Consider the following 115,343-nt stretch of genomic DNA (forward strand, 5'->3'; position numbering starts at 1 on the left):
GGAAGAATATTCGCAGTTTCCGTCATACGGAATTGCTTAAACTGACGTTGAAGAACTTCTGTCGTTCCTATAATTTTTCTCCTCCTAGTACTTGTAGATACGAATCAAATGGTCGTTCTACAGCGGTTATTTTTTTGTACTTATCTGGTAAGGAAGACCGCTCTGAAGAAGTCATTTCTGTCTCTGAATGACGTCGCTTAATTTCATTTGTCACGTCCCGAAACTCAACAGCACTAACCAATTTCAGTAGGAGACACTCATTTAAAGCTTCTTCGGCAAACTCACCATGTAATGTGGTAACTTCTTCTATAACACGCAATTGGTCACGAATGTGCCGCGGATAACGTTCTTTTAATTGGTTAATGAAGTGAGCTGTCTTTTCTTTATCTTCAAACAATTGAAGAACTTCATGAATATGCTGCTCTATTTTTCGGATTTTCTCTTGCGCACGACCATGAAGGGGATCTTTTACCAGGTTACCTTTTCCTTTGATAAGCGAATGAGAACCCAATTTTTTATCTTTTTTCATTTCATAGATTACCAGCTGACTGTCTTGTATAATCAATCGGGCTTTAATAGCTTTTCCTGATTGATACGTTCCTAATGGAACGGAATAGTAATTAGACTTGTATTGAATCGTGTTGTCTTTCAAAACTGTCTTTGTTATACTTTCATTATTCGAAGGAATTTTATAATTTGAGATCGAGATGAGGTGTGACTTTTCCAGGGTAAACACGTCTTTCGGTCTCTTTTTTGTTTTTTCATGAATCTTATGATTTCCGGTTCTGTTCAACCAGGATTCACATTGCTCTTGCCAAGTGTCTATCGAATGGAATCGTCTTCCACGAGCAAAGTTGTATTTAACAAATTTGATAACTGCTTCAATTTTTCCTTTAGATTCCGGATCAGCTGCTCGACAGACATAAGCAATGAATTTTCTTTCTTGTCTGTATGCTTGGAATTTCTTGGTGAAAAGGATATCTCCATGATTTTCACTTACAATCATCAACTTATCCTGATCATAGACTATTTCTTCTGTTCGCCCACCAAAATAGTCAAATGCATTCTCATGTGTTCGAATCACATCATGGGTTGTGAACGGTCTATCCTGCCATTCAATATATTTATATCGAGAATGCGATAACACAAAACCAACGCAATAAAGTTTAATAGGTTTTTCCGATAACGCACGCTTTACTATTATTTCTCCAAAGTCGACCTGCATTTGTTTTCCCTTAGGTAATTCAGGCACAGCTTCGTAATTCCGGTAAATAAGCACCTTGGGGATACCGTAGGTTTCGCGTACTTCTTTAACATATGATCGAATCGTACTCGATGCGGCCTCATGAAAATTAAACTGTTCTTTTAACCAATCCTCTACTTGTGCAGCGGATAAGTCAGGTTCATCACTCAGCCAGCCTACAATCGTTTCTTTATAGGGATCAAGCTTTTTAGAACGAGTTTCTTGAGCTTCAAGCCAAGAGATGCTGTCTTCTGGTTCTTTCTTTAAATATGCCGATACTGTGTTTCTATGAAGACCCAACAACCGACTAATTTTTGTGTTTGGATAGCCTTTCTTTTTGTAATGATGTACTTTCGCTATAGTATTCAATTTTTCAAAATTCACCTTTTCCTGCTCCTTCAATTCAATAGATTAACTTTTCTAGTTTATCAAATCGAAGGAAGTAATTGGGGAAAAGTGCACATTCTTATTTAGCAATATCTGCACTATTTAGTTTAGCAGTCACAAATCGCGATATGACGGAAATGCTTTAACTTATTAAAGAAACACTCCACCAAATGACGTTCTTTATATAGCCACCAATCAACAGTCCAAGGTTCTTTTGTATTTTTCTTTGGTGGAATGGTATAAGTCGCATCGTGATTCGTCACATAAGTCCGAATGTCTAAAGAACCGTATGCACGATCGCCAATAACATTACTGCCTTGTATTTCAACGTGTTGAAGAACTTCAATAGCGAGAACACTATCATGGAGATTTCCACCTGATAGCTGAAAATATAATGGATTTCCTAATCCGTCTACGATGACATGTATTTTTGTTGTGTGCCCACCACTGCTTTTACCGATATGTTGCGAGATGACAGAATTTAGCCCCCTTTTTTTGCACCGGCACTCTGCTGATGCGCCGTTACAACGGTTGAATCGATACTCAATTTTTCGTAATCTGCTTCATAATTCAACGTAATAAAAAGGGATTCAAGTAAACCAGTATCACGCCATAAACAAAAGCGGCTATAGACCGTTTTCCATGATCCGTAACGTTCTTTTGGCAGATCTCGCCAAGCAGCACCGCTTCTAGCAATCCATAAAACAGCATTGAACATTATACGATTGCTTTTAGGTGGTCTACCTGTGTGATATTTGGGAAACAGATTTTTGATTTGATTCCACTGCACATCAGTCAGCTCATAACGTTCAATACTCATCATGATCACTCCTGTTTTCTTTTATTATACCGAAAATCAGGATGGCAGTCAGTTTTCAGACACGCCCTAATAAAATAAGTCAAAAAATAGAGTACAATAAAAAGGAGTGAAACGAATGAAAAGAATCGTAAAATACGCCAATGCTCTGACTCACTTATACGGTATCGTGCAGTTGGAAAAAATTGTTGAAATCTATAATAGTCAAAATAAAACACAGTGGAGTCTTCAAAAGGCAGTAACGACTATCCATGAAAATGAAGACTTATTGGAAACTAACTTTGTTTATCTGCATAAAGGATATGTTATTCATGATGTGGTTGTTGAAGAAGGTAATTTCGAAGAATTAGTCTTAAATCAACAGTCGAAGCCATTTTATATTCCTGAACAAGAAGAATTGATGAACTATACTGATGAGTACTATGTAGAAGAAACGAAAGAATACGATGAATTAAAGCAATACTTGTTGACTGCTATTTTTAAGGGAGACGTTTATAAAGCTGAGATGTTCAGTGAAGATATTCAAGGGTATTGCCAGTTCGATTATTCTTTAAAAAATGCTTTAAGATTATTTGAAATGAGAGAAGTAATATTTAAAAATCAGAAACAAGAAGACAACATAATGCAATTGATAGTAGACTTAGCTAACAATACGAGATTGCGAGAAAACAATGGGTTTACTCCAACTGAATTATACGAACATTTTTCAAAGACAAAATTTCCAACAATTGGACAACCCAAAATCAAAAAAGTAGGGCGCAATGATCCTTGTCCATGTGGCAGTGGGAAAAAGTATAAGAAATGCTGTCTTAACAAAGGATAAAATAACGAGTGAAGGAAAGGTTTAACACATGGATGACAAAGAGTTTATAATCAATTATTAGATATGACAGATCAAGAAAAGTCTACTTGGATTTATAACAAAACATTAACGCAAAAAGACAATCAACACGGAGACTTTTTAGATTCATTAAAAACTCAACTCTCACTCGATCAAAAGATTTCAGAAGTTAGTTTCTCAACGAGTGAATTAAAAAGTTGGCAATCAAAGATAGAGAAAAGAGAAATCTATTATGAATGTGTTTACTATGAACTATATGATGAAGACTACTGGGATAGAGAAGAAGGTTATGAATACAACGATCCTTTTGGTATCAATCTAAGCATTCTTAAAGCCCTACAGACGGCTAAAGAATGGGCAGCAGCTAAACAATACCAGAAAGCGGCAGATTTGTATGATTGGCTTTGTACCATTCCTTTCGGCGGCTTTGATAGCGAAAGAAAAGAATGGCTAGATGAAGAATTGGATCTGGAACGACTGGTAGAAGAACAAGTCGTTCAAGTAGAGTTAAAACAAATCGGCGTTCAACTGCTGTACGCTCACTACCAGGCACTGCCTATGGAAAAAAGGCCAGCATGTTTTTTTCGCTACTTATCGTGGGAGATGTTTGGAGAGATCAAAATAGAGAATGTTTTTTCTTTGGAATTAAAAGATGTACCCTTGTTTATTGAAAAATGGATTGTTTTCTTAAGAAAAACATCAGGCGATAGAGCAGGAGAGTTACTGACGGAGGCTTGTCTATTTTCTGGCGGAATTAACCGCCTGTGTGAAGAAGCTGAAAAGAATGCGGCTATGCACCCAATTTTGTTTGAAAATGCTAGTAAGTTTTATTATGACAATGATCTTTTTCTCGAATGTGAACGAATTGGGTTGAAAGCTATCGATAAGTTGGCTGAAAATTTAGTGGTGCGCAATAGAATAGCAGAGTTAACCATAAAAGTAGCCCTGCAACTCGACCACAAGGATCAGATAGCGAAGTTATACGAAGCGGCTTTTCATTCTCATTCTACTGTGCCAACTTACTTACGCTTATTTAGACTGCCTGACTACGAAGTAGTAACTAAAAGAGCAGCAAACTATGCAAAAAGTGTTCCAAATCTAGTTGCCATAAAAGTTTCCAACGCCGCTAGTCAATTAAATGAGAACGGACTGAGTGCTGAAAACAAACAACTGATTCGTTTTTTAATCATGAATTTGTATTTGTTCAAAGCGTGTGTAAAAGAGACGATAATGACCTAGATTGGGAAAAGAGTATCAAAGGTAGAATGGTTCCATTATTTCTTTTGATACTGAATAAAAGTGAAGAAGCGAGTAAGGCGAAAGAATTAGCCAGTAAAAAATTATAGAGAGACTTAAGAATTCAGGAGTCTGAAAAAATGAGTGTAACGGATGATATGAAACGATGGGAAAACACGATTGAGTTAACACCTGAACAAATAGACGCTTATCTTGGATGGTTAGAGCAAGAAATAGAGAAACGCGCCGATGCCATAGTAGGTGGCGGTTACCGCAAAGTGTATTATAAAGTAGCTGATTTAATTGTATTGTTAGGTGAAGTTCTGGAGTCAAATGGGAAGAGTCATAAAAAAGTGGCAATGATGGAGTACTATAAAAAGACCTATGCTAGAAAAAGCGCCTTTATCAAAGAATTGACTCAATTGACTTAAATGTGCTGTCGACTGATAGATAGAGGTTCGTTTTTTTTGGTGGAGACTTCCTAACAAGCTAGCGTTAGCTACTAGGAGATTGTTAAGAGATTTTTATCCAGTTTGATAGGCCTTTATAGATTCGAACCTATTCTTTTCTTGAAAGGCCTAGATAGGTGTTTGAAAAAATTCAAATAATTAATTATCCAAGTCAAGTGATAAGTTGAGCATATAAAACTAGTTGCAGTGAGTGGCGATTAAAATATAAGAGTTGAATTAGAAATGACGATTTCTGTTTTTTTGCTTTACTATAAAGGCCTACAAGCAGGACAAAAAGCAAAGAGTTGAATAGGGTGGATAGGTTAAAATTAGGTTTGACATCAACTATCGTGCTAAGTTGTGGAGTCAGAAAGAGGCGGGAGAAGCTATCAAAATGATTTTACCGTATGTAGTTTATTGTTCGTCAGGAGACATGGATGCTCAGTATCTTCTTACTATTTCTAAATACAATGGGGAAAATAATGGCAAAGCTGAAATGACGTACTACTATCAAGAGATGCAAAAACTATTTCCCAACAGCACCGTTTTTTATTCAACCAAAAGGGACAGACATTCAGTAACTGTAAATGATTTAACTGGAAATTTATGGCTGGACAAAAAGTATTATGCGTCTGATTGCCATAAAATAGATCCGATTGTAGATCGTATTGGAAGAGGAGATGCTTTTTCTGGTGGAATTTCACATGGACTGCTATGCCAAGATGACTTTCAAACAATCACAAACTTTGCAACAGCTGCAGCTGTCTTGAAACACACCATTTACGAAGACTGTAACCAATTGAGTATTTCCGAAGTGAAAAGTTTTTTGAAGTCAGGGACTGGAAAACAAACCGATAAAAAAGTAAAAGACCTCTTTTGACTTTTAGAAACCTAGCAAGACAAGAGAAAATTCACTTTATCTTCATTCATGAACTGACTACAAAATGAATGAATGGTCGACAGATGGTGTAATAAAGAGATGAAATGCTGAATCATTCCTAGTTTTTCTCGAAAGTTACTAATTAAAAAGGGTACCTTACAAGCCGTTCTCACTATGAGAAACGGTTTTTTGTTGTCCAAAAATTTACAAATCTAATCTGTCATTTACAAAGACTTAACAAGAAGTTGGCTTAAAAACCATATCTGCTTGGTAAGATTTGGTTGTTGAAAGAAAACAACCTTTATGAAAAAAAGGATGCTTTTTTTACAACTATCTACATATAACTGAGGAGGAATAAAACATGAATCATTTAAAAAAAGGATTAGTATCAACTTTATTAGCTGGAGTCTTGCTAGCCGGTTGTGGCGCAAAAGGCGAAGCAGTCCAACCAACACAGGTTGACTTAAATGCGTTGACGACTGAAGAAATTGAAACGAAAGCCAAAGAAGAAGGCAAAATCCAATCGGTCGGCATGCCAGATACCTGGGCGAACTGGGGTGAAACATGGGCTGAAATTGAAAAGAAGCATGGACTTACTCAAGCCGATACGGATATGAGTTCGGCCGAAGAAATTGCGTTATTCGAAGCTGAAAAAGAAAATGCCACAAAAGATATTGGGGATGTTGGTCAGTCATTTGGTCCAATTGCAGAAGATAAAGGCGTAACCCTTCCTTACAAGACGTCTTATTGGGAAGAAATTCCAGAATGGGCAAAAGACGATGATGGGGATTGGATTGTGGGGTATACAGGGACAATTTCTTTTATCACCAATACGAATGCGGTAAAAGAAGCACCAACGTCCTTTGCTGATATTCTAAAAGGTGATTACAAAGTGAGCATAGGAGATGTCAACGCTGCGACTCAAGCACAAAATGGGGTATTGGCAGCAGCAATTGCGAATGGTGGCGATGAAACCAATCTTGAACCAGGAATGGCCTTTTTCGCAGAATTAGCTAGTCAAGGCAGATTGGATATGGGCGATACGGATTTAGCTCGATTAGAAGCAGGTGAAATTGAAGTAGGGATTTTCTGGGATTTTAATGCCTTAAACTATGCAGATTCAATTGAAGCAAACAATCCAGATGCGGCTTTTTCCGTCACCATTCCACAAGATGGCACCGTTCAAAGTGGTTATGCGACCATTATCAATGCGTATGCGCCAAATCCTCATGCTGCAGCATTAGCAAGAGAATACATTTTATCGGATGAAGGCCAAATTAATTTAGCAAAAGGCTATGCGCGTCCAATTCGCGAATCCGTAAAACTACCAGCAGATGTGCAAGAAAAGTTGATTGCTACTGATCAATACGAAGCAGCTCAACCAATCAAAGACACAGCCGCCTGGGACAAAGCTGCAGCTGGATTAGGTCAAATATGGCAAGAAGAAGTCTTAACACAAGTAAAATAATCGAACAAGATGGGGGTGTCGAGACATGAATAAAGTCATTTTAGTCGTACTAGATGGCTTGAACGCTAAAACCGCTCATACGTATATGGGATTTCTAGAACATTTAATCGAAAACAACCAATGTGCATCATATACCGTAAAATCAGAATTACCAGCACAATCTAGACCGCTTTACGAGGTCATCCAAACAGGGGTACCCAGTTATTTGAATGGCATTGTTTCTAATGCCACGGTCAAACGCTCGAAAGAAACCAGTGTGTTTCAACTAGCTAAGTCTGCCGGTTTAAAAACCGGGGCGGCTAGTTACCATTGGGTGAGCGAGTTGTACAATAAAGCCCCCTTCGATTTCATGACCGACCGCATTCAATTGGATACAGCGCATACGATTCAAAATGGGTTGTTTTATTTTGAAGATCATTACCCGGACAATCATTTGATAGCGGATGGGGCCTATTTAATTAACGAAAAGCAAACCGATTATACCTTAATCCACTCGATGAATATTGATGATAGTGGCCATAAGTTTGGTTCACAAAGTAAAGAGTACGTTCAAGCAACGGTCAAAATAGATGCTATCTTAGCCAATTATCTGATGGATTGGCTAGTGAAAGGCTATCAAGTTGTCGTGACTGCCGATCATGGCATGAATGACTACTGCACACATAATGGCGTAACAGATGATGAACGACAGGTTCCTTTGTACATCTTTTCAGATAAAGTCACTACTGGCGATTACCGAGAAACGCTTGTGCCGCAATTGCAACTGGCTCCTTTAATGTGTCACTTGTTGGAAATTGAAAAAAGTGCCGCCATGCAGGAATTGACGTTTATCTAAGGGGGAACAAAGTTATGACCATCAAAAAAAAGAATGGCATTTATTTATTATTTTTACTACCGTTTATGGTATTAATTATCTTATTCGAAATTTTCCCCTTGCTGAGCATTTTGATCAATAGCGTTTCGCCAATTGGAACAAGCGGCTTTACACTCACTCATTTTACAAGTATTTTTGCCAGCGACTATTATCGGATGTCCATTTTCAATAGTCTGATGATTGCTGTCTGGTCTTCTGTGATTGGCTTATCGGTTGCTGTTTTGGGGGCATACGCTATCCATCACGCGACACCTAAAGTGAAACGATTTTTTATCAATTTGATCAATATGGCTTCAAATTTCCAAGGCATCCAGTTGGCTTTTGCCTTTATTATTTTGTTGGGAAATGCAGGGGTGTTGGTACTAATTGGTCAACAAATGAACATTAATTTTCTGGCAAACTTTGATGTCTATTCCAGTACAGGCATACTGATGACGTTCATTTATTTCCAGATACCGTTAGCAACATTATTGCTGTATCCGTCATTTGATGCGATTCACCAAGAATACAAAGAAGCGGCGATGCTATTAAATGCTTCTAAGTTTAGTTTTTGGATGCGTGTCGGTATTCCCATTGTTTTGCCAAGTCTATTTGGTACTTTTTCAGTGCTCTTTTCCAATGCATTAGCGGCTTACGCGACACCGTACGCTTTAATGGGCAACAATTATGCACTCTTACCGATTCGGATTTCAGCTATGTTTACGGGAGATGTTGTGCAGCAAGTTGAATTAGGGAGTGCTTTATCCGTCATCTTGTTGTTGTTAATGAGCGTGATGACGGTCATCAGTACGAATGTATTAAAAAAAATGAAGAAGGAAGGGTAATATGCAGAAAAATCATCCATGGTTCAGCAATGCCATTCTTTTTATTCTCTCATTTATTTTACTGTTGCCACTGATTGGAACACTAGTAAATTCGATTTTCAGAGACTTTACGAGCATCGTACCAAAAGGCTTTACGTTATCCTTTTATACGCAATTGTTTACAGGCGACAATCAACTGTTACCCGTGTTGTTGCGGACGTTAGTGATTGCAATAGTGCCAACGGTTATCTTACTTGTTCTCTTGCTTTTAGCGATGTACGCCGTGCAAGTTTATTTTCCGAAATTAGACAAATACTTAGATATTTTATCCAAAATTCCTTATGGGATCCAGGGTGTCATTTTAGCGGTTAGTATTCTTTCGTTGTATACAAGTGGTGGAGGCATCTTATCTAACCGGATTCTGCTGTTGATTTGTGCCTACAGCATCATCATTTTGCCTTATATGTATCAAGGAATTAAGAATGCCTTGTTAACCATTGAGGTCATTCCTATTTTGGAAGCTGCTGAAATTCTAGGGGCTAACAAAGTGTATGCTTATTTTAGAATTGTGGTGCCGAGTATGATGAAGGGATTGTTTGCAACGATGTTGTTGTCAACGGGGATTCTATTTGGCGATTTTGTCTTGGTCAATATTTTAGCCGGTAGCTATTACAAAACAATGGGCATTTATTTGAATGAAATAAGAGGCTCGTCTGGACATGCAGCTAGTGCCGTTTCAGTGGTAATGTTCCTTGTAATGCTGGTGTTGTCTTTTGGCGTCAATCACTTAAACAAAGAACCTAAACCCAAACGAAAAAAACAAGTGAAAGTCTCTAAAACGAAACAGCTAGTGGAAAAGGAGCGAGTTGGAAATGAGTTATATCGAGTTTAAGAACATTCAAAAATCATATGATGGAGAAAATATGATTTTAAAAGACTTATCTTTGTCTGTTGAAGAAGGACACCTCGTTACGTTGTTGGGTCCTTCTGGCTGTGGAAAGTCAACGCTGCTTCGTTCATTAGCTGGCTTTGAACGATTAGACGGGGGTACGATAAGCATCAATGGCAAAGACATCACCAATTTGCCACCGGGTAAGCGTGAGATTGGCATGGTTTTTCAACAATACTCCCTATTTCCTAATATGACAGTTGAAGAAAATATTGCGTTTGGCTTAAAAATGCAAAAACAAAATAAAGCGATCATTAAAGAAAAAGTCGCTCAGATGATTGAGATTGTCAATTTAAGCGGCAAAGAAAAAAAGTACCCTAAAGAATTATCGGGTGGGCAAAAACAACGAGTGGCGCTAGCACGAGCCATTGTTAATGAACCAAAAGTATTGTTGCTGGATGAACCTTTATCGGCTATCGATGCCCAATTGCGTAAAAGTTTGCAAAAGCAAATTCAGCGGATTCAAAAAGAACTGAATATTACCACGATTTTTGTGACGCATGATCAGGATGAAGCCATGATCCTATCCGATGTGGTCCATGTGATGAATGATGGCAAAGTGGAACAGTCTGGCAAACCTACTGAGGTTTACACGCACCCTAAAACTCATTTCGTCGCTTCTTTTATGGGCAACTACAATATCTTATCGCCTGAACAATTTCACCAATTTTCAAGTCAACGCATCGGCGCTAGCATAGCTATCCGGCCAGAAGTGATTGATTCATCTCGTATGCCATTTGAATTCGATGAAGAACGCTACAGTCTTCAAGGAAAGATAGTTGATCAATCAACTAGTGGCAATATTTTAAGTTATTATGTCGATTGTGCAGGCATAAAACTGCGAGTAGATGAACTGTATCGTTCGTTTAACTTATTTAAAATTGGCGAGGACGTTCATCTGAGTTTTGAAAAACGCAATTGTCTTGAAGTTTAATAAGATTGCAGGTAAAGTAGAGTTTAAAGAGCGCTATGAATGAAAAAGTGGAGGTGAGGGTTTTATGATTAGGTACGATCAACATATGCACACGTATTTTTCACCCGATTCATCTGAAACCTTGGAAGCGTATCTAGATCAAACAACGGGTCCAATCGTGACGACTGAACACTTGGATTTTAACGACCTTTTTATGGGCGGGGAAGATACTATTTTGGATTATGAAAAGTATCGTAAAACAATTGACCAGCTGAATACAAACTACAATCACCGCATTCGTAAAGGCATTGAAATTGGCTACACCAAAGATTCTCATGCTCAAATTCTAGACTACCTAAAAGATAAAGAGTTTGATGTGCAACTATTGAGTGTGCATCAAAATGGCGAATACGACTTTTTACAACCGATTGTCAAAGAAAAGAATGTTCAAGACGTGATGAACGAGTATTTTCCTTTGTTATTGGAAGCATTGGAACAATTCCAAACGGCGAATGTCTTAACACACTTTGATTATGGCATTCGGTTGTCTGACGTTTCTGTAGATGAATTACAAGAACACCAAGCGATCTTGAAAAATGTTTTGCGAAAAGTTATCGATAAAGAGATGGCCTTCGAATTAAATACGCGCAGCATGTATCAATACGGCAATGTAGCGTTGTATGAACAAATGATCAAATGGTATCTGGAATTAGGCGGGAAATCTTTCTCACTAGGCTCAGATGCCCATTCTACTGATTATTATGGTTATCATTTTGAAGACGCGATTACGTTATTAGAAGAGCAAGGTGTTTCATCGGTTACGATTTTTGAAAAGCAACAACCAACCCAACTGCCTTTGAATACATTTAAGCAATAAAACTTTGTTTATGTGGCTTATGCTAACTAATTTTAAGGTACGATAAGGAAGAACTGCTAGGTCTAGCAGTTCTTTTTATTGGAATAAGGCATAATTAGCTGAGTTAGTATGGATTGTTCACCTGTTTTAAACGTTTAATCAGGTTCTACCTATGACTTACCTGCTAAATCGATGAGTAGAGACAGTTTTTACTGCAACTCATTCAAAATCAAATCAAAATGAATGAGTTGAGGGCTTCACTCCGCTAACTGCTCGCTTTCTGTTGGGGAATCGATGAGTTGCTAAGGTTTTACTGCCCACTCGTCGATTTCAAATTTTTTTGTTAACGATTCATTGTTTTTGAGTGCAATAAGGAAGAACTGCTAGGTCTAGCAGTTCAAACATATTGGAATAAGGCATAATTAGCTACTATAGTATGGATTGTTCACCTGTTTTGAACGTTTAATCAGGTTCTACCTATGGCTTACCTGCTAAATCGATGAGTAGAGACAGATTTTACTGCAACTCATTCAAAATCAAATCAAAATGAATGAGTTGAGGGCTTCACTCCGCTAACTGCTCGCTTTCTGTTGGGAAATCGATGAGTTGCTAAGGTTTTACTGCCCACTCGTCGATTTTAAGCTTTTTTGTTAATGATTCATTGTTTTTGAAGTACGATAAGGAAGAACTGCTAGGTCTAGCAGTTCTTTTTATTGGAATAAGGCATAATTAGCTGAGTTAGTATGGATTGTTCACCTGTTTTAAATGTTTAATCAGGTTCTACCTATGGCTTGCCTGCTAAATCGATGAGTAGAGACAGTTTTTACTGCAACTCATTCAAAATCAAATCAAAATGAATGAGTTGAGGGCTTCACTCCGCTAACTGCTCGCTTTCTGTTGGGGAATCGATGAGTTGCTAAGTTTTTACTGCCCACTCGTCGATTTCAAGCTTTTTTGTTAACGATTCATTGTTTTTGAAGTGCAATAAGGAAGAACTGCTAGGTCTAGCAGTTCTTTTTATTAGAATAAGGCATAATTAGCTACTATAGTATGGATTGTTCACCTGTTTTAAACGTTTAATCAGGTTCTACCTATGGCTTACCTGCTAAATCGATGAGTAGAGACAGATTTTACTGCAACTCATTCAAAATCAAATCAAAATGAATGAGTTGAGGGCTTCACTCCGCTAACTGCTCGCTTTCTGTTGGGGAATCGATGAGTTGCTAAGGTTTTACTGCCCACTCGTCGATTTCAAATTTTTTTGTTAACGATTCATTGTTTTTGAAGTGCAATAAGGAAGAACTGCTAGGTCTAGCAGTTCTTTTTATTAGAATAAGGCATAATTAGCTACTATAGTATGGATTGTTCACCTGTTTTAAACGTTTAATCAGGTTCTACCTATGGCTTACCTGCTAAATCGATGAGTAGAGACAGATTTTACTGCAACTCATTCAAAATCAAATCAAAATGAATGAGTTGAGGGCTTCACTCCGCTAACTGCTCGCTTTCTGTTGGGGAATCGATGAGTTGCTAAGTTTTTACTGCCCACTCGTCGATTTCAAGCTTTTTTGTTAATGATTCATTGTTTTTGGAGTGCAATAAGGAAGAACTGCTAGATCTAGCAGTTCAAACATATTGGAATAAGGCATAATTAGCTACTATAGTATGGATTGTTCACCTGTTTTAAATGTTTAATCAGGTTCTACCTATGGCTTACCTGCTAAATCGATGAGTAGAGACAGTTTTTACTGCAACTCATTCAAAATCAAATCAAAATGAATGAGTTGGAGATTTCACTCCGCTAACTGCTCGCTTTCTGTTGGGGAATCGATGAGTTGCTAAGTTTTTACTGCCCACTCGTCGATTTTAAGCTTTTTTGTTAACGATTCATTGTTTTTGAGTGCAATAAGGAAGAACTGCTAGGTCTAGCAGTTCAAACATATTGGAATAAGTCATAATTAGCTACTATAGTATGGATTGTTCACCTGTTTTAAATGTTTAATCAGGTTCTACCTATGGCTTACCTGCTAAATCGATGAGTAGAGACAGTTTTTACTGCAACTCATTCAAAATCAAATCAAAATGAATGAGTTGGAGATTTCACTCCGCTAACTGCTCGCTTTCTGTTGGGGAATCGATGAGTTGCTAAGTTTTTACTGCCCACTCGTCGATTTTAAGCTTTTTTGTTAATCGTTTTTTTGGCTAATAAAATAACTAGTTTTTATTTAAATGCGTATTTATCTTATAACGGTATGTTAGTTTATAGGAGGTATGTCATGATATATAATAAACGATCTAAACCTATTTCGTTGGTGATTATGGAGTCTTTAGCGCGAAGAACAACATTATCCAAAAAAGATACGCATTACCTGAATAGTTTGCAAAAGGGGTTTGAAGGTGAATTGGCATTCGACCGTATGGCAGCGAAGTTGGGGGCAGGCTGTACGGTCATAAATGATTTGTTGCTGCAACCAAAAATGTCAAATGCTTTCCAAATTGATTCACTGGTATTAATAGGACAGACTGTTTATTTGTATGAAATAAAAAATTATAGCGGCGAGTATTGTTATGGTCCAGAAATGCTTTTGAAAAAACCTGATTTTGAGGTAAGTAACCCATTGATTCAAATGCAAAGCTCTAAAAATAAGCTCAAAATATTCTTGAGAGAGCTGGGCTATACTTTAAAAGTTAAGGCATACGTAGTATACGTTCATCCAGAATTCACTTTATTTCATGCGCCAGAAAATGAGGCTATCTTGCTGCCGACACAGTTAAAAAGTCACTTTGCCAAATTAAATAAAGAGACTGAATTGCTAGCAGAATCAGCTCATCGCTTTGTCGAAACCCTCATGTTGTATAAAATAGAATCAACACCCTTTGTCGAGGATATCCCAAAATATGATTTTAATACCCTTAAAAAAGGCGTTCGCTGTGAGTCTTGTGGTTCATTTGATTTAGTCAATTATCGCCAAAATTACCAATGCTACGACTGTAGTTACAAAAATACATTTCATTCTGCAATTTTAAATACGATCAAAGAGTATCAACAACTTTTTCCGGATAGCAAGCTTTCAACACGAATAATCTATCGTTGGTGCAACGAAACAGCTTCGAAAAATCGTATTAAGACAGCACTTAATTCACTTTGTAGACAATAAAAACGGGAATAATCGTAAGATTTCAAGCAAATTTGGATGAGTAGTAAGCTATTTTAGTGGTACTCATCCAAAATTGCACAGAAGTCGATGAGTACAGACTTATAGCTTAGCAACTCATTGATTTCTAAGTTAAAATCAATGAGTGAACTAGTTTTTGCCGTATACTCATCGATTAAGGCCTTTTTATAATATTAAAAACCACTTTGATTCTCTAATGGTTTAAAAATACTAAAAGGTAGAAGAGCCTTGAGCCGCCCCCCGAAAGTTAGACCTAAAAAATCTAAACTTAGGGGGTCGGCTCAAGATAAGGTATATTAAATGGACGGTAGGATGTTTTTGTTCATTTTGTCCCAAAATGGATGAGTAGCTAGTTTTTTTAGGTTCACTCATTCAAAATAGTAAAAAACCCAATGAGTTGCCGATGAACTTCCAGCAACTCATTGGGTTTTAAGTTAAAATGGATGAGTAGAGTAGTTTTCGCCGTCAACTCGTCCATTACACGCTATTTCTAGCAATAATCGTGACCCATAGCAGGATAAAAAAGACTTAAACGCTAATAACAGAAATAAAAAAAGAAATAAGGTAAAGACAATCGTGGTTAGAGCAGCAAGTGCATGTTTTAAGGGATTGCTTAGCACTTAAGTTGTTTAAAACACATAGATTAACCTGTTTTTGACCATTTTGTCCCAAAATGAGTTTCTGATATTCTTTGATTTTAAGCGTGCATATCGACCAGTTGAGCCTGTTTTTTTTTTAACTTATCTATAAAAATACTGAAACCTCCCAGTCGATGATTTTATTTCATCGACTGGGAGGTTTTTAGTTTGAAACAGACCAGTTGTATGTTGTTTATCAATGACTCGGACGTAATCAGCTTTTTAGGCAATCGATTTACGCAAAAAATAGGTGTCAGTGAATTTTCTATCACTGACACCGTCATTAATCCTGTTCTATTGTAATTAGTCTGATGATCATTACGCATTCAAGAAGTAGAGCTAGATCCGATTGACTCCAGTCTTAATAGCAGCTTCTTTTACGGCTTCAGCAACAGCTGGGCAGACTCGTGGGTCTAAGGCGTCAGGAATCACATAGTCGGCCTTCAATTCCTCCGTAGAGACAAGAGCAGCAATCGCATTAGAGGCAGCGACTTTCATGTCTTCATTGATATCAGAAGCTCTGACACTTAATGCTCCTTTGAAAACGCCAGGAAACGCAAGGACGTTATTAACTTGATTAGGGAAATCACTGCGCCCAGTTCCAATGACAGCCACTCCAGCTTTAATAGCTAAGTCTGGCATAATCTCAGGGACGGGATTAGCCATCGCAAAGACAACCGGATCTGGATTCATCATCTGAATCATTTCACTAGTTAGAATATTGGCTGCAGAGACACCAACAAAAATATCAGCATCTTTTAAAGCCGCGGTTAAGTCACCCTGTTGATTGGTTAAATTAGTGACCGTTGTCATGTGTTGTTGTTCAGCGCTCAAATTAGGCGTGTCACTGGTTAAAATCCCACTTTTATCGGTTAAGATCAGATCCTGCACTCCGAAGTTTAAAAGATGCTTTGCGACAGCAATCCCCGCAGAACCGGCTCCATTGACGACTACTTTACTCGTTTCAAAGGTTTTATTCACCAATTTTAGTGCGTTGATTAAACCAGCTACAACAACTATGGCCGTTCCGTGTTGATCATCGTGGAAAACCGGAATATCTAGCGAAGCTTTTAAACGGCGTTCAATCTCAAAACATTCAGGAGCGGCAATGTCTTCTAGATTGATGCCACCAAAACTGCCGCTGATCTGTTCGATGGTCTGAACAATGACATTGCTATCTTTTGATTGAATCGAAATTGGGAAAGCATCTATACCGGCGAATTCTTTAAATAAAATACACTTGCCTTCCATCACCGGCATCGCAGCTGCTGGCCCAATAGCTCCCAAACCAAGTACGGCGGTTCCATTGGTAATGACCGCCACTAAATTGTTTTTGCGGGTCAATTCATAAGCTTTATCCGGTTCTTGTTCAATCACCAAGCAAGCCTCAGCTACCCCGGGAGTATAAGCCAAGGCCAAATCTTCACGAGTGTTGATTGAGACTCGACTGATGACTTCGATTTTACCGTTCCACTCATAGTGCTTTCTTAGAGCTTCTTTTTTATTATCCATGATAAATCCCCTTTACTCTTCAAATGAGAAGCGATAATCCGTTAATCCAGCATCATCACGAATCGCAATCAGTTCCTTTTGAACAGGTTCATTGACTGGCAGACCCGTTTTTTTGCGTTTTTGCCAAATTAAATATTCTTTTTCACCGGCTGTATAGATGCGTTCAGCACCAGGAGCTTTTTCAGCTGCTCTTAGTTCACGCATGATGTCACCAGTCGTTTTCTTAAAGCTTTCTAATCCCATAAAGGCTTCCGTATCAATTGCAATGAAGAAATGACCTAAATGAAATTTTATTTTTTCACCTTGTTCTCCAATACCGGATAATAAACTTAAAAAATTGCCTTGCTGTAAAGCAGAAGAAAGAACTTCGACGATTGTGGCGTAGCCGTAACCTTTATACCCAGAAAGCTCTTCTCCAATGCCACCCAGTGGAGCTAAAGCGGCTTGGCCAGATTGGAGCGCTTTTAAAATTTCTGAAGAATCAGTCATTGCAGAGCCGTCATGGCTGATGACTGTGCCAGCAGGGGTATCTTTTCCTTCGCGTTCATATAGTTCGATACGTCCTCGTTGAATAATGGAAGTAGCACAGTCTAGTGAGAATGGGAATTCTTCATCTGTTGGGAAACTAACGGTTAAGGGATTCGTGCCTAGTTTATTTTGTACGCTAAATGTCGGAGCGATAGAGGGGCGAGCATTCGTGCCACTCATGCCGATGCATCCGGCGGCAGCAGCCATATCGGTATAGTAACCAGCAATGCCATAATGGCTGGAATTTCGTACAGCAACCATGCCCATGCCGTATTGCTTGGCTTTATCAATCGCCATTTGCATGGAACGGTGTGCAATGACTTGTCCCATCCCATCGTGTCCATCAACAACAGCAGTCGTAGCTGTTTCCCGTACGATTTCAAATTCCGTTACTGGGCTTTGGATACCCGCTTTAATCCGATCAACATAAATTGGTTTAAAGCGATTGACCCCGTGACTCTCGATCCCTTTTTTATCAGATTGCAATAAAACATCTGTACAAATTTTAGCATCTGCTTCAGGTACCCCATAAGCCATAAAAGCTTTTTCTACAAATTCGGTCAAAAATTCCCATTCTACAAAACTAGTCATCCTAACTTCCTCCTCAAAATAATTTTGTTGACAAAATAAACCGCTCAAAGTAAGCGCTTACTCCGTTGCTTGAAGTTTATCATATAACAGTCGTAAACTCAATTATAGTAACGTCTAATGGTAAGAGGAAAATTGAATTAGACTTTCTTTTAATGTAGCAGAATTGTTTTATTGATTGAGAAAAAACTTTTTTTGCTAAACTAAATTTATAAGCATAAGTAGTAAAGGACGACTAAATGGATGTCAAAATAAGGTGTCTTAAAAAGGCGTATTAGAATGAACAGAATCATTGCTTATACTAGTGCATCAAACCAATTATATGATGTAGTCCATTTGGATCAAGTTGGTGAAATTTACAAGCAGCAAGATAAAAAAAGTTGATATCTGAACAAGCTAAAATGACTATCTAGGAAAATGAAGAAGGAACACCTAATGAACGATTGCGTAACCAACTAAAACCAATTATTATTCTAGTAAAATACCACAAGATGGCTGTAATTCTAGTAAAGGGTTAGGTTTTTTCTTTTATTAAATCAGATTCTACCAATTATTATTTTGGAATTGTATATGAGTAAGGAGAATAGTTTGAATTCTTGAGTAGCGGTGCTCTACTTAACCATTCGACAAAGAAACCGGGGCAAACTAAGAGCTAGCAGCGCTCTAGTTCACATTTTCATAGGAATATGAAATAGAATCGTTAGCTAGAACGGCACTAGCTAACGAATACTGAAAGAATCCTCAATCAATTAGTCGCTAGCAGCGCTCTACCTCATAAAAGCCTGAAAAAGCGCGTTTGAATTCTTGAGTAGCGGTGCTCTACTTAACCATACGACAAAGAAACCGGAGCGGGATAGGAGCTAGCAGCGCTCTAGTTCACACTTCCATAGGAATACAAAAAAGAATCGTTAGCCAGAGCGGCACTAGCTAACGAATACTGAAAGAATCCTCAATCAACTAGTCGCTAGCAGCGCTCTAGTTCACACTACCATAAGAATACAAAAAAGAATCGTTAGCTAGAACGGCACTAGCTAACGAATACTGAAAGAATCCTCAATCAACTAGTCGCTAGCAGCGCTCTACCTCACATTTCCATAAGAATACAAAAAAGAATCGTTAGCCAGAGCGGCACTAGCTAACGAATACTGAAAGAATCCTCAATCAACTAGTCGCTAGCAGCGCTCTAGTTCACACTACCATAAGAATACAAAAAAGAATCGTTAGCTAGAACGGCACTAGCTAACGAATACTGAAAGAATCCTCAATCAACTAGTCGCTAGCAGCGCTCTACCTCACACTTCCATAAGAATACAAAAAAGAATCGTTAGCTAGAACGGCACTAGCTAACGAATACTGAAAGAGTCCTCAATCAATTAGTCGCTAGCAGCGCTGTACCTCATAAAAGGCTGGAAAAACGCGTTTGAATTCTTGAGTAGCGGTGCTCTACTTAACCATTCGACAAAGAAACCGGGGCAAACTAAGAGCTAGCAGCGTCATAGTTCACACTTCCATAAGAATACAAAAAAGAATCGTTAGCTAGAACGGCACTAGCTAACGAATACTGAACGAGTCCTCAATCAATTAGTCGCTAGCAGCGTTCTACCTCATAAAAGGCTGGAAAAACGCATTTGAATGGTGAACTAGCGGCGCTCTACTTAACCATTCGACAAAGAAACCGGGGTGAACTAAGAGCTAGCAGTGCTCTAGTTCACACTTCCATAAGAATACAAAATAGAATCGTTAGCTAGAGCGGCACTAGCTAACGAATACTGAAAGAATCCTCAATCAATTAGTCGCTAGCAGCGTTCTAGTTCACACTTCCATAAGAATACAAAATAGAATCGTTAGCCAGAACGGCACTAGCTAATGATTATTGAAAGAGTCCTCAACCAATTAGTCGCTAGCAGCGCTCTAACTAGTATTGATACCTAGGAATGGGTTTGCATTATGAAGTAGTTTGTTAGTTTATTGGATATTTTTCGAATTCGAAAAATTCACTGCTTTTATTTGAATAGAAAAACAATAAGGATTGCGTATATTACTGAATAAGAAAGAAAATAAAAAGGGAGTGAGAGAATGGCTTTTAAAGAGAGGGATAAACCTTTTAGGCTGCTGATGATGGAGTCTTTAGCACATAGAATGGACTTATCGAGAGAAGATCGTAGTAAGTATGCGAGCTGGGTCAAAGGGTATAATGGAGAAGTTGAGTTTGATTCTATAATGGAACAATTGAAATGCGAGAATTTAGTTTTAAATGATTTGTATTTGAATGTGAGAGGGAAAAGGTTTCAAATTGACACATTGTTAATTACTGCAAAGAATCTTTATATCTATGAAGTGAAAAATTTTGCAGGTGAATATTATTACGAAAATGAAAAAATGTATTTTGGAAGAACTAAAAAAGAGGTGTTCGATCCACTCTATCAAATCAATCATGCGGAGTCGGCATTGCGACAACTATTAGACCAAATGGGATACAATTTGGGCATCAAAAAGTTTATTGTTTTTGTGAACCGCAACTTTACTTTATTTCAAGCACCACTAAATAGCGGGATGGTGTTACCAGGAATGTTAACCTCACACTTTTCAATGATTAATGACATCTCTGATAGGCTAAATCAGACCCATTTCCGTTTTGCAAAAGAAATTAAACCAATGCATATGGAAGATTTTACTCTGCATAATGTGCCTTTTTATGAAGATAAATTGTTAAAGAAAGGCATCATTTGTTTTTATTGTGGTTCCTTCATAGACTGTTTTATCAACAATAGAACGTGTTTTTGTAAGTCCTGCAATAAAAAAGAATTGATTTCAAAAACCGTTATCCGTCATGCGCAAGAATACAAGCGATTATTTCCAGAGCAAAGAATTACGACCTCAGCTATTGCTAAATGGTGTGATCATCAGGTAGCGCCTAGTCGAATTAGGTATATTTTTAATCAGCAGCTAATAGCTAAAGGGACAGGTAGATGGAGGTATTACGAATTCAGCAGCTAGTTGTTTTGAACAGTAATCGTAATCTGGGCTATCAAAAATTAAAAGCATGAAAATAGAACAGAATAATCTCGTCTTGTCTAAGCTATTTTGTTGAATAGAAAAACAACATTTGGTATAGTGAATTTAACAGAAAACAACCCTCAAAGTATATTAGAATGCCATTCTTTTTCAACGATAAGAAGGTCCTTTATGAAAATTCCCTATCCTATTTCCTTAAAAAAGAAAGGAGTGCATAGAGTTAGTTTGATGAATAGCTCTATGAAAAAAGATGAAGAAATGGTTACTGATTTTTCCATTATTTTTAATGGCTTGTTCTCAGATGGATGAAACACAAGACGTTCCTCAAAATGAGTCAATGACATCTCAATCAGAAGCAACCAGTTCAGAAAGCACCTCCTCTCAAAAAGCAATAGAGACAATGAAACTAGCAGTAGTAGAGGCTTATCCAAATTTAGTATTTGAGAAACCATTAGATTATACGACCTTGAATAGTCAAGGCAACATTGCGTTTGTAGTGGAACAAACTGGGTTCATTTACTATTTTGAAGATCAAGCAGAGGTGAAAGAAAAGACTCTTTTTATTGATTTAAGTAGTAAAATCAGTGCAGAAGGAAATGAGATGGGACTCTTAGGATTGGCATTTCATCCCGAATTTGAACAAAATGGTTATTTTTTTGTGAATTACACTTCAGAGGACGGAACCGTCATTGCAAGATTTGAGGCTGATCCAGAAACGCTTGAAGTAAAAATGGAAACAGAATCGATTGTGCTAACTTTTCCTCAACCGTATGCTAATCATAATGGCGGACAGCTAGTCTTTGGTCCAGATGGTTATTTGTATATTGGTGTTGGCGATGGTGGAGGAAGCGGAGATCCAGACTTTAATGCACAAGACTTAACCGAACTTTATGGCAAATTGTTGCGCATCGATGTTGATCAAGCGAGCAATGGAAAGGCCTATGGAATACCAGCAGATAATCCGTTTGCGGACAATAAAGAAGGCAATCGAGAAGAAATTTATGCCTACGGTTTGCGTAATCCTTGGCGCTTTAGCTTTGATCCAAAAAATGAGCGACTTTGGTTAGCTGATGTTGGTCAAAATAAAATAGAAGAAATCAATTGGATTGAGAGCGGTCAGAACTACGGCTGGAACATAAAAGAAGGCACAAGTGAGTTTAATTCAGATAGTTCAGTAGATTCCACTGAACTCATCAATCCCATTTTTGAGTATCTGCATTCAGAAGGAGAGTCTATCACCGGTGGGTTTGTCTATTACGGAAATGAAAACCCAGACCTAACAGGCAGCTATATTTATGGTGATTTTATTTCTGGCAAGATTTGGGCATTAACAAAACCTGATGCAACAACAGCGGCTGAAAATGTTGAACTAGTGGATACTGACTTAATGATTTCATCATTTGGTGTAACTCAAGATGGAGAATTAGTAATAATTGATTACAGTGGAAAGTTGTACAGATTAGAAGAAAAATAAAATGAAACAAGGTAGGAAAGCCTCTTATTTTATAAAAAGGGGCTTTTTTTGATTTATCAAAAATCAGCTTCATAGTTTATTCGGTGTAATTTGGATAAATTTGGATTTTTTTCGTCCAGAGAAAGGCAAACCAGAATATCGAGCATATCTAAATAGTAATTATCTAAATAGTAATAACGAATAGGAACGAAAATTAGATTAGAAACTATGAGCGCCTATCACGTGGTGTGGGCAATGAGATTAACTATTTTTCCCAAGAAAAAGCTTTGAAATAGATAGTATTAGAGAGAACAAACAAAGGGAAAGAAATATAAAAAGCGAGTTAAAATCACCTTAGAGATTACCAACAAATGAAATAAATCACTAGTATATTCAGAAAATAAAAGGTATGATAAAATCGATGAAGGTCTGAATTTTTATATAATGTAACCGCTTAAAAATGCGTTGGACCTTTATTGCTAACTGAAGGAATAAAAAAGTATCAGGAGGGAAATGGATGAAAGCTTTAGAACAATTTTCAGAGTATTTCAGTGGATATATAGAAGATCAAGAAGTCGTATTGTATTATGCAGATACTAGAGAATTAGCTCATACTTATGAATTTGAAATGGAAGAAGAAGCAAACACGTTTTACCAACTTTGTTTAAGAGTTGGCGAAATGGTAGAGGAAGTACCTGAAAACAAACGCGCATCAGCACACCAAGTTTTCATTAATGAAAGCTTAAAGAATGTAAACTATAAAGCCACTACTTATTAACATTATTTAACGTATTCAGACTGAAAAAATCCGAACGACACTTCTTATGAGTGCTGTATTCGGATTTTTTTTGTTGTCTAGAGGATGAGCAATTTCATTTTTGAAATCGGAAGCGAAACGGCGGCTTTTTAAAAGTAGACATAATCTCTTCGATGAAAGGATTTTCTTCACCCAGAACTTTTGTCAGCAACTCTTGCACTTTAAAATAAAGCAAATAATTTAGAAACCGTTGCAGGGAGTGGGGTTCTAAATAAACAGGTGTAGCAGTCTGCAATCTTTTTTGGATCACATTTAATTCTTTATCCAGCGGAGCTACTTCTATTAAATTAAAATCAGACATCACTCTTTTTTTGAACAATTGCTGAAGAGAATAAAGATTGATCACGCGTTCTAACTGATTCTCATAGCCTTTTTTGCCTAGATCGAAAGATAATTCATCCTGATTGCGAAAATGTAAAAATGTGAGCTTGGATTGGTTGCTTTTTATCGCAAAGAGAACATGGTGCATCGCGTACCAGCTGACTGCCGCATTAGTCGGTCCTTTTTCAGGGACGTAGACGATATCATTGTAGACATAAGGACAACATTTCTTGATACCAATGCTGCGTCCGATTAACTTGATGTATTGGTACGACACGAGATTGGATTCAAAATAACGGTTCATGATCTCAGTTGTCGTTTCCATTGATTTGATAGGATGTTGGTTCAAATAAAAGATAAGCGTATTAAATGGTGTTGATTTTACCTTACTAATGTCTTTGACATAGATGACTTTATTGGTTAGGACGATATGGTTGAATTCAAGACAGTTATCAGCGATGTCTTGCAGAGCTGTTTGGGTAAAATGAAGCGATTTTTGCTGACCTTTCTGAGAGTATTCAGTTGTTGATAGGAGTTCTTCACGCAATAGTGTGGCATCTTGAGTCAATCGTTGATTAACTTGATGATACGATGAGTGATTAAATTCCTTTTCCCACGTCTTATAAGTAGTCATCGCTTGAAACTGATCGAAATCCTTTACCATATAGCATTCCCCATTCCTAATTAGTGTCAAAAAAATATAATTACAGATGCATTGTAACCGATTTCACGAGAGAAATCTCGCTTTTTTACATTATGATAAAATTTTTATTGTTTTTTAATCAAATTTTAGTAATGTATCCTCGTAAATATGGCCATAGAGCTACAATTAGTGGATAAGAAGAACTTTTTCATGAAATAAAGTGCTGAACTTTTCAAACTATTTACCAAGAAATAATCGCATTTTTAGATTATTTGACACATTTAAAGCCATTATTTTTAGTGTGCTTGTGAAAAAATAAATTAAACAGACTCATTTTGCGTATGAACTCTGCATTTTTTCTTTTATTCAGCTGGTTTTGATCATTTTAAGACGTTGTCACAATAGAGTGTAAGAGATTATGCTATCAGTGTACAAGGCCTTGTAACACTCTATGAAGGAATGATCGAGATGATAAGAAAATTGTCTATTGAAAAGGAAACGGCTTTTTTTGAACGTCATAGCCGGATTGTATTTGGTGTGTTAAAAAGAGAGGGAATTCAGCGGACGCATCCAGATTACGATGATTTTGTGCAACAAGGTTTATTAAAGCTAGTAGAAGCGTATGAAACTTTCCCAGAAGATCCAGAAGAAGAGGCGTTTATCTATCCTTTTGGTGGCTTTGCATTCAAAAAAATTCAATGGCACGTAAGGGATTTACGCAGGAAAGAACAGCGCATGTCGTTAAACGAATCCGCTTGGCCAGCGTTAATGGAGGAAAACTACCCAGATAGACAATCCCACTTTGAAAATGAGTGCTTAGCAATGGACTTGTTCCAAAAGATGTTGGTGGTTTTGACGAAGAAAGAACAACTTTATTTAATAGATGCCGTCATTTACCGGCTTACTGTTACAGAGATTGCACAAAATAATCAAGTCAGTCGCAAGACGATTTACCAATGGCGGAAAAGCGTCATCACGAAATTGCAGCCTTTTCTTGTCCATTTAAAAGCAGTAGGGTAACACATAAAAGATTCAAAACGTTATTAGGGGTGTAAGCAGTCATGACAAACCTTACAAAAATAAAACACAGGAGGCTACACATTATGGCAAAAGAATGGAATAAAGGGTCAATCGCAGTTCACTTCGAAGATGCAGTGAACGAAAAAATTATCAAACGCAACTACGCAGATACGATTCAAGGCGTGACACCAGAACAAGTTGAAGGTTTTACCGCAGCGCTAGAAGCAGTCAGCACATTGCCAGCTTCATACACAGTGGTTGCTGAAGAATACCGCTACACCCGCTAATCTTAAAAGCAAGACGGTTAATCTAATAACCTAAAAATCAAAGGAGGAAAAAATAATGGCAAAATCACTAGAATTAAGATTCAATACAAGTTTAGGGAAAGCAAAAACAATGAGTGTGAAAGACCCAATTCTTAACCTAACACCCGAAAATGCTAAGTTGGCTATGGAAGACATCAGCGCTTTGAAACTGTTCCAAAGTGAAGGAGTCGACTCGTTTGCAACAGTCGTCGGCGCCCGCTACACTGAGCGAGTAGTAGAAGACATCTTTGAAGTAGAATAATCAAACAGATAAAAAAATAAACTTTTCCTTCGACAGGACTCTGGTCCGTGTCGAAGGATTTTTTTGTGTTTGTTAGTTGAAATAGGTGTTTTTATAGAACAAATCCTGTAGAATAGGAAGAATATAAAAAAAAGGGTGTGAAACAATGCCGAATAAACCAATCAAACAACTAATTTCGTGGTCAGCCGTTATAGTGATGATGGCAACCATCTTTTACCTGTCTTCACAACCAGCTAGCCAGTCTTTTAACTTGAGCCAGGATATGATTTATGTGACCATCCAAGTCGTTAAAGTTTCTCAACTACTGATGGTTGTCGTATTAGCCTATGCAGCGATAAAACTACTGAAGCACAAACAGATAAAAATTGGTTTAAAAGAGTTGATTCTCCTTATAGTGGTCCTCATCTTACTCTACAGTGTATCAGGCATCTTGCTTCGTTATTTCGCTCCGGTTGATTTGCATCATTTTGTTCGAAAAAATGCTCATTTCTTTATTTACTTGGTTTTAGGATTTTTGAGTAAAACGGCCTTAAAAAGCAACGGATACACGGGTTGGAAATCTTCTATTATGGCTGTTACCGGGTGTGTTTTATATGCTCTTTCCGATGAATTGCACCAGACAATTGTTCCTGGTAGAGGTGGGATGTTAAGTGACGTTGTTATTGATAGTGCTGGAGCGAGCATCGGAATTGTTGCCCAGAGTCTTTGGAACAAAATAAAAAAAGTTGTAGACCATAAAAAACTAGTCCAGACTTAAAAAAATACTCTTACTTGCCAAAACGAATTGTAAATCAGATTAAAGAAGAGTAACATAGGGATTAGTAAAAGATGAGGAGGAGATTTTTTGACAATCAATACAGACCTATTAACGCAATTTAAAACTCGATTTGAAGGAAATCGTGAAAACCAAGTAATTAAAGGAGCGATTGCTAAAGTTGGAATCAACATAGCTTCTTTAGACAATGACTTGCTTAGACGCCATCCTTTTTCTTTTTCACAAGAAACAAAACGTGGTGAGATGACCAACCAACAATCAAGTGGTCGCTGCTGGATGTTTGCAGCCTTAAATACCGCGCGTGTTGGAACAATGGAACGCTTAAATATGGAAACCTTTGAGTTTTCGCAAAACTATACCTTATTTTGGGATAAGTTAGAAAAAGCCAATTATTTCTTAGATAGTATTTTAGATACAGTAGAGGAAGCTCAAAATTCAAGGATTATTGCTCATTTATTGATGGATCCAGTTCAAGATGGCGGACAATGGGATATGTTCTCAGGTATTTTAGAAAAATACGGTGCAGTACCTAAATCAGTGATGCCAGAAACGTTCCATTCTTCTCATACAGCTATTTTAAATAAAATCTTAACCGCAAAATTACGTGAATTTGCGAGTGTCTTACGTGAAGGCCATAGAAATGGTGAAACAACAGAAGAACTGACAGCTAAAAAAGATGATATGCTGTACTTTATTTACAATGTATTGGTAAAAGCGCTCGGAGAAGTTCCTGAAAAATTTACTTATGATTACCGCGATAAAGACAATGAATTTCATCGTATCGCGAATAGCACACCACAAGAATTCTTTAAAACATACGTTGGTTGGGACTTAACGAGTTTAGTTAGCCTATTGAATGCTCCAACTGAAGATAAACCTTATGGCAAAGCGTATACGGTTAAATACTTGGGAACCGTTAAAGAAGGCCAACCGATTCGCTACATCAATACACCGATTGACGTCTTAAAAGATGCAGCAATCGCTTCTATCAAAGCCGGTGAACCCGTCTGGTTTGGTTGTGATGTTGGACAGATGTCTGAACGCGAAGCAGGCATTATGGACGAAAATACCTACCAGTACGACTTAACTCTTGGCGAAGGCTTGAAGATGACCAAAGCTCAGCGCTTGGATTATGGTGAAAGCTTATTAACGCATGCGATGGTTCTAGTTGGGGTCAACTTAGACAACGATGGAAAACCATTAACTTGGAAAGTCGAAAACAGCTGGGGCGATAAGCCTGGTAGAAAAGGCGTTTTCTCTATGAGTGACAAGTGGTTTGATGAGTTTACTTATCAAGTAGCGGTAGACAAGAAATACGTTGCAGAAAAATGGTTGAAAGCTTTAGATGAGCCAGTAATTGAATTGGAGCCTTGGGATCCAATGGGCTCATTGGCCATGGTTAAATAAACGAAAAAAGATTTAGAGAGCTAGTGAAAACTAACTCTCTTTTTTGTATGAATTTTTTAGGATCCCTCTTTGTTTGTTTCAAGGATCCCTTAGTTAGTATTAACAATCTACCAATTCCAGGTAAAATTTTTAGTGTTAGGAACAACATTAATCAAGGCCTTTTTTTGTTTTTTCGTAAGAGTTATTTTTTTTATTATTTAACTGTTTTTTTTGGCTGAGTACTGTATAGTAGCTATTAAGGGATAACGCCTGTTTTAGGCTATTAATTGTTATAAATAATTGGGAAAAATAGTTGACTCTTTTTTTTATTTTCCAACAGTTGGTCTATGTATTAAGTGTTGGTGAAAGATAACTAGTGTCATTCTGATTTTAAAACAATGGATAGTCACTCGTTAGCAAACTATCTTTTAATGAGAAGATTATCGGAAAACAAAAAATAAATGATACTCATAACTACATTTTAAAAAAAGGAAGAAGACTATGAAAAGTTGGTATAAAAAACATGTGAAAGATCTATTATCAGAAGAAAAAGGAATGACTCTCGTGGAGATATTGGCTTCTATTCTAATCCTATCCCTTGTTGTCACAACTTTTTTGTCTTTTTTTATCCAAGCTGCTAAAACAAATAATCAGACTGATACTGTAAATGAAGCAACGTTTATCGCACAAGAATCTATCGAGTTACTTACCTACTACTCGAAGACAAAGAGTGTGGAAGAAGCGCTGAAAATGATTGAGACTGAAAACGCTAAAGAGAAATCTGGATTTAAGGTTGAATCAAACATTTTCAAAAAGTCTGATGAAACACTCTATACGGGAACGGTGAATGTGTCTAAGGAAGGGAAAGCTTATGCTCAAATGGAAACGCGGCTGTCATTTGAAACAGCAAAAGAGATCAAATATTAATTTAAAAAGCGAATCAGGGATGACACTCATAGAACTATTGGCTAGTATTGCTTTACTTTCAGTGGTACTTGCATTAGCGGGAGCAGTACATATGTTTGGCCAAAAACAGTATATGACTCAATCTTATTCTGCTAACCAGTCAAATGATTATGCTTATACACTTTCTGTCATCTCCAGAGAAATTCGCAAAAATTCCTATGATTCCATAACCGTGTCAGAAAATGATGACGCGCTTTTTATTGACAAGGTGGAAACTTTTAGTAAAAAAGGATCAAAACTTTTAAAAAATAATACGCAGATTCTAGCAGAAGATGTGGAGAGTTTTATGGTTTCTTCAGATCCTGAAACGGAAAGCATAGAGATAGTATTAAAAAGTATGTCAGAAAAAAATAATCAATCTAAAGAATACCAAACGACGATTTATTTAAGAGAGTGAGTGGATAGGATGGGAATCAAGCAACTCCGAGAGGAAGAAAAAGGCAGTGGTTTAGTTTTAACATTAATGGTGCTTTTGGTGTTGTCTGTCTTAGGTATTGCCATTGGAACTCTTACGATCGGTAGTTATCGATTGAGTGATGCTACTCGTGATGATACATCCGCTTATTATGTGGCAGAAGCTGGAGCCGTTGCCGCTTATGAACAGATTCAGAGAGAAGTATTAAGTGCTTATAAAAACAATGAAACAGAAGGTGCTTTTTATAATCAGGTATCAACTATCCTTAGCTCAAAAAATGGTCAGTCGAGTATAAAATTTGATCAGCAATTAGGCAGCGAACCTACTGCAACAATCCGGACTGAAAAGGAAGACTCACAAAACTATAACATTCAGTCTACCGGAGAAATAGACGGAAAAGAGCGGACCGTTATGAAAAAAGTCACGGTGAATTGGGTTAATAAAAGTACTGGTGGGGGAGGAATGCCAAAACTTCCTGAAAATGCAGCTTTGTTAACGCAAGGTGGCATGGAATTGAGAAACGGTACTTTGGTAGGGGATTTACATACCAATTCAGTATTAAAGGATTCCGTCAAAATTTCAGGAGGTAAGAATTCTAAAGGGGATACTTTGTATTATCCTAGTAGTACGACTGCTGAAAACTTAATCAATAGAGAATACGATTGGAAGTGGATTAAAAATTATGTAGCTAGAGAAAAAAATATTGATTTTAAAGTTTATGAAAACTTGTTGAAACAAGTTAAAGTACCCACTGATAATACGATAGACTTTAAAAAATTACCGGATAAAATAATTAAAAAAAATGAGAATGAACAGTATAAGGTTCAAGATAATGGGAATTTGTTTCTAAACAATTATTTACTTAATACCTATAAGCTTGAGGTTTATGACAATATTTCTTTTAATAAGATAATAGTTGAGTCTGGAAAAAAGTTAACTATTGACCCTATGGGAGGAAACCACACGATTTTAGTGAACGATTTATCAATTAGTTCAGGTGATATTGATATTGTTGGAAAAGGGACAATCACATTTTTAGTGAACAATTTATCAATTAGTTCAGGGAGTCTTAATGTTGTAGAAGAAGGCAAAATTACATTTTTAGTGAATAATTTAATATTTACTTCAAGTAATCTCGATATTATTGGTGAAGGAATAATTAGATTGGTTGTAGCAAATACAATCAATTTTAATCAGAATTCATACATCAATGCCTCTGGAATAAGCAAACAATTCTTATTGATATTTACAGGTCCTAATCCAAATTTTACGAATATTAACAAGATGAACGCTAATGTGATATCCATCGGAAATGAGAAACCAGTAGATCTCAATAATACCACTATAAATGGCGTATTTCTGACGGATAACAAAGAAATTATTTTGTCAGGTGGCAACTGGAATAGACCTTCCAACGTAATACTTATTGCACCAAAATCAGCTGTCACTTTAACTGGAAGTTATCTTATGAACGGTACGGTTATTGCAGAAAAATTCAAAATGCTTGGTGATGCAAAACTAACTTATACAAAAATTGTCACGACCGGTTTCCCATTCGGCTCATCAGTTACTGTTACTGCTCCATCATCGGAAGACATTATAACCTCAGGAACAATCATTGAAGATTAGCAGAAAGGTGAGAGAATATGGCAGATTTCGAGAAGAAAAAATTAGGAGATTTATTAAAAGAAGCGGGACTTGTAACGGAACTGCAGATTGTAGAAGCACTCAGCTTGAAAAAGCAGGATCAAAAATTAGGAGATTTATTAGTTGATCAAGGATACATTACCGAGAAGCAATTATTGGATGCGTTAGAGATTAAGTTGAAACTAGAAAGTGTCTCTTTATATCAATATCCGATTGATCTTTCTGTATTGGAATTGGTAACAAAAGATTTTGCGCGTTCTAAATTATTGCTTCCAATTAAAAAAGAGAATACGCGTTTAATTGTAGCGATGAATGACCCATTAGACTTTTATGCGATAGAAGAGATAGAATTTTCTACCGGGTATGTGGTCCAGCCAGTAATAGCAACACAAGATGACTTATTGCAGACAATCAATCGCTTGTACGACTCAAAAGAAGTGAATATTGACTACATTGAAGGGGAAGATGCTCCTGCAGTAAGAATTTTCAACCAATTATTAGAAACGGGTGTATCGTTACGTGCATCAGATATTCATTTGGATCAAACGGAACGTCACGTTTCGGTTCGGTACCGGGTAGATGGTTTACTTCGTAATGAACGTCCTTTACCGAAAACGCTAATGAACTCTTTAGTTGCTCGGATTAAAATTATAGCCGGACTGGATGTAACAGAGACCCGTCTCCCACAAGATGGCCGAATTAGCACAAATGTTTTGGGGAAACGAGTGAATTTACGGGTATCAACCTTACCAACTATTTTTGGTGAAAAAATTGTCTTGCGGATTTTAGATATCTCCAATATGTTCAGAAAAGTAGAAGACATTGGCTTAGAAAAAGATATATTAGCAGCTTATCAGGAACTGATTGCCCAGCCGTCGGGACTGATTTTATTGACCGGTCCGACAGGTTCGGGGAAAACGTCGACTCTCTATGGCTCTATCAATGAACTGAACCATCCAGAAAGCAATATCATCACAATTGAAGACCCGGTTGAATACCAAATTGAAGGGATTAACCAAGTTCAAGTCAATACACAAATTGGGCTGACCTTTGCAGCAGGCTTGCGTTCCGTCTTGCGTCAAGACCCGAATATTATTATGGTGGGAGAAATAAGAGATAGAGAAACGGCTGAAAACAGTGTGCGTGCGGCGCTGACCGGTCACTTGGTATTCAGTACGTTGCATACCAACAGTGCCATTGAAACTATTCCTCGCTTACTGGATATGGGAATCGAGTCCTATTTAATTGTCTCGGCTATAAGTGGTGTCGTAGCGCAACGTCTCGTTAAAACCATTTGCAAAGATTGTGCTGAAACACGAAAGGCAACACCGATTGAGAAAGAAATCTTTGCAAGACGCGATCAAACAATCGACACAATTACGTTCGCCAAGGGCTGTGACGCTTGCCGTCATACCGGATATCGTGGACGAATGGCTATTCATGAATTGATTGTGATTACAGAAGAAATAAAGCAACTGATGATGAATCAAACGTCCATTCAAGAAATCAAACAGCACATCAAAGAACAAGGTGTTCGCTTTTTGATTGACGATGGCTTGCTGAAAGTGAAAGCAGGAAAGACAACACTAGAAGAAATTTTACGAGTTGCTTCTATTAATGAATAAGGAGGCAAAATAATGGAACCATTGGATACGATCTTAACAGCTGCTTATGAAAAAAAAGCTTCCGATGTACACCTTGTGGTAGGCTCAGCACCAGTCTTTCGGATTGATGGAAAGTTGATCCCGCAAACACAAACTTCTCTTATGCCACAAGATACAAAACAGTTTGTAAAAACAATTATTAACCAAGAGATGTGGGAGACACTAGAACAAAAACGAGACATTGATTTTTCTTATAGCATCGCTGAGATTGTTCGTTTTCGTGTGAATGTGTTCTACCAACGTGGCGCACTCTCACTTGCTTTTAGAATCATTTCAAAGGAAATTCCCAGTGTAGCAAGTTTAGGTCTACCGGATATCGCTAAAAAATTAGTGCAACAACCGTATGGCTTATTTTTGGTAACGGGTCCTACCGGAAGCGGGAAAACCACCTCGCTAGCGGCGCTAATCGATTATGTAAACCAAACGCTGAATCGACACATTATTACCTTAGAAGATCCTATCGAGTACTTGCATGAACATAAACAATCTATCATTGAACAAAGAGAAGTCGGATCCGATACCGTATCCTTCAAGAATGGTCTCCGTGCAAGTTTGCGCCAAGATCCCGATATCATTTTCGTGGGAGAGTTGCGCGATATGGACACTATCTCTACCGCTATCACAGCATCGGAAACCGGACATTTGGTTTTAGGAACGTTGCATACCTCAGATGCGGCAGGTAGTATTGAGCGAATGATTGATGTTTTTCCAGGTGGGCAACGCGATCAGATCCGCTTGATGCTAGCGAATGTTCTCTTAGGTATTCTATCGCAACGACTCGTGCCGACTAAGAAAGGCGATGGTCGCGTGGCAGCAACCGAAATGTTGGTCAATAACACCGCCATCAAAAATTTAATCCGAGCCGAAAAAATGCATCAAATCTCCAATGTACTACAGACATCCGCTGATCAAGGCATGCATACGATGGAGATGAGCATGAAGAAACTCGTCGAAGATAAAAAAATTGGAAGGTCTCATTTAGTGTCATAGACACCAAATCAAACAATAAGAAAGGGGGGATAATAATGGCCGTTTTTGCTTATAAAGCCAAAACAAAAGATGGAAAACTCATGAAAGGGAAAATAGAAAGTATCAGTAAAAAAGAAGCACTCAGTAAACTGGGACACATGGATCTGGTTGTTTTTGAAGTAGATAAGTTGAATGCCGTATTAAATAAGGATATCACCTTGCGCACTTCTTTAAAATCAAAGGATTTCATTATCTTTTTGAGACAGTTTTCTTCTCTGATGAGTGCAGGAATTTTGTTGGTGGATGCGTTAGACCTTCTCGCTGCTCAATCGACGAGTTTGTCGCTAAAAGAGGCACTGGACGAGTTAGCGGAAGAAATAAGGGAAGGGGTTGCTTTGTCGGAAGCAATGGCAAAAAAGCCGAGAATGTTTCCTGATTTATTGGTACATATGATTCATTCAGCTGAAGTTAGCGGACGCTTAGAAGAAGTTCTGCAAGAAATGGCTGACTATTATGAAAAACAGTACCGAATCAAGCAAAAACTCTCAACTGCGATGACTTATCCGCTAGTTGTAGGAGTGTTAGCATTCTTTATCACCGTTTTCTTGTTGGTATTTATCGTGCCGATATTTGCCGACATGTTTGCTTCTATGGGAAGTGAGTTGCCTATGATTACGCAAGTTGTTTTAAAGTTAAGTGGTTTTTTCCAACATTACTGGTGGCTGATCATCTTACTAGTCGGTCTCTTAGCTGGCGTTGTTCTTCAGCTTTTGAAAAAAGACCAAGTCGCTTACCTATTTGATGTGGTGCAATTAAAGATTCCTATTCTAGGAACCTTTGTACAAAAAACCTTGCTAGCGCGAATGACACAAACGCTGAGTTCTTTAATTAGTAGTTCGGTCCCCATTCTCCAAGCCATTGAAATCACGAGCCAAGTTGTGGGCAATCGAGTCGTCGAGAATGTCCTATTGCAAGCACAAAAAGATGTTGAACAAGGCGAATCATTAGCGAAGCCGATGGTGGGTCATTGGTTTTTTCCACCACTCATTATTCAAATGATTCAAGTTGGAGAATCAAGTGGTGAGTTGGATGAGATGCTAAAGAAAGTTTCAGAAATCTACGATCAAGAAGTACAAGAATCATCCGATAAACTACAAGTATTGATTGAACCGATTATGATCATCTTCCTTTCGGTTATTGTGGGTGTAATCGTTCTCTCGATTGTTGTACCCATGTTTAGTATGTTTGAAACTTTTGGCTAATTTCTGAGAAAACTTATTGCAAAAGTAAAACTATTGTTATATAATAAATTTGGGCATAAACTTCTGTTAGAAAGTGAAGTGAGTCTTTAGTAAGCAACCATTCAGAAACAAAACAAAGAAACTGGAGGGAAAGAAAATGAGAAATAAAATCAAACAAGTGTTGAAAAAAGAAGGCGGCTTTACATTAGTGGAGTTACTAGCAGTTATTGCCATTTTAGCTTTAATCGTTGCTATCTCGGTTCCTTTGGTTGGGAATGTGGTTGCTGATTCTAAAACTAAAACAGCAAAGGCTCAAGAAGAATTGGTTATTGATGCAGCGAAAATGTATGAATTACAAAATACAATAACAGGTACAACAATTACTACAGATCAATTAAAAACAGCAGGCTATCTTGAGTCTGATTTTGAAGGTAGTTATACTGTAACAAAAACAAAGACTGGTAATAAAGTTGACTATACAGTATCAGTTGGAGCAACTACAGAAGATATACCGGGCTAATAGCAAAATATCATATCTACTAAAACACATAGAAAGACTCCTTCAGGGAGTCTTTCTTGTTTACTAGGAGTTTTTTTATGAACACAATCGTAACGGTTATCTTTTTCATTTATGGTTTAGTATTTGGTTCATTTTTTAATGTAGTAGGGTTACGAGTGCCAAATGGGACGTTGTTTGCTCAAACGCGATCTTATTGTGACACATGCCAGCGGACTTTGACTTGGAAAGAATTGATTCCAGTCTGGTCTTTTTTGCGCCAAAGAGGTCGATGCCGGCAATGCAAAGAAAAAATTTCTTTGTTGTACCCGATTATGGAGCTAACGACGGGACTATTAGCAGCGTTTACTTATTATCGTTATGGTTTTAGTGAACAAACGCTGCTAGGTATCTTATTAATTGCACTCATCATTCCACTTACGGTATCCGATATCGCTTATCGAAAAATACCAAATAAGATGCTGTTATTTTTCACTCCTTTGTTTGTAGTGCTACGCTTGTTTAATCCACAGCCTTCTTTTTGGGCATCTTTATTAGGAACAGTGCTGGCATTTAGTTTGGTATTCGTGATTATTCTCTTATCTAATGGCGGGATGGGCGCTGGGGATTTGAAATACTTTACTTTATTGGGCTTTATTTTCGGACCCGCTCTTTTTTTGTTGCTCTTTTTTTTAGCGACGCTTTACGGAGCCATTATGGGTATGATTTTAATGAGGTTAAAAAAGGGTAATCGAAAAATGACCATTCCATTTGGACCGTACATCGGTCTAGCTGCACTAACTGTTTTTTATTTCGGAGAAACGATCCTACAGTGGTATTTATCCTTTCTTAGTTAAGGAAGAGCATTGTTTGTGTTTCTGATACATAAGGAGGTATATGATGTTATTTAATAAAAAGCCCTTACTTTACTTTGAGTTTACGGAAAGAAGAATCCGTTATTTGGTCATGGATGGGCATTCCGGTGCGGTACTGGAAAAAAGCGAAATCCTGTTTGATATGGAAATTCTTCATGAAGAGAAAATTATTGATACTTCTTTGCTTGAAAATCGCTTAAGCGCTCTAGTTACTGAAAAAAAATGGAAAAATGTGCAAGCATCCATTCTGTTGCCAGATAATTTTGTCATTGTGCGTGAAGAAAAAATACCCGCACAGTTAGCCGCTTCAGAAATAAAAGCCTATCTTGCCTTACATATCGGACAAAAGATTCGTTCTCCTTTCAAAGAAACGCGTTTTCATTTCGAAATGCTTGAAGAAGGTGATACGGAGCAGACCATCCTTTTAATGCTTTATCCCCAAGATGTTATCTTGCAATATGAATCAATCTTACAAAATGTTTCCTTAAATCCGGTTGTAGCGGATATTTCTTCGCTCTGTCTCTACCGGATTATCCGACAGCAAAAGGCATTTCAACTAGATCCTGATAAACATGTGATGGTGTTGCAATGGAGTACGGTCAATAATGCCATTATGGTTTTCAACCAGAATCTGCCTAAATTTTCCCGCCAGTCGCGCTTAGTGCGTTTGGTTGATTTGTGGGATGTTACTCCGGATGGTGAGTGGATCTGGAAAGACGATACCGAATCTTATGAAGAGGCCATTGTAGAAACCTTGAATGTTTTGGAAAGGTTATTAGAGTTTTACCGCTATTCTGTGGTAAACGGAGAAGCTGGTGTGACAGATATATTTTTAACAGGTGACTTTCCTGATTTGGAAACAGTAAGAGAACAGTTGTCCAAACGTTTTCCTCAATCGATTCACATGCTAGCGGTCCCTGAAGAGATTAACACTAAGTTTCTGCCATTATATGGGCTTGCGTTAAAAGAAAAGCAGACAGCTATTCCGAATAAAATCGCTAAGAAAAAAGTGAAGCACACCAGGGAAAAAGTACAGGAGGAAACTGAACATGTTTGAAGTTAATTTTTTTGAAAAAAAGCAGAAAAACCTTCTTCCTTATTTGCTTAGTGGTGTCTTCCTTTTCTTGCTTATTTTGGTAGGTATCTATCTTTTCTCCATGCAAGCATATTACTCAAACACAGAAACAAACAATCAAGATTGGCTTCAAGAAGAACAAGAGCAGCTAATTGTTTCACAGCAAATGCAAGAATATGCTCAATTGACAAAACAAGTGGCAGCGGATAAAGCTACTTTTGAAGCAATGCAATATCCAATGGCCTATGTAACAAAAGAAATCCTTGAAAAAGTTCCAAACGGGGAACAGCAAGTAACCATTTTCAATAAAAATGAGACGAATCAAATCACATTAGTCTTGGAAGGTTTGACAGCTACAGAGGTCTCCGATACGGTCGAAAAATTTAAAACGTTAACCTATGTTTCTGATGTTCAGTTTATCCGTATGGAGAATCAACCAGATGGAGTGGACTCGACGGTTGAACTGTGGCTAGATATTGATGAAGCAGCTTTGAGAGGGGAGATTCCGTTATGAAGTTAAAATGGAATCGTTTGTCAATCATACTAGTATTGATAATCGTACTGGTCATTCTAGGGGTGCTTATTTTTGGACAGGTCTATTATCTCAATCCCATTAAAGAGCGAGCTAATCTTGTAGCTCAACAAGTGGAGGAAGAAATGAACTTGAAGACCGAGTACCCGCCAGAAGCAACCTTACTGAAAGAGTATAGACAAGGATATGAAGAAACTTGGGGATTTTTACCTGAAGGCGAAAAGGTCAATCAAGAGCTGATTGTGCTGGAAAGGCTCGCTGCCCAAGAGAAGGTTACTGTGCAGCAAATAGTACGTGTAGAAGAACCTCAGTCGCTTGAAGGACTTGATGAAAGTTACAGAAAAAGCAGCTACGAAGTGGAATTGACAAGTGCGACTGCGGGAAGTATGCAGACCCTGGTCAAAAAACTAGAAGCAACGGAGCGCATCTGGAACATCTATTCTTTTGGGTTTGAAAAGCTTGATGAAGCTTCTTACAGTGGGACATTCACAGTTGAGTTGTTTTATCATGTCGCATCCTCTGAATAATCTTAGTAAAGGATAATTATTCTCCTGAGTGTCAATGAATCAAATATATATTGCAACACGAATACCCCTGTTACAATATGGAAATCATATTGTAACAGGGGTATTTATAGTTGCTAGACAGGAGGAGCTGATGACTGTTGATCCGGTACTCTTTCACTTTTCACAATTCCCATGCCTGAAGTTGAGACAGTAAGGATATCGTGGTAGATGCCTGTTCGATTAGGTGTCTCCCCACAGTCAATTATAGTCCTAGAATAAAGTAAGGTCGCTTCCTCTTTATTTATCTCTTTGCTACTACTAACTGCTTGCGAACTTTACTGCGCCGTATTCAAACAGAAATGCTGCAGCAATAAAAACTGCAATCAATTTTTTCTCCCAGCTGTTCTTTTCTACGCAAGCTGTTAATACTTACCCGAACTCTTTTGGTGCTTGCTGGTTAAGTAATTTTTATTGTGAATCAGAGTAGATAGCTTTAATACCGGCTTCCTTTATTAATGACTGGACTTCTTTTAGCTGTTTTTTTGTATACATAAAGCCATTTTTAGTGATAATGGCGTTTGGTGTGTCTTTGCCATCTGTACTAAAGTAAACCGTGCCGTTTCTACTCAAAGAGGGCGTTACGATATAAGCTACGTGGATGTTTTTTATATTTAAGTCAATTTTATTGGTTATGACCCCTTTGATGGAAAGAATATTTCCATCTAGTGTGACTGTTTTTTTACTAAGCATTCCAAATTGATAAATGGTCAATGCAATCGTCTCCTTTTGTAAAATATTTTACCTTAATTATAGCCCACAAGATGAATGAATAACACTTTATAGTCTATCTAATGAATCGAATAAGACCAAGAAAGAGTTGCTTTTTTGAGTAATTGACATCCTTTAGAAGCAAAGAAGGATTCTGCAGGCTCAACTATAGTCTTAACAGTCAAAAAAACCAGTCACTATAGAATAGTTGAATGAAAAATTTTTGGGATTGATAAATTTGAAACAATTTTTTTTAGGATGATGGTTATTCTTTTAAATCTACGCCAGTTCCGATACAATCAATAAAAGACGTTTAATCTTTTTGAAAGAGTAGTGACACAATCTTTTTAGGAATCAATAAACGGCCTTTTTTAGTAAACGAGTTAACTAGTCTACATAAAATCGATTGATTGAAAGGATTTGGTAGAATGAAATTGACCATCTTAGCAACAAGCGATATACATGGCTACATCGGACCAACCAACTTCAGTTCAAAAAGGCAAGATATGCCTTACGGTGCAGTAAAAGCAGCAACCGTTTTAAAAAAAGAAAAAGAGCAAGCAACAGGACCAGTAGTGACAATTGAAAATGGTGATTTTATCCAAGGATCCCCGTTGAGTTATTACATTGCCAGACGACGAAAAAGTACGAATCCAGAAGATTTAGTAACGGTTTTAAATATGATGGAGTACGATGTAGGGGTAATTGGCAACCATGAGTTTAACTATGGTGAAGACTATTTGAAACAAGCTATTTCGGCGATGAATTACCCTGTTCTTGTGGCTAATATACTCAATGAAGCTGGCGAACCAGCATTTGGGCAAGCTTATGAAATAGTTGAAAAAGAAGGCCTTAAAATAGCTGTTTTGGGATTAACAACAACGTACATTCCAAATTGGGAACACCCTGACCATATTAAAGGAATGACCTTTAAAGATGGTGTCGAAACAGCAAAAGAGCTCGTTCCTCAACTAAGAGAATTAGCTGATGTAGTAGTGGTTAGTTACCATGGTGGATTTGAAAGAGACTTAAAGACTGGTGAAATAACAGAACCGTTAACCGGCGAAAATGAAGCCTATCAGTTAATGACAGAAGTGCCTGGCATTGACGCACTTATCACGGGACACCAACACCGCTTAATTGCAACAAAAATAAATAATATCCCGGTCATTCAACCAGGGTATCGCGGCGAAGCGGTTGGAAAAATAACCTTAACCATTGAAAAAAATGACAATGGAGCTTATGTGGTCACACAAAGTGAAGCTAGTTTGATAGAAACGGCTACAGCTATCCCTGATGCGGCGATTGCAACAAAACTCGCTGATCTATTTAAAGAAGTTGACGAGTGGCTGGACCAACCGCTTGGAAGAGTAGAGGGAGATATGCGCATTCAAGATGCGCATCGCGTTCGTGCAGTAGAGCACCCCTATGTGGAACTTATTCATAAAGTTCAAATGGAGGCTACCGGTACAGATATTTCGGGTACAGCATTATTTGTAAACGAAGGCAAAGGATTTGGCGAGATAATTACGATGCGAGATGTCGTAACGAATTATGTTTACCCTAATACGTTGGCGGTATTGCGTGTTTCAGGTGCCGATTTGAAAGCAGCCTTAGAACATTCGGCTACTTATTTCAAAGCTGAAAAAGATGGTTCAGTGGGCATCAATCCAGATTTCATTCATCCCAAACCACAGTATTATAATTACGATATGTACGAAGGCATTGACTACACCATTAATGCCAAAAAACCTTTCGGTGAACGCATCGTCCAATTAGAGTACCACGGAAAAACTATTCAACCAGAAGATCAATTGGACATCACGTTAAATCAATACCGTGCAGTAGGTGGAGGGAATTATCCCATGTATTCAGCTGATAAGATTATTCGTGAAAATCAAAAAGACATGAGCGAGTTGATTGCGGATTATTTAGTTGAACACCCCGTCATCAAAGCTGAAACAAACAACAACTTTAAAGTGGTAGCTGAATAAAGAAAGACTAGTTCGATAAATGGGTCTTGAAAATAAATGACTAAATAAACGAGCAATACAACGTTAGTAGAAGTAACCAATCACTCAATTAGCAGTTATCCAATTCCAATCAAAAAAACGATAAGGAACTAAGCATTAGTCTTAGATGTCCTTATCGTTTTTTTCATTAGAGTATTCGTCAAAGAAAAGAGATTGCTACGAGTTAGGTTTGGTTGAATCGGATGTTTTTATAAGGGACAAACAAATAATATAAGGTGCTGATGGCTAAGATAAGTGTCAGCAACCAGCTGCCTAAAGGAATAAAAGAATTGATCCAGAAGTTCAGTAAACCCAATAAGCCAATAACAATAAAGACGAGGATAATTGGAATGAATTCTTTGGCACTATCAGCTGCTGTAAATTTTTTTGAAAAAGGATAGGTTTTTATCGTTGCTTTTAAATAACCGAAGAAAACAACTGTCGTAGCTAGGAAACCGTTGACAATAATCGACAGATCATCCCAACCAAATAAAAATACTAACAGCATGCCCAATACCGCATAAAAAGGTACGACTAGCCTCATCCAAATCGATTTCCCAGCACCTCTCACAAATAAGCCATCATTAGTGATTGGACTCATCTGGAAAATCCAAGCACCTTTATAAGAAGAAGAGTAATTTAGAGAAGTAACCAGTTGTGGGACCATGAACAATGTAATGTAAACGGAGTAAGGAAAACTATTATTTCGAATATCGTTAAGCGTCATGCCGCTACTGAAGCTGTTAAAGATAAAAAACAATGGAAGGATAAAAGAAACGGCTAATGACGGGTAGATTCTGGTTTTAAATTCGCGTTCATTCTTAATAATTTTCCAGGTAAATTGATAATATGCCCGTTCAACGTTATTGAAACATAAAATTCTTTTAGTTTGGTTCATCCAATAGTTGTGCTCTTTAACTGGGTTATTTTGATCAGACAACTTTTGAATGTTTTGTTCTAACTGAGCGCTGTTCTTTTTATAGTAGAAAAAGAATAGTATTGTGGCACTTATCAGTAACAGCGTGTACAAAATATAATAGCGATTTAAGCCTTCTTGCAGCAGACCTAATGGAGCAGCGAACCACAATGGAAACAATGGCAAGTGCCAGATTTTTGGCCGATACGATATAGAAACATCTACCAAATCAAATATCCGACCAACCATTTGGTAACCTAGAATGGTAAAGATAGATAAACCAATTTGACTGTAAGCTATGATATTCTTTAACTTCTCACCATTGAAGCGTTTAAGAATAGTGGCATAGACAACTAATGTAAACAGCAGTGTCCAGAAACTAAAAATAAAGGTTAGTGTAGTAACCATCAATCCTGTGAGGAGTCCGTGAACAAAATACGTTGCGATGGTTACTGGACCTCCTAAGGCTAAAGTTAAAGAAAATAAGTAGATAAAAACATGGGTTGCTTTAGCTGCGCTAAGTGTTTGACTAGTTAAAGGCTTTGTACCGATTAAAATGTGATCTTTTGTATCGAGTAAAATAGAAGAAAAACTGGTAATTGTAGTGGATAGCAACATAACAAATAAATAACTAAAATAGATGGTGTACTGCAAAATTAAGCTTTCACCGATAAATAATGTCCCGACTATAAAAATACTAATAATAAAATACCAAATCAGAGAAGCAAAAAACGAATTTTTTTCCTTTTTGTTTGTACCATTTCGCATCATAGGATTGGGCTCACGACCATCCATTAAGATTTTTGTCTGGACGATTAATCGTAGTTGTCGGTAATCCACTCCATTTTTTTCATAAAGGGAAGAAAAGAGATCTAGTATTCTTAAATAAATCGGCTCTTTTGAATCAAGCGGAAGTGGTTTAAGCATCGCTATCTGCTCCCTTCATAGCCTGTAAAAAATCTTGAGCTAGTTGTTGTTGTTCATCAAAGCCAGTTAACTCGTTAAATAAATCTTCTAAAGTTCCTTCCGCTTCATGTCGAATCTCATTAAAAGGACCATCCGCAACGATTTGCCCATGATTGAGAATTAAAATACGATCGCTAATTTTTTCAACCGTATCCATAATATGCGAAGAGTAAAAAATGGTTTTTCCTTCGGCCTTTAATTGAGCTAAAATTTCTTTGATGATAAGAACACTATTAGCATCTAAACCGTTCAATGGCTCATCCCAAAAAAGAATCGTTGGATTATGTAACAAACTAGAGATAATCAGTACTTTTTGACGCATTCCCTTGGAAAATGCTGAGAGTCTAGTCCGAAAAGCGGATTCAATTTTCATAGCCGTCATCATAGCAAAGCTTTTTTGACGGATAGTCTTTTCATTCAACCCATATAATTGTCCAACGAATAAGAAATATTCTTCAGCGGTTAAGGTTTCGTATAAATCTGCATTTTCCGGTACATAGCCAATACGCGTTTTATAAGTTGTTTCATTTTCATTTAGGGCATTTCCAAAAATAGTGATTTCGCCAGCATCAGGTTTCAGTAACCCCAATATCATTTTGACAGTTGTACTTTTACCAGCACCGTTAGTCCCGATATAGCCTATAATTTCACCAGGATAAACGGCAAAATCTACCCCTTTTAAGACTTCGTTTGAACCAAATGATTTCCTAAGGTTTTTAATTTCTAAAATAGGTACCATCGTTAGCCTCCTTTATTTTAACTTTATTTTAACATAGACAGAAAGAAAAAAACGACTCTTATTAAAGAAATGAGGTGTTTGTTAACCTCAAATGAGCTAGACTTCTTAAGCTCATTTGAAGGGTAGCGACTAGCTTATTCACTAAAAGTGGACAAGCTTTTAAAAATCCCTCTCTAACTTGTCTATCGTAGTGAAAAATAGACGAGTCAAGGATATAGCTCACCCAACTCGTCCGAAAAATCCTATGAGTGGACGTGTTAGGGTTTATTAATAGTCAACTGGTCGTATCTGACTTAATAATGGACAAGAGGACTAGCGTTTTGCTATAAGTTGTCTATTTGAAAGTGAGGAGGACTAAGATAGGCAACTTTTCCTATCAAGGATTAACGAATGAAGGTGGGAAAGATGGACTGCTGCTGGCATCAAGCTGATCATTAGAATGACTAGAGAATGTTGTTGAAAAAACGCTAACTTAATCTTATCTGTGGTAAAATTAGTGTATTGAAAAAAATGTAAAGGAATGAGAACTAACTATGGCAACGATTATCTTTGATATAGACGATACACTGTACGATCAATTGATTCCATTTAAACAGGCATTTTACCAAACTATTCGTGAAGTTTCACTCGCTGAGATTAACAGTCTTTATCGTTTTAACCGTGAAAAAAGTGATGCCTTATTTGAACAAAGTGAATCCGGATTGCTACCTAAGATAGAGATGCAAGTGATGCGTATCCAACATGCATGCCAACAAGCTAATATCCCCATTAGTCGCGAAAAAGCGCTAGCCTTTCAAAAAGCCTATGAAGAAGAACAGAAAAAAATAGAGTTGTACCCAGAAATGAGAGAATTATTGACTAAATTAACGCAAAACGATCATACACTAGGAGTAATGACAAACGGGGCAGCTGCACACCAACAAAAGAAAATAGACCAACTTGGTTTAGCAAAATGGATTGACCAAGATCATGTATTTATTTCTGGTCAAATGGGTAGGATGAAACCCGATATAGCAGCGTTTAAATTTGTAGAGTCGTCTTTAACGATTAAAAATAAGAAACCTATTTTTATTGGAGATTCCTTTCAAAATGACATAGTTGGTGGAAAAAGAGCTGGCTGGACTGTTATTTGGTTGAATACCAGAAAAAACAACATGAAAAAAGGAAGCATCGAACCAGACGAGACCATTCAGCATCCTGTTGAGTTAATCTCACTATTTGAAGAACAAGGTTATTTTTAAACTAAGTTTATAACCTAGTGGTGTCGGAATAACTATTCTAGCACTGCTTTTTTTTTCTGCTTTTTTTTCGATAATGGGCATAGCATTCATGTTAAACTATTCTTAATAGAAAATAGGAGATGCGCATATGTTGAATTTAGTTATCTTAATGATTGAACGTGTCGGGCTAATTATTATTGTGGCCTATATGTTAATGAATATTCGCTATTTTAAAGCGATGTTAACCAAACGAGATCAATTATCCACCAAACTACAGTTAATCGTTGTTTTTGGTATTTTTGCTATCATCTCTAATTTTACAGGTGTAGAAATTGGCGAAAATCAAGTGATTTCCGATCAGTTGTTTACGACATTAGCTGATAATGCTTCTCTAGCAAATACACGTGTGTTAACAATTGGTGTTTCGGGTTTAATAGGAGGACCTTTTGTCGGGGTTAGTGTCGGGATTATTTCTGGAATTAACCGCTATACTCAAGGAGGAGAGGCAGCTTTTATTTATGTTGTGTCTTCTATTTTAATCGGGGTGTTCTCTGGGTTATACGGGATGAAAACAATGAAAAAAATCAGTACCCAACTGTTATAGAAGGCATCATCATTGGTGCGTTAGCAGAAGGGATTCAGATGGTGTGTATCCTCATTTTGAGCAGCAATTTTCAAGATTCAATTGAACTTGTTCGTTTTATCTCGCTGCCAATGGTTTTAATCAATAGTTTAGGGACGGCCATTTTCTTGTCTATTATCAGAACGACACTCTACCAAGAAGAACAAACAAAAGCCGTTCAAACGCATGATGTTTTGCAGTTGGCTAATGAAACGCTGCCTTTCTTTCGGTCAGGGATGCATGAAGAATCATGTACGGCCGCAGCTGAAAGTATCAAACGTTTTATTAAGGTATCGGCCGTTAGTATCACGAATCAAGAAAGAATCTTGGCGCATGTTGGTGCTGGAAGTGACCATCATGTTCCAGCCAATGCCATTTTGACCGACTTATCAAAAGAAGTATTGCGAGAAGGCAAGATAAAAGAAGCATTCACCCATGAAGAAATCGGCTGTCACCACAGTGGTTGTCCATTGGAAGCGGCGATTGTTATCCCTTTAACGTCTAAAGGCAAAACAGTGGGCGTACTGAAAATGTATTTTACAGATAAAAATCAACTAACCTATGTAGTGAGGCAACTAGCAGAAGGGTTGGGAAATATTATCTCGAGTCAAATTGAACTAGGGGAAGCCGAATTGCAAGGTAAGTTGTTAAAAGATGCTGAAATCAAGTCACTGCAAGCACAAGTAAATCCGCATTTCTTTTTTAATGCCATCAATACAATCTCAGCACTGATTCGCGTAGATAGTGAGAAAGCTCGTACCTTATTGATTCAATTAAGTCATTATTTCCGAGCCAATCTCCAAGGAGCTAGAACCAATCTCATTCCGTTAGCAAAGGAATTGGAACACGTTGAAGCCTACTTATCGATTGAACAAGCTCGTTTCCCTGAACGCTACCAAGTTGAAATTACGATTGAACCGGGACTAAGTAATGTTTTGCTGCCGCCTTTTATCATTCAATTGTTAGTCGAGAATGCGATTCGGCATGCTTTTGAAGGTCGCAAAATGGACAATCACGTTTTTGTTTCTGTTCGTACAGTCAAAGAGAGTCTCGTGTTAGAGGTTAGCGACAATGGGGTTGGTATAAAAGCAGATCGCCTAGAAAAATTAGGCAGAGAAATTGTTCAATCTGAAAAAGGAACAGGTTCTGCTTTAGAAAACTTGAATAAACGCTTATTAAGTTTATTTGGAGAATCGGCTGCCTTACAAATGGCTACCTCTGATAAAGGCACCGTTGTTTCTTGTACGGTTCCCTTCAAAGAAAGGAAAGAAGAGCATGCACACACTAATTGTTGACGATGAACCTTTATCTAGAAACGAATTGATTTACTTATTAGAACAATGCAATGAAATAACGTCAATCGCTGAAGCTGAATCAATCGAAGAAGCGTTAGAAAATATGCTGCAACAATCAGTAGATTTAATTTTTTTAGACATTCATCTAACGAATGAAAGTGGGCTAACGTTAGCCAATAAAGTCAATCAATTGAAAAATCCACCACTCATTATTTTTGCAACGGCTTATGATGAATATGCAGTGAAAGCATTTGAATTAAATGCGCAGGATTATGTCTTAAAGCCGTTTGAATTAGCACGTATCCAACAAGCTGTAAGCAAAGCCTCTCAATCGTTTGCTGCTGATAAAGAAAAGCCAAAAGAAATGAGTCTGCCGGTTTCAATGACATTGCCTATTCAAGTAGAAGAATATATCTACATCTTGAAACAACAAGATATTATAGCCGTAGAAGTTGAAAATGGCATAACCACAATTTATACAGCTCAAAAGAAATACCAGACACGTGAACCGCTAAGTGCATTGGAGAAAAAGTTGAGTAGTCCAAATTTTATGCGCGTTCATCGTTCTTATATTGTGCAATTGAGCTATATAAAAGAAATTCAACCCTGGTTTAACCACACCTTTCAAGTGACAATGGAGAACCAATTGAAAATTCCTGTTAGCCGTTTTTATATGAAAGAATTTAAAGAACAAATAGGACTATAAAAAGAGAAAAGCTTCATTAAGAGGAGATCGCGTGTTTAACATTATAAGTGTATAGGACTTGAATTGCTAAGAGCGATAGGTCGTTAAATTCTAAACACGACCTGACGAATAAGTTATCAAAGAGGGAGCAATCAAAGTATCTAACGAATGAACTAGAGGATCATTTAACAGCTTAGATTAACAATAAGCGGCCTTACAAAACTGTAGGATTGTGTTTCTAGCAAACAAACAGGAACACGAATAAACATAAAATTTTACAGTTGAAAAGAGTGCATTCGTTTCAATCACTGGGAAATCAAGTTCAGGTATAGCCACATAGAATGAAGAAGACAAGGGAATCCATTTAGTCACTTTTAAAATTATCTTTTTACCTAAAAATTCAGTTGAAGTTTCCGTCTTTCTACTGTAAAGTGGCCCATGAGAGCAATTCTCAGTTTATTATTTTTATAATGAATTTATTTTTAAATGAGATAAAAATAAACGAACGATAAAACAATAAGACAAATAAAAAATAGAAGAATAGAGAGTTTTTTTAAAAGGTAGAAACTCGTTTCAAAAAGGAGAAGACAAATGAATTTATTTAAAAGTTCAAAATTATTGTTTTGGACATTATGGTCATTAGCGGCAGTGCTAACGATTTACATTTCAACCAAAATTAGTTTCGTTTTCCAGCCGCTATATGCATTGTTTTCTACATTATTTGTTCCTGTGTTGATAGCAGGTTTTTTATATTACTTAATGAATCCTTTTATCAAACTGATTGAAAAGGTAAAAGTGAAAAGAAGTTATGGCATTATTATTGTTATGATTTTAGCGATTAGTGGAACCATTTCTTTTGGAATAAAAATTGTCCCTATTCTATTAGAGCAATTGAGTGAATTAATTATAAATATTCCAAACATTATTGCTAATATTGAAATCCAAGCAGATGATATCAAGAGAATTCCTGGCCTTGAACAAGTAGACTTTGAAGAAGTGTTGACGCGTCTGAATCTATCGCTAGACACGATTTCAAATACTGTTTTGTCGTCTATTACGACTAGCATCAGTTCAATTATTTCAACAATTACTGGATTAGCGGTCGTTTTAATCACGGTCCCAATCATCTTGTTCTACCTATTTCATGATGGGCAAAAATTTACGCCAGCCGTTGCTGGTTTATTCCCAACTAAATACAAAAAACACGTTATCGAGCTGTTAAGCCAAATGAATGTTGTGGTTTCTGGCTATGTAAGTGGGAAAGGTCTAGCCAGTATAATTGTGGGGATATTGGTTTATATTGGAATGCTCTTCATCGGGTTGCCCTATAGTTTATTGTTAGCGATTATCTGTGGAGCGACGAATATGATTCCTTATATTGGTCCTTTTATTGGTGCGGCTCCGGCTTTCATTATCGGGCTAACCATTTCTCCAGGCAAAGCAATTTTAGTGGTTTTATTGATTGTGATTATTCAACAAGTAGATATAAATTTCTTGACGCCAAAATTTGTTGGTAAGAACTTAGATATTCATCCATTAACAATTATTGTTGTTCTATTGGTTGCTGGTAAAATGGCAGGAATCGTAGGAATTATTTTTGGCGTACCTGGATTTGCAGTGATAAAAACAATCGTTGTTTATATAAAAAATTTAGTTGTTGAAGAAAATAAAAAGGTGAAATTACTCTAACGATTTAATGAATAAACAGTAGTTCTTTTATATAGTCATCTTTATAAGAAAAATGTCTGCTGACTTATTAAGTTGGGAGCCATTTTTTTGTTCTTTTTATCATATAAAATAGCACGGAAAATCGTTCTTCATTTTAGTTGATCAGACATTTTTTTATTGATAAGAGTGAATGTGGAAAACTATTAAGTGTTTTCTTATTTTTTGTGAAAAAAAAGACAAAAACGTCTTGACATAAATTTGCTTTTATTAGATACTATGTAAGCGTTAGTGAATAGTTACACAATGCGTTGCACTTATATCTGATCCTAAAAGAAATAACCAACTTTAAAAGAGCTGAAAAGGGGAATAGGAATAGAATAGATAAAAAGTTGATTGTTATTTATTTGAGGAAATGTACACAAATAGCCATACTTATGATTAAATGATTTAATTTCTTATTCCAATATGAATAAGAGAACCTAGGAGGAATTAATATGTCAGCGAATGAAACGAAATTATCAGGAAAAGATTTTTTAAACCGTGTTTTAGCCGGTACAGCAGTAGGAATTGTAGTTGGTCTGATTCCAAATGCTATTTTAGGTGAACTATTTAAGTTTTTAGGAACAAAAATGGATATCTTTATTTCACTATTACAAGTTGTCCAAGGATTCCAATATTCAGTTCCTATTATTGTTGGTGTTTTAATTGCGATGCAATTTAAATTAAACCCAATGCAAACTGTTATCGTTGGTGCTGCAGCCTTAGTTGGTTCAGGTGCATATGCAGTTAATGATGGGGCTTTTATGCTCGTTGGGATTGGCGATTTAATTAACACGATGTTAACTGCAGCGTTAGCTGTTATTATTGTCAGAGCTATTGGAGAAAAACTAGGCTCAATGACGATTCTGTTGTTGCCTATTATTGCTGGAGCCGGAGCCGGTGCAGTTGGTTCATTTACACTTCCATATGTAAAAATGATTACCTCAACTATCGGAGCTTTAATCAACAGCTTTACTGAGTTACAACCCATCTTAATGAGTATTTTAATTGCTGTTTCGTTCTCAATCATTATTATTTCTCCTGTCTCAACAGTTGCGATTGCTACGGCTATTGGTCTTTCAGGCCTTGCATCAGGAGCAGCAAATATTGGAGTTAGTGCAGCGGCAGCTACCTTAGTTGTTGGATCTTTAAAAGTAAACAGTATTGGCGTAACTTCTTCAGTTGGTTTAGGCGCAATGAAAATGATGATGCCAAACTTATTCAAACACCCAATTATTATTTTACCACTTGCATTTAGTGCAACAATCAGTGCTATATTTGCCGCTCTATTCAATATTCAAGGTACACCATTTTCAGCTGGTTTTGGTTTCTCAGGTTTGGTTGGACCGATTAACGCGATTAAATTTATGGAAGGCAGTGCCGTTTCAAACCTAGGAGTAGCTGTGTTAGTATTCTTTGTAGTTCCGTTTGCTAGTGCATACCTTGCAGATTTTGTTTTATGTAAAGTATTGAAAGTATACGATAAAGATATCTTTAAGTTTTTCACTGCATAATAAGCAACGACTTTTATAAGTAGCACTATTTTTAAAAAAATATGTAAACCATGATGGAGGAATTTTAAATGAACTTAATTATGTTTGGAACACGTGAAGATGAAAGAGATGCAGCAATAGTATGGAGCGAAAAAACAGGTGTGAACGTTGAGACAGTAACTGAAATCTTAACAATGGAGACTCTTGATAAAGTAAAAGGTAAAGATGGCGTATTAATCCAACAAACAGGTAAATTAGACGAAAAAATCTATCCAGCATTAGCTGAAATGGGTATCAAGCAATTAGCTACACGTTCAGCTGGCTATGATATGTTTGATTTGAATTTGGCTAAAGAAAATGGATTAGCTATTACAAATGTGCCTGCTTATTCTCCCAATGCTATTGCTGAATTCGCTGTAACAGCATCATTGAGCATGATCCGCCACATGGATTTAATTAGAAGAAATGTTGAAAAACATGATTTCAGTTGGAACAAATCTATTCTTAGCAAAGAAGTTCGTTCAATGAAAATTGGAATTGTTGGAACTGGCCGTATTGGTCGCATTACTGGTGAATTATTTGCTGGTTTCGGTGCTGAGATTCTTGGTTTTGATTTATATCCAAATGATGAAGCGCGCAAATTCATGAGATACACAGATACTCTTGAAGAATTAGTGAAAGAAGTAGACTTGATTTCTATTCACATGCCTGCAACAGATGACAATTTCCACTTGTTCAACAAAGAATTATTTGCTCAAATGAAAGATGGCGCATTCTTAGTAAACACTGCTAGAGGAACAATTGTTAAAACAGATGATCTACTTGAAGCTTTAGAAAGCAACAAATTAGCTGGAGCAGTCTTAGATACGTATGAGAATGAACACACACTGGTTAACAAAAATTTAACAGGTGCAACAATTGAGGATGATATATTTAATGCTTTAATGGCAAGAGATGATGTATTTTACACACCTCACATTGCATTCTACACAGAGACTGCTGTTGAGAACTTAGTGGAAGGATCATTAGGTGCAACTCAAGACATCTTAACAGATGGCAAGAGTGCATTCGAAGTAAAATAATCATTCGTCTAGGTTACAAAGAAGAAGTGAGATAGCCCGATTTTGTAGTGGGCTGATTGCTTCTTTTTTTGTTTTGAATTCTAAAAAACAGTAGTTCAACTAACAATAGAAATAGGGTAGAAAATAAGGTGTCATGCTAGCATAACTATTAGAGGTAGTATAACGGTTTTACCTAAAGTACATTACTTAGCCGTGTTAAGGATGGAATGAGTAATTTAAAAAAAGGAAAAAAGAAGAGTGTTACATTAGTTGCTTTTAGGATACAGGATTATCTCGCTATTAATGGCTTGGAATGTTGTTTCTGAAACGAAAAAAGAAACGAAAAAGTTGAATGGAAGAAAAGGGTGATTGGATAAGTTTGGCTATCAACTTTATCAACTCGTCCACATGCAAGTTAATTTACGTGGAAAAGTATTCCTAAACAAACGAGTATTCAAATTAGTAACGTGAAAGATTGAAGCGGTCACAAAAAAAAGATTTCATGGAGTGTCATAATAATAAACCGTTCAGCTTCTTCTCCAAAAAAGAAGCTGAACGGTTTGACTGAAATGCCTTATAGAACAGAGTAAATCTCATCATTTTTTAATTTTATACCAGAAAAACGATTTTTTTAAAAAGTTTTTTTGGTTATAAAAACTGTATAAAAAAAATAATTATACAGCATAAACACTCAATATCGATTGTATATACTGTATAAAGAATATATATGGAATAGGAGTGAAGAAATGTGACGAAACCGACATTATGTATGAGACATAATAGTTTTCTTTTCTGATTGTCAGCGTTATCATAAGAATGTAAATAAGAAATAAGAGGAGGAAATGAAATTGAAAAATCCGATTCATGTTAATTCAGAAATTGGTAAACTAGAAAAAGTTATGGTGCACCGTCCAGGCAAAGAGTTAGAAAATTTAATACCTGACTATCTAGACAGATTACTATTTGATGATATCCCTTATCTTAAAGGAGCACAAGCAGAACACGATAATTTTGTTAAAGTACTAGAAAACGAAGGAGTCGAAGTTGTTTATTTAGAAAAGTTAGCTGCAGATGCAATTGATGCAGGAGACGTAAAAGAAGAGTTTATTAATCAGTGGATGTTAGAAACAGGTATGGTTTCAGAAAATGTTAAAAACATTGTAAAAGAACAGTTGTTGAAATTAGATACTTTCGACATGGTTCTTAAAACAATGGAAGGTTTTAGAAAAACTGAAGTTAAAGCAACAAACTTTGACAGTTCTTTAGCTGACCTATTAGAAAGTGACTACCCATTTTTGGTTGACCCAATGCCAAACCTATACTTTACACGTGATCCATTTGCAACAATGGCTAATGGCGTAACGATTAATAAAATGTTTTCAGAAACACGTAATCGCGAAACGATTTACGGAGACTTTATTTTCAGGTATCACCCAGCATATAAAGAAAACGTAGATAAATTCTACTCACGTGATGAAGAAGACCGTATTGAAGGTGGAGATGAGTTAGTCCTTTCTAAAGATATTCTTGCTATCGGTATTTCACAACGGACAGACTCTCGTGCGATTGAAAAATTAGCAAAACGCATATTCGAAGCTGGTGCTTTTAAAGAAATAGTAGGATTTGATATCGGTCAGCATCGTAAATTCATGCACTTAGATACGGTATTTACTATGGTTGATTACGATAAATTTACCATTCATCCAGAAATTCAAGCAGGATTACGTGTCATATCAATCAAACCAGGTAATGATGGAGAAGTTATCCTTGAAGAAAAAGAAAGCCATAACTTAGCTGAAGTATTAGCAGAAGCTTTAGGTTTAGAAAAAGTGACATTGCTTCCATGCGGAGGTGGAAATCTTGTAGACGCAGCGCGTGAACAATGGAATGATGGATCAAACACCTTAGCAATTGCACCAGGTGTCGTTGTCGTGTATGACCGTAACCCAATTACTAATAATTTATTAGAAAAAGCAGGGTTACGATTAATTAAAATTCCAGGAAGTGAATTAGTCCGTGGTCGTGGGGGCCCAAGATGTATGACCATGCCTTTTGTTCGTGAAGATTTGAAGAAATAGAGGTCACTTTTAATCAAACAAAATAAAACAAAAAAATTGGAGGAACACAATATGAATAACATTTTTCAAGGTCGTAGCTTACTAGCTGAAAAGGATTTTACAAAAGAAGAATTAATGTATCTAATTGATTTTTCACTACATTTAAAAGAAATGAAGAAAAAAGGTATTCCACATCATTATCTAGAAGGTAAAAATATCGCTTTGTTATTTGAAAAATCTTCTACACGTACACGCTCAGCGTTTACAACAGCTTCCATTGATTTAGGTGCTCATCCTGAATTCCTTGGTAAAGATGACATTCAACTGGGTAAAAAAGAATCAGTTGAAGATACTGCTAAAGTATTGGGCGGCATGTTTGATGGAATCGAGTTTCGTGGATTCAAACAATCAAATGTGGAGAAATTAGCTGAGTTTGCAGGCGTTCCAGTTTGGAATGGCTTAACAGACGAATGGCATCCAACACAAATGATAGCTGACTTCTTAACAATCAAAGAAAACTTTGGAAAAGTAGAAGGCATTACTCTTGCATATGCTGGAGATGGCCGTAATAATATGGCAAACAGCTTATTGGTTACTGGTGCTATCTTAGGTGCAAATATTCATATTGTAACACCTAAAGAATTATTCCCAGAACAAGAAATTGTTGACATGGCTGAAAAATTTGCTAAGAAATCCGGCGGCAAGATAATGATTACAGATGATGTTAAAAAAGGCGTTAAAGACGCTGATGCTCTTTATACTGACGTTTGGGTATCAATGGGTGAAGAAGACAAGTTCGAAGAACGTGTCAACTTATTGAAACCTTACCAAATTAATATGGATATGATTAAAGCAACTGGAAATGATGATGTTATCTTACTACACTGCTTACCAGCTTTCCATGATGCTGAAACAGAGTATGGCCAAATGGTTAAAGAAAGATTTGGTATCACTGAAATGGAAGTAACAGATGAGGCTTTCCGTAGTAAACATGCTCGTCAATTTGATCAAGCTGAAAATAGAATGCATTCAATCAAGGCTATCATGGCAGCAACACTAGGAAACTTGTTTATTCCAAAAGCTTAAAGTTAAAAATGTAAAGTGAAGACTTCAGAGCATAAGGAAGGATATTGTCCTTATGCTCTATCTTTATCTTAAAAGATAAAAACTAGTAAATAAGAAAATTTCTCATATAATGAATGAGAGAAAAAACAATGTGAAAATAATATCAAAGATAGGATGAATAAATATGACAAAAAGAAAAATTGTAATCGCATTAGGTGGCAATGCAATTTTATCAGACAAAGCAAGTGCAGCTGCACAACAAGAAGCACTCGCTCATACAGCAGAATATTTGGTTAAATTTATTGAAAACGGTGATGACTTAATTATTTCACACGGAAATGGCCCTCAAGTAGGGAACTTATTATTGCAACAAGCTGCGGCAGATAGCGAAAAAAATCCAGCAATGCCTTTAGACACTTGTGTTGCTATGACGCAAGGCAGTATCGGCTATTGGATGCAAAATGCATTAGGCAATGAGTTAGCAAAAAGAAAGATAGATAAACAAATTGTGTCTATTGTTACCCAAGTAGTTGTAGATGAAAACGATCAAGCTTTTAAAAATCCAACCAAACCAATTGGTCCTTTCCTAACAAAAGAAGAGGCACAAAAAGAAATGGATAGAACCGGTTCAATATTTAAAGAAGATGCTGGCAGAGGTTGGCGCAAAGTAGTACCTTCACCAAAACCAGTTAGTATTCAAGAATACCATGTAGTCAATCAACTTGTTGAAAGTGGTGTAGTAACCATTTCAGTTGGAGGCGGCGGTATTCCAGTAGTTGCTAAAGATGGCCAATTAACGGGTGTTGAAGCCGTTATCGATAAAGATTTTGCTTCTCAAAAATTGGCAGAACTAGTAAAAGCTGACTTATTAGTTGTTTTGACAGGTGTAGATAATGTTTTTGTAAACTTCAATAAACCCGACCAAAAGAAATTAGAACATGTAACGGTTTCTGAGATGAAGCAATATATCAAAGAAGACCAGTTCGCACCGGGCAGTATGTTGCCAAAAGTAGAAGCAGCTATTGCATTTGTTGAAAACCATCCAGAAGGCAAAGCAATGATCACATCATTAGAAAATGTAGCAAAGGTTTTAGAAGGAACCGGAGGAACAATCATAACAAAATAATGAATTAAAAAAGCACTTTGAAATGAGCCAGATTGTAAAAAAATGGACCATTTTAAGGTGCGTTTTTAATTAAAAAAGCGCTTCTAAAAAAGAGTCGTATGCATACCACTCTGCTACAAAAGATAAGAAAGATAACGACTTTTGTGTTATAATACACTTATACGTGTTTAACCAAGTTCAACGGTACACTCATAGCTTAGCTGTTATTATTTATTCGTTTATTTCAATCCACACGATAGGAGCGAATCAAATGCCAACCCAACAGATGAAACCCAACCAGATGTATGAATTGCGCTATAAACCGGTATTTGCAAACTTTACTGAATCAGAATTCAATTGTCTTAAAAAACAGTTGTATCTTAGAAATTATAAAAAAGGACAAGTTTTATTTGATGAAGGCGATAAACGCGAAAAGTTATTTTATTTAAAAAAAGGCCTTGTTAGGATTGAACGGTATGATAAGAGTGCTTCATTTTTATACATCGATTACAATAACCCCGATACATTGTTCCCATATGGAGGTATGTTCTCCGATGATACTTATCATTATTCTGCTTATGCAGCAACAGATGTAGAATTGTATTATTTGCCAGCGGATGTTTTTGAGCAACAAGCTATTTATAATTCTGAACAGCTATTATATCTTTATAAAAAGGTATCCGTCATTTTGCAACAACAAGAAAAAAGAATTCAATATTTGGCCGTTTCTAGCGCTACGAGTCGTATTATCAATACATTGTTGTATTTGATGGAAAATCTAGGCAGACATATCTCACCTAAAACAATAGAAATTCCTTTTCCTATTACAATCAATGAGATAGCAGATATAAGTGGGTGCTCAAGAGAGACAGTAGGCAGTGTGATAAAACAGTTAAAAGAAGATCAGCAATTAGAGTATAAGCATAAACAGTTTATTTTTTTACATCCTTCTTATTTCAAATCCTATTCAGAATAATCTATCATAGAAAAAAGAGCTCACACCGTACATAGGGAGAGTTCTTTTTTTGATTTATTTATTTTTTCATCATTTTTAATAAGCGCAAGCCTATATTAATTTGTAACAATTCCTCAGCATTATCAAATTGAATACCCGTCAGTTTTTTAATCTTGTCCAAGCGGTAACGAACAGTTTTTGGATGAAGAAACAGAGTATCTGCTGTATCTTTATAGTTTTGATTTTTATCTAAAAACGCTTTTAAGGTTTCTACCAAGTCAGGATGGTTTGTGCTTAAGGTGAGTAATGATTCCGGGATGAATTTTTCAAATTGTTCTAATTGATTCATATCAGCAAACAATTGGTAGATACCAATATCATGGTAACTAGAGATAGCATTTTCTTCGCCGAACAAAGTAATAATTTTTTGGGCGTTTTGTGCCTGTTTGTATAAAGAAGGCAAATGAGATAAGTCCCCTTTGTAACTGAAACTAATCGTCATAGCTAACTCTTCAAGGTTAAGTATTTTTTTGCTCACTTCAGTACTAGAAAGTAGTTTCTTTTTAACGGTTTCCTCTGCGTCTTCCTGAGTATTCATAATAAAAACAATTTTATGATTGCGAATAAGATAAACTCGTTGTGGCCATTGTTTTTTTATATCTTCGACAAACGTATAAGCAAATTGACGTTCCTTTTTATGCTGTTCGTCTGGAAGTTCGGCTGTTAATGAGATGTTAGGCAAATGACAAATAAAGATACGGAAGTTTGAATCATCTAGTAATTTCAGATTATTTATTTTTTCGTTTAATTCTTCTTTATCTTCGATTCGATTGTTCAATAAGTCTGAAATGATGCTATTTTTATAATGCAAAGTAGTTTGAGAAACAGCGTATTTTTTCAGCAACTCCATTTGGAGAAAACTAATGGTATTTTCAATAGCTAAGAAATCTTCATGTGGAGTAAGGGAATCAATTTCATGGACGATTAATTCGTAGGAATTAATTTTTAAGTTAGGAATAGGTATGACTAATTGAGTATAGGTCTTTTTTTTTGTTAGCATTGGCGAGGCAACTTTGCGACGAGTATAATCATAATTCATATATTTTTGTTTGTTTAATGAAATAGATTGGATAAACAAGACATCGTTATAAAGTGGATCTGTGCTAATGCAGTCATTTTTTAATGTATTTTTTAAACTAATAGGTTTTTTTATTAAATCTTTTAGAACATTCAAAATGTCGATTAATTCAGGTTCGTTTAGAGCCATTTTTGTGAAATGATTTTGTAAAGAGTAATATTTTTCTAATAGGTGAATGTTGTTGTTAATTATTTTTCCGGTTACATCTAATAAGATAGGTTCGTAGAGTGCCTGTTTGGGTATCTGAATTAAAGGGATATCATTTTTTTCGCACAATTCAATAATGTAAGTTGGAATGGATACGACTACCCGATCAATTTTAATAATCAATCCACTTATTTTAAGTTGATGAACCTTAGTGAAAAATTCCTTGAGCTCATCAGAAGAAAGGTCCTTTAGAGCATAATAGCTGCTTAGCAATAATTCACCTTCACGGCCCCAATTTTCAATGTCTGGACCTTCAACAACCATAATACCGGTTACGTTATTTTCTAAACTAGCGTGTTTAGTTAAGACAGATGCCTCTTTGAGAGAATCGAAATCAAGCAATTCTTTTACTGTTAAATTCATACTTTCACTTCCTTATTTTTCATTATGTAACAAAATACAAAATGTTTAGCTGATTGAAATAGAAAACGCTTTAATAGGTAATCTAATAAGAAGTCGAATGATAAAATAAACTGGATAAGCTAAAAAGCAGTACACCTACTATAACAGAAAGAAAGAACTCAAACCATTAATAATCTATCTGTAAAAGAGCAGGTAAAAAAATGAAATCAAAATAAGGATAGATAAAGTAAAAAAATTCGCTTTTATCACTAATGTAGAAGGAAGGAACAAATAAAAAAGAGCGTAAAAAAAGAGGAATGATTTAGTTAGATTTTAAATAAGAGTAACTAAAAAAAGCCTTATCTAGGCGCTTTGTTTGTACAAAACGGATAGATAAGGCTTTTTCTACATACGTGTTGACTCAATTAGTTATTTAACCATTCGATAACTTCTTGGTAGACACTTAGAGCTTTTTCATTCGTCGAGTCACTATCAAAGTCGTGAGTGGCTTTTTCAATCACAACAAATTTAGTTGAAGAAATTTTTCCACTTAAGTTTTCACCTTGTTGGAAAGGAACGTCTTGATCGGTTTTACTTTGAGCAATAAAAACTGGAGGAAGTGCTGCAAGTTGGTTATCTGTTAATGAAAATTGACTTTGCTTTTTTTTATCCGGCAGAAGCAAATCTAACCATCGTCCTGTTTGTCTGGCATAAAGATAAATAGCGTAACGAGTTTCTAATGTCCCTTTAGCAAGAGGGTTAGGTTGGATGAGTTGGTTAACTAATGACCTAGGGATAATTGGATAGGTCTGGTAATGGTTACTTGGTAAGAGATAAAAGGCTTCTTGGATAGACGAATACCCATAAAAACTAATAATCTTATGGGGTTTCTTCTCTATCTTCAAATCGCTCCCAACTAGTAAAGCCAAGTAAGCTCCAGCGGAACGTCCAAATAAATTATAATCATTAGTTGGTAAGTGTAAGACCGTATCGGAATGATGGGTAAACCATTCAACAGCCTCAACTGCACAGTTATAAATTTCTGGTAGAGCCGTTTCTGGTGCTAAAGGATAATCGACAGTTAAAAGATGATAACCTGCTCTTAAGAATAAGTCAATGTAAGTCTTTGGCAAGTCATCACGGTCTCCCCAGATCAATCCACCACCGTGAAAGTAAATGATGGTTTGATTTTTTAAGTTGTCCGTTGCTCGATAAAAAGATGCAGATAATGTGAGAGAAGAATGCCTAGCAAAGGAAAAAAATTCTGGTTCCATTTTGTTAAACCTCCTAAAAAATAATTTAAACGGGTGTATGTAAAGCAAAAGTATAACAAAAGAATCGTAAAAGCAGGTCGCTTTTTTCATTTTTTAGTCCGAATTATACACTAGGGATAATAAAAGGGTGTATTTCTTAGCTCTACAGTACAATGTAATTGCAAAAAAAAAAAGTTATACTATATATTGTAAGCCTTTCCTTTATTAGCGAAATAAATAAATGTCTTAGCATTACTTTATCAAAAAATGGTTTATTCTCCATTCATTTTGCATTGTTTTGACTAGGTAAACAAATCATTTTTTTGGAAAAGGGGGTTAATTTAGTTCATTAGTGGGAGAGAATGAACTGGTTTCATAAAATAATAGCAGATACGTATTGAAAAAAACGAACATCAAAAATTATGAAACTCTATTTATTATGAGAGTCAGGAAAACGAACAATGACACTAAATTTTCAACTTATGATGTTCCTAAAGGGAAACGTGGACCGTTCAATTAAACTAAATAGATTGCGAGGAATCAAAATGTTGCACACAATAATTAAAGAAAATTCTTATCAAGATTCAATTGTGCTGATGTTGCTAACGAACAAACTAAACACAATTGCAGGTGTTAAAAAAGTATCCATTATGATGGGAACACCTGCTAACAAAGATTTATTTGAAGGAAGCGGCTTGAAAACACCAGAACTTGCAGAAGCTTCTGCAAATGATATGGCACTGGTTGTAGACGCAGAAAACGATGGCGTAATGGATGCTGTTTTAACTGAAGTAGATGATTTCTTGGCTTCTCAAGCTACTACTGATTCAGAAGACACAAATGAAACTGCACGCACGTGGGAAACAGCTATGAAATTAGGAAAAGATGCAAACATTGCGTTGATCTCAGTTCCTGGTACGTATGCTGCTCTTGAAACGGAAAAAGCGTTAGATGAAGGATTAAATCCTTTTATCTTTAGTGATAACGTATCAATTGAAGATGAAGCTCGTTTGAAGAAAAAAGCTCACGAAAAAGGCTTAATCATGATGGGACCTGACTGTGGAACAGGTATTATCAATGGTGTTCCAATGGCCTTTACGAATATTGTTAGACCAGGAAGAATCAGCATTGTTGGTGCTTCAGGAACTGGGATTCAAGAAGTTTCAACGATTATTGACAAATTAGGTGCTGGTGTGACCAATGCTATTGGTACAGGTGGCCGTGATTTATCAGAAGAAGTTGGCGGGATTACAATGCTAGATACAATCGTAGCATTAGAAGAAGATCCTGATACAGATGTAATGGTTGTTATTTCTAAACCACCTGCAAAATCTGTTAGAGATAAAGTACTTGGTTTATTAAGAAAAGGATCTAAACCAGTTGTGACCATTTTCTTAGGTGAAAAACCAGCATACCATGAAAAAGACCTTTACCACGCTTATACATTAGAAGAAACAGCTAAATTGGCTGTCGCTCTTTTAAACGGTGAAGAAATCAAAGTATTTGATGAAACAGTAGAAATTCCATCCGTTTCATTGAAACCAGAACAAACCTTGATTAAAGGCTATTATTCAGGTGGAACACTAGCTAATGAAGCAGGGATGTTAATTGCTGATGGCTTAAACCTTGAAGAAGGATTAACACATGATGATGGATTTATTTTAAATTCTGCAGGACACGAAATCATTGACTTAGGTGATGATATGTACACTCAAGGTAAACCACATCCAATGATTGACCCTGAGAAAAGAATTGAAATGATTCAACGTGCTGGCGACAATCCAGAAATAGCAGTCATTTTATTAGATGTTGTTTTAGGCTATGGCGCTCACGATGATATGGCTACTGAATTAGCTCCTGCTATTAAAAAAGCTAAAAATAGTGCTAAAGGAGACGGACGAGAACTAGTGGTTTTAGGAACAGTCGTTGGAACAACAGCTGATCCACAAAACTTAGCTCGTCAACAAGAAATCCTTGAAGAAGCTGGCGTTATTGTTTGTTCAAGCAACAATAAAGCTGTCCGTACTGCTTTAGGCCTTCTAGGTCATACCGTTAAAGATGAAGAAAAAGGCTTCAAAGAAGTTGAAGAATCAAAAGACATTGAATTACCAAAAGCCTCTCAAGCTGTTTTAGACTTGTTAAGCACAAAACCTTATGTTATAAACGTTGGTTTGAAAAGCTTTGCAGAAGCAATTGAAGAAAACCAAGGCAAAGCGGTCCAATTTGACTGGAGACCAAGTGCTGGTGGAGATGTACAACTTCAAAAAATCTTGTACTTCTTAGATCACTACGTAGCTGAATAAAACGAATAAATTGTAGAACAATATAGGAGGGGTTTTAAAAAATGAATTATAAAACAATTGACGAAGCAAACCAAGCTGTCATTGACAAAATTGTAGCAGGTGCTCCATTTTTATTAGATGTTGTACCGGCAAAAACGGTTATCAAAGAATTGAATGGAAAAGTATTATTACATGCTGGACCGCCAATTAAATATGAAAATATGACTGATCCAATGAAGGGCTCATGTGTTGGAGCTTCACTGTTCGAAGAGTGGGCTACAACTGAAGAAGAAGCTAGAGAAATGCTTGATAGGGGCGAAGTATCCTTTATTCCTTGTCATCACGTAGATGCTGTTGGACCAATGGGTGGTATCACGTCTGGCAACATGCCTGTTTTAGTTGTAGAAAACAGAACAGATGGCAATCGTGCTTACTGTACGTTAAATGAAGGGATTGGCGCTGTTTTACGCTTCGGTGCTTATAGCGAAGAAGTTGTTACTCGTCTACGTTGGATGCGTGATATCTTAGGACCTGCATTAAGCAAAGTATTAAACAAAATGGACGAAGGTATGAACTTGAACGTTATCATTGCAAAATCAATTGCAATGGGAGATGAGTTCCACCAACGTAATATCGCTGCTTCACTAAACTTCTTAAAAGAAGTTGTTCCAGTTATGTCTGAGATCGATATGAACGAAAAAGATCGCCAAGATGTTTTAGTCTTCTTAGCAGATACCGATCAATTCTTCTTAAACCCAATGATGGCAGCTGCTAAAGTTGTTATGGATGGAGCAAGAATGATTGAAGAAGGAACAATCGTAACAGCTATGACAAGAAATGGTGAAAACTTTGGTATCCGTATCAGTGGTATGGGAGACGAGTGGTTCACTGGACCTGTTAACACACCAAAAGGACTTTACTTCTCTGGTTTCTCTGAAGATGATGCAAATCCAGATATTGGGGATAGCTCAATAACAGAAACATTTGGTGTTGGTGGAATGGCAATGGTTGCTGCTCCAGCTGTTACTCGCTTTGTTGGTACTGGTGGTTTTAATGATGCATTGAAAACAAGCAATGACATGACTGAAATCACAGTTAGCCACAATACGAACTTCCCAATTCCAACCTGGGACTTTAAAGGAATTGTGTTAGGGATTGATGCAAGAAAAGTTGTAGCAACAGGTATTTTACCAGTAATCAACACAGGTATTGCTAACAAAGTTGCTGGCAGAGGTCAAATTGGTGCTGGAACAGTTAACCCTCCAATTGAAGCTTTTGAAAAAGCAGTTACAGCTTACGCAAGAAAATTAGGTATGAATAGTTAAAACTGAACAAAAATTTGTAAAATGATGACTAGTGAGTGAATAGAATAAGTAAAATTCTTAGTCGCTCACTGGTTCATTTTTTATCTTGTTTTTTTAAAGAGGGTTACTATGATTTTTATTCAAAAGATGTCAAAACAATTAAAAGAACAAGTGCAAACAAACCAAGAAACAACTTCTTTTTGGCAAGTTCACAGTATCTTTAAGAATGGTTTTAACTTAATGACTGGTAAGCAGCTACTTTTTATTGGTACGGATAAAAATGGAGAACTGCCATTTTCTTTACATCTTTCTGCTAAGGATACGAAAACGGTATTAAAAGAGATTAAAGTAGCAGACCTATTTTATTATGATTCCAAAAAGAAACAATTGAAAACCAATCGTATCGTATTATCATTCGATTACATTCGTTTTTATGATTCAGTTTTACCTTTGCAGCAAAACATCAGTTTAGATCAAATTGAATTGGTCTTAAATGAAGCGGAAAAGAATAAAGAACAAAATGGGTTCAAACAGCCATTGCCATTATTTTTAAATGCATTGGATTATGATGAACTATTTATAAAAAATTGTGCTGGCCTTTTTTCAAATGAAGAAAAGGTCCTAAAAAGTAGTATGCTTTACTTCATAGGACGTGGCATGGGACTAACACCTTCAGGAGATGATTTATTAGTAGGCTTGTTGAGTATTGATTCAGCTTATCCGCTATTAGATAAACGTTTTCGTAGCATTCTTCTAGAACTGTTGGAGACAAAAAGCCTAACGACTATTGTTGCAGAAACGTATTTACGTTATGCCGCTCAACACAAATACAGTACAAGGATTGTATCTTTTGTTGGAGAACTGGGTGAACAGCATAGTGGAAATCAAATTAAAGTAGATTTTAAAAATATCCTGACAAATGGGAGTACGTCAGGTTTGGATACCATGACCGGAATGCTTTTCGGAATACTAACAAAAAAAAGGGGTTTAAGATTATAATGGGAAAACGTGTCGTTATCGCTCTTGGTGGAAATGCCATTTTAAGACCGAATCAAAAAGCAACATTTGAAAACCAAATGGAAAACGTAGACATTAGTACAGATTCTATTTCAGATGTTAAGAAAGCAGGATATCAAGTCATTATTACTCATGGAAATGGTCCTCAAGTCGGAAATATTTTGAGACAAAATGAGGAAGCAAAAGATGTGGTACCACAATTGCCTTTGCATGTGTTAAGTGCACAATCTCAAGGGTTTATCGGATACATGATGGAACAATCATTGAAAAATGCGTTGCTTCAAAAAAATATCTCAGGAAAGGTTGTGACTGTCTTAACAGAAACAGAAGTTGATGCTTCAGATGTGGCTTTCCAAAATCCAACAAAACCAATTGGTGTATTTTATACTGAAGAAGAAGCAAAGCAACTAACCGTTGAAAAAGGATGGGACATGGTAGAAGATGCAGGCCGCGGTTACCGTAGAGTCGTTGCTTCTCCACAACCTAAAAAAATTCATGGTGTTGAATCGATTAAAACGTTAATCGAGAATAATACCGTTGTTATTTCTACAGGTGGCGGTGGTATTCCAGTAGTTTCCGATGAAAAAGGCATGCTATCAGGTATAGAAGCTGTTATCGATAAAGATTTATCTGGTTTAAGATTAGCAGAACAAGTAGCTGCTGATGTATTCATGATCTTGACAGACGTGAACAATGTTTATTTAAATTACGGCAAGCCGAACCAAAAAAAATTAGAAAGGGTTACTGTAGAAGAAGCCAATCAATACGTCTCAGAAGGACATTTTGCAGCTGGAAGTATGGGACCAAAAATGGAAGCTGCCATTGCATTTGCATCAAATGGTAAAGAAGCTATTATTTGTTCTTTAGAAAACGCTGTTGATGCTTTAGCTGGTTTTTCAGGAACAAGAATTATATTAGGGAGTGGAAAAATATGAAACTGACAAAAAAACTCGTTCTTTTAATCATGTACGCAGCAGTAGCTATCATAACACCATTAACCGTGTTTGCTGCAGGAATTGATGCAGTTACAGCACCCACTGGATTTATGGCCATTGTTACTCTTGTTCCTTTAATCGTCGTTTTAACGTTATTATTCTTAAAAGTAGATATGATTATCGCTGGTTTAGCAGGTGGAGCATTGGCCATGGTTATTGGCGGAATTGGTCTAGCAGAAGTCAATGCCCAATTCTTGGCAGCTATTCCTACTATGCTTACCATCACTGTTCCGATTGTTAACTCTGCTATTGCGATGGCTGTGTTTAAATCAGGTGGGTATACTGCCGCTTTAACATTAGCTAAAAGAGGTACAAAAGGGAAAGTAGAATACGTTTCAGCCTTTATTGTTATATTGACAGCTGCTGCAACTTATATGTCCGGTATTGGTGGAGGAAGTGCCATGGTTATCGCACCGTTAGCCTTCGCTGCAGTCGGAGTTGTTCCAGAATTGATTGCCGCTATGTCATTAGCAGCAGCTGTCTCTTTTACAACATCACCAGCTTCACTAGAGTCTAGTATCGTTTCAAAATTAGGTGATTTCCCTGTAAGTGAATACGTTGCTACTATGCGTCCTTATTGGTTATTCTTTGTTGCCGTTGCTATCTTATTAGCATTTTTTGGTACAAAACGTCGCAACTTAGGCTTCAAAGAAGAAGCAAATGATGATTATTCAAGTTTATCAAATGGTCAATTATTTAAACTAACTCTACCAGCAATCTTCTTATTATTTGCTGTTATCTTAGGACCAGTTGTTAATAACTTAGTCGGCTACCCTATTTTCACACCTCTAGTTTATATGGTTGTCACGCTTGCTTTAATTTTCTTCTTCTCTAAATTCAGTATGAATGAAACAGTTGAAGCAATGATTGATGGATCTACTTATATCTTAACTCGTTTGTTCCAAGTTGGTATTTTCTTAGGATTTATTAACGTGATTGGTCAGACAGGAACATTTGCTGTTATCGCGGGTGTAGCTGAATCAGCTCCTGCAGCACTCGTTGTACCTGTTGCCGTTTTAACCGGTATTTTAATCGGTATTCCAGCTGGTGCGTATGTCGGATCAATTCTAACATTGGTATTACCCGTTGCCGTTTCATTAGGTTTCACACCATTGGCATTAGGTTTCGTTACGATTGGTGTTGGTTTTGGTAGTCAAATGAGTTTTGTTAACATTACTATGCAAGCTTTATCTTCAGGATTTAGCATTCCAATTCTAGAAGTTGTTAAAGGAAATGTTAAATGGATTTCGTTAGCTTCTGTAATGCTATTAATTATCTCATTAGTGTTTGCATAATAAAATAATAAAGGAGAGATTTGATTATGGATATTTTATTAAAGAACGTACTTTTAAACGATGGTGAAAGTTTGAAAGATGTAGCCATTCAAGATGGAAAGATCACTGCTATTGAAGAAGCAATTACAGAATCAGCCAAGCGTGTTATCGATGCAAAAGGAAGAGTTTTATTACCAGGTTTTGTCGAAAGTCATCTTCATCTAGATAAAGCGCTAATTGCTGATCGTAAACCAAATAACTCTGGAACATTAAAAGAAGCCATCAGTGTAACTGCAGAACTGAAACCAACTTTTACAAAAAAAGATATCTACGATCGTGCTAAGAGAACGCTAGAAATGATTATCCCTTATGGTGTAACAACTATTAGAACGCATTCAGAATTCGATCCAGCACAAGGTTTTACAGGATTTGAAACAATTTTGAAATTAAAAGAAGAATACAAAAATTTAGTGGATATCCAAGTTGTGGCATTCCCACAAGAAGGGATCATTAAAATGCCAGGTACAGAAGAGATGATGTATGAAGCGATGGAAATGGGAGCAGATGTTGTAGGGGGAATTCCTTACAACGATGCACCAGCTAAAGAGCACATTGATATCGTCTTTGAAATTGCTAAAAAATACAATAAGCCCATTGACTTACACGCTGAGTTTAGTGATGAAGCAACTAATATGTCTATTGAATACTTGTGTAAAAAAACAATCGCAGAAGGTTACCAAGGGAGAGTATCTACTGGTCACATGACAGCCCTTCACGCTTTACCAAAAGCAGAATTAGACCCTATTATTGCGATGATAGCTGAAGCCGGTATTAGCATTATGGCATTGCCTGCAACAGATTTACATTTAGGTGCTCGTAATGATGAATACAATGTTAGAAGAGCCGTTACCCCTATTCGTAAGTTAAGAGATGGCGGAGTAAACATGTGTATCGCAACAAATAACATTCGTAATGCCTTTACACCTTATGGCAATGGCGATATTTTACAAACAGCTATGTTGGCTATTCCAGTAGCTCATTTAGGTGGAGCAAATGATTTGAAAACCGTCTTACCAATGATCACAGACAACCCTGCAAAAGCAATCGGTTTAACGGATTATGGTATTGCAGTTGGCAACAAAGCAGATGTTGTCTTACTAGATACTAAAGTTAAAGAGAATGCGATCATTGATATTCCTACAAGACTATTTGTAATTAAAAATGGGAAAGTAACGGTTGAAAACACAAAAGAAACCATTATTCACCGTTAACCTGAATGATTCATAAATTGTAGCGATAGCTACTACCAATCATTTCTGATGCTCCTTTTCAGCGTATCAATGGAGAAACTTGTCAATCTCTTTACGGCCATACTAAAATGGATGAACCAGAAAGAAAAATTTGAGAACTTGTCCGGTTTCGTAAATCAGATAGGCTAACCCAACCGGTATGATTAAAGTGAAGTTATAGCAAAGAAGAAAAGATAGGGGAACAGCCATTTTATGAGTTTGTATTTTTGAGACACTATTTCTTTAACAGTGATAAAAATGGTTCTATAAAATAATATTAGTTCATGAATAAGTCATCCTTGATTTATTCATGAGCTATTTATTTAATACAGCGACCGACGAATTTTTACATAGGAATATTAGGACTATGATTGTTTTTTCACATCTCACTTTATATAAGCGATTTCCGATAGAACTAGCTGATGTAAATACTAAAAATGTTTGAGGTTTCAACAGGTATGGTTAGCTATAACAAAGCAAATAAAAATAGCTAGTAGGGCTCAGTTATTCTTATGGTGAGTTCAATTAAACATTCTCTTATAAAGAGTGTGAAGTATGCAGCCGCTAAGACTGAAACAGATCACAATAAAGAAACAATGAAAAATTCTACTGTATTATCTGAATAGGCTAAAAAGGGAAGCGCTAACCCTATCGTCATTAGAGTAAGTCAAAGCCTATGAAAGAACATATCAATGGTGATAGTGGTGATAGTGTCATTATGGAAATAGGAGATGTTGGAGGTTTTTGCGATAGCTACAGAGCTCTGATGAACATGTTTGAAAAGGTACTTATCGCATTTGCAGAAAAAACTGGTTTATAAAGTAATAATGAAACAGGTGATGTAAAATAATTAGTTCTAATATGTGGAAATCTAAAATGGAGGGATAATATGACTAAACAATCATTCAGCAATAAATTGAAAAATATGGGTCCTGCAGCAATCATAACAAGTGCTTTTATAGGACCTGGAACCATTACAACAACGACCATTGCAGGAGCAAATTACGGGTATCAACTTCTCTGGGCGGTATTATTTTCAATCATTGCTTTAATGGTATTAATGGAGATGAGTTCTCGTATCGGTATTATTTCTGGAAGAGATGCTATTCGTGCAGCAGAAGAGATGCATACTGAAAGTAAAGGTTGGGGCATCTTCATTAAAGGATTAGTTTTATTGGCAGTAGTCATTACTTGTTTTGGTTTCCAGAGTGGCAATGAAATTGGAGCATCATTAGGTCTTGGAGATGCATTTGGTATTTCAAAAAGTAGTGCTGCTCTAATTGTAGGAGCCATTGTTATGACGACAGCATTGATGGGAACAACTAAAATCTTAGAAAAAATTATGCTATTATTTGTAAGTGCAATGGGCTTTATCTTTGTGATCACGATGATTTTAGTGAAACCAGACATACCAGCAATGGTGAAAGGATTATTTTTACCGACTATGCCAGATGGTGGTGTAGTAACGACGATGGCACTTATCGGAACGAGTTTGATTGCTATCAATTTGGTGCTTCACTCAATTACATCAAAGAATAAATGGAACACACCTGAGGGATTAGTAGAAGCGCGATTTGATATTAAAGTGAATATTTTAATCGGTGGATTAATCACCTTTTCAATGTTGACAACAAGTGCGGCTCTTTTATTTGAAACTGGAACTGAAGTAACAAGCCCACTTGTATTTTCTACTCAACTTGAACCTATTCTGGGCGATTGGGCAAGAGTTGTCGGAGATTTAGGCATTTTCGCAGCTGGACTATCTTCAGCTATTGCTATCCCTTTCATATTAAAAACAATTTTGGCTAGCGTTTTTAACTGGGAAAAAGGAATAGAAGACAACAAAGCTAAAACAATGGGGGCTATTGTTGTTATCTTTGGTACTGCTTTTGCGATAGCTGATGTCAAACCCACACAAATTATAATTTTTGCTCAAGCAACTAGTGGGTTTTTTTTACCATTCTTTGCAGTATTATTGTTGGTTGTTTCAAATAGTAAGATCATCATGGGCAAATATACAAATACTCTCTTACAAAATATACTAGGATTAATAGCTGTTGTTGTTACATTGGCTATTGGAATGTTGGGATTATACGGAACCCTTTCAAATTTACTAGCCTAATATAAAAAAGAGGCTAGTAACAAAAGTCGAAAGCAAATGAGTAAGCACTACAAAAAATGGTTGAAACTGATCCAATAGGAGGAAATAGTGTGTTGTTAAAAGAAGCTATTGATAGCGAACAAACCACATTTTTATTGAAAAGTATTTCTTTCTTTCAGATGGATAAGTTGGGAAAAACGGTTTAAAAACTTGTTTATGTTCACAAATAATGAATGATAAGCTAAAAGTACATTATAAGAATTAGTATATCTGATTTGTCAAATTAAGCTATACAAAATATCTTCATCCATGTAACTCATAAAAACTTCCAGCGGTGTTTGGTAATTTAATGACTTTCTTGGAATTATATTCCGTTTGTGTGCAACAGACGATACGAAAGCCTGATCAACTTCGTTGAAATCCATTTCTTTTGGCAATCCATCTTTTCGAAGAAGCCCATTAGAATTCTCGTTTAAAGCTCGTTGTAAAGGCGTTCCAGGGTCAGCGAAGTAGATAGCGACATCATGCTGGTTGCACAAAGATTTCCAGTTGGAGAACTCCTTACCGCAATCAAAAGTAATTGATTTGAATAATTTTTTTGGTATGGATTGGAACCATTGATTCATAGCACTCTCAATGTCGCAGGCTTTACGCCCTTTGGGCTTTAAGGTAATGATAGCTTTCGATAAAATCTCTACTAGAGTAATGACCGCACTTTTGTGGCGGACACCTACAATGGTATCTCCTTCGATATGACCAAATTCTTCTTTAAATGTTGGATAATCTATTATTCTTTCAGAGATATTTCGTTTATAAGCTTGTCTACCTCTACGTTCTTGATGTCCGTTAGGCTTTCTTTTCCCTTTCATTGGAAGGGTAGCTTCATCGAATGTTTTTTCTTTAAATTGTCTATAAAGTGTTCGTACGGAACAGTCTATTGTCATTTCTTTACGGCCAATAATGACATCAGGCGTCCAGCCTTCAGCTACTTTTTCCTTGATATAAAGATGTTGTTCTTCTGGTAAAACAACTTTTTCGCGTCCACACTGCTTCTTGTTTTTCTTATACCGTAGGTAATACTCGAAAGCTGTATGTCCTGCTCTGAAGAACCTGATAACATTATTAATCGGTGTTCGAGTACGATTCAAGTAAGCAGCTATTTTAGCAACTGGAATACCTTGATGGTAATAAGCTTCTATCATCACTAGTTCATCCATGGTAATATGGGTATAGGTCATTTGTGATCACTCCTTGTTTTCTATGGTTGGAAATACAATTAGAGTGTATCACGAATGGCTTTTTTATTTGTATAGCTTAATCTTACAATCCACGATATTAAAACTATCTTTTTTGGTAGCAATAAAAAAATTCTGTAAAAATACACTATGAATAATTCAGATTTAAAACGGACGACTAGAGAAAAGAACAAGGAGCATTAACCGCTATTAGCTAACTTCAAGCGCTCTTGACAATGAACACAATTTCATTTAATCTAAGTTAATAAAACTTGTTCCTAAAGACTCTTAGTGATGGGAGAAAAACAAAATGAATCAAGGAAATATTGAAGACTTAACTGAAGATGAGATCAAAGAATTGCAGACCAGTTCAGATTTAATTTTTGTAGAAACCGATATAAGTGGTTTTTTTGAAATTAAAGTTAAATCCCCAACAGAAATGTTTCCAACTGATGTTTTTTATACAAAAGAGGCTATTGGAGGATTCATGATGTCTAAGTTCAAACTAAGCATTCTGATCGAATCGAATGATGGGAAATTTATCTATCAACCTAACCGTTTAGGAAAAAATTAAGTGGTTTGATCAATGAAAAGACAACTTTGCAGTTGGCTTTTTTTGATTTAACTAAATAAATTTTAGGAGGGTAATAAATAGAAGTATGGTATATTAAATAAAGATGATTGAGGAAATAAAGGAGTAGATAGAGTTGATTAAATTAATTGCCATTGATATGGATGGAACTTTACTAAATAATGCCCACCAAATTACAAAGAATGTGCAAAAAGCTATTTTTGATGCTATTGAATCAGGAATAAAAATTGTTTTGTGCACTGGGAGACCATCAAAGGCAGTATACCCCTATATTGAACAATTGGATTTACCGGATAAAGAAGATTATGTGATTTCTTTAAATGGGACATTGGTTCAAAAAACCAATACACAAGAAATTGTTTACAGTCATATATTGGAACATGCTGAACTAAGTGAAATTGAATGCATCCGCAAAGATTATGCATTAAATTTAACTTTTTTTGATAAATCACATTATTTTTATACGGGAGAAAAAACCGACAGATTAATGTTTGATGCAACCATTTTAGGAATGGAACCTATCCATTTAGATGTAAAAGATATTCCTAAAGACATGGTCATCTATAAGGCAATGTTTGTAGGAGAACCTGCAGAACTTGATCGGTTTGTTCAAGTGGTACCTGATGAACTGTATCAAAAATTCTATCCTATTAGAAGTTTACCCTATGTTTTTGAAGTATTGCCTAAAAAAGCCAATAAAGGTGATGCGTTAATTGGATTGGCTGAACTACTAGGTATTCCAATGGAAGAGGTTATGGCCATTGGCGATGGCGAAAATGATATTGATCTGATGAATGCTGTTGTTGAAAGTGTTGCGATGGGGAATGCCACTAAAACCATTAAAATAGCGGCCAAATATGAAACTAAGTCTAACGAAGAAGATGGCGTTGCCCATGCTATCTATCAATGGGCATTAAACTAAAAATAAGCGTTTCGTCAGTGAATGTTAACTGGCGAAACGCTTGTTTATGTTAACCAACTAGTCGTTTAAAATAACCAGAAAATTAAAGAAATAGCTAATAGGACTTGTGTCAGCCCGACTAATAATCCATAAAGTAGCGTTTTTGGTCCTTCTTTAACAATATCAGAAAACTTAACACGTAACCCAATAGCAGCTAAAGCAGCTATTTCAAATTGATTGCTGATGGTTTGAGCACTCGTAACCATAAAATCTGGTAGCGATACAAAACTTCTTAATAAGAATAAACAAAAGAATCCAATAATAAACCAAGGAACACCAGCAGAACTTTTAGTGTTCTTATGTACGTTCGTTGATTTGGAAAATAAAGACTTATCTTTTTCAAAATTCATTTTTCCGAAAAGCAAAGCGACACCAATAAGCAGTAAGACACGCATCAGTTTAAAAACAATCGCTAGATTAGCTACATCGTCACTAACTATTTTTGCTGAAGCAATAACTTGGCCTATGGACTGAACTGTTCCACCAATTAGCGCAGACGTTTGAACAGTTTCATCTTTGTAGAGGATAGCTGAAAGAATAGGTAAAGTAACCATTAAAAGAGTACCGGTTACATTAACAATGGTAATTGATAATCCTTTATCTTTTTCATCAGCATCGATAACAGGCGATATTGTCCCAATAGCAGAAGAACCACAGACCGCATTACCAGCTCCCATTAATAAGGAGAATTTCTTGCCGAATTTCAAATACCGTCCAATCCAGTAAGCGGCAATGATAGTAACAACCATTTGAAATAGGATAAAAGTAAATCCTGTAAAACCAACTTGCTTGATAATCTGAAAATTAAGAATCAGTCCGTTCAAGACAATGGAAAATTCTAATAAACTTTTTTCAGAAAATTTCGTCCCAGTACTTAATAGAGGGTGGTTTAAAAGAGTATTGCCAAGTAGGATACCTAAAAAAATAGCAATAAGAGCCGCTCCTAATGTGGGTATAAAGAGCGCTAACCCTTGACTAATAATGGATATGATGACACTTATCATTAAACCTGGTAAAATAAATTTTGCTTTTTCCATTACTTTTTGAATCATAACCGATCTCCTTTTGTCCCATTTCCTATAGTTATTAGTTTACACTTAAAATTGCATAAGTTAAAATAATCATATATTATCTATGTATAAGATATATTTATAGAAAGGAAGAGAGTTATGTTAGATTATCGCTACCAAACATTTCTAACACTTGCAGAAGAAATGAACTACACTCATACTGCAAAAAAATTACATATTACACAACCAGCGGTAACCCAACACATTCAATACTTACAAAATGAATTGAAAGTCGAATTGGTTCATTATGAAAACAGGCAATTAACCCTAACTAAAAAAGGGCAACAATTACAAAAAGACCTATTACTGCTACAAAAAGAAATTCTTCAAATTCAAAGTAAATTGGCTCCAAAAGAAGAAGCTCCTTCTTTTACATTTGGTGCTACTCTAACCATTGGTGAATATGTGATGCCTGAATTGATTGAAAAGTATATACATGCTTATCCAACTCACAACCTTTCGATGTTAGTTGATAATACGACTTCTTTGGTTGAATATCTAGAACACGGGAAAATTGATTTTGCTTTTGTAGAAGGAGAATTTAATCAACACTTATTTGGTTTCCGTAAAATTTCAGATGAATCATTTATTGCAGTTTGTGCTAAAAGTAATCCGTTATGGAAAAAAAAACAACCCATGAATGAATTGTTTTCACATCAATTATTGATAAGAGAAGTTGGATCTGGATCACGTTTGATTTTAGAAACAGCTCTGAAAAATAAAAGTATCCATATAGATAGTTTTATTAAAACAATGATGATCGGCAACATCTCTTCTATTAAGGAGCTAGTAAAAAAGGATTTAGGGATTACTTTTTTATACCGGAATGCTGTTGAAGAAGAACTTGGAAATGGGTCATTAAAAGAAATTAAGATAATAGACTTTGTTATTGAACACCCTTTTCATTTGATCTATCTTAAATCTGCGAATGTAAAAGGAATGGAGATTGCACAAAACTTTAGTCACTTATTCCCTCGAAATAGGTGAGCTTTTTTGATCACGTTATATTTTGGCATTTAATTTGTGTAGGTAATGTGATGTTTTATTTCTATCTTTTTAGCTGCTAAGCGATTAAAATGACAACGAATGAAAGCGTTCTTAAAAGATAATGATGCAAAGAAAAAACAATAGGGAATAAATTTACTACGAATTAAATTATAATTCTACTTATTGTTCAAAAGTAATTATACGTAATTATATTTATACCTCATTATTGTATAATTAAATAATTTATGTAAATAAAAGGAGCTCATAACAATGATGAATAAATTAAAAAATATTATAGAAAATGAAGATTCTCATCAACCTTATACTGATATCGAACTTGCTAAATTATTAAATACTTTTAGAGAAAATATAACAAATTTGAGAACTGAAGAAAATATTCCAGATTCGAGAACTCGACGAAAAGAATTATTAGAATTTGAAATTATTAGTGTTTTAACAGAACAACCAAAGATATCTGAAAGAAAATTAACCGAAAAACTAAATGCATGCGGTTTCAGTATCACAAGGTCTTCGGTAAGCAAATACCGAAAAGATGTGCAAAAGAAATTACTTGTTCCTGAAGTACTTAAACCCAAAGTAGAAGTTGATCCATTTGAAGGTCTGATTGGATCAAATGATAGTTTGAAAACACAAATTAATCAAGCCAAAGCATCTATTCTTTATCCTCCAAGGGGATTGCACACTCTTATTGTTGGACCATCTGGTTCCGGAAAAAGTTTTGTTGCACAAAAGATGTATGAATATAGTAAAACGACAAAAAATTTCAAAGATACTGTTCGTTTTGAAATATTTAACTGTGCAGATTATGCAGAAAACCCCCAGTTATTGCTTTCTCAACTTTTTGGATATGTAAAGGGTGCATTTACAGGAGCAATAGAAGATAAAAAAGGCCTTGTAGAAATATGTAATGGAGGGATTTTATTCTTAGATGAAATTCATCGTTTGCCACCCGAAGGACAAGAAATTCTATTTTACCTTTTAGATCAAAATTTATATAGAAGATTAGGAGAAACCGAGTTAACAAGAAAAAGTAAGTTGCTTTTAATAGGAGCAACTACAGAAGATCCTTCAAAAACATTGTTACTAACTTTTAGAAGAAGAATTCCTATAAACATAGAAATGCCTAGCTATCATGAAAGAACAATCAGTGAAAAATTTGATTTCATAAAAATGTTTTTTGAAAATGAAAGTAAACGTGTAAATAAATCATTTAAAATAAAAAGAGATGTAATAAAATCGCTTTTATCATATTCGTGTAAAGGAAACATAGGACAACTAAAAAGTGATATACAGGCAACATCTGCAAAAGGATTTCTTCATGCCACAATAAATCAACAAAAAAAAATTAATATAAACTTTCAAGATTTACCCAAGCAGATAATTGAAGAAATAATTGAAAAAAATGATTTTAATGAAGAGGTTTATTTATTTAGCCAAAAAGATTTGATTATTAATGAGAGTGACAGTAAAAAAAGCGAAGAAATGAAAGTAATCTCAACGCCTATACAAACAGAGACAATTTATGATTTTATTGAAAATACTTATCAGACAATGAAATTGGAGAATTATAAGGAATCTAAAATTAGTTCAATTTTAAGCAAAAGAATTGAAGGAGAAATGCAACGTCTTTCCACAATGAACTACAAAGAAGAAATAGATTATGAAATTTTAAAAAACATCATCGGTTCTAGACTTTTAGAAACGACGAAAACAGGTTTTAAAATAGCGACGAATTATTTTGGGAATTTAGATAGTAAGTTAATTTTCCCGCTTTCTATTCACTTAAATTCTGCTATTAATAGATTTCTTTCCAATAAAGAAACGATAAATCCAAATTTAGAAAAGATAAAAAAAGACTACAAAGAAGAATTTAAAGTGGGCATCCTTATTAAAGAACTTATTGATATAGAATACAGTATTAGTTTACCTCAAGATGAAATTGGATTTATAGCTATGTATCTTAAAAATTTTAAAGGTCTAATACAAAGTGAAAATGTGAAAATAGGGATTGTTGTACTTTCTCATGGGAATGTAGCAAAAGGAATGGTAGATGTAGCGAATAAATTATTAGGTGTAAATCATGCAGTTGGATTAGAAATGGATTTGACAGATTCTCCAAACTTAATGCTAGAAAAAACAATTCCAATAGTAAAAAATGCTGATCAAGGAAAAGGAGTTCTTATATTAGCTGATATGGGATCATTAATCTTATTTGGAGATATTATTGCAGCAAGAACAGGTGTCCCCGTTCGAGTAGTTGGAAGAGTCGATACATTAATGGTGATAGAATCTGTTAGACGTTCTCTATTGCCTGAAGACACATTGGATAAACTTGCTGATGAGATTGATTCAAAACAATTTTTAACTGGAAGTACTTTTATTTCTCCGATAGAAAGAGAAAAAGTAATTGTGACATTGTGTTTAACAGGAGAAGGTGCAGCTAAAGTATTGAAAAATTATATTGAAACTTCAATTATTAATTATACTGATGAAATTAAGATAATACCTATTGGCTTTTTCACTAAAGAAGAAACTTCTGTGACCTTAGATAAAATCAGTCATTCAAATGAAATTGTTGCAATAGTAGGAACAATCAATCCTAAGTATAATAACGTATCTTTTATATCAGCTGAAGAACTTTTAAATAAAAGCAATAAATTACTAAAACTTTTAAGTGATAAAGGGAAAATTTATAGAGAAAACACCCTAGGAAATTATATAGATATGGATTTAATTGATATTGAAAATGAATTTGTTACAAAGAATGATGTTCTTGATAAGATGACAAACAAATTAATAAAAGAAGGAAAAGTAACGAGTGATTATATCTTAAGTGTCTATAAAAGAGAAACGATGGGCAATACTTTTTTAGAAGGAGGAATAGCAATTCCACATGGTGAGAGTAAGTATATCACAAAACCAGCCATCTCAATCACGAAATTAGCCACACCTATATTATGGGAAAGTAATCAGTACGTGAGGTTTGTTTTTCTTCTTGCATTGACTGAAGATAATGGGAAAGAAATAGAAGATTTATATAAAATCCTTTACAAAGGCAACATTTTCCAGCTGCTTGAAGAGGCTACTACAAAAGAAGTGATTCATTCTATTTTAACCGATATAACATTATAAGCCAAAAGTTGGCATGGTACTTGCTTATATAAAAGTAACAGAGGAGGTGGAAAAATGAAAAACATCTTTCCAAAAGTTACTATTATCTTACGCGGCTATGAATACGAACAGGTTAAAACGGTTATGGATGTTTTAAAAGGTAAGCATGATCACTATGCGCTTGAAATTACATTAAATTCTCCAGATGTTTTTACAACTATAAATAAGATATCGAAAGAGTATGGAAATAATTTTTATATAGGTGCTGGTACCATATTATCTTTAGAAGATGCAAATAATGCTATAGATGCAGGAGCTAAATTTATATTATCTCCTATTAAGTTAAGTAGAGAAATCTTAGAAATATGTAAACAAAAAAGTGTTTTAAGTATCCCAGCAGCTATGACGCCAACAGAAGTAATGGAACTTAAAATGAATGGTGCAGATATTATAAAAATATTTCCAGTTAACACTGTTGGGGAAAAATTTTTCAACGATATTCAAGCTCCGTTGGGAAAACTTCCTTTAATGGCTGTTGGAGGAGTTACTTTAGATAATACGGTTAGCTTCTTTGAAAATGGTGCTGATTATGTAGGTATAGCTTCAGGGATTTTTAATAAAGGAGATATTTTAACTCAAAACAGTAAAGGACTAAAAGAATCTTTATTGTTATTTGAAAATAAAGTTTTTAAATAACAGCAAATTTTTAGAATTAAAGGAAAGGAGTGGAGGCACAGATGAAATTGAAGCTCGATAAAAATTTAGTCTTTATTGATTTAGACTTTGAAAAAAAAGAAGACATCTTGAATTTTTTGTCGAATAAGTTACTTGAACATGATTATGTTAAACCAGAATATCCAAAAGCCATTATAGAGAGAGAAAAAATATACCCTACTGGCTTGCCTTCCTTAGGTGTAAATATTGCTATTCCTCATGCAGATAATGAGTTAGTTCATAAAACAACTATTGCTATCGGTATGCTAAAAAATTCTGCGAAGTTTTGTTCAATGGAAAATATTGAAAAAGAGTTAGATGTACAGATTGTTATGATGTTAGCCATAAAAGAAGCACATGGTCAGATAGAAATGTTGCAAAAAGTTGTCTCAATTATTCAAAATGATACATTAACAAGAGAAATTACGAAAATGACAGATAAAAATAAAGTATTAACTATGTTAGAACCATACTTAAATTAAAAATAGCAGGAGGAATTTATTATGAAAAGAGTATTAGTAGCTTGTGGAAACGGAATTGCAACATCAACTGTGGTAGCTTCAAAAATAAGAGATTATGCTGAAAAAGAAGGAGTAGATATTAAAACTGAACAATGTAAATTGATGGAGGTTCCTGGGAAAGGAGATAATTATGATTTAGTTGTAACAACTGGTCAATTTGGCGGACAGGTTAATACACCTGTTGTAGCCGGTTTATCTTTATTAACTGGGATTGGTAAAGAAGAGACTTTAAAAGAAATTATAAGTTATTTAAAATAAAAAATTGATTCAGGAGGAAATACTATGTGGAATGCAGTAATGTCAGGATTTGATTGGCTTATTGGAGCTGGGCCAACAGTAATGTTACCCGTTATTATTACCGTTATTGGGTTATTTTTTGGTTTAAAATTAGGAAAAGCATTTAAATCTGGTTTGACATTAGGAATTGGTTTTGCTGGGATCAGATTACTGCTAGATTACATGGCCGCAAACTTAGGCCCTGCTTCTCAAGCGATGGTAGATAATATTGGAATAAACTTAGATGTATTAGATGTAGGTTGGGGCTCTATTGCGGCTGTTACTTGGTCTTCTCCTATCATTGTGTTTCTTGTACTTTCAATATTTGCAGTTAATATCATTATGCTGTTGACTAAAACAACCAATACATTAGATGTTGATATCTGGAATTATCATCATATGGCAATTGTTGGAATAATGGTTCATTATGTTACAAAAAACATTTGGCTTGGTATTGGAGCCTCAGTTGTAATGGCAATTACAACCTTTAAGATAGCAGATTGGTCTCAACCAATGATTGAAAAATTCTTTGGTATACCTGGAGTTTCATTACCAACAGTATCAGCAACTTCAACATTAGTGCTTGCTTGGCCTTTAAATTGGTTGTTAGATAGAATTCCTGGCATAAATAAAATTAATGTCACTCTTAAAGATGTTCAAAAATATCTTGGGTTTTTCGGAGATCAGATGGTTTTAGGTTTAATATTAGGTTCGGCTATTGGATTATTAGGTGGGTACGATATTACCACATCATTGCAATTAGGTGTAAGTATGGCTGCTGTATTGGTTATTATTCCTAAAATGACTTCTTTATTCGTTGAAGGATTAATGCCCATTTCAGAAGCGGCGCAAGACTGGTCTCAGAAGAAATTTAAAGATAGAAAATTATTTATCGGTTTAGATGCAGCGGTTGTAGTAGGAAATCAAGATGTAATTACTACTGCATTAATTTTAATTCCTTTAACTATTGGACTTGCATTTATTCTACCAGGGAATAGAATGTTACCTTTTGCTGACTTAGCGATTATTCCTTTTAGAATTGCATTAGTCGTTGCTCTTACAAGAGGAAATTTCTTCAAAAATATCATTATTGGATTAACAACTAGTGCAGCTATTTTATATGCAGGTACAATTACAGCCCCTATTCTTACAGAACTTGCAGGTTCAGTGGGTATTGAGGTAGCGGTTGCAGGTGGCGCTCTATTAATCTCATCATTTTCAGCAACTAGCTTAACTCATAGTTTCTTAGTATTCTTTGCTTTTGTTGGTCCATTACTAGTAACATTGCCTGCCATGATTTTTATCATAGCAATTTTCTGGTATTACTTTGAAGTTATGAAGCCTAAAGCGAGACAAGCTAGAGAACAGAGAGAAAAAAATGAAATGGAAATAGAAGAACAAGCTATATGATTATTAAATGGAGGGTGAACAATGAAAATTACAGATGTTAAAGTCTACAAAATTAAGCCACGCTGGATTTTTATAAAGATAAGTACAGATGAAGGTATCGAAGGTTGGGGAGAAATGATTTCTGGTACAAAAACAGAAACAGTTGTCTCTGGAGCATATGAAATGGGTAAAAGAATTATTGGTCGTAATCCGTTTGAGATTGAAAGATTGTGGCAAGAACTTCACCGCTCATTTTTTAGAGGCGGACCAATAAATGGAACGATTGTATCTGGTATAGAGATGGCTTTATGGGATATCAAGGGTAAGTATTTTAATGTTCCCGTTTACGAGTTATTAGGTGGGGCTGCACGTGACAACATTAAAGTGTATTCTTGGATCGGTGGCGATAGACCTGAAGATGTAGTTACTGAAGCAATGGATCGTTACGACAGAGGATTTAGAGCTGTGAAAATGAACGCAACTCAAGAATTACATTACATCGATTCATTTAAAGAAGTACAAAAAGTAGTAGATAGGGTTGCTTCAATACGCGAAAAATTAGGATATGAAATGGAAGTTGCTGTGGATTTTCATGGCAGAGTCCATAAAGGAATGGCAAAAGTATTAGCTAAAGAACTTGAACCATTGAAACCTATGTTTTTAGAAGAGGTTGTTTTGCCAGAAAACGAGGAAGCTTTCTCTGAGATTGCACGCCATGTAGCTACACCATTAGCAACTGGAGAACGTTTATATACTAGATGGGCATTTAAAAATATCTTCAAACAAGGAAGTATAGATATTATTCAACCAGATGTTGCTTTAGTTGGTGGTATTTTAGAAACTAAGAAAATAGCAGCAATGGCTGAAGCTTACGATGTAGCTGTTGCACCACATGCACCATATGGGCCGATTGCATTAGCTGCAACACTTCAAGTTGATGCTTGTACGCCAAATGTTTTTATTCAAGAGCAAAGTTTAGGAATTCATTATAATAAAGGATTTGATTTATTAGATTTCGTTCATAACAAAGAAGTTTTTCAATATAAAGATGGCTTCGTTGATCTTCCGTCTAAACCAGGTCTTGGTTTAGAATTAAATGAAGATTTAATTGAAGATATTTCTCAAGAAGGTCTAATTTGGACAAATCCTCAGTGGAAACACTATGATGGTACCATAGCAGAATGGTAAACAAATATAAATAAAGAAAGAAAAAGGCTGAAGAATTTTTTCAGCCTTTTTAATATAATCAATTGTATTTTTATAGTTAAAAATATATTAGGAGGCAATCATATGACCCAAATATATTTTACATTGGAAACGAAAGAAATTCCAAGTATAATTGAAAATTCAGTAAAAGAAAATCTAGCTAAAATATTCTCTTGGTAGTTTTTTTATAAAATCAAAGAATAAAAATGAACAACGATATCAAAGTGGTAAATGATGTCGTTCAGAAAAATATGTCAGTTAACTAAATGGTTAATAGTAAAGAAAATTAATAAAGTATATAGAGAGCTTGGATTTAAAGGTTCCGAGATCCCACAACGAAAAATTTTCTTCAGAAGATTGGTGGACTTTTATTAATAGAATCTAAAAATACGTTTAAATCACTTATCGTTTGACCACAGCATTTAATTTTAAAAACCTTTCATTTCTTTATCTGTATGATGATACTAGACGGGTGAGATATGGTTTTTTATGTTGACTTAATGTAATGGCTCATCTTCAATCGATAGTTTATAATGGCAACTGTAGTACACGTTTACAAGACAAGTGTGATGAAGTTGTCTTGTTTTTAGACAAAGTTAGTTATAAAATATATGTAAGTGTTTGCAAGAAAGAGGAGAATATGCTGTAATTAACGAAAAGTGAAATAAAAGTAATTAAGATGTTATTAGATAAGGAAAAATTGAGAATGAGTACGATGCAGAAACAATTATGTTTATTATTGAGAATGGCAATAAACTATTAACAGATCTAAATAAAAATAATTGGTCTTATTTGTACAAATAATAAATGGGGAAAATAGGTGAATGAGGATGAATAATATGGATTTTTATGAAAAATACAACTTAAAAAAGGTAATAAATGCTAGTGGGAAGATGACAGCACTGGGAGTTTCAAAATATTCTGAGGAAGTTGTCGATGCACAAAAATTTGGAGGCCAGCATTTTTTTGTAATGGATGAATTAGTAAAAAAAACAGGCAAGCATATTGCAGATTTACTTAATGCAGAAGATGGGGTTATCGTATCATCTGCCTCGGCAGGACTAGCGCAATCTATTGCTGGAATAATTGGCGAGGGTAGCCATTATCACTTATATCATCCTTATACTGAAAAAATTACTAAACGAGAAATTATTATTCCTAAAGGTCATAATGTCGATTATGGAACTCCGGTAGAAGTAATGATTGAACTAGGTGGTGGAAAGGCGATTGAAGCCGGGTATGCAAATGTGTGTACTAAAGAGCAAATTGAACTAATGATTACTCCTGAAACAGCTGCTATCTTATATATTAAAAGCCATCATACAGTACAAAAAAGTATGTTGTCAATTCCAGAAGCCGTAGAAGTTGCACATAAAAATAATTTACCTCTTATTCTAGATGCTGCAGCTGAAGAGGATCTTTTTAAGTATATTGAAGCAGGGGCAGATTTAGTTATTTATAGTGGAGCGAAAGCATTAGAAGGAACTAGTTCTGGTTTAATTATTGGAAAAGAAAATTTGGTTGATTGGTCCCGTTTACAAAGTAAAGGAATTGGGAGAGCAATGAAAATTGGGAAAGAAAATATTTTAGGTTTGACTATAGCTATTGAACATTATCTAAAGCAGGGTAATGAAACAGGTGAAAGTATGAAAAGAAGATTAACGCCCTTTGTAAAACAATTAGATGGAATTTATGGGTTATCTTGCACAATAGTACAAGACAGCGCTGGAAGAGATATTTTTCGAGCAAAAATAATAGTCCATTCAGAGTCACCTTTGAGTGCTAAACAGTTAATAGAAAAGTTGAAGGAAGGTAAGCAAGCAATCTATACAAGAGAACACCAGGTTAATAATGGTATTATTGAATGTGATATTCGTTCAGTAAATGAAGATGAAATGACTCAGATTTTTGAGAGGATTGAAAAGATAATGAACGAATCATTAAGGAAAGAATGATTGCAAATAAAAATGAAGTAAAGAAGGTATACTTTCGAGAACAAGTGTATTTTGATGGAATAAATTTTCTGTTAAAATATAGTTGTTTTTTTTGGCTTTAAAATGAATTGCAAGGACTTTATTTTTTTGAAGATAACGCTTGCATAAAAATAAATAAGATGCTACTATAATATATGTAATCGGTTACACATTAAAAGAAGGATGAGGTGAATGGCATGAAAACAATTAAAGACGTTGCTCACTTAGCAGGTGTATCGGTCGCTACTGTTTCAAGAGCTTTAAATAAAAGCGGGTATGTTAGTGAAAAAAGTAGCCAAAAAGTTGAAGCAGCTATCAAAGAATTGGATTTCTATCCTAATGAAGTAGCCCGTTCACTTTTCCAAAAAAAATCTAAATTAATTGGCTTACTCTTACCTGACATTTCTAATCCATTTTTCCCACTAGTTGCTAAAGGTGTGGAAGACAAAATAAATGAAATGGGTTACAATTTAATTTTAGGCAATGTTCAAGAAAATCGATCAAAAGAAACAGAGTACATACGCGCTTTTGCCCAAAATAATGTAGCTGGGGTATTGTCTGCTGTTGAAAGTAGTTCCAATGATTTAAAAAATATGCCTTTTGTTATGTTGGATAGAGTAACTTCAGATAAAGAATATTCGGTTCATTCTGATGATTACCAAGGTGGTATGTTAGCTGCAACAGCAGTAAGTGAAAGAAGTCCCGGTCAAGTTGTTGTAATGGTTGGACCAAGATCGATTTCAAATTCACTGGTTCGTTTAGCAGGAAGTGTGAAAGTATTAGAAGAAAATCAACTGTCGTATCAGTTGTTTGAGACAGAGTCTTTTCAATTTGATTCAGCTCAAAAGGCGGCTTATCAACTATTTGAAACATTTCCTGATGTGGCTAGCATTATTGCATCAAATGATATCCATGCTTTGTCTGTTATGCGTGAAGCTATTCGTAGAGGTCTAACTATCCCAACAGATGTGCAAGTTGTTGGATACGATGATAATCCTTATAGCAAACTGATGTATCCTAGTTTATCAACTATTGCACAACCAGCTTATCAAATTGGTTATAAAGGTGCTGAAATATTGTGTAACCGCATAGCAGGATTGAAAATAAAAGAAAAAAATATTCAATTACCAGTAGAACTTGCAATAAGAGAATCTTTAAGAAAGAAGGAAAAATAATGAGCAAAATAACCGTTGTTGGTAGTCTTTCAACAGACTTTGTTGTTAGTGCAACTAAAAGACCTGAGGTGGGTGAAACAATCGTTGGAGATGGTTTTACTACAACATTTGGTGGAAAGGGCGCTAACCAAGCAGTCGCTACTGCCCGATTAGGTGGGCAAGTAAATATGATTGGAACAGTTGGTTCAGATAGATTTGGAAAAGAAATGTTGATTAACTTAAAAAATAATGGAATCAATACGAGCAATGTGGAATCGGTTACACATTTGCCTTCTGGCTCAGCTCACATTACGGTTGTCAATGGAGATAACAGTATCATCTATATTCCAGGAGCTAATGACGAGATAACTAAAAATCAAATAAAAAAAGCTTTCCCGGTTATTCATTCTAGTGATGTTGTGATTATACAAAATGAAACACCTTTAGAAATCATTGAAACTGTTATCCAAACTTGTTTTGAAAAAGGGATTAAAACCATTTATAATCCAGCACCTGCCAAAAAGATTGAGCGAGAATTAATAGAAAAGGTAAGCTATTTCACGCCAAATGAATCAGAATACAAGTTGCTTTTTCCAGAATTGAGTTTATCTGAAGGAATGAAGAAATACCCAAACAAATTAATCGTAACGATGGGATCTAAAGGAGTTTACTTTAATGATGGTGAAAAAGAAGTTCACGTTTCATCGTATAAAGTCAAACCGCTAGATACAACAGGAGCAGGCGATACATTTAACGGAGCTTTTGGCGTAGCGTTGACATCAGGGTTGGATATGATAGCTAGTATACGATTTGGTAATTTAGCTGCAGCGATGTCCATTCAAAAATTTGGTGCTCAAAGTGGCATGCCGACACTATCAGAAATGAAAGAGAGTGAATATTATGAAAAAGAATGGCACATTAAATAGCGAGATTGCTAAAATATTAGCTGATTTAGGTCATACAGATCAAATTGTGATTGCGGATGCAGGATTGCCAATACCGGCAGGAGTGAAGAAAATTGATTTAGCTTTAACGTTAAATGACCCTCCTTTCCAAAAACTATTAGATATCTTAATCGAAGAAATGGTCATTGAAGAAGTCATTTTAGCAAGTGAAATCAAGTTAGCAAACCCAGAACAGTTGAAATTGATTGAAGATAAATTACCAAAAGAAAGGATACATTATATTAGTCATGAACAATTCAAGAAAAAAACAACTCATACGCAAGCTATTATTAGAACAGGCGAAGCGACACCCTATTCCAATATTATCTTACAATCGGGAGTGCTATTCTAGGAGGTAAAAAAATGGATGTTACAATGAAAGGAATTACAAAAAGTTTCGGTACTAACTCCGTTCTTAAAGGCGTTAATATCCAATTAAATGGGGGGAAAATCCATGCATTAATGGGAGAAAACGGAGCTGGAAAATCGACCTTAATGAATATTTTAACCGGTATGCACAAATATGATGCTGGTGAGATCCTAATAGATGGAAAAGAAACGTTATATGATAACCCTAAAGAAGCTGAAGAACACGGTGTTAGTTTTATCCATCAAGAAATGAACACGTGGCCTCAAATGACCGTCGTAGAAAACTTGTTTATTGGAAAAGAAGTGAAGAATAAAGTTGGTTGGTTAAACAAAAAAGAAATGGAAAAAAGAGCGAAAGATATTTTTGATGATCTAGGCATTACGATTGATTTAAATTTAGAAGTTCAATCGTTATCGGTAGGACAACAGCAAATGATTGAAATCGCAAAAGCACTGATGACGAATGCAAAAGTATTGATTATGGATGAACCAACAGCCGCATTGACAGAAAGAGAAATTGAAGTGTTATTTAAAATTATTTTAACCTTAAAGAAAAAAGGCGTAGCCATTATTTATATCTCTCACAGAATGGAAGAAATTTTTAAAATAAGCGACTCAATCACGGTGATGCGAGATGGTGTATCAATCGATACGACAAAAACAAAAGAAACGACTGTTGATGAAGTTGTTCGCAAAATGGTTGGACGCGACTTAGCTGATTATTATCCTGAAAAGAATTCAAAAATAGGAGATATTATTTTTGAAGGAAGGCAACTATCAAATAAAGGGGTATTTAAAAATGTTTCATTCAGCGTTCATCAGGGTGAAATTATTGGATTCTCAGGACTGATGGGATCAGGTCGGACCGAAATGATGCGGGCAATATTTGGAATTGATGAATTGGAAGAAGGAGAAGTTTATTTAGAAAACAAACTGCTTAAAATCAAAACCCCAAGTGATGCTATTCATGAAGGAATTGGATTTTTAACAGAAAACCGGAAAGATGAAGGATTAATTTTAGATTACTCTATCAGAGAAAACATTTCATTGCCTTCAATAGATGGTTTTAAAAAGAAAGGTATCATTGATGAAGTGGCTGAAAAAGATTTTGTTGAATTATTAATGAAACGATTAAATGTTAAAGCGCAATCTGCTGAATTAGCTGTTTCAAATCTATCGGGTGGGAATCAACAAAAAGTCGTTCTTGCAAAATGGATTGGGATTGGATCAAAAGTTCTCATTCTAGACGAACCTACCAGAGGAGTAGACGTTGGAGCGAAACGTGAGATTTATCAATTGATGAACGAATTAACCGATCGAGGTGTGGCTATCATAATGGTTTCGAGTGACTTACCTGAAATTTTGGGTGTCAGTGATCGAGTCATTGTGGTCCATGAAGGCACCATTGCTGGTGAATTTGATAGAACTGAAGCAACCGAAGAAAAAATTATGAGTCTTGCTACTGGAGGATATTAATATGGAATCAGATACGAAAAAATTGAAATTAGCTGAACAAAAAAAATCGAGAAAAGAATTGATAGAAAAGTTAGGTCCCTTATTAGCTTTGGTAGTATTGGTTATTTTTGTAACCATACTAAATCCGGGTTTTGTAGCACCAAATAATTTGCTGAACTTATTAAGACAAGTTTCAACTAATGCCTTAATTGCTTTTGGGATGACTTTTGTCATTTTGACTGGTGGTATAGATTTATCTGTAGGTTCAACTTTAGCTTTAAGTAGTGCCTTAATGGCAGGAGGGATTGTAGCAGGTTTAGATCCCTTATTCGCAATGGTATTAGCTGTTATCGCTGGTGGTATGCTGGGAGGATTTAACGGATTATTAATCACAAAAGGAAAGATGGCACCATTCATTGCTACATTAGCAACGATGACAATCTTCAGGGGAGCGACGTTAGTCTTTACAAACGGAAATCCGATTACTGGAATTGGTGACAGCTTTATCTTTAAATTTATCGGACGTGGTTACCTATTTGGTATTCCTTTCCCGGTTGTGTTAATGCTCATTTGTTTTGCCGTGTTGTATATCCTATTACACAAAATGACATTTGGTAGAAAAGTATTTGCAATAGGTGGAAATGAAAAAGCAGCCTTTATCGCTGGTATAAAGAGTGACCGTATTAAAATAGCTATCTATGCTATTTCAGGAATGATGGCAGCTGTAGCAGGTATCATTATTACTTCAAGATTGAATTCAGCTCAACCAACTGCTGGTCAATCTTATGAAATGGACGCCATTGCTTCCGTTGTATTAGGCGGAACAAGTCTTTCAGGAGGACGTGGCAGAATTGTTGGAACCTTAATCGGGGCATTGATTATGGGGACATTAAATAATGGGTTAAATTTGCTAGGTGTATCTAGCTTTTATCAACAAATCGTTAAAGGAATCGTCATTATCATCGCAGTATTATTGGATAGAAAAAATAAAAAATTGTAGGAGGAAAAGATCATGAAAAAAATTATTGGATTTGCAGCAGCGGCGGTATTATTTTTAGGTGGATGTGGCAGTGCTACTTTAGAGGGAGACAACCAGGGTTCAGGTGTTGTTGAAGAAAAAGAAGCCAAAGATTTGGTAGTCGGTGTGTCTTTATCAACATTGAATAATCCATTCTTTATCTCAGTAAAAGAAGGTATTGTAAATTTGGCTGAAGAAAAAGAATCAGAAGTAAAAGTTTTAGATGCTCAAGATGATACTTCTAAACAAAGTAATGATATCGATGATTTAATTCAACAAGGAGTTGATATCTTATTGATTAACCCAGTTGATTCAGCTGCTATTGCTCCAGCTGTTGAGGCGGCAAATGGTGCGGGTATTCCAGTTATAACAATCGACCGCTCAAGTGAAGGTGGAGACGTGATAACATTAGTTGCTTCAGATAATGTAGAAGGTGGCAAATTGGCTGCACAATATATTGAAGAAATTTCTGGAGAAAATGCAAAAGTTGCTGAACTTGAGGGAATCCCCGGCGCTTCTGCTACAAATGAACGTGGTAAAGGGTTCGATGATTACGCTAAAGATAAACTAGATGTTGTAGACAAACAAACTGCTAGCTTTGATCGTGCTAAAGGGTTAACGGTTATGGAGAATATGCTTCAAGCAAACCCAGAAATTGAAGCTGTATTTGCTCAAAATGACGAAATGGCCTTAGGTGCAATCCAAGCAATCCAGGCAGCAGGCAAAACAGGTGAAATTCAAGTTGTTGGTTTTGATGGAACAGATGATGGATTAGCTGCACTTGAAACTGGAAAATTGAGTGCAACGGTAGCACAACAACCTGAAGAAATGGGTAAATTAGCTATGCAAGCAGCATTTGATCATTTTGCTGGTAAAGAAGTTGAAAAATCAATTGCTTCACCACTAGAATTAATCAAAAGTGACAAATAAAAAAATCGAATGTACGTATAGAGAAACTAACGATTAATGAGTAATCTAGACAAAAAATGAACAAAAAACAGTATGAGCCTCTAAAAAGCTTAGACTGTTTTTTGTGCTCGTTAACGGTTAGCTTAGTCTATCGTATAATGGAACGCATAGGTTTAGAATGTTTAGCAGAAGATAGTCCTTTCTTCTTAGAAATTATGAAGTATGAAACAACTGCTTACTCTAAGGAACAAAGCGAAGGGAGAGAGTTGCCGCTTATCTTTTTAAGCGTTGGCATTTCAGCTAAATTATTCCAAGACACATTAAGGTTTGCAAAAGAAGCAGGATCAACATTTAATGGCGTTTTATGTGTTCGTGCCATTTGGTCAGAAGGTGTTACTCCTTATGTAATAACAGGAGAAGAAAAAGATCTTGAATGGTTGGAAACCAATCGGCAAACAGAACAGTGAAGCATTAAATGCTGTTTTGAAAACAACCGCATCATCTTAGTACGACAAAGTAACGAGCTAATGTAACTGGAAAAAGTATTCTCACTTTTGTGAGAATACTTTTTTTATTGATTGATTTAAGTAGCACTAGCTTTTTATGTTCGAATTTTAGAATAATAATGAGTGGGAATAGTGTGATTAATGAATCAAAAGCTTGATTTATCAATGAAGTGAAAGCTTGTGTACATTTTTTTGTCACAATTGAATAGAATTCAAATAGAATGAAATGTTGAAGTTATCAAATAAAAAATGTTGGTGTTATACTAAATTCAGGTCAAGCATTGCACTCACATCAGTTGGTAGGCTCCCTATCTTAAATCTGATAGCAAAGTTTCCTAAGATTTACTTCTAAAATCCTTCTCCGTTTCGAAAATTTCCTTCCTAAATTAATCATTCGATTAACTTAACCCATCAAAAAAAAGACAGACTGATAATAGAGCATGTTTATTTAGTGGCAATAAATTATCCTGTTTTAATGAAAAGTTTCTACCTTTATTTAGTTTACCCCATTAGTAAATACTCTTTAGAAAATAAGCTAGAAGATTCTCTACACCTCTCACAAAGTTATCCCCCCTTAAAAAAATGTTTCTGTTGAACCCGGAAATACACCCTCACACACAATCTTCTAAAGAGTATTTGCTATATTAAATAATACTACCCCCAGATACATTTCAATATAATCTACCCTATTTTTTCCTTTTTTTATCTAGTTTAATTCTTAAACAAAAGTCATATTTTTATTACTTAAAGTTTGTTCGTTTTAAAAAAAATGTGCTTATGTTTATTTTATGTACTCTTTTTTGCAATTAGTTGATAGTTTAATGATTTTAATTATATTAACAGGAGGACGTTATAATGGAAGATACACTTGTTTTGACCAATATTTTTACCACTCTAAAAAAAAGAGCGGGTTTAATTATCGTATTAAGCTTACTAGGATTAGGTTTGATGATGGCCTATACAATGATTTTTGTTACTCCACAATTTACTGCTAGCACACAGCTATTAGTTAATCGAACAACTTCGGAAATCACCGGAGTTGAGGTAAATGATATCGATAAAGACATTAAGATGATAAATACTTATAAAGACATTATTAAAGGACCGGTTATCTTAGATCAGGTTCGTAAAGAATTAAATATACCTTTAACACCAGACCAACTTGCTGGAAAAATCGTGATACAAACAGAAGAAAACTCACAGGTTTTTTCAATAAACGTAACAGATGAGGATCCATATGCTTCAGCTCGGCTAGCAAATAAAGTAGCAGCAACGTTCAGAAATGAAATTGGCACGATCATGAAAGTGGATAACGTTACAATTATTTCTAAAGCAGTACCTAAAAGCACCCCTATTTCGCCGAACATCCCTATGAATGCAGTTGCAGGTTTAATAATAGGCTTAATGATGGGAATAGGTATAACTTTCTTAATTGAATTAGCAGATAAAACGATTCAATCAGATAGTTACATTACGGATAAGGTAGAGTGGACTATATTAGGAAGTGTATATGAGATGACTCTTGAAGAAACGAATCCTGAAATGAAGACAAAGGAAATGAATCTAAACTTACAAAGGGTAAACAGTAAAGAATAAGGGGGAAAAGTAATGTTTAAAAAGAAACTGACAGATACAAAAAGTTCGCCATCTAATTTAGTAACATTAACTAAACCAAGTTCAGTTATATCTGAGCAATTCAAAACCATTCGAACCAATATTCAATTTTCAATTTTTGATAAAGAAATTAAAACAATTGCTATCACTTCTGATATGATGAGCGCTGGAAAGTCAACCGTAGCAGCAAATCTTGCAATAACATTTTCAATGCAAGGGAAAAAAGTTGTGCTGATTGATTCAGATATGAGAAAACCAACTATCCATCATTTCTTTAATCTATCTAATCGTGATGGATTGACTTCACTTTTAACAGATCGAGCTATTAAACTTTCAAATATGATCCATCATACAGGTATAGAAAATTTATTCATCCTCACTAGCGGTATCATACCGCCAAACCCATCTGAGTTATTAGCCTCAAAGCGAATGGATGAATTATTGGTTGAGTTAGAAACAGAATTTGATTTAATTATTTTTGATTTACCTCCTGTTATGGCCGTTACAGATGCACAAATTATGGCTAGTAAAGTTGATGGGACTATTTTTGTTATTCGTAAAGATAGTTCTACTAAAGATAGAATTATGCAATCAAAAAATTTACTTCAAAAAGTTAATGCAAACGTCATTGGAGTTGTTTTAAATCGAATAAAAGTAGAAGAAAGTTTGGACTATGGTTATTACGGCATAACAGATTAACTTTAGTATGATTTATCAGATTGCCCCCCTCAAAATGTAAGTCCCCTGATAGAATCTTCACTTATTTAAACCTCAATCTAAATCCATCTAGTTAGAAAGAAGAGTGGAAAATATGAGTAGAAATATAAAGAAACTGATTTTAATTAGTTATGATAGTATAGCTATTTGTTTAGCAGCATTCTTGGCTTATCAATTTCTAAACCCTTACATCACATTGCCAAGAGCCACTTATATTCTCAGCGTGGGAATGAGTATTTTTTCTTACCTACTCATTGCAAGTTATTTTAAAATATTTAATCATATCAATCGATATTTGAGTATTCGAGAAGTTTTTATGATTGTTACTGGTATAAACTTAGCATTTCTATCAGTTGCAATTATTTCATTAGTAAGATTTTCAAGTATGAGCTTGCGATTCCTTATCTTGACAGCAATCTTTTCTACGGTGGGTATTATTGGGATTCGAATACTTTGGCGAACTTACCATGAATACCAATGTAAACAATTAAAAAGAAAAAGAAAAAAAAATCAGATAAGAACTCTGATTGTCGGAGCGGGAGAAGGAGGAAACATTTTTATCCGTGGTCTGAAACAAAACTTTAATGAAATAAAAATTATTGGCGTTGTAGATGATGATCCTTTCAAGCATAAGACTAGATTATACGATATCCCCATTTTAGGTTCTATAAATGATATCCCCGAATTAGTTAAAGCCCTCCAAATTGAACAAATCACCATTGCAATCCCTTCATTAAAACCTCAAAAGTACGAACAAATCCTAGATAGTTGTAATAACTTAAGCATAAAAGTTAATTTAATGCCTTCGATTGAAGATGTCCTTCAAGGAAAACTATCAGTCACTCAGTTTAAAGAAGTTGATGTTGTCGATTTGCTTGGAAGAAAAGAAGTGCAACTAAATATGCAGCAAATTCTATCAGAATTGACGAACAAAACTATCCTTATTAGTGGAGCTGGTGGATCAATTGGTTCTGAAATTTGTCGCCAAATCGCCCAATTTTCTCCTAAGCGTTTAATTTTATTAGGACATGGTGAAAACTCTATTTATCAAATTGATAGAGAATTAACCAATCTCTATCATAAAAAAATTGACATCATCCCAGTAATTGCAGATGTACAAGATCGAAAATGTATTTTTGAAACGATGCAAAAGTATCAACCAGATCGTGTTTATCATGCTGCAGCTCATAAGCATGTACCTATGATGGAATACAACCCAAAAGAAGCTATAAAAAATAATATTTTTGGTACAAAAAATATGGCGGATGCAGCTAAAGCAACCGGTGTTACTAGCTTTGTTATGATTTCAACTGATAAAGCAGTTAATCCACCAAATATTATGGGAGCGACAAAACGAATTGCAGAAATGATTGTAACTGGTCTAAATGAACCAGGTAAAACAAAGTTTGCAGCTGTCCGTTTTGGGAATGTTTTAGGAAGTCGAGGCAGTGTTGTTCCATTATTTAAAGAACAAATTAAAAAAGGCGGACCTATCACTATTACAGATTTTCGAATGACTCGGTACTTTATGACCATTCCTGAAGCTAGTCGGTTGGTTATTCAAGCTGGTGCTTTAGCAAAAGGAGGCGAGGTTTTCATTTTAGATATGGGCGAACCAGTTAAAATTTTAGATTTAGCCAAAAATATGGTGAGATTAAGCGGATATACAGAAAACGAAATCAAAATTTTAGAGTCAGGAATTAGACCAGGAGAAAAACTTTATGAAGAATTACTTGTAGCAGATGAACAAACTGAAGAGAAGGTTCACGATAAAATTTTTGTAGGCAAAGTTAAAAATATGCCTACGACTGAAGTAATGGACTTTATTTATGGTTTAGAAGATTGTAAGCCAAATGAATTAAAAGAACACTTGTTAGAATTCACGAATAATAAAATAACGAAAAATATAAAAGCTGATCGCATTGGTGAATTTGCTGATGAGTTGCTTGAAGGGGAGTTATCAAATGTATGAACACTATATTAAACATGATTTAGATGTGCTGTTTGCGCTAGTCCTCATTATTATTACATCTCCAATTTTAATTATTAGCGCCTTATTTATTAGGTATGAAACAAAAGGACCAGTATTTTTTAAACAAAATCGTATAGGCAAAAATTGTCGAGAATTTAACATTTATAAATTTCGAACGATGCGTATTGAAACAGTGATGAACGATCAGCTTTTGACGGATGCACAACGCATAACAAGAGTTGGTGCTTTTTTAAGAAAAACAAGTATTGATGAATTGCCGCAACTTTTTAATATTCTGATGGGTGAAATGAGTTTTATTGGTCCCAGACCATTATTACCTCAATATTTAGAGCTATATGACCAAAAGCAGTTAAGAAGACACGAAGTGATGTCAGGTATATCAGGATGGGCTCAAGTAAATGGTAGAAATACGATTAGTTGGGAAGATAAATTTAAGTTAGACGTTTACTACGTTAATCATGTTTGTTTGAAATTAGATATAAAAATTCTTTTTTCTACTTTATATAAAGTGATAGGCAGAAAGAATATTGATTGTTCAGTTAATGAAACCATGACCTATTTTAAAGGGGAAACTAAATAAACGAATAGTTAAAAATTAGTCTAATTAACTTATAAAGGAGTGACATCAATGAAACGTATTTTATTATCTTCACCTCATATGTCTGGTAATGAACAAAAATATATTAATGAAGCGTTTGAAACGAATTGGATTGCACCACTTGGTCCTAATGTTACTCGTTTTGAGGAAGATATTGCTAATTATGTTGGTGTAAAAGGCGCAGCTGTTACAGATTCTGGAACAGCTGCCATTCATCTAGCTTTAAGTGTTTTAGACGTTGGTAAAGAAGACCATGTTTTTTGTTCATCATTTACTTTTGTAGCGAGTGCCAGTCCAGTTATCTATCTAGGAGCTGAGATTACATTTATTGACTCTGAACCAGAAACATGGAATATGTCTCCTGATGCGCTGTATCGTGCATTGTCACATGCAAAAAAAGTTGGAAAGCTACCAAAAGCAATCATTGTCGTTCACTTATATGGCCAATCAGCCAAGATGGATGAGCTCTTAGAAGTTGCTAATAGTTTTGGTGTTCCAATTGTAGAGGACGCTGCAGAATCATTAGGATCCGAGTATAAAGGTAGAAAGAGCGGATCGTTTGGAAAGCTAGGGATTTATTCATTTAACGGAAATAAAATTATTACCACTTCAGGTGGTGGTGCTTTAGTTTCTGATGATGAGGGATTGTTGGAAAGAGCAGTCTTTTTAGCTACACAAGCCCGTGATGCTGCTCCACATTATCAACACTCAGTGATTGGGTACAACTATCGAATGAGTAATGTAGTCGCTGGAATAGGCAGAGCGCAATTAGAAGTTTTAGATGAACGTGTTTTTCAAAGAAGAAGTATTTACAATCGTTATTATAAAGAATTAGCTTCAATTGAAGGGATTCAATTTATGCCAGAATTAAAAGATACAAAATCAAATAGATGGCTAACAACTTTAACGATTGATTCTTCAATTCTTCAAGTTAATCCGTATGAAATTATGGATTCGATGAATAAAAAGAATATTGAAGCACGTGTTCTATGGAAACCACTTCACTTACAGCCTTTATTTGCAAACAAGGATTTTTATAAACACGATGAAAGAAGCATTCCTGTTTCAGAAAATTTATTTGCCAGTGGTTTATGTCTTCCATCCGGTTCTAATATGACTGAAGAACAACAAAATTTTGTGATTGATAATCTTAAGCAGCTATTACACAAACGTCTTCTAGTTAAACAAATAATTTAGTTTTAAGGAGTGAATGTTATGGAAAAGGTATTGATGTTGGCATCGGTTTCATCAATGATTTACCAGTTTAACATGCCAAATATCCGTCTTTTAAAAGAGCAAGGTTATGAAGTTCATGTAGCTGCTAATTTTGAAAAAGGAAGTCCTGCTTCTTTAGAAAATACAGAGGATTTAAAAAATGAGTTAATTGAATTGGGTGTTTTTTATCATCAAATTGACTGCCAACGGGGAGTTGGTGATATAACCTCTCACATACATTCTTATAAACAAATAAAAAAAATTATCCGATCTAATCACTTTTCTTTTATTCATTGCCATACACCTATTACAGGAGCACTAACAAGAATGGCTGCTCGGAAAAATCAAATCCCAATTATTTACACAGCTCATGGATTTCATTTTTTTGAAGGAAGTCCTATGAAAAACTGGTTGTTTTATCCGATTGAAAAAATATTATCTGGATATACAGATGTATTAGTAACCATTAATCAAGAAGATTACAATCGAGCAAATGAACACTTTAATATGAAAAATATTAAGTATATCCCAGGTGTAGGATTAAATACAAGCAAATTTAGAAATGCTGTTATCGATAGGAAAGCACTTCGTTCAGAAATTGAGGTACCAGAAGATGCAATTATGATGTTTTCTGTTGGAGAAATAAGCAGTAGAAAAAATCACGAAACAGCTATTCGAGCTCTCGCTAAAACAGTGAATAAAAACCTGTATTATGCCATTTGCGGTCAAGGAGAACTTGAACCCTATTTAAAACACTTAACAAAAGAATTAGGTATTGAAAATCGGGTGAAATTTTTAGGCTTTAGAAAAGATATCGCTCAGTTATGCAAAGCATCAGATATTTATGTTTTTCCATCACAAAGAGAAGGACTAGGAATTGCAGCTATTGAAGGAATGGCTAGTGGTTTACCTTTAATTTCTTCTTATATCAATGGTATTAGAGATTACACACTAAATGAAGAAACTGGCTATTGTTTAGATCCATTTGATATTAATGGTTTTACTGAAGCAATGGATAAGTTGAGTAGCGATAACGATTTAAGAGATAAGATTGGTGAACACAACAAAGAAGCAGCAAAACGATTTGATAGTAAAAATGTTAATGAATTGATGAAAAATATTTATAGAGGAATGAAAGTAGACGCTATACCTGATAAGAAATTAGTTATGAATAAAGAACAAATAGAAGCACAGCACTATATAAAATGAACAATATAAACATACATGGGGGTGGGGAAAGTGAGGAAAAGTAAGCTTCTTTATCTAACGATGCAGCAATTGTTATTTTTGATGTATTTCTTAATAAGCTACTTTATTTATACAGTAGCGGTTAAACAAGGAAACGAAGGAGTTACAATACAAATTCTCGGTGGAAAAGATGATGGCTTTTTTTACTGGGAACAAGTTAAAAATATTGTTTCGGGAGATACTGCTATACTCACCTCAATCTACCCCTTAATGATTGGCACAGTCGTTAAAATAACAGGAATAGAGGACATTTACATCATCCGTCTTTTTAATTATATAGGTTTTATTGGCTTTGTATTTGTTAGTACATGGATTGTTGATGTAGTCTTCAATTACAGTAATAAAAGCATGGAAGATACATTAAATGAACGTTCTAATTCAAAGACAATTCTTATCGTTTCCTTTATAGGTTATACAAGCTTACTTATGTACGCGACTTTTTCTATCTATCGTGATATTTGGATTATGTTTTTTTATCTCTTATCTGTTTTTTTAAGCACGCTAATTGTTTTCAACCCGAAAAAAAAGTATCCGCTGGTATTTTTGTTAATTCCAAGTTTATGGATTCTGGGAGAATTAAGATTCTATGCGGTTGGATCATTTATACTGACCCTTATCCTCTATTATGCATATAAAAAGATAAAGAATGTTAAACGACCCTTATTGATTATTGGAATATTTCTTATCCTATTTATTTTATATTATACATTTTTAATGGATTATCAAATTCCTTACTTGAAAATGTCATTAGGTGATGCATTGGATTACAGAACTAGTGCATCAACAACTTTTTCTGGTGGGAGTCAAATGTATATTGATCTGAAAAAAAAGTTTTTTGGTACTTTTTTTGTTAATTACGTTCACAGCTATTTGAGTAATTTTATTGGGCCACTTCCTTGGCAAATCAATGGGTTCAGTACCTTATTATTATTCATTATTGAGTCTATTCCGATGTTTTTTATTCTACGGTTTTTATGGATTAAAAGAACTATTCTAACTAGTATTCACAATTATTTATTGATACATGCATTTGTATGGTTTGGATTGATTGGCCTTTCAAACGATAACACTGGAACAGCTGCAAGGCTTAGAATGATCGGTTGGGTACTCATTATAATTGTTTTTGCCACTGTTTACAGTGCAGATAAACGAAATAAGGAAAGAGAATTTGCTCAAAAAAATTGATAGAAAGTAGCCAATAAATAAAACGTTAAAGGGGTTAATAAAAGTGAAAAAAGCAGTTTTTGTAGTTAAGTCACTATCTAACGGTGGTATTGAACATTCACTTGTTAATTTAATTAACACTATTGAAGATTATGAAGTGACTCTGATTATGTCAAAGAATCACGCTCCTCTTTTACCGTTAATAAAAAAGCCCATCAAAATCAAGTATTTAACGGATACAGGGCAAGGAATCGACACAAGAATATTTTTGAAAGAATCATTTGTAAACAAACAGTGGCTGTCCTTATTTAGAGTTAGCTGGAGGATTGGGCTGTTTCTAATTTCAAAGAACATGATTCCCTTAAATAATTTTTATTTAAATGCTTATCCGTTAGAAGAAGAAGAATACGATATAGCGATTGCCTATGACGGCGGTTTGAGAGCGACGTCTTCTTATGTCATTCAAAAAATTAAAGCAAAAAAGAAAATTATGTGGGTTCATGAAGATTATTCTAAATTAGTAGAAATTGAGAAAAAAACAGGTGGATCTGTATTCAAATATTTTGATCAAATATTTTGTGTTTCAAAAGGAGCAAAAGAAAAATTTTTAGAATTGTATCCAGAATTGAGTGACAAAACAAAAGTATTTTATTCAATCTACAGTAAAAATGACTTTTATAAAAAAGCAACGAATCAGACAAGTGATTATAACTATAAAGGAATAAAGATACTAACAGTTGCTCGACTAGGACAAGAAAAAGGACATGATTTAATACCTGAAGTCATTTCAAAGTTAAAATCAGAAGGGTATCAATTTCATTGGTACCTTGTTGGAGATGATGATGGCGTTAAGTCAACGTTAGAAAAAGAAATTAAAAATCGTCAGATAGAATCCTATTTATCAATTATGGGAGGGAAAGGTAATCCTTTTCCTTACTACCGAGATTGCGATATCTACGTTCAGCCTTCAAGGCAAGAAGGGTATTGTATGTCAATGGTTGAAGCGATGGCTTTTGGTAAACCAATTATTGCTACGAACTTCTTAACAGCAAAAGAGTTTATTCTAAATCACGGGACAGATGGGCTAATTGCAGATATATCTAGCCAATCTTTATACGAAAATATAAAAAAAATGTTAGATGACGAAAATTTGAGAATGAGTATAAGCAAGTGCTATTTACAAAAAAAAATTGATACTAAAGCGGAAGTTGAAAAATTTTATGCTATCTGATTCGATTAATAAACAAGTAATCGAAATTCTAAAAGGAGTGGGTATTTGATGAAAAAAGTTGTTTTCGTTATCCGACGCTTGGCTAATGCCGGTACGGAGCAATCACTGATAAAACTAATCAACACAATAGAAAACTATGATATTACCATCATGCTTGCCAGAGAAGATAAAACACTGCTGCCACAAATAAACAAAGAGATTAAAATAATTGAATTGTATGAACAAGGTTTAGGTCTTAATATGGGTCTTTATTTAAAAAGAAGTTTAAAAACCGTTAATCTATCAAAATTTTTATTCATGTTTTCAAGATTATACAAATACATTAAGCTAGATCAATTCGAACAATTGAATGATCATCTTTTAACGAGTTATGAGGTGCAAGAAGAAAAATACGATTTAGCAATTGCTTTTGATGGAGGATCAAGAAATACGTTAACGCCATTTGTCATAGAAAAAATTGAGGCTGAAAAAAAGATTATGTGGATTCAAGAAGACTATTCTAAAGTTTCAGAAAACGAAAAGATGGTGGGACATAAGATTTTTCCTAAATTCGATCAAATATTTTGTGTTTCACAAGCGGCAAAAGAAAAATTTTCTGAAATTTATCCTGAATTAGGAGAAAAAACTAGTTCTTTTTATCCGATTTTTGATACCAAAGAATATTTAGAAAAAGCGGAAGAATCAGAAGACATCTTTGATTATAATGGCATTAAGATTTTAACGGTAGGTCGTCTCGAAGAAGAAAAAGGACAAGAAAGGTTACCAGGAATTGTATCGCGATTAAAAACGGAAAATTATCAGTTCAAATGGTTTTTAGTCGGGGATGGTCAGTTAAGAAAAAAATTGGAAAAGGACATAAAGGAATTGGGAATTGAAGATTATCTAATTTTGTTAGGTAAAAAATCGAATCCATTTCCTTACTATAAACAGTGTGATATCTATGTTCAACCCTCTAGACAAGAAGGGTATTGTCTATCAATGGCGGAAGCCAATTCATTCAAAAAACCTTTAATTGCCACAAATTTTATCACTTCCAAAGAGTTCATTGTGCATGGAGTAGATGGATTGATTGCAGATAACAATAGTCAATCTATTTATAAAAATATCAAGAAACTATTAGATGATGAAAATTTAAGAATGGCTTTTAGTGAAAATAGCCAAAATAAAATAGTCGATACTTTTTCAGAAATGAATAAGTTTTATGCTCTATAAGAAATTGGCTGGTTAGGAGTAGTTTATGAGAACAGCAAACTCTATGAAAAATGTGGCTGTTGTATTGGTTGGACAAGTGTTGAACATCCTACTTGCTTTTGGGGCGCGAATTGTTTTCGTTCGAATGCTAGATGTGGAATACCTTGGAGTAAACGGGTTATTTACGGATGTCTTGTCTATTCTTTCTCTTGCAGAACTAGGTTTTGGATCAGCGGTAATTTATGGTTTATATAAACCATTAGCAGTTAAAGATGAAAAAAAAATTAAAGCCTTAATGAACTTTTATGCTTTCTCATATAAAGTAATTGGGTTTACTGTATTGACTTTAGGCTTAGGTTTGTTGCCTTTCTTAAATATTATCATTAAAGATTCTCCCAATATCCCTAACCTTAATTTTATTTATTTACTCTATTTAGCTAATTCTGTTGTCACATATTTTTACGCTTACAAACGTTCATTAATTATTGCTGATCAAAAGAATTATATTGTTACTTTTTATAAAAGTGGCTTTTTATTTTTAGCAACAGCTGTTCAAGTTATTGTTTTACTGATGACAAGAAATTTCGTTTTATACTTACTGGTCCGGATTCTATTTTCAGTGGTTGAAAATATATTTATAGCCCAGAAAGCAAACAAACTTTATCCATTTTTAAAAGAAAGGAATAAAGAAAAACTAGAGAAGACTGATCGCAAAGTTATTTTCAAAAATATTAAAGCATTGATGTATCACCGAGTAGGTTCAGTTGTGGTTGAAGGAACCGATAATATTTTGATTTCTTCTATTGTTGGTATCGTTTGGGTAGGATTGTACTCAAATTATTCTTTGATTCTAGGTGCGATTAATTCAATTGTGAATCAAATTTTTGAATCTGTTACTGCAAGTGTAGGTAATTTAAATGCTGTAGAAAATAAGGAAAAATCTTTTGATATTTACAAAGTCATGTTATTCATTAATTTTTGGATTTTTGGTTTTTGTGCAATCTCTCTATGGATCCTCCTAAATCCTTTTATTACATTATGGCTCGGAGCAAAATATGTAATGAGTCAATGGATTGTGGCTCTAATTGTCATTAATTTTTATATAAAAGGATTTAGAAAGACGACATTAGTATTTAAAGATGCTTATGGATTATTTTGGAATGATCGCTATAAACCAATAGCAGAAGCTTCAATCAATTTAATTGCATCCTTAATCCTGGCAAGATCTTACGGCATTGCAGGTATTTTATTAGGAACGCTTATTAGCAGTCTCACTACTGTCGTTTGGATTGAACCATTTGTTGTGTATAAAAATGGATTTAAAAAAAGTGTATCGGATTACTTTAAACGCTATATTGGGTATGGTTTAGCTGCATTAACAGCAACTATTTTAACATCTTTAGCTAGTTCATTTATCCCAGAAGGATTATTTATAAATTTTATTTATAGAGTTCTACTTTGTGTTATTATCCCAAATAGTTTTTTTCTTCTTGTTTTTAGTCGAACGGATGAATTCAAATACGTATTGGCAATAATTAAAGTAGGTTTGAAAAGAAAAAAAATGGCAAAGGTAAATACATCTGACTAATCGACTTAAATAAAGTCCGTTCATTACAAATTATAAAAAGGAGGGAATAAAATGAGGCAGCCTAAAATCAGTATTATTATTCCTGTATACAATACAGAAAAATACCTGAATACTTGTTTAAATAGTGTTTTAAACCAAACTTTTACAGATATTGAAGTTATTTGTGTAGATGATGGTTCACCGGATAATAGTATAGATTTATTGGAAATGTTTGCTAAGAAGGATGAACGCGTCATTGTTGTAAGTCAACAAAATACAGGTTTATCTGACGCGAGAAATAATGCGTTAGCTTACGTCACCGGTGACTATGTCATGTATGTGGATAGCGATGACTGGATTGAACTAAATACTTGTGAAATCGCTTATCGAGTAGCCTTAGAAGAAAAAGCAGATGTCATTTTGTGGTCTTATATTAGAGAGTTTACAAATCATTCGCTGCCTAAAAAGATTTTTAAAAAAAGAAAAGAAGTGCTTAACCAACAAGAATCTGCTTCTAAGCTGCATAGGCGAATGGTTGGTTCAATAGGAAAAGAATTGAAACATCCAGAAAATGCAGATGCTATCGTTACAGCATGGGGAAAGCTTTATAAAACAGAAATTATTAAATACAACGAAATTAACTATATGAATACGAAAATTGTTGGAACAGAAGATGCACTGTTTAATATTGATTATTTTGGGTATGTAAAAAAAGCTGTTTGCCTTGAGGATGCCTTGTATCATTATCGTAAAGATAACGAAGTTTCTTTAACGTCATTATATAAAGAACGATTATTCATGCAAAACCAAATGAAATATGACTTAATAGAAATGTATATAGCAGAACATTCACTTGGTGATGATTATAAAAAAGCGTTAACTAATCGAATTGCTCTGTCACTATTAGAGCTAGGACTAAATACGGTAGAAAGCCATAAGGGATTGGCAAAAAAAATAACGGAATTAAAAGAAATTATCTCACAAGATCGTTACAAAAAAGCTTATCAACAAATGGATTTCAATTATCTGCCAATACATTGGAAATTATTTTATGGCTGTGCCAAGCTTAATTTTGCATCTGGTATTTATGCCCTACTATGGTCTATCAGCAAACTACGAGATAAAAATAAAATAGAAGATAAGAAAGAATCTGAAAATATAAAAATTCAAACGGAGGTGCAATAAGAAAATGAATGATAAGCATGCATACTTAATTATGGCACATAATCAATTTGAGTTATTGAAACGTTTAATTCAACAATTAGATGATGAGAGAAATGATATATACATTCATATTGATAAAAAGACTAACGGGTTTGACTTTGAAAAATTTAAACAGTTAGCTGTGAAATCAGACATCTATTTTATACCAAGAATTAATGTGAAATGGGGAGGATATAGTCAAATTCAATGTGAGTTGAACTTATTAAAAGAGTCCATTAAAAAAAGCTATCGTTATTACCATCTGTTATCAGGAGTAGATCTACCATTAAAAACACAAGATGATATTCATGATTTCTTTAAAAAATATGATGGAATGGAATTTGTTCATTTTTCAAAAGCAGGGAAAAAGGAAACAAAAAAATTTGTTTCACGGATTTCAAGGTATCATCTGTTTCAAGAATACTCGCCAAAAAGTGCTTCTAAATTAGTGAAAATCGGGATTACAATTACTGATAAGTCATTTTTAATAGTTCAACGTTTAATCAGAACCAATAGATTGAAAAATGAGGATATAACGGTAAAGTTCGGTTCATCATGGTTTAGTATTACGGATGATTTTGCAAAATATGTTGTGTTACAGGAACAATGGATAAAAGAACATTTTTCATTGTCAAAATGTTCAGATGAATTGTTTCTACAAACGCTCATTTGCCATTCACCTTTCGAAAAAAATTTAAGTGCTCGTTACTTTAAAAAAGATCATTTGGGCAATATGCGTAAAATAGATTGGTTAGAAACGACTAATTCTCCCAATCCGGAAATCTGGACAATTGCAGATTATGAGAGTCTAATAGATACAGACCATCTTTTTGCTAGGAAATTTGATTTTAATGTTGACTCAACAGTAGTTGAACAGCTTTGTGATTATCTAGATAGCAAAAAAGAATATCAGATTGATTCTAAGATACTCAATTAATTCTTATATACTCAATATCTGATGGAACTAATTATTGGATATATAAGAATGTTTGTTTTTAAAAAAATTACAAAACGATGGTCAAAAAGAGGAGGGAGGACAGTATATGATAACCATTATTGTTTCCATTTACAATGCAGAAGAATATTTGACTAAATGTTTAAATGATTTAAGATACCAGACTTATCATAAATTAGAAATTATTTTAGTAAATAATGGGTCAATAGATTCAAGCGGAGAAATTTGTGAACGCTTCTCTAAAGCAGATACTCGTTTTAAAGTTATCCATAAAAAAAATGATGGGTTATCAGCAGCCTTTAATGCGGGCCTACTAATTGCTAAAGGAAAATATGTGAGTTTTGTAAATGCCTTTGACCGTGTAGAGTCCATTATGTTTGAACATTTACTTTCATTAATTATCAAAACAAATGGAGATATGGTTGTCTGCGATTACATTGAAGAAGACTCTACAATTTCAAGTGAACAGGCAAAAACTTACAATATGAAAGAATGGTCAAAAACGAAAGCTATTCAAAAAGAAATTAATCGTGAAACAGAACAAGGTTTTATGCATAATAAATTATTCAAGATGGATTTATTTAAGCGTCCAGAAGCTCTTCGATTTAATCCAAATATCTTTATTTATGAAGATTTATTATTATATATCGAATGTGTTTTAAAGAGTGAAAAAATTTTTTATACACCTGCTCCGTATTACCACACTTTTAAGAGCCGTTATCCTATAAGAGTAGAATTATCCAGATTAGAGCAAGAAACAGGTTTAAGAACGTTATTATTCATTATCGATTTATGTATTTCTTTTAAAGAACTTGATATTGCCAAATTGAAAGGGCGTTATGCTACTTTAAATATTGAGTTACTAATGAGAGCTTATGATCAATCACTTAAAGAAAAGAGAGAAGTTGAAAAATTCAAAAAAAATTTATATCGATTTAAATTAACAGAATTAGAAAATATGAAACTTCGTATAAGATGTTTAGTCGCTCGTAGAAATTCAAAATTAAGTTATTTCATTTGGAAATTACAAAATAAAGAAAAATACTCATTAGTAGGAATCTAACTTCTAAACTTTTGGGTATTTTTATCTTTTATGTTCATTTAATTAAAACTACATATGATAAAATAGTAATAAATTTAGTTAATTAAAGGAGAGAGTAAAAGTGAGTATAGAAAAATCCTACTTTCCAACTAATTGGACTGGACTGAGTTCGGCACGCTTTAGTGAATATCGTTCATGGATTAATAATAAAAAACCAGGAATATGTGGTTCCTATGTTTGTGCTGTTTTGTTGCACGATCTATATAAACAGCAATATGGAAAACCCTTATCTAAAACGATTCTCATGGATGGGCTAAAATCAATTGTAGATGAAACTTTTGCGTATCGGGGAACTTTTCCTTGGGATTTAAGACATGGGTTGAACTTAGCATTAAAAGGTAACCCGAACTATTTCGCTAAAATGAGTTTTATTCCGGACAATAAGGTGGTGGAATTGCTAAACAAATCAAATCCAATACCGATAGCCGTTGGGACAGCTAGATTACTAGGAAGCTCTTACCAAAATCATTGGGTGTTGGTGTATGCATATGGGTATAATGAAGAAGGAAAATTATTTTTTAAAGCTTATGACAACCACGGGAAGAGTGCAGCAATCTTACCAGCTTCTCAAACATTTGGTTGCGTATGGTTAGTTGAAAATAAAAAATAGCAAGCGAAGATTGTATTCTTCTGCGTGCTATTTTTTACTGTTTTAAATTTGAACTTTATTTAAGCGAACTTCATCTAAGCGTTTTGTCACCATTTCCATGATTGCCTGTGCATCAGCAGGATCTTCTAAATCATGTTTATCAATATCAATGATTAACGTATCGCTCTTAGAATAAGAATCAAACCAAGAATCATATTGGCTATGAAGATGGGTATAATAGTCTAATAAACCTTGATTGCCTTCAATTTGTTCGAATGAGCGTCCTCTTTTTTCAATACGATTCAGTACAGTGTCTAAAGAACCACGTAGATAGATTAGTAAATCAGGAGATTTCTTTTTCATACCCTCTAATTCTTCCATCATATTATCTAATAAATCTAAGTAAGTATCCATTTCAGCATCACTCATGTTGCCTTCTTCGTAATTGATTTTTGTAAATAAAGCATCTTCATAAATTGAACGATCTAGAACATTATTCTCATGTAAAAAAGCTGCCTTGATGCTGCGGAAACGGGTGTTTAAAAAATAAATTTGTAAGGAAAAAGCCCATCTTTTTGGATCTTCATAAAATTTTTCTAAAATACGATTATCATCCACACTTTCATAAAAAGCATTGCTTCCTAAGGATTCAGATATTAATTTCGTGTAGGTGCTTTTACCAGCACCTATCATTCCTGCTAAAACAATCACTGCTTTATGTTCCCCTTTCAATTGACGGTCACTCTCCTATCAAAGACCGGTGTCGTCTCCGGTTAATTTGCATCTCTTAGTATAGCATAATTAACAAACTTAAAGGGACCAAGCATTAAATATAGCTTGTTTTTATGACCTGTTTTGAACAAAACTTGACTCTTTTCACTGAAATAATAAGGATAAGGTCTGTTTACCTGCAATACCATCGCATAGAAGACGACTATTTTTTTGAAATAATAAAATGGCTTTCTTTGTTAGCTTACCAGCGATGCAATCTGGAACGCCTACAACTTCGTATCCCAACCCGAAAAGCATAGCTTGAACAGCATAGACATCATTTCCTCTTATACCGAATTGAATGTTTCTTGCCAAGGTAGCGGTTTCAGTCCCCCATAATCCATCCACCTTGACAGGTATTGCTTCTTGAAATAAGCAAAGAAGAGCTTTTTTAGTAATTGGTCCAAATCGACCGTCAACAATTGTCCCACAGTTTGTCTGAATACTTTTAATGATATCTGTGCGTTTATTTAAAGAATGATCAACAGCGATTGAATGGAATTCCCCATTAGTTATCTTAAGAACTGTTCCGATATTGATTTGGTTAGAAGATAAGTTGTTTAATTTCTTCAGCCAAGTTACTGTCGTTCGTTGTTTTTTTGCTATGCTCCATAAAGTGTCTCCAACTATAACCATATGAGTTGTTTTTTTTGCTGGCGTTTGAAAAAGATCTTCTTCTGGATGATTTGCTAAATCAAAAGCAAATTGAGATAGGCTGATACCAAAACTAGCTAAATAATCATCAGGATCACGATGATTCGTTCCTCCTAAATAGGAAGAAACCCAGTGGTGTGTTTTGATTCCTTTTTCTTTCATCGTATTGCCGGTATTTAATGTTCTTGGAATATGTGCCTCGTTTGCTAATTTTTTTAAAAGCCAAACATAAGCAAGGTAATCTTTTTTAAAAATTATGGGATCTAATGTACGAGCTAACTCTACTTGAGCATAAGCATAAGAGTTTGCATTTGCACCCGCTCCATATTGAACAAATCCTGTTTTACTTAGTTGAATTATTTGACCTCCATTGCCAACCCAATGGCTGACGAAAGCTCCTCCTTTTAAGGCTTGTTTAGACATAAAAGCGATTTCATTTTCTAGTGCATTTTTTCCAGTGTTAAGAGCATTGCCTGACTCGTGAGCTATAATGATTCTTGAATCAGTTAACGGATATTGTTTAATAGCAATAAATCTCTTTTCAATTTGATTAGACATACAATTCCTCCATTTTATAAAATAATCTCTTTGATAAACGGTCGACTGTTTATAAAGTGATAACGAAAATTAACTAATTAACGTTACTTTCTTAAAAGTTAAAACGTTCTTGAGGGTTCTTCTTTGATTGAGATTTTAGTTTTTGCTATCATTAGAATAGATAAGGGAACGGATATGATTTAAATTTATTAAAAAAAACGTAAATTTAGGAAGGAAGAGTGAAGAAAATGGATAGAATAGTAGAAGGAACGTATACGTCAACAGATGAAGCAGTAAAAGCAGTTGAGAGGCTATTAAATGAAGGCTATTTAGCTGAAGAACTATTGATTATTACGGATGAAAAACACGAAGATGAATTGGAAGAATTGACTCTAGTTGATGTTGAATCAGTCGAAGAAGATGAAGGTGAAGAGGAAGAATCACTTTGGGATAAAATCAAAGAGACTTTTCGAATGGGTGATTATAGTAAAGAAAGTGAAACCGATACACTAGTCGAACATGGTGTTGATCCTGAAACAGCAGAACATTTTAATGATTCATTGGAAAATCATGAAATTATTATACTGACAAATAGCACAGCGCCTGCTCATTCAGAACAATTATCAACAGTAAATGAAGAAGTTCTAAAAAATGAAGACGACACAAGCTCAAGCTACAACGATCAATCTGAACCTAGCGAAATAGCTACTAAAGAATCAATGGATCCTGCTACGGGAGAAGGAGAACCATTTGATCCTTCCAAGTCTCAGTCTGCAAGAGAAGATGTTCCTGGCACATCGACGGCCTCTTCACCAGATAAAGAGCTAGGACAAGACAATAAACAAGATAAAAATAAACAAACTAATGATGAAGCCCCTCAATTAACTGGTGATGAAAAATCAGTTGATGCAGAAGATAGCAACCATGTATATCCTGACAATATTAGTAAGGGTGTTGTTGGAGAACAGACTGATGAGAATCCGACAGTGGGGTCAGAGCCCAAAAAAGAAGAACATCCAGATCCGCACAAAGATATTCCGGAAAGTGATGCTTATTACAGTAATAAATTTGAAGATGCTGGTGGGAAAACAATTAAAGACGACGAAAAATAAGTAAAATAAAAATGGTCCGGCGAATGTCTTGCTTTTATTCGGACCATTTGTTTTTTTTAAAAAGTTCAATTGGTTTATTTACTTTATGTACCCATTTTATTTGTCTGATACATTACTATTTACTCATAGCGAAGGAGAGAAAAAATGATTGAAAAAAAAGTAGAAACACAACGACCTAAGAAAGACTATTTTATGACGACGAAAGTGAAAATATCCATTCTACGCCACAAACAGAAGACCCAGAATATCTTGCAGCGGGAAAGTTAAAAGGTAAAAAAGCGTTAATTACTGGAGGAGATAGCGGTATTGGCCAAGCAATAGCCATTGCTTTTGCAAAAGAGGGCGCTGATGTTGCCATTCTCCATTTAGAATCAGAGCAAGACGCCTCATATACTGAAAAAAGAATCAAAGAAATTGGGCAAGAAGTCTTGGTTCTCAAAGGTGATATTGGAGATGAATCCGTTGCTGAAGATGCCATTGCAAAAGTAATTACTAAATGGGGTACGCTAGATATATTAGTAAACAACGCAGGTGAGCAACATTACCAAGAAAAAATAGGAGATGTAACCGCAGCACAGTTAGATCGTACTTTTCGAACAAATGTATTCGGTATGTTTTATCTAACTAAAGCGGCAATGCCATATTTATCGACAGGTGCTTCAATTATTAATACTTCTTCAATTACGGCTTATCGTGGCAGTTCAACTTTACTAGATTATTCTGCTACTAAAGGAGCAATCGTATCTTTCACCCGGTCTTTTTCAGGGAATCAAGAAGTAATCGATAAAAAAATTAGAGTGAACACGGTAGCACCAGGCCCTATTTGGACACCGTTAATTCCTGCGACTTTCCCTGATAAAAAATTAGAAAAATGGGGCGAAGATGGATCGATAGCCCGCCCTGGACATCCATTTGAATTAGCACCTGCGTATGTTTATCTAGCCAGTTCTGATTCGAGTTATGTAACAGGACAAACGATTCATGTAAATGGTGGCGTAGTTGTAAATGGTTAACAAAATAACCGTAAAAGGAAGTGTATCGAAATGAGTAAAGTAGTTGAATCAGCTTATCATACAGTAGATGAAACAATTTCTGCTGTAGAGCGTTTATTAAGTGAAGGTCGTGTGACGGGTGACGTTATTATTGTTACAAGCGATGAAAATTATTCTGATATTCAGAATCGAACACTCGTTGAAGTAGATAAAGTTTCTGCTGATGGAGACATGAATATATGGGAAAAATTTAAAGACATGTTTGCTGACGTTGGCCAAGATAAAGCGTTGGAGCATTATGGCATCGACAAACAAACAGCCTTACGGTACAATGACGTTTTGAAATCTGGAAATTATGTTGTTCTTGTGGAAGAGATGAAAGATATTCCTATTCGTCAAAATTTAGAAGACGGCCCTAAAGAATTAGGTAAATCGAGTACAGAACAAAAAAAGAACGAGGTAAATAATGAACGAGGCCAAATTGAAAATCCTCTACAAGGAAAACCAAAAGATACAACTGAATATAGAACAGAAGACATACACGAAACAGCTGTTGAAGATTCTGAAGATTTACCGCGTTTTAGTGGGAATTCAATTACTGGACAACCATTTGTTGATCCATTACAAGATAAAGAATCGGAATAATGAACTAAAGTAACGGATAGAAGTAAGATTTATTGCTTCTATCCGTTACTCTTTTTTTATACGAGCAGGCAAACTTCTGTTCTATTTTTTGAAATGAAGTATGGTATACTAAGTGAATCGATAAAATTATAGGAGGCGAATAACTATGCCAGACGATTTATTAAAAAAAATTATCTCTTCAAATAATACAACGCCTAGTGAAGGGTTACCACAAATAACTAAAATTGAAACACAAAAACGAAAAGGTCGTTACAATATATATTTAGATGAAAATTATGCTTTTCCAGTAGATGAAGCTATTTTAGTGAAGTATGCTTTATACAAAGGTATGGAGATTGCTGATGATTTCCGAGAGGAATTAGAATCAGAAAATGGCTTTAGAAAAGCCTATACGAGATCTTTAAATTACTTGAATTATGGGCTGCGTTCTGAAAAGGAAGTTCGTGATGATTTGGCAAAGCACGAATTTTCAGAAGTGGCAGATGAAGTCATTGAAAAATTAGAAGAACAAGGGTATTTGGATGACTTAATGTATGCAGAAAGTTTTACTCGTACTGGAGCAAATGTTGGTGGAAAAGGTCCTCGCGTTATTAAGCAAGAATTAAAAAGGCGTGGAATAGCCGAAGAGAATATTGAAAAAGCCACTGAACAGTATCCTTTTGACCAAATGGTTGAAAATGGTGTTCAACTTGCCGAAAAAGTTATTCGTCGTTCTTCACAGCATTCTACACGTGAAACCAATAATAAGCTGCGTCAAAACTTAATGCAAAAAGGGTTTGATACAGATGTGATTACTCAGGTTTTAGCAGAAGTAACAGTAGAAAAAGAAGAAGATGAAGAGTATGCAGCTATAAAAACACAAGGGGATAAAATTTGGCGTAAACAAGCTAAATTAAAGGGTTATAAAAAAATCCAGAAAGTTAAAAGTAGTCTATTTCAAAAGGGATTTGCAGGAGATTTAATCAATCAATTTATTGAGGAAAAAGAATTGGAAGATCAAAACGAATGATGAAAAAAATAACAGAACAAAATGAAATGAATGCTTTATTGCAAAGTTCCGGTATTCAAATGTGGCCACAAGAAAAAATAGAACAATTCAGAGCAACTTTATTGAGTTGGTATGACATAGAAAAAAGAGCACTACCATGGAGAATAAATAATGATCCCTATCGTATTTGGGTATCCGAGATTATGTTACAACAAACACGTGTTGATACGGTTATTCCCTATTATCTGAACTTCATGAAACAATTTCCGACGATTAAAGAATTATCAGAAGCGAATGAAGATAAGTTATTAAAAGCTTGGGAGGGTTTGGGTTATTACTCACGTGTACGCAACATGCAAAAAGCAGCTCAACAAATCATGGTTAATTATGATGGTGAGATGCCTCGTGATCCAAAAGAAATTATTAAATTAAGCGGTATTGGACCATACACTGCCGGGGCAATTGCTAGTATGGCATTTGATTTGCCAGAACCAGCAGTAGATGGAAACGTGATGCGAGTTTTAAGTCGTCTGTTTGAAATTGATGCAGATATTGCTAAACCAGCTAGTCGTAAAATATTCGAGGCAGTTATGAGAGAAATTATCGATCCTTACAAACCAGGTGATTTTAATCAAGCCTTTATGGATTTAGGTTCGAGTATTTGTACTCCTAAAAACTACCATCCAGAATTAAGCCCAATTAAAGAATTTAATGCCTCTTATATTAATGAAACATGGATTAATTATCCTGTGAAAAGCAAAAAGAAAAAAGCTGTTCCAGTTTATTATAATGGTTTTTTAATTGAGAATGAGAAAGGCGAATTTTTGTTAGAAAAACGACCTAAAGAAGGATTATTGGCTAATATGTGGATTTTTCCGTTGTTAGAAGAAAAAAAGTTTGAACAAGAAAAACACCAACAAATAGAAGCTTATGATTTAGAAGATAAAGAACAAGCCAAAAAACAAAGACTAATGGATTTGCAAACAAAATTGATCGAAACTTATCAAGTGAGACCAACTTTAATGAAAAAACCATTTGCTGAAGTGACTCATATTTTTAGTCATTTGAAATGGACCATTTTGGCTTATTATGGAAAGCTATTCAGTGATGAGATTGTCTTACCAGAAAGTTGTAGTTGGATTCACCCTGAGGATTTTGAAAAGTACACGTTCCCAGGTCCACAAACGAAATTGTGGCAAAGTTACTTGTTATACAAGAATAAAAAATGAATAAAGAGAAACCTGTAATTTAATCATATAAGATTACAGGTTTTTTCTTATAACCAATTAGTTTCTCACTATTCTTTCATAATATCTGAGCTTTTCTGTTTTACATAGTCGTATTTATGATATAATACTTTTGAGTTCGAGTGCGATTGTCACTCTCTGGTAATTTTATTAGTTTATTGTTTGGATTTGAATAAGAAAAAGAAAGTTGGGTTAGGATGCAAGTTCCAAAAGAAGGAGAATACATCACAATCCAAAGCTATAAACATGATGGAAGTTTACACCGTACATGGAGAGACACAATGGTTCTCAAAACAAGTGATCAATCGTTAATTGGTTGCAATGACCATACGCTTGTAACAGAGTCAGATGGCCGACGCTGGCTGACGAGAGAACCAGCAATTGTTTATTTTCATAAGCACTATTGGTTCAATATCATTGCAATGATTCGAGATAACGGGATTTCGTATTACTGCAACCTAGCCTCTCCATATGCTTTGGATGAAGAAGGATTGAAGTATATTGATTATGATCTAGACATAAAAGTGTTTCCTGATGGCGAAAAACGACTATTAGATGTAGATGAGTATGAAGATCATAGTAAATTGTGGGGCTATCCTGATGATATTGACCATATTTTAAAAGAAAACGTTAAAATTTTGGTTGAATGGATCAATGAAGAAAAAGGACCATTTTCTGAAGAGTACGTTGAATTATGGTATAAACGTTATCGTCAATTAGCAAACAAGTAATGAATCTTCTACTGGATGAAAGATTTTATTTCCCTATAATTAATATAAAAAGGTACCTTTAATTTACAAAAGGTGCCTTTTTTATCTGTTTGCAGCTAATTATTTTTTGCTGGTAAGTAAGAATAAGAGAATTATGACTTCCTTTAATCAAATGAGCTATGTTATAATAACAAATGAAATATTAGATGAAGGAGTGGATCTAACTTGACAAAAAAAAGTGGTTTTATGCTTTTTGTATTACTTGTTTTGACAATCGGAGTTGTGTGGTTTGGACAAGATTATCAAAAAAAACAAAAATTAGAATTAATAGAAATAAATGGATCTTCCCAAACGAATAAGAAAGATGCAAGTGAAAATAAAGAAAAAAGCGATACAACAAAAATTGATTCGTTCGAAAAAAATAGAGACCAAAAGTCAGTATTAGATTACTTATCCAGTGTACCAACAGATGATGAAAAA

102 protein-coding genes and 2 pseudogenes (2 of these 104 running past the window's edge) are annotated in these 115,343 nt (G+C 35.1%); 88 read left to right on the forward strand and 16 right to left on the reverse strand.

Features of this window, described 5'->3' with window-relative positions:
* From BR44_RS00730 to BR44_RS12005, 4 genes are all read right to left on the reverse strand, one after another.
* Positions 1–74, reverse strand: partial view of an ATP-binding protein gene (locus BR44_RS00730; RefSeq protein ID WP_342668078.1) — the start only. 301 nt of this gene lie to the left of the window's left edge; the window shows 74 of its 375 coding nt (coding positions 1–74); the start codon lies at positions 72–74; its stop codon lies off the left edge, out of view.
* A complete protein-coding gene (gene istA, locus BR44_RS00735) occupies positions 68–1,627 on the reverse strand; it encodes an IS21 family transposase (RefSeq protein WP_034549731.1) in 1,560 nt (519 codons plus the stop codon). Before istA ends, BR44_RS00730 begins: the two co-directional genes overlap by 7 nt.
* A 110-nt stretch (positions 1,628–1,737) precedes the next feature.
* Positions 1,738–2,178, reverse strand: coding sequence for an IS5 family transposase (locus tag BR44_RS12120; RefSeq protein WP_084676069.1), 441 nt, complete (start codon positions 2,176–2,178; stop codon positions 1,738–1,740).
* Positions 2,112–2,450 (reverse strand): IS5 family transposase, encoded by a 339-nt coding sequence (locus BR44_RS12005; protein WP_211249853.1) that lies wholly within the window; start codon positions 2,448–2,450, stop codon positions 2,112–2,114. The genes BR44_RS12120 and BR44_RS12005 overlap by 67 nt, the downstream gene beginning before the upstream one ends.
* Positions 2,451–2,565: 115 nt before the next feature.
* Here BR44_RS12005 and BR44_RS11770 point away from each other — a divergent pair, with 115 nt between their 5' ends.
* The 12 genes from BR44_RS11770 to BR44_RS12010 all read left to right on the forward strand — a co-directional run bounded on the left by BR44_RS11770 (position 2,566) and on the right by BR44_RS12010 (position 15,833).
* Positions 2,566–3,270, forward strand: a complete 705-nt coding sequence (locus tag BR44_RS11770; protein WP_245592902.1) for an SEC-C metal-binding domain-containing protein — start codon at positions 2,566–2,568, stop codon at positions 3,268–3,270.
* A 63-nt stretch (positions 3,271–3,333) separates the two neighbouring features.
* Complete coding sequence (locus BR44_RS00750) at positions 3,334–4,527, forward strand: hypothetical protein (protein WP_051912409.1); 1,194 nt, start codon at positions 3,334–3,336, stop codon at positions 4,525–4,527.
* Between the two features lie 137 nt (positions 4,528–4,664).
* Entirely contained in the window at positions 4,665–4,955 is a 291-nt protein-coding gene (locus BR44_RS11015) for a hypothetical protein (RefSeq protein ID WP_051912418.1), read from the forward strand.
* Between the two features lie 412 nt (positions 4,956–5,367).
* Positions 5,368–5,853, forward strand: coding sequence for a carbohydrate kinase family protein (locus BR44_RS00755; protein WP_051912420.1), 486 nt, complete (start codon positions 5,368–5,370; stop codon positions 5,851–5,853).
* Between the two features lie 361 nt (positions 5,854–6,214).
* On the forward strand, positions 6,215–7,321 hold the full coding sequence (locus BR44_RS00760) for an ABC transporter substrate-binding protein (protein WP_034549733.1): 1,107 nt from the start codon (positions 6,215–6,217) through the stop codon (positions 7,319–7,321).
* Positions 7,322–7,346: 25 nt separating this feature from the next.
* Complete coding sequence (locus tag BR44_RS00765; protein WP_034549734.1) at positions 7,347–8,156, forward strand: alkaline phosphatase family protein; 810 nt, start codon at positions 7,347–7,349, stop codon at positions 8,154–8,156.
* A gap of 14 nt (positions 8,157–8,170) precedes the next feature.
* Complete coding sequence (locus BR44_RS00770) at positions 8,171–9,019, forward strand: ABC transporter permease (RefSeq protein WP_156954853.1); 849 nt, start codon at positions 8,171–8,173, stop codon at positions 9,017–9,019.
* 1 nt (position 9,020) lies between these two features.
* A complete protein-coding gene (locus tag BR44_RS00775) occupies positions 9,021–9,890 on the forward strand; it encodes an ABC transporter permease (protein WP_051912422.1) in 870 nt (289 codons plus the stop codon).
* Positions 9,871–10,881 (forward strand): ABC transporter ATP-binding protein, encoded by a 1,011-nt coding sequence (locus tag BR44_RS00780; protein WP_034549735.1) that lies wholly within the window; start codon positions 9,871–9,873, stop codon positions 10,879–10,881. Before BR44_RS00775 ends, BR44_RS00780 begins: the two co-directional genes overlap by 20 nt.
* A gap of 64 nt (positions 10,882–10,945) precedes the next feature.
* The gene (locus tag BR44_RS00785; protein ID WP_034549737.1) at positions 10,946–11,737 is read left to right on the forward strand and encodes a histidinol-phosphatase HisJ family protein; all 792 of its coding nucleotides are present in this window, start codon (positions 10,946–10,948) and stop codon (positions 11,735–11,737) included.
* 2,255 nt (positions 11,738–13,992) lie between these two features.
* A complete protein-coding gene (locus BR44_RS00790) occupies positions 13,993–14,874 on the forward strand; it encodes a nuclease-related domain-containing protein (protein WP_034549739.1) in 882 nt (293 codons plus the stop codon).
* Positions 14,875–15,698: 824 nt separating this feature from the next.
* A complete protein-coding gene (locus tag BR44_RS12010) occupies positions 15,699–15,833 on the forward strand; it encodes a hypothetical protein (RefSeq protein ID WP_281173114.1) in 135 nt (44 codons plus the stop codon).
* Positions 15,834–15,869: 36 nt separating this feature from the next.
* On the opposite strand, the gene BR44_RS00795 is transcribed toward BR44_RS12010, so the two are convergent.
* Positions 15,870–17,042: an NAD(P)-dependent malic enzyme gene (locus BR44_RS00795; protein WP_034549742.1), complete on the reverse strand. Its 1,173-nt coding sequence runs from the start codon at positions 17,040–17,042 to the stop codon at positions 15,870–15,872.
* Positions 17,043–17,054: 12 nt separating this feature from the next.
* A complete protein-coding gene (locus tag BR44_RS00800; RefSeq protein WP_034549744.1) occupies positions 17,055–18,161 on the reverse strand; it encodes an Ldh family oxidoreductase in 1,107 nt (368 codons plus the stop codon).
* A gap of 2,073 nt (positions 18,162–20,234) precedes the next feature.
* Between BR44_RS00800 and BR44_RS00805 the strand changes: the two genes are divergently transcribed.
* From BR44_RS00805 to BR44_RS00815, 3 genes are all read left to right on the forward strand, one after another.
* Entirely contained in the window at positions 20,235–21,155 is a 921-nt protein-coding gene (locus tag BR44_RS00805; RefSeq protein ID WP_051912425.1) for a nuclease-related domain-containing protein, read from the forward strand.
* A 268-nt stretch (positions 21,156–21,423) separates the two neighbouring features.
* Positions 21,424–22,647, forward strand: a complete 1,224-nt coding sequence (locus BR44_RS00810) for a PQQ-dependent sugar dehydrogenase (protein WP_034549746.1) — start codon at positions 21,424–21,426, stop codon at positions 22,645–22,647.
* Between the two features lie 496 nt (positions 22,648–23,143).
* Positions 23,144–23,404 (forward strand): hypothetical protein, encoded by a 261-nt coding sequence (locus BR44_RS00815; protein ID WP_034549747.1) that lies wholly within the window; start codon positions 23,144–23,146, stop codon positions 23,402–23,404.
* A 94-nt stretch (positions 23,405–23,498) separates the two neighbouring features.
* Here BR44_RS00815 and BR44_RS00820 read toward each other — a convergent pair whose 3' ends face one another.
* Positions 23,499–24,428, reverse strand: coding sequence for a competence protein ComK (locus BR44_RS00820; RefSeq protein WP_034549749.1), 930 nt, complete (start codon positions 24,426–24,428; stop codon positions 23,499–23,501).
* 447 nt (positions 24,429–24,875) lie between these two features.
* On the opposite strand from BR44_RS00820, the gene BR44_RS00825 reads away from it, so the two are divergent.
* The 16 genes from BR44_RS00825 (at position 24,876) to BR44_RS00900 (ending at position 38,562) form a co-directional block, all read left to right on the forward strand.
* The gene (locus BR44_RS00825; RefSeq protein WP_034549750.1) at positions 24,876–25,427 is read left to right on the forward strand and encodes a sigma-70 family RNA polymerase sigma factor; all 552 of its coding nucleotides are present in this window, start codon (positions 24,876–24,878) and stop codon (positions 25,425–25,427) included.
* 83 nt (positions 25,428–25,510) lie between these two features.
* Positions 25,511–25,714, forward strand: a complete 204-nt coding sequence (locus tag BR44_RS00830) for a hypothetical protein (protein WP_034549752.1) — start codon at positions 25,511–25,513, stop codon at positions 25,712–25,714.
* Between the two features lie 55 nt (positions 25,715–25,769).
* The gene (locus BR44_RS00835) at positions 25,770–25,994 is read left to right on the forward strand and encodes a DUF2922 domain-containing protein (protein WP_034549754.1); all 225 of its coding nucleotides are present in this window, start codon (positions 25,770–25,772) and stop codon (positions 25,992–25,994) included.
* A gap of 145 nt (positions 25,995–26,139) precedes the next feature.
* Entirely contained in the window at positions 26,140–26,751 is a 612-nt protein-coding gene (locus BR44_RS11020) for a VanZ family protein (RefSeq protein ID WP_051912428.1), read from the forward strand.
* An 87-nt stretch (positions 26,752–26,838) separates the two neighbouring features.
* A complete protein-coding gene (locus BR44_RS00845) occupies positions 26,839–28,176 on the forward strand; it encodes a C1 family peptidase (RefSeq protein WP_034549757.1) in 1,338 nt (445 codons plus the stop codon).
* Between the two features lie 480 nt (positions 28,177–28,656).
* The gene (locus BR44_RS00850; RefSeq protein ID WP_034549759.1) at positions 28,657–29,082 is read left to right on the forward strand and encodes a type IV pilus modification PilV family protein; all 426 of its coding nucleotides are present in this window, start codon (positions 28,657–28,659) and stop codon (positions 29,080–29,082) included.
* A complete protein-coding gene (locus tag BR44_RS00855; RefSeq protein WP_169740184.1) occupies positions 29,027–29,518 on the forward strand; it encodes a PilW family protein in 492 nt (163 codons plus the stop codon). The genes BR44_RS00850 and BR44_RS00855 overlap by 56 nt, the downstream gene beginning before the upstream one ends.
* 9 nt (positions 29,519–29,527) lie before the next feature.
* Positions 29,528–31,165, forward strand: a complete 1,638-nt coding sequence (locus BR44_RS11025) for a PilX N-terminal domain-containing pilus assembly protein (RefSeq protein ID WP_051912431.1) — start codon at positions 29,528–29,530, stop codon at positions 31,163–31,165.
* Between the two features lie 17 nt (positions 31,166–31,182).
* Complete coding sequence (locus BR44_RS00865; protein ID WP_034549763.1) at positions 31,183–32,808, forward strand: GspE/PulE family protein; 1,626 nt, start codon at positions 31,183–31,185, stop codon at positions 32,806–32,808.
* Between the two features lie 12 nt (positions 32,809–32,820).
* On the forward strand, positions 32,821–33,837 hold the full coding sequence (locus tag BR44_RS00870) for a type IV pilus twitching motility protein PilT (protein ID WP_211249854.1): 1,017 nt from the start codon (positions 32,821–32,823) through the stop codon (positions 33,835–33,837).
* Positions 33,838–33,872: 35 nt separating this feature from the next.
* Positions 33,873–35,078, forward strand: a complete 1,206-nt coding sequence (locus tag BR44_RS00875) for a type II secretion system F family protein (RefSeq protein WP_034549765.1) — start codon at positions 33,873–33,875, stop codon at positions 35,076–35,078.
* A 136-nt stretch (positions 35,079–35,214) separates the two neighbouring features.
* Positions 35,215–35,577, forward strand: coding sequence for a competence type IV pilus major pilin ComGC (locus BR44_RS00880; protein WP_051912433.1), 363 nt, complete (start codon positions 35,215–35,217; stop codon positions 35,575–35,577).
* A 77-nt stretch (positions 35,578–35,654) separates the two neighbouring features.
* Entirely contained in the window at positions 35,655–36,410 is a 756-nt protein-coding gene (locus tag BR44_RS00885) for a prepilin peptidase (RefSeq protein WP_034549766.1), read from the forward strand.
* Positions 36,411–36,453: 43 nt separating this feature from the next.
* Positions 36,454–37,485 (forward strand): type IV pilus biogenesis protein PilM, encoded by a 1,032-nt coding sequence (pilM, locus tag BR44_RS00890; protein ID WP_034549767.1) that lies wholly within the window; start codon positions 36,454–36,456, stop codon positions 37,483–37,485.
* Positions 37,478–38,017, forward strand: coding sequence for a hypothetical protein (locus BR44_RS00895; protein WP_034549769.1), 540 nt, complete (start codon positions 37,478–37,480; stop codon positions 38,015–38,017). The genes pilM and BR44_RS00895 overlap by 8 nt, the downstream gene beginning before the upstream one ends.
* A complete protein-coding gene (locus BR44_RS00900) occupies positions 38,014–38,562 on the forward strand; it encodes a hypothetical protein (RefSeq protein ID WP_034549772.1) in 549 nt (182 codons plus the stop codon). Before BR44_RS00895 ends, BR44_RS00900 begins: the two co-directional genes overlap by 4 nt.
* A 447-nt stretch (positions 38,563–39,009) precedes the next feature.
* Here BR44_RS00900 and BR44_RS00905 read toward each other — a convergent pair whose 3' ends face one another.
* A complete protein-coding gene (locus BR44_RS00905; RefSeq protein WP_034549774.1) occupies positions 39,010–39,312 on the reverse strand; it encodes a hypothetical protein in 303 nt (100 codons plus the stop codon).
* 425 nt (positions 39,313–39,737) lie between these two features.
* On the opposite strand from BR44_RS00905, the gene BR44_RS00910 reads away from it, so the two are divergent.
* On the forward strand, positions 39,738–41,303 hold the full coding sequence (locus BR44_RS00910) for a bifunctional metallophosphatase/5'-nucleotidase (RefSeq protein ID WP_034549776.1): 1,566 nt from the start codon (positions 39,738–39,740) through the stop codon (positions 41,301–41,303).
* 202 nt (positions 41,304–41,505) lie between these two features.
* Here BR44_RS00910 and BR44_RS00915 read toward each other — a convergent pair whose 3' ends face one another.
* On the reverse strand, positions 41,506–43,164 hold the full coding sequence (locus BR44_RS00915; RefSeq protein WP_034549778.1) for a hypothetical protein: 1,659 nt from the start codon (positions 43,162–43,164) through the stop codon (positions 41,506–41,508).
* Positions 43,157–43,942: an ABC transporter ATP-binding protein gene (locus tag BR44_RS00920; RefSeq protein WP_034549780.1), complete on the reverse strand. Its 786-nt coding sequence runs from the start codon at positions 43,940–43,942 to the stop codon at positions 43,157–43,159. Before BR44_RS00920 ends, BR44_RS00915 begins: the two co-directional genes overlap by 8 nt.
* A gap of 533 nt (positions 43,943–44,475) precedes the next feature.
* Here BR44_RS00920 and BR44_RS00925 point away from each other — a divergent pair.
* The 10 genes and pseudogenes from BR44_RS00925 (at position 44,476) to BR44_RS00970 (ending at position 57,228) form a co-directional block, all read left to right on the forward strand.
* A complete protein-coding gene (locus BR44_RS00925; RefSeq protein WP_034549783.1) occupies positions 44,476–45,183 on the forward strand; it encodes an HAD family hydrolase in 708 nt (235 codons plus the stop codon).
* 127 nt (positions 45,184–45,310) lie between these two features.
* Positions 45,311–47,079, forward strand: a pseudogene (locus BR44_RS00930) (LytS/YhcK type 5TM receptor domain-containing protein).
* A complete protein-coding gene (locus tag BR44_RS00935) occupies positions 47,060–47,785 on the forward strand; it encodes a LytTR family transcriptional regulator DNA-binding domain-containing protein (RefSeq protein WP_034549784.1) in 726 nt (241 codons plus the stop codon). Before BR44_RS00930 ends, BR44_RS00935 begins: the two are co-directional and overlap by 20 nt.
* A gap of 570 nt (positions 47,786–48,355) precedes the next feature.
* Positions 48,356–49,453, forward strand: coding sequence for an AI-2E family transporter (locus BR44_RS00940; RefSeq protein WP_034549786.1), 1,098 nt, complete (start codon positions 48,356–48,358; stop codon positions 49,451–49,453).
* Between the two features lie 473 nt (positions 49,454–49,926).
* On the forward strand, positions 49,927–50,985 hold the full coding sequence (locus tag BR44_RS00945; protein ID WP_034549788.1) for a PTS sugar transporter subunit IIC: 1,059 nt from the start codon (positions 49,927–49,929) through the stop codon (positions 50,983–50,985).
* Between the two features lie 68 nt (positions 50,986–51,053).
* Positions 51,054–52,046: a D-2-hydroxyacid dehydrogenase gene (locus tag BR44_RS00950; protein ID WP_034549791.1), complete on the forward strand. Its 993-nt coding sequence runs from the start codon at positions 51,054–51,056 to the stop codon at positions 52,044–52,046.
* Positions 52,047–52,867: 821 nt separating this feature from the next.
* Positions 52,868–54,103, forward strand: a complete 1,236-nt coding sequence (gene arcA / locus BR44_RS00955; RefSeq protein WP_034549792.1) for an arginine deiminase — start codon at positions 52,868–52,870, stop codon at positions 54,101–54,103.
* A gap of 51 nt (positions 54,104–54,154) precedes the next feature.
* Positions 54,155–55,168 carry an ornithine carbamoyltransferase gene (gene argF, locus BR44_RS00960; RefSeq protein ID WP_034549794.1) on the forward strand — a complete coding sequence of 338 codons (1,014 nt, stop codon included), beginning with the start codon at positions 54,155–54,157 and terminating at the stop codon, positions 55,166–55,168.
* 163 nt (positions 55,169–55,331) lie between these two features.
* Positions 55,332–56,273, forward strand: coding sequence for a carbamate kinase (gene arcC / locus BR44_RS00965; RefSeq protein ID WP_034549797.1), 942 nt, complete (start codon positions 55,332–55,334; stop codon positions 56,271–56,273).
* Positions 56,274–56,436: 163 nt separating this feature from the next.
* On the forward strand, positions 56,437–57,228 hold the full coding sequence (locus tag BR44_RS00970) for a Crp/Fnr family transcriptional regulator (RefSeq protein WP_245592903.1): 792 nt from the start codon (positions 56,437–56,439) through the stop codon (positions 57,226–57,228).
* Between the two features lie 58 nt (positions 57,229–57,286).
* Here BR44_RS00970 and BR44_RS00975 read toward each other — a convergent pair whose 3' ends face one another.
* A complete protein-coding gene (locus BR44_RS00975) occupies positions 57,287–58,915 on the reverse strand; it encodes a PucR family transcriptional regulator (RefSeq protein ID WP_034549801.1) in 1,629 nt (542 codons plus the stop codon).
* Positions 58,916–59,319: 404 nt separating this feature from the next.
* On the reverse strand, positions 59,320–60,168 hold the full coding sequence (locus BR44_RS00980) for an alpha/beta hydrolase (RefSeq protein ID WP_034549803.1): 849 nt from the start codon (positions 60,166–60,168) through the stop codon (positions 59,320–59,322).
* A gap of 524 nt (positions 60,169–60,692) precedes the next feature.
* Between BR44_RS00980 and fdrA the strand changes: the two genes are divergently transcribed.
* The 8 genes from fdrA to BR44_RS01015 all read left to right on the forward strand — a co-directional run bounded on the left by fdrA (position 60,693) and on the right by BR44_RS01015 (position 70,430).
* Positions 60,693–62,450, forward strand: a complete 1,758-nt coding sequence (fdrA, locus tag BR44_RS00985; protein WP_034552779.1) for an acyl-CoA synthetase FdrA — start codon at positions 60,693–60,695, stop codon at positions 62,448–62,450.
* Between the two features lie 41 nt (positions 62,451–62,491).
* The gene (locus tag BR44_RS00990) at positions 62,492–63,754 is read left to right on the forward strand and encodes a YlbE family protein (protein ID WP_034549805.1); all 1,263 of its coding nucleotides are present in this window, start codon (positions 62,492–62,494) and stop codon (positions 63,752–63,754) included.
* Positions 63,755–63,862: 108 nt separating this feature from the next.
* Entirely contained in the window at positions 63,863–64,732 is an 870-nt protein-coding gene (locus tag BR44_RS00995) for an oxamate carbamoyltransferase subunit AllH family protein (protein WP_034549807.1), read from the forward strand.
* The gene (gene arcC / locus BR44_RS01000) at positions 64,732–65,685 is read left to right on the forward strand and encodes a carbamate kinase (RefSeq protein ID WP_034549810.1); all 954 of its coding nucleotides are present in this window, start codon (positions 64,732–64,734) and stop codon (positions 65,683–65,685) included. The genes BR44_RS00995 and arcC (BR44_RS01000) overlap by 1 nt, the downstream gene beginning before the upstream one ends.
* A 29-nt stretch (positions 65,686–65,714) precedes the next feature.
* Entirely contained in the window at positions 65,715–67,040 is a 1,326-nt protein-coding gene (locus BR44_RS01005) for a citrate transporter (protein ID WP_425393568.1), read from the forward strand.
* Between the two features lie 26 nt (positions 67,041–67,066).
* Positions 67,067–68,290, forward strand: coding sequence for an amidohydrolase family protein (locus BR44_RS01010; RefSeq protein ID WP_034549815.1), 1,224 nt, complete (start codon positions 67,067–67,069; stop codon positions 68,288–68,290).
* Positions 68,291–68,984: 694 nt separating this feature from the next.
* A complete protein-coding gene (locus tag BR44_RS11435) occupies positions 68,985–69,128 on the forward strand; it encodes a hypothetical protein (protein WP_156954860.1) in 144 nt (47 codons plus the stop codon).
* A gap of 69 nt (positions 69,129–69,197) precedes the next feature.
* Positions 69,198–70,430 carry an Nramp family divalent metal transporter gene (locus BR44_RS01015; protein WP_034549818.1) on the forward strand — a complete coding sequence of 411 codons (1,233 nt, stop codon included), beginning with the start codon at positions 69,198–69,200 and terminating at the stop codon, positions 70,428–70,430.
* Positions 70,431–70,687: 257 nt separating this feature from the next.
* Here BR44_RS01015 and BR44_RS01020 read toward each other — a convergent pair whose 3' ends face one another.
* The gene (locus tag BR44_RS01020; RefSeq protein WP_034549820.1) at positions 70,688–71,647 is read right to left on the reverse strand and encodes an IS30 family transposase; all 960 of its coding nucleotides are present in this window, start codon (positions 71,645–71,647) and stop codon (positions 70,688–70,690) included.
* 307 nt (positions 71,648–71,954) lie between these two features.
* Between BR44_RS01020 and BR44_RS01025 the strand changes: the two genes are divergently transcribed.
* Both BR44_RS01025 and BR44_RS01030 read left to right on the forward strand, forming a co-directional pair.
* Positions 71,955–72,218 carry a hypothetical protein gene (locus BR44_RS01025; RefSeq protein WP_034549823.1) on the forward strand — a complete coding sequence of 88 codons (264 nt, stop codon included), beginning with the start codon at positions 71,955–71,957 and terminating at the stop codon, positions 72,216–72,218.
* Positions 72,219–72,351: 133 nt separating this feature from the next.
* Positions 72,352–73,158 (forward strand): Cof-type HAD-IIB family hydrolase, encoded by an 807-nt coding sequence (locus BR44_RS01030; protein WP_034549835.1) that lies wholly within the window; start codon positions 72,352–72,354, stop codon positions 73,156–73,158.
* Between the two features lie 65 nt (positions 73,159–73,223).
* On the opposite strand, the gene BR44_RS01035 is transcribed toward BR44_RS01030, so the two are convergent.
* On the reverse strand, positions 73,224–74,249 hold the full coding sequence (locus tag BR44_RS01035; protein ID WP_211249855.1) for a YeiH family protein: 1,026 nt from the start codon (positions 74,247–74,249) through the stop codon (positions 73,224–73,226).
* A gap of 117 nt (positions 74,250–74,366) precedes the next feature.
* Here BR44_RS01035 and BR44_RS01040 point away from each other — a divergent pair, with 117 nt between their 5' ends.
* The 29 genes and pseudogenes from BR44_RS01040 (at position 74,367) to BR44_RS01180 (ending at position 107,228) form a co-directional block, all read left to right on the forward strand.
* Positions 74,367–75,254, forward strand: coding sequence for a LysR family transcriptional regulator (locus BR44_RS01040; protein WP_034549837.1), 888 nt, complete (start codon positions 74,367–74,369; stop codon positions 75,252–75,254).
* Between the two features lie 555 nt (positions 75,255–75,809).
* The gene (locus BR44_RS01045; protein WP_211249856.1) at positions 75,810–78,407 is read left to right on the forward strand and encodes a sigma 54-interacting transcriptional regulator; all 2,598 of its coding nucleotides are present in this window, start codon (positions 75,810–75,812) and stop codon (positions 78,405–78,407) included.
* Between the two features lie 54 nt (positions 78,408–78,461).
* Positions 78,462–79,082, forward strand: a complete 621-nt coding sequence (locus BR44_RS01050) for a bifunctional 4-hydroxy-2-oxoglutarate aldolase/2-dehydro-3-deoxy-phosphogluconate aldolase (RefSeq protein ID WP_034549842.1) — start codon at positions 78,462–78,464, stop codon at positions 79,080–79,082.
* 41 nt (positions 79,083–79,123) lie between these two features.
* On the forward strand, positions 79,124–79,582 hold the full coding sequence (locus BR44_RS01055) for a PTS sugar transporter subunit IIA (RefSeq protein ID WP_034549845.1): 459 nt from the start codon (positions 79,124–79,126) through the stop codon (positions 79,580–79,582).
* Positions 79,583–79,603: 21 nt separating this feature from the next.
* A complete protein-coding gene (locus BR44_RS01060) occupies positions 79,604–79,879 on the forward strand; it encodes a PTS sugar transporter subunit IIB (RefSeq protein ID WP_034549847.1) in 276 nt (91 codons plus the stop codon).
* Between the two features lie 24 nt (positions 79,880–79,903).
* On the forward strand, positions 79,904–81,307 hold the full coding sequence (locus tag BR44_RS01065; protein WP_051912435.1) for a PTS galactitol transporter subunit IIC: 1,404 nt from the start codon (positions 79,904–79,906) through the stop codon (positions 81,305–81,307).
* Between the two features lie 21 nt (positions 81,308–81,328).
* Positions 81,329–82,474 carry a galactonate dehydratase gene (gene dgoD, locus BR44_RS01070; protein WP_034549850.1) on the forward strand — a complete coding sequence of 382 codons (1,146 nt, stop codon included), beginning with the start codon at positions 81,329–81,331 and terminating at the stop codon, positions 82,472–82,474.
* A gap of 857 nt (positions 82,475–83,331) precedes the next feature.
* On the forward strand, positions 83,332–84,447 hold the full coding sequence (locus BR44_RS01075; RefSeq protein WP_034549851.1) for a DgaE family pyridoxal phosphate-dependent ammonia lyase: 1,116 nt from the start codon (positions 83,332–83,334) through the stop codon (positions 84,445–84,447).
* 215 nt (positions 84,448–84,662) lie between these two features.
* On the forward strand, positions 84,663–85,640 hold the full coding sequence (locus tag BR44_RS01080) for a LacI family DNA-binding transcriptional regulator (RefSeq protein WP_034549854.1): 978 nt from the start codon (positions 84,663–84,665) through the stop codon (positions 85,638–85,640).
* Positions 85,640–86,545 carry a ribokinase gene (gene rbsK / locus BR44_RS01085; protein ID WP_034549857.1) on the forward strand — a complete coding sequence of 302 codons (906 nt, stop codon included), beginning with the start codon at positions 85,640–85,642 and terminating at the stop codon, positions 86,543–86,545. Before BR44_RS01080 ends, rbsK begins: the two co-directional genes overlap by 1 nt.
* Entirely contained in the window at positions 86,520–86,915 is a 396-nt protein-coding gene (gene rbsD, locus BR44_RS01090) for a D-ribose pyranase (protein ID WP_034549860.1), read from the forward strand. The genes rbsK and rbsD overlap by 26 nt, the downstream gene beginning before the upstream one ends.
* Positions 86,916–86,926: 11 nt before the next feature.
* Positions 86,927–88,408, forward strand: a complete 1,482-nt coding sequence (locus tag BR44_RS01095) for a sugar ABC transporter ATP-binding protein (RefSeq protein WP_034549863.1) — start codon at positions 86,927–86,929, stop codon at positions 88,406–88,408.
* A 1-nt stretch (position 88,409) separates the two neighbouring features.
* Entirely contained in the window at positions 88,410–89,387 is a 978-nt protein-coding gene (locus BR44_RS01100; RefSeq protein ID WP_051912436.1) for an ABC transporter permease, read from the forward strand.
* Between the two features lie 12 nt (positions 89,388–89,399).
* On the forward strand, positions 89,400–90,335 hold the full coding sequence (locus BR44_RS01105; protein ID WP_034549867.1) for a substrate-binding domain-containing protein: 936 nt from the start codon (positions 89,400–89,402) through the stop codon (positions 90,333–90,335).
* Positions 90,336–90,472: 137 nt separating this feature from the next.
* A pseudogene (locus BR44_RS11775) lies at positions 90,473–90,821 on the forward strand (beta/alpha barrel domain-containing protein); the annotation flags it as partial.
* An 854-nt stretch (positions 90,822–91,675) separates the two neighbouring features.
* Entirely contained in the window at positions 91,676–92,416 is a 741-nt protein-coding gene (locus BR44_RS01115) for a YveK family protein (protein ID WP_034549873.1), read from the forward strand.
* A 12-nt stretch (positions 92,417–92,428) separates the two neighbouring features.
* Positions 92,429–93,133 (forward strand): CpsD/CapB family tyrosine-protein kinase, encoded by a 705-nt coding sequence (locus tag BR44_RS01120; protein WP_034549875.1) that lies wholly within the window; start codon positions 92,429–92,431, stop codon positions 93,131–93,133.
* Positions 93,134–93,245: 112 nt separating this feature from the next.
* The gene (locus tag BR44_RS01125; protein ID WP_051912438.1) at positions 93,246–95,123 is read left to right on the forward strand and encodes a polysaccharide biosynthesis protein; all 1,878 of its coding nucleotides are present in this window, start codon (positions 93,246–93,248) and stop codon (positions 95,121–95,123) included.
* Positions 95,116–95,724 (forward strand): sugar transferase, encoded by a 609-nt coding sequence (locus BR44_RS01130; RefSeq protein WP_034549878.1) that lies wholly within the window; start codon positions 95,116–95,118, stop codon positions 95,722–95,724. Before BR44_RS01125 ends, BR44_RS01130 begins: the two co-directional genes overlap by 8 nt.
* Positions 95,725–95,772: 48 nt before the next feature.
* Positions 95,773–96,939: a DegT/DnrJ/EryC1/StrS family aminotransferase gene (locus tag BR44_RS01135; RefSeq protein WP_156954862.1), complete on the forward strand. Its 1,167-nt coding sequence runs from the start codon at positions 95,773–95,775 to the stop codon at positions 96,937–96,939.
* An 18-nt stretch (positions 96,940–96,957) separates the two neighbouring features.
* Entirely contained in the window at positions 96,958–98,166 is a 1,209-nt protein-coding gene (locus BR44_RS01140; RefSeq protein ID WP_051912440.1) for a glycosyltransferase family 4 protein, read from the forward strand.
* A gap of 30 nt (positions 98,167–98,196) precedes the next feature.
* On the forward strand, positions 98,197–99,390 hold the full coding sequence (locus BR44_RS01145) for a hypothetical protein (protein WP_034549884.1): 1,194 nt from the start codon (positions 98,197–98,199) through the stop codon (positions 99,388–99,390).
* 43 nt (positions 99,391–99,433) lie between these two features.
* On the forward strand, positions 99,434–100,600 hold the full coding sequence (locus BR44_RS01150; RefSeq protein WP_034549887.1) for a glycosyltransferase: 1,167 nt from the start codon (positions 99,434–99,436) through the stop codon (positions 100,598–100,600).
* 48 nt (positions 100,601–100,648) lie between these two features.
* Positions 100,649–101,812, forward strand: coding sequence for a glycosyltransferase (locus tag BR44_RS01155; RefSeq protein ID WP_034549890.1), 1,164 nt, complete (start codon positions 100,649–100,651; stop codon positions 101,810–101,812).
* Between the two features lie 25 nt (positions 101,813–101,837).
* Positions 101,838–103,379, forward strand: a complete 1,542-nt coding sequence (locus tag BR44_RS01160) for a lipopolysaccharide biosynthesis protein (protein WP_034549894.1) — start codon at positions 101,838–101,840, stop codon at positions 103,377–103,379.
* Positions 103,380–103,430: 51 nt separating this feature from the next.
* Positions 103,431–104,543 (forward strand): glycosyltransferase family 2 protein, encoded by a 1,113-nt coding sequence (locus tag BR44_RS01165; RefSeq protein WP_051912442.1) that lies wholly within the window; start codon positions 103,431–103,433, stop codon positions 104,541–104,543.
* Between the two features lie 4 nt (positions 104,544–104,547).
* The gene (locus BR44_RS01170; RefSeq protein ID WP_034549896.1) at positions 104,548–105,498 is read left to right on the forward strand and encodes a beta-1,6-N-acetylglucosaminyltransferase; all 951 of its coding nucleotides are present in this window, start codon (positions 104,548–104,550) and stop codon (positions 105,496–105,498) included.
* A gap of 106 nt (positions 105,499–105,604) precedes the next feature.
* Positions 105,605–106,579 carry a glycosyltransferase gene (locus tag BR44_RS01175; protein WP_034549899.1) on the forward strand — a complete coding sequence of 325 codons (975 nt, stop codon included), beginning with the start codon at positions 105,605–105,607 and terminating at the stop codon, positions 106,577–106,579.
* A gap of 100 nt (positions 106,580–106,679) precedes the next feature.
* Entirely contained in the window at positions 106,680–107,228 is a 549-nt protein-coding gene (locus tag BR44_RS01180; protein WP_051912444.1) for a hypothetical protein, read from the forward strand.
* Positions 107,229–107,270: 42 nt separating this feature from the next.
* Here BR44_RS01180 and BR44_RS01185 read toward each other — a convergent pair whose 3' ends face one another.
* Entirely contained in the window at positions 107,271–107,939 is a 669-nt protein-coding gene (locus BR44_RS01185) for a deoxynucleoside kinase (RefSeq protein WP_034549901.1), read from the reverse strand.
* A 144-nt stretch (positions 107,940–108,083) separates the two neighbouring features.
* A complete protein-coding gene (locus BR44_RS01190; RefSeq protein WP_034549905.1) occupies positions 108,084–109,190 on the reverse strand; it encodes a peptidoglycan-binding protein in 1,107 nt (368 codons plus the stop codon).
* Positions 109,191–109,417: 227 nt separating this feature from the next.
* On the opposite strand from BR44_RS01190, the gene BR44_RS01195 reads away from it, so the two are divergent.
* The 7 genes from BR44_RS01195 to BR44_RS01225 form a co-directional block, all read left to right on the forward strand.
* Positions 109,418–110,281 carry a general stress protein gene (locus BR44_RS01195; RefSeq protein ID WP_034549907.1) on the forward strand — a complete coding sequence of 288 codons (864 nt, stop codon included), beginning with the start codon at positions 109,418–109,420 and terminating at the stop codon, positions 110,279–110,281.
* Between the two features lie 305 nt (positions 110,282–110,586).
* The gene (locus tag BR44_RS01200; protein WP_425393569.1) at positions 110,587–111,294 is read left to right on the forward strand and encodes an SDR family oxidoreductase; all 708 of its coding nucleotides are present in this window, start codon (positions 110,587–110,589) and stop codon (positions 111,292–111,294) included.
* A 30-nt stretch (positions 111,295–111,324) separates the two neighbouring features.
* Positions 111,325–111,918, forward strand: coding sequence for a general stress protein (locus tag BR44_RS11030; RefSeq protein ID WP_051912447.1), 594 nt, complete (start codon positions 111,325–111,327; stop codon positions 111,916–111,918).
* A 145-nt stretch (positions 111,919–112,063) separates the two neighbouring features.
* Positions 112,064–112,927, forward strand: coding sequence for a recombination regulator RecX (gene recX, locus BR44_RS01210; RefSeq protein ID WP_084676073.1), 864 nt, complete (start codon positions 112,064–112,066; stop codon positions 112,925–112,927).
* Positions 112,927–114,135, forward strand: coding sequence for an A/G-specific adenine glycosylase (mutY, locus tag BR44_RS01215; RefSeq protein ID WP_211249885.1), 1,209 nt, complete (start codon positions 112,927–112,929; stop codon positions 114,133–114,135). The genes recX and mutY overlap by 1 nt, the downstream gene beginning before the upstream one ends.
* A 215-nt stretch (positions 114,136–114,350) precedes the next feature.
* A complete protein-coding gene (gene ntdP, locus BR44_RS01220) occupies positions 114,351–114,884 on the forward strand; it encodes a nucleoside tri-diphosphate phosphatase (RefSeq protein ID WP_034549909.1) in 534 nt (177 codons plus the stop codon).
* 204 nt (positions 114,885–115,088) lie between these two features.
* Positions 115,089–115,343 carry the 5' portion of an SGNH/GDSL hydrolase family protein gene (locus tag BR44_RS01225; RefSeq protein ID WP_034549911.1) on the forward strand. The gene runs 594 nt beyond the window's last position, so 255 of the gene's 849 nt are visible here — the first part of the coding sequence; the start codon lies at positions 115,089–115,091; the stop codon falls past the right edge of the window.

This window comes from Carnobacterium funditum DSM 5970 (assembly GCF_000744185.1).
Classification (GTDB): domain Bacteria; phylum Bacillota; class Bacilli; order Lactobacillales; family Carnobacteriaceae; genus Carnobacterium_A; species Carnobacterium_A funditum.

Excerpts from the sequence above, each read along its gene's own strand:
- BR44_RS00770 (WP_156954853.1), top strand. The coding sequence starts at position 8,171 with ATGACCATCAAAAAAAAGAATGGCATTTATTTATTATTTTTACTACCG.
- BR44_RS00900 (WP_034549772.1), top strand. The coding sequence starts at position 38,014 with ATGAAGTTAAAATGGAATCGTTTGTCAATCATACTAGTATTGATAATC.
- BR44_RS00750 (WP_051912409.1), top strand. The coding sequence starts at position 3,334 with ATGACAGATCAAGAAAAGTCTACTTGGATTTATAACAAAACATTAACG.
- BR44_RS01160 (WP_034549894.1), top strand. The coding sequence starts at position 101,838 with ATGAGAACAGCAAACTCTATGAAAAATGTGGCTGTTGTATTGGTTGGA.
- BR44_RS11030 (WP_051912447.1), top strand. The coding sequence starts at position 111,325 with ATGAGTAAAGTAGTTGAATCAGCTTATCATACAGTAGATGAAACAATT.
- BR44_RS00895 (WP_034549769.1), top strand. The coding sequence starts at position 37,478 with ATGTTTGAAGTTAATTTTTTTGAAAAAAAGCAGAAAAACCTTCTTCCT.
- BR44_RS00940 (WP_034549786.1), top strand. The coding sequence starts at position 48,356 with ATGAATTTATTTAAAAGTTCAAAATTATTGTTTTGGACATTATGGTCA.
- mutY (WP_211249885.1), top strand. The coding sequence starts at position 112,927 with ATGAAAAAAATAACAGAACAAAATGAAATGAATGCTTTATTGCAAAGT.
- BR44_RS01165 (WP_051912442.1), top strand. The coding sequence starts at position 103,431 with ATGAGGCAGCCTAAAATCAGTATTATTATTCCTGTATACAATACAGAA.
- BR44_RS00800 (WP_034549744.1), bottom strand. The coding sequence starts at position 18,161 with ATGACTAGTTTTGTAGAATGGGAATTTTTGACCGAATTTGTAGAAAAA.
- BR44_RS00760 (WP_034549733.1), top strand. The coding sequence starts at position 6,215 with ATGAATCATTTAAAAAAAGGATTAGTATCAACTTTATTAGCTGGAGTC.
- BR44_RS00795 (WP_034549742.1), bottom strand. The coding sequence starts at position 17,042 with ATGGATAATAAAAAAGAAGCTCTAAGAAAGCACTATGAGTGGAACGGT.
- arcC (WP_034549797.1), top strand. The coding sequence starts at position 55,332 with ATGACAAAAAGAAAAATTGTAATCGCATTAGGTGGCAATGCAATTTTA.
- BR44_RS00790 (WP_034549739.1), top strand. The coding sequence starts at position 13,993 with ATGATATATAATAAACGATCTAAACCTATTTCGTTGGTGATTATGGAG.
- argF (WP_034549794.1), top strand. The coding sequence starts at position 54,155 with ATGAATAACATTTTTCAAGGTCGTAGCTTACTAGCTGAAAAGGATTTT.
- BR44_RS00995 (WP_034549807.1), top strand. The coding sequence starts at position 63,863 with ATGATTTTTATTCAAAAGATGTCAAAACAATTAAAAGAACAAGTGCAA.
- BR44_RS00915 (WP_034549778.1), bottom strand. The coding sequence starts at position 43,164 with ATGCTTAAACCACTTCCGCTTGATTCAAAAGAGCCGATTTATTTAAGA.
- BR44_RS01100 (WP_051912436.1), top strand. The coding sequence starts at position 88,410 with ATGGAATCAGATACGAAAAAATTGAAATTAGCTGAACAAAAAAAATCG.
- BR44_RS11015 (WP_051912418.1), top strand. The coding sequence starts at position 4,665 with ATGAGTGTAACGGATGATATGAAACGATGGGAAAACACGATTGAGTTA.
- BR44_RS00765 (WP_034549734.1), top strand. The coding sequence starts at position 7,347 with ATGAATAAAGTCATTTTAGTCGTACTAGATGGCTTGAACGCTAAAACC.
- fdrA (WP_034552779.1), top strand. The coding sequence starts at position 60,693 with ATGTTGCACACAATAATTAAAGAAAATTCTTATCAAGATTCAATTGTG.
- BR44_RS00855 (WP_169740184.1), top strand. The coding sequence starts at position 29,027 with ATGCTCAAATGGAAACGCGGCTGTCATTTGAAACAGCAAAAGAGATCA.
- BR44_RS01050 (WP_034549842.1), top strand. The coding sequence starts at position 78,462 with ATGAAAAACATCTTTCCAAAAGTTACTATTATCTTACGCGGCTATGAA.
- BR44_RS00850 (WP_034549759.1), top strand. The coding sequence starts at position 28,657 with ATGAAAAGTTGGTATAAAAAACATGTGAAAGATCTATTATCAGAAGAA.
- rbsD (WP_034549860.1), top strand. The coding sequence starts at position 86,520 with ATGAAAAAGAATGGCACATTAAATAGCGAGATTGCTAAAATATTAGCT.
- BR44_RS01135 (WP_156954862.1), top strand. The coding sequence starts at position 95,773 with ATGAAACGTATTTTATTATCTTCACCTCATATGTCTGGTAATGAACAA.
- BR44_RS00820 (WP_034549749.1), bottom strand. The coding sequence starts at position 24,428 with ATGGTAAAGGATTTCGATCAGTTTCAAGCGATGACTACTTATAAGACG.
- BR44_RS00935 (WP_034549784.1), top strand. The coding sequence starts at position 47,060 with ATGCACACACTAATTGTTGACGATGAACCTTTATCTAGAAACGAATTG.
- BR44_RS01040 (WP_034549837.1), top strand. The coding sequence starts at position 74,367 with ATGTTAGATTATCGCTACCAAACATTTCTAACACTTGCAGAAGAAATG.
- BR44_RS00775 (WP_051912422.1), top strand. The coding sequence starts at position 9,021 with ATGCAGAAAAATCATCCATGGTTCAGCAATGCCATTCTTTTTATTCTC.
- BR44_RS01170 (WP_034549896.1), top strand. The coding sequence starts at position 104,548 with ATGAATGATAAGCATGCATACTTAATTATGGCACATAATCAATTTGAG.
- BR44_RS00805 (WP_051912425.1), top strand. The coding sequence starts at position 20,235 with ATGGCTTTTAAAGAGAGGGATAAACCTTTTAGGCTGCTGATGATGGAG.
- BR44_RS01025 (WP_034549823.1), top strand. The coding sequence starts at position 71,955 with ATGAATCAAGGAAATATTGAAGACTTAACTGAAGATGAGATCAAAGAA.
- arcC (WP_034549810.1), top strand. The coding sequence starts at position 64,732 with ATGGGAAAACGTGTCGTTATCGCTCTTGGTGGAAATGCCATTTTAAGA.
- BR44_RS00815 (WP_034549747.1), top strand. The coding sequence starts at position 23,144 with ATGAAAGCTTTAGAACAATTTTCAGAGTATTTCAGTGGATATATAGAA.
- BR44_RS00830 (WP_034549752.1), top strand. The coding sequence starts at position 25,511 with ATGGCAAAAGAATGGAATAAAGGGTCAATCGCAGTTCACTTCGAAGAT.
- BR44_RS00870 (WP_211249854.1), top strand. The coding sequence starts at position 32,821 with ATGGAACCATTGGATACGATCTTAACAGCTGCTTATGAAAAAAAAGCT.
- BR44_RS01065 (WP_051912435.1), top strand. The coding sequence starts at position 79,904 with ATGTGGAATGCAGTAATGTCAGGATTTGATTGGCTTATTGGAGCTGGG.
- ntdP (WP_034549909.1), top strand. The coding sequence starts at position 114,351 with ATGCAAGTTCCAAAAGAAGGAGAATACATCACAATCCAAAGCTATAAA.
- BR44_RS01020 (WP_034549820.1), bottom strand. The coding sequence starts at position 71,647 with ATGACCTATACCCATATTACCATGGATGAACTAGTGATGATAGAAGCT.
- BR44_RS01155 (WP_034549890.1), top strand. The coding sequence starts at position 100,649 with ATGAAAAAAGTTGTTTTCGTTATCCGACGCTTGGCTAATGCCGGTACG.
- BR44_RS01195 (WP_034549907.1), top strand. The coding sequence starts at position 109,418 with ATGGATAGAATAGTAGAAGGAACGTATACGTCAACAGATGAAGCAGTA.
- BR44_RS00885 (WP_034549766.1), top strand. The coding sequence starts at position 35,655 with ATGAACACAATCGTAACGGTTATCTTTTTCATTTATGGTTTAGTATTT.
- BR44_RS00980 (WP_034549803.1), bottom strand. The coding sequence starts at position 60,168 with ATGGAACCAGAATTTTTTTCCTTTGCTAGGCATTCTTCTCTCACATTA.
- BR44_RS00975 (WP_034549801.1), bottom strand. The coding sequence starts at position 58,915 with ATGAATTTAACAGTAAAAGAATTGCTTGATTTCGATTCTCTCAAAGAG.
- BR44_RS01190 (WP_034549905.1), bottom strand. The coding sequence starts at position 109,190 with ATGTCTAATCAAATTGAAAAGAGATTTATTGCTATTAAACAATATCCG.
- BR44_RS11770 (WP_245592902.1), top strand. The coding sequence starts at position 2,566 with ATGAAAAGAATCGTAAAATACGCCAATGCTCTGACTCACTTATACGGT.
- BR44_RS01075 (WP_034549851.1), top strand. The coding sequence starts at position 83,332 with ATGGATTTTTATGAAAAATACAACTTAAAAAAGGTAATAAATGCTAGT.
- BR44_RS00825 (WP_034549750.1), top strand. The coding sequence starts at position 24,876 with ATGATAAGAAAATTGTCTATTGAAAAGGAAACGGCTTTTTTTGAACGT.
- BR44_RS01175 (WP_034549899.1), top strand. The coding sequence starts at position 105,605 with ATGATAACCATTATTGTTTCCATTTACAATGCAGAAGAATATTTGACT.
- rbsK (WP_034549857.1), top strand. The coding sequence starts at position 85,640 with ATGAGCAAAATAACCGTTGTTGGTAGTCTTTCAACAGACTTTGTTGTT.
- BR44_RS01005 (WP_425393568.1), top strand. The coding sequence starts at position 65,715 with ATGTACGCAGCAGTAGCTATCATAACACCATTAACCGTGTTTGCTGCA.
- BR44_RS01055 (WP_034549845.1), top strand. The coding sequence starts at position 79,124 with ATGAAATTGAAGCTCGATAAAAATTTAGTCTTTATTGATTTAGACTTT.
- BR44_RS00875 (WP_034549765.1), top strand. The coding sequence starts at position 33,873 with ATGGCCGTTTTTGCTTATAAAGCCAAAACAAAAGATGGAAAACTCATG.
- BR44_RS00950 (WP_034549791.1), top strand. The coding sequence starts at position 51,054 with ATGAACTTAATTATGTTTGGAACACGTGAAGATGAAAGAGATGCAGCA.
- BR44_RS00780 (WP_034549735.1), top strand. The coding sequence starts at position 9,871 with ATGAGTTATATCGAGTTTAAGAACATTCAAAAATCATATGATGGAGAA.
- BR44_RS11025 (WP_051912431.1), top strand. The coding sequence starts at position 29,528 with ATGGGAATCAAGCAACTCCGAGAGGAAGAAAAAGGCAGTGGTTTAGTT.
- BR44_RS00920 (WP_034549780.1), bottom strand. The coding sequence starts at position 43,942 with ATGGTACCTATTTTAGAAATTAAAAACCTTAGGAAATCATTTGGTTCA.
- dgoD (WP_034549850.1), top strand. The coding sequence starts at position 81,329 with ATGAAAATTACAGATGTTAAAGTCTACAAAATTAAGCCACGCTGGATT.
- BR44_RS01140 (WP_051912440.1), top strand. The coding sequence starts at position 96,958 with ATGGAAAAGGTATTGATGTTGGCATCGGTTTCATCAATGATTTACCAG.
- BR44_RS01015 (WP_034549818.1), top strand. The coding sequence starts at position 69,198 with ATGACTAAACAATCATTCAGCAATAAATTGAAAAATATGGGTCCTGCA.
- BR44_RS00810 (WP_034549746.1), top strand. The coding sequence starts at position 21,424 with ATGAAGAAATGGTTACTGATTTTTCCATTATTTTTAATGGCTTGTTCT.
- BR44_RS01125 (WP_051912438.1), top strand. The coding sequence starts at position 93,246 with ATGAGTAGAAATATAAAGAAACTGATTTTAATTAGTTATGATAGTATA.
- BR44_RS01105 (WP_034549867.1), top strand. The coding sequence starts at position 89,400 with ATGAAAAAAATTATTGGATTTGCAGCAGCGGCGGTATTATTTTTAGGT.
- BR44_RS01130 (WP_034549878.1), top strand. The coding sequence starts at position 95,116 with ATGTATGAACACTATATTAAACATGATTTAGATGTGCTGTTTGCGCTA.
- BR44_RS00925 (WP_034549783.1), top strand. The coding sequence starts at position 44,476 with ATGGCAACGATTATCTTTGATATAGACGATACACTGTACGATCAATTG.
- BR44_RS11435 (WP_156954860.1), top strand. The coding sequence starts at position 68,985 with ATGAAAGAACATATCAATGGTGATAGTGGTGATAGTGTCATTATGGAA.
- BR44_RS00990 (WP_034549805.1), top strand. The coding sequence starts at position 62,492 with ATGAATTATAAAACAATTGACGAAGCAAACCAAGCTGTCATTGACAAA.
- BR44_RS01035 (WP_211249855.1), bottom strand. The coding sequence starts at position 74,249 with ATGATTCAAAAAGTAATGGAAAAAGCAAAATTTATTTTACCAGGTTTA.
- BR44_RS00755 (WP_051912420.1), top strand. The coding sequence starts at position 5,368 with ATGATTTTACCGTATGTAGTTTATTGTTCGTCAGGAGACATGGATGCT.
- BR44_RS01115 (WP_034549873.1), top strand. The coding sequence starts at position 91,676 with ATGGAAGATACACTTGTTTTGACCAATATTTTTACCACTCTAAAAAAA.
- BR44_RS01080 (WP_034549854.1), top strand. The coding sequence starts at position 84,663 with ATGAAAACAATTAAAGACGTTGCTCACTTAGCAGGTGTATCGGTCGCT.
- BR44_RS01095 (WP_034549863.1), top strand. The coding sequence starts at position 86,927 with ATGGATGTTACAATGAAAGGAATTACAAAAAGTTTCGGTACTAACTCC.
- BR44_RS00880 (WP_051912433.1), top strand. The coding sequence starts at position 35,215 with ATGAGAAATAAAATCAAACAAGTGTTGAAAAAAGAAGGCGGCTTTACA.
- BR44_RS00785 (WP_034549737.1), top strand. The coding sequence starts at position 10,946 with ATGATTAGGTACGATCAACATATGCACACGTATTTTTCACCCGATTCA.
- BR44_RS11020 (WP_051912428.1), top strand. The coding sequence starts at position 26,140 with ATGCCGAATAAACCAATCAAACAACTAATTTCGTGGTCAGCCGTTATA.
- BR44_RS00945 (WP_034549788.1), top strand. The coding sequence starts at position 49,927 with ATGTCAGCGAATGAAACGAAATTATCAGGAAAAGATTTTTTAAACCGT.
- BR44_RS01060 (WP_034549847.1), top strand. The coding sequence starts at position 79,604 with ATGAAAAGAGTATTAGTAGCTTGTGGAAACGGAATTGCAACATCAACT.
- BR44_RS00835 (WP_034549754.1), top strand. The coding sequence starts at position 25,770 with ATGGCAAAATCACTAGAATTAAGATTCAATACAAGTTTAGGGAAAGCA.
- BR44_RS01120 (WP_034549875.1), top strand. The coding sequence starts at position 92,429 with ATGTTTAAAAAGAAACTGACAGATACAAAAAGTTCGCCATCTAATTTA.
- arcA (WP_034549792.1), top strand. The coding sequence starts at position 52,868 with ATGAAATTGAAAAATCCGATTCATGTTAATTCAGAAATTGGTAAACTA.
- BR44_RS00865 (WP_034549763.1), top strand. The coding sequence starts at position 31,183 with ATGGCAGATTTCGAGAAGAAAAAATTAGGAGATTTATTAAAAGAAGCG.
- pilM (WP_034549767.1), top strand. The coding sequence starts at position 36,454 with ATGTTATTTAATAAAAAGCCCTTACTTTACTTTGAGTTTACGGAAAGA.
- BR44_RS01010 (WP_034549815.1), top strand. The coding sequence starts at position 67,067 with ATGGATATTTTATTAAAGAACGTACTTTTAAACGATGGTGAAAGTTTG.
- recX (WP_084676073.1), top strand. The coding sequence starts at position 112,064 with ATGCCAGACGATTTATTAAAAAAAATTATCTCTTCAAATAATACAACG.
- BR44_RS12005 (WP_211249853.1), bottom strand. The coding sequence starts at position 2,450 with ATGAGTATTGAACGTTATGAGCTGACTGATGTGCAGTGGAATCAAATC.
- BR44_RS00910 (WP_034549776.1), top strand. The coding sequence starts at position 39,738 with ATGAAATTGACCATCTTAGCAACAAGCGATATACATGGCTACATCGGA.